Origin of the sequence: Halomonas sp. Cn5-12 (assembly GCF_021532545.1) — a bacterium.
In the GTDB taxonomy this organism is placed as follows: domain Bacteria; phylum Pseudomonadota; class Gammaproteobacteria; order Pseudomonadales; family Halomonadaceae; genus Vreelandella; species Vreelandella aquamarina.
The window spans coordinates 1-91,567 of record NZ_JAKGAY010000011.1; the positions used below are offsets into that span (position 1 = coordinate 1).

The following is a 91,567-nucleotide window of genomic DNA, read 5'->3' on the forward strand; positions in this document are numbered from 1 at the left end:
TGGAGTACCAGCAAGGCACGCTGTTGGGCTACGAAGTACGCGAGTACCTGCTGGAAAAATGGGAGCGTGAGTGTGCCTACTGTGGCACCGGCGACACGCCGCTGGAAATCGAGCATGTGGTGCCGCGTTCACGCGGCGGCTCGAATCGTGTCAGCAATTTGACGCTGAGTTGCCATCCCTGTAATGCCGAGAAAGATAGCCAGACACTGACCGATTTTTTCGCCACCAACAAAGGCCTGAAAAAGCGCCTCAAAGCCAATGGCCACGCCGCTGACGCTCGTTTAGATCGCGTACAGCGCCAGCTCAAGCAACCGATGCGCGATGCCAGTGCGGTCAATGCGACCCGCTGGGCGCTGTTCTCCGCGCTCAAAACCACGGATTTACCGGTCGCTGTGAGCAGCGGTGGCCACACCAAATACAACCGACAGCGCCTCAACATCCCCAAGACGCATGCCTTGGACGCCGCTTGTGTCGGGGCTTTCGAGAAACTGCATGACTGGACAGTGCCGACACTGACGATCAAGGCGATGGGGCGCGGCAGCTACCAGCGCACCCGCTTAACGAAACACGGGTTTCCGCGTGGCTATCTGATGCGGCAGAAGCAGGTGCACGGCTTTCAAACCGGCGACATGGTGCGTGCGATAGTACCCACCGGCAAGAAGGCTGGCACCTATACGGGCCGTGTCGCCGTTCGTAAGCGAGGGAGCTTCAACATTCAACGTTCAGCGGGCACGGTGTCTGATATCTCGTACAAATACTGCACCCTCATCCAACGGAGTGATGGCTACGGCTACTACGTCACACCCTTCACCAACCTAACAGGAGGAGCGGGACAGGCGGTGGCGTAACTCAGTCGCCCTGAGGGCGACGCGCTATCCCTCCCGGCACTAGAAGTACCGGGTACCCCGCGCAAAATCAGATGGTTCGTTAGTTGTGAACGATTAAAGCCGTTCAAGAAAGGAAGTGCCGCCTAAATTACGCATTTGCTGGCGAATCCATTGGCTGCGACGCTCTACCTGGGCGTCGGGCCTAGAGGCACTGCGATTCCGAGGATTGGGTAAAATGGCGGCTAGCAGGCTTGCCTGCCTCTCGGTCAATGCACTTCCTGAGGCACCGAAATAGTGGTTAGCCGCGGCTTCTAAACCGAAAACGCCGGTATCCCACTCCGCCACGTTGAGATATACCTCTAGTATCCGCTGTTTGCCCCATAGCGTTTCAATCAAGAGGGTAAACCACGCTTCCAGCCCTTTGCGTACCCAGCTACGCCCACTCCACAAGAACACGTTTTTAGCGGTTTGTTGGCTCAAGGTGCTGGCACCGCGCAGCCGCTCACCGTCTCGGCTCGCTTCCCAGGCGCGACGCATCTCCACAAAATCAAACCCACGGTGCTGAGGAAAACGCTGATCCTCGGCGGCAATCACCGCCAGCTTGGCGTTATTCGAGAGATTCTCCCAACTACGCCACTGGCGCTGAATATCAACCGGTTCGCTGTTTATCCAGCTTTGCACCTTACGTTCAACCATCACCATGGAGCCCGGTGGCGGAACAAAGCGAAATAGCAGCACCAGGGCAACGGAGAGCAGCACAAAGGCCAGCGTGCCACGCCAAACAAGACGCCAAAGCAGACGAAGAATTCGGCGCAGCGCGCGATTGACCATGTCTCGGTACCCTTAACGTTTCATGAGGTGTTCTGCATGATAGCGCAAATGGTCCTCGATGAACGAGGCGATGAAGAAGTAACTATGATCGTAGCCTGGCTGACGGCGCAGCGTTAGTGGGTGATCATGCTCGGCGCATACCGCTTCCAGACGCTCGGGCATCAGCTGCTCTTCCAGGAACTGATCGGCTTCCCCTTGATCGATGAACAGCCGCTGGCGAGATGCACCATTGGCCACCAGCTCGCAGGCATCGTACTGGCGCCAGCGGGTCTGATCTTCCCCGAGGTAGCTGGTGAAGGCTTTTTGCCCCCAAGGGCAGTTCATCGGGTTCACGATCGGCGCAAAGGCCGATACCGAGCGGAAGCGCCCCGGGTGACGCAGCGCCAGAATCAATGCACCATGCCCTCCCATGGAGTGCCCGCTGATCGACTCGCGGCCATTGACCGGAAAATGCTGACGCACCACGGACGGCAGCTCTTCGACCACGTAATCGTACATGCGGTAGTGAGGCTTCCAGGGCGCCTGGGTGGCGTTCACGTAGAAACCCGCCCCGGAGCCAAGGTCATAGCTATCGTGCTCGCCGGGGAGATCGGTGCCACGCGGGCTGGTATCCGGGCACACGATCGCCACGCCTAATTCGGCGGCAATGCGGTGCGCGCCCGCCTTCTGCATAAAGTTTTCGTCGTTGCAGGTCAGGCCCGATAGCCACCATAACAGCGGAACACGCTCGTTTTCTGCTTGCGGCGGCAGGTAAACGGCGAAGACCATGTCGCAATCCAGGGCTCGGGAGTAGTGGCGGTAGCGCTTGTGCCAACCGCCAAAACTGCGGTTTGCCGACACCAGTTCTAAGGTTTCACTCATGCTCATGGGCAGGCTCCTTAAACAGTGAAACGCGGCGGGTTGCCCCTACCGCGTTCGTTTATCCGGTTTCTTTCGCTAGGTGATACTCAGTAATGCAGGACGGTACGAATGCTCTTGCCTTCATGGAGCAGATCGAAAGCTTCGTTGATCTTCTCAAACGGCATGTCATGGGTAATGAAGTCGTCGATGTTCAGCTCGCCGTTCATATAACGCTCTACATAACCCGGCAGCTCGCTACGGCCTTTCACACCACCGAACGCCGAGCCTTTCCATACCCGGCCGGTGACCAGCTGGAAGGGACGGGTTGAGATCTCTTCGCCTGCGCCTGCTACGCCGACAATGATCGATTCACCCCAGCCTTTGTGGCAGCACTCAAGCGCTGAACGCATGACGTTGACGTTGCCGATACACTCAAACGAGTAGTCGACGCCGCCATCGGTCATATCAACGATGACCTGTTGGATCGGGTCACTGTAATCTTTGGGGTTGACGAAATCAGTCGCGCCGAACTGCTTGGCCAGCACAAATTTGTCTGGATTGACATCAATCGCAATGATTTTAGAAGCTTTCGCCATCACCGCCCCCTGAATCACCGCCAAGCCAATGGCACCCAAGCCGAACACGGCAACGGTAGAGCCGGGCTCTACTTTCGCGGTATTCATAACGGCACCAATACCCGTGGTAACACCGCAGCCCAGCAGGCAGATTTTATCCATCGGCGCTTCTTTGGAGACCACCGCCAGCGACACTTCCGGCAACACGGTGTACTCACTAAACGTGGAGGTGCCCATGTAGTGGTGCAGCATTTTGCCGTCTAGCGAGAAGCGTGATGTGCCGTCTGGCATGACACCTTTACCTTGGGTCGCACGTACGCTACCACAGAGGTTGGTTTTACCTGAGAGGCAGAATTTACACTTGCCGCACTCGGCGGTGTAGAGCGGAATAACGTGGTCACCAGGTTTCACGCTGGTAACACCTTCGCCTACTTCTTGAACAACGCCCGCGCCCTCGTGGCCCAGTACGGCTGGGAAGTTGCCCTCAGGGTCGGCACCGGACAGCGTAAAGGCGTCTGTGTGACACACGCTGGTGGCGGCCATTTTCACCAGCACTTCTCCCGCCTTCGGGCCTTCAACATCAATCTCAACCAGCTCAAGCGGCTTACCCGCTTCTAATGCAACCGCAGCACGTGATTTCATGGTCACTCCTAGCTAAAGTTTATTGACTATCGTTTAAATGTCTGTGAGTGAGCACGCCGTGGCGCGCTCGACTTACCAAGGGTGTGGATTACTCGCTATCGCGGGCGATAGGCGCAAACTCAATGGGCAGCCAGCGGTAGCCTTCTTCGTCTTCGACGATGTGACCGATGCCCGGGAACGGCATGTGAGCACCGGCCACCCAGTGCTTCTCATCGACCGCTCTCTCCAGCACCGCTTCACGTGTGTGTACCGCTTGCTCGGGGTCGGAATCGAATTCGATGGCAACGCTTGGGTCAGCAAACTGCACGCCGTAGCTGTGGACGACATCGCCCCATACCAACATGGCGTCGTCACCACTATTGAGCATAAAGCTCGCATGGCCCGGCGTATGGCCGTGAGTATCCCGCGCAACGATGCCCATCAGCAGCTCATCGCCCGGCGCAAAGGGGCTGAATCGGCCAGCCTCTTGATAGGGCGCCACGGCCTCTTGTGCCATGGTAAAGAAGGCGCGCTCCTCCTCTGGAAGCGCTTGAGAGCGCTCTTCGTCCAACCAGAAGTCAGCGTCGCCTTCGCTGGCGCGCAGCTCGGCATTGGGATAGACCGCCTCACCGTTCTCATCCACCAAACCGCACACATGGTCCGGGTGCAGGTGGGTCATCAAGATCGTATCGACCTGTTCCGGTGCATAGCCCGACGCGCGTAAATTCTGCTCGACCTGGCCCAGTGTGGGACCAAAGCACGCCGCCGCCCCTGCATCAACGAGCACCAGGTTCTGGCCGGTGTGAATCAAAAAAGCGTTCACGGCAGTTTGCATGCCGTTCTCGGCATCGATGAACAATGCGTCGAGATGGCGCAGAATCTCGTCATGCTCCATGCCTTTTAAGAGCGAGGTGTCTAGTGTGGTATGGCCATCGTACAGCGCCGTCACTTCGGTATCGCCTACCATCATACGGAACCAGCCCGATGCCTGCTCTTGCTGCTGGGCAGGCACCTCTGCCTGAGCGGCAGCGACCCAACCGGCGCTGATAGCAGCCACCAATGCACGCCGAGACCAGCGTGAAGAGATCATCGCCATCATCAAACACTCCATGAAAACGCGAGATAGACCTGAAGTGTAGGTCAGCTAGGCGAGAAAGATAAAGCGGGATACACTCACAAGATTATTGCTCCTGAGCAACAATCTCTTTAATTAAGGGTTCGCCATGCAGCGCTGGGATCGTATCGAAGCCTTCGTCGAGGTGGTCAGGCTGGGCACCTTTTCCGCCGCCGCTCGACACCTCAAAGTCTCTACCTCGCATATCAGCCGTTTGGTCAGCCAGCTAGAGAACCAGCTAGGCGTGCAGCTACTCTACCGCACCACACGGCAGATTCGGCTGACCGATGCTGGGGCCTTGTACGCGGAGCACTGCCGCCATTTGTTCGATGGGCTGCGTGATGCCGAGCAGGCGATCAGCGAGCTGCAGGCCAAACCCCATGGGCTACTAAAACTGACCTCGGCAACGACTTTCGGCGAGCGCTACATTGCCCCGCTGGTCAATGATTTCCAGTGCCTGCACCCTCAGCTCGAAGTACACATGCACTTCACCAATCGCCCGGTGGAGTTGATCGAAGAGGGTTTCGACATCGCCATTCGCATGGGGGTGTTGAAAGACTCCAGCCTGATTGCCCGGCGGCTGTGCGGACGCCGCGAATACGTGGTGGGCTCACAGGCCTATTTTCGTCAGGCGCCCCGTCCCCACACGCTGGGCGAGCTGAGCCAACACCGCTGCCTGCTGGGGTCGCGCCCCAACTGGCTGTTCGAAGTGCACGGTCAGCGGCGAGAGGTCAAGGTAGAGGGGTGCTGGAGCAGCAACTCGGGGCCTGCCCTGCTGGATGCCGCCCTCAAAGGGCTGGGGCTCGCCCAGCTGCCGGATTACTACGTGGCGCCTTATCTGGCCAGTGGAGAGTTAGTGTCGGTGCTGGAGCCATTCCAACACCACGACACGGCGGTGTGGGCGGTGTACCCTCGCCACCGCCACTTATCGCCCAAGATTCGTCAGTTGGTCGACCATTTGGTCGACCATATCGACACTCTGTTACCCGCTCATTAGCATTCGATGGTATTGACTGCGAGACCACCTTTCGAGGTCTCTTTGTACTTATCCTGCATATCGCGCCCGGTATCGCGCATGGTGCGGATCACTTTATCCAGCGAGACGAAGTGGTCGCCGTCACCGTGCAGCGCCATGCGTGCGGCATTGATCGCCTTCACCGAGGCAATGGCGTTGCGCTCAATACAGGGTACCTGCACCAACCCTGCCACCGGGTCGCAGGTGAGCCCTAAGTTGTGTTCCAGGCCAATTTCCGCGGCGTTTTCTACCTGCTTGGGCGTACCGCCCAGCACTTCGGCCAGCCCGGCCGCGGCCATGGCGCAGGCAGAGCCCACCTCCCCCTGGCACCCCACTTCAGCGCCGGAAATTGAAGCGTTCTTTTTGCATAGAATGCCCATGGCACCGGCAGTCAGCAAAAAATTCACTACATCGGCATCGCAGGCGTCCGGCTCGAACTTTAGATAGTACGCCAGCACGGCGGGCACGATACCCGCGGCACCGTTGGTAGGCGCGGTCACCATCCGCTTACCAGCGGCATTCTCTTCGTTCACTGCTAGCGCAAACAGGTTGACCCAGTCCATCACGGTAAAACTGGTCACAATCAGGCGCTGATTGTCGGGCGGCGAGAGCAGTTGCTGATGCAGTGAATGAGCGCGGCGGCGGACATTTAAGCCGCCCGGTAGGCGCCCGGTGGCCTCCAGGCCATTATCAATGCTCTGGCGCATGGCGTGCCAGATGGTGAGTAATTCGTCACGTATCGCGGCTTCGCTACGCCAAGCTTTCTCGTTTTCTAACATCAGCTCGCTGATGCTTAGGCCGTGCTGCTGGCACAGTGTCAGTAACTCATTTGCTGACTCAAAGGGATAAGGCAACGCTGTTTTGTCTTCATCCAGCCCGCCTCGGTCAGCGCAGGCCTGGTCCACATAAAATCCACCGCCCAGGGAGTAATAGGTGTTCGTACTGATCACCGTATCGCCTTCATACGCCGTGAGTACCATGGCGTTAGGATGAAACGGCAGGCAGGCCTCATCCCATTCGATATCACGTGCGCGCTGAAACGCTAGCGCTTGGCCGTTGGGAAGCCTCAATGGCTCGCTGTTATCCAATGCGGCTAAGCGCTCGGCAATAGTATCAAGGTCAACCGCCTCTGGCGTCTCGCCCATCAACCCCATCACCACGGCATTATCAGTGCCGTGACCGACACCAGTCGCTGCCAGCGAGCCGTGCAGCCTTACCACAACACGGCTGACCTTGGGCGCTGTCAGCGCCATGACGAAATCTCGCGCTGCCCGCATGGGCCCAACGGTATGTGAGCTGGATGGGCCAATGCCAATCCGAAACAGATCAAACACACTAATTGCCATAAAAGAGCCTGCCCCGAGAGGTAATTATTACGCTTGTAGCGTTACTTTGTAGCCTAACCGGCTAGCCGTCGAGCAATTCTCAGCTAGTTAGACGTGCGAGCATAGAAATGTGACGATATAATAAACATCCATTCATGCATGTTTGTTGTTTGACTGATCTCGCCTGACGTAGAGGAACCGTGATGCCACCCTCCTGGCCTATTGATTTTCGCACTGCGCTGCTGCGCGCGACACTCTATATACTCTTCATCGGAGGCATCGCCCAAGGCGCGTATCTGGAAGCGTTGTATCTGCCTAGCGTGCGCTATACCGAGCTGGGGTTCACCGAGCTGACCCAGACCTTCATTCTGATCAGTTGCTGCACCCTGCTCCTCTACGTACGCCATGTACTGAAAGTATGGCCCACGGTGACCCTTCTGCTGCTGGCCTTCCTCGCTGCCTCGCTGGTACGTGAGCAGGACTACTTTCTCGATGAGTACGTCGCACGGCATACCTGGAAAATCCTGGTCACCATGATCATCCTCCCCTCACTGGCCTGGGTCGTGTACCAGCGCCAGCGTTTTCTGGAGGAGTTTCGCCACTACAGCAACACCTTCTCGTTTGGCCTATTTGCGGCAGGCGTGCTGGTCACCTATATCTTTTCTCGCCTTTATGGACGCCAAGATTTTTGGCGAGCCGTGTTGCAAGAGCACTATATCCGTGACTTCAAAGACATTGCCGAAGAGGCCATCGAACTACTCGGCTACAGCTTGATTCTGTTTGCCACCATCGAGCTTCTCTTTCTCGCACGACGCATCCATCGCGCACGGCAAACGCCTTAACCAATCACTTATCCCCCCAGCCAAACACCGCTGACGCCCCGCGTCAGCGGTGTTTCATTTTTTACATCTCCCTATACGTAAAGCCATTTGCGCCGCTTGCATTATCAACGTAGTGTCAGCCACCAAACCTACATGGGCATTTTTGCTGAAAAATAACCTATCAACGATATAAATCTTATGACAAACCCACAAAATCGCGAAGAAAACCTAAAACGCGGAGCATTTACCCGCTTTCTCGATAGCGTCGAGTGGCTGGGAAATCTATTACCGCACCCAGTCACACTGTTTGCCATTCTGTGTGTACTGGTCGTGCTGGCTAGCGGTATCGCTGCCGCCCTGGGCGTATCCGTCGCCGACCCGCGCCCAGCGAACGAGGGCGAGTGGATTGCGGTGAATTCACTGCTCAATGCGGAAGGGCTACGCCTTCTCGTCACCAATATGGTGACCAACTTCACCGGTTTTGCACCTTTGGGCACAGTGCTGGTGGCCATGTTAGGAGTCGGGGTTGCCGAACACTCTGGCTTGTTGTCCGCTAGCATGCGCGCACTAGTGCTTAACCGTTCACCACGCATCGTCACCTATGCAGTGGTGTTTGCCGGAATCATGTCGAACATGGCCGCCGAGCTTGGCTATGTGGTACTGATTCCGCTAGCAGCGATGATCTTTCATTCCTTAGGTCGGCACCCGCTAGCGGGTCTGGCGGCGGCGTTTTGTGGCGTCTCCGGCGGCTACAGCGCCAACTTATTGATTGGCACCGTCGACCCGCTGCTTTCCGGCATCACCCAAGAAGCCGCGCGCCTGCTCGACCCTGCCTACATCGTTGGCGCCGAGGCTAACTGGTTCTTCATGTTTGCCAGTACGTTCTTCGTCACCCTGATTGGCGGTTTGGTTACCGAACGCATCGTGGAACCCAAGCTTGGCAAATTCGATTCAGCCTATGCCGATAGCGATATCGACCAGCACCGTATGGAGGGTCTGACCGCTACAGAGAAACGGGCACTCAAAGGTACGGGCTTGGCTGCCCTGGCGCTGGTAGCGTTAGTGGCCGTCATGGTAGTGCCGGAGAGTGGCATTCTGCGCAACCCTGAGACGGGCCTTGTGAGCGGCTCGCCCTTCCTGCGCGGTATTGTGGTTATCGTCGCCATTGCCTTCACCGTGCTGGGCTTTGTCTATGGCCGACTCGCGGGCACCATGCAAAACGATCGCGATATCGTCGATGCCATGGCCAAAAGCATGAGCAGCCTGGGGCTCTATATTGTACTGGTGTTCTTTGCCGCTCAGTTCGTGGCGCTGTTCAACTGGAGTAATTTTGGCACCGTGACTGCCGTGGCGGGCGCTGACCTGCTGGACTCCCTTGGCTTGCGCGGCCCTGGCCTGTTTGCGCTGTTCATCCTCATGTGCGCCTTCGTGAACCTGTCGCTGGGTAGCGCGTCGGCGCAGTGGGCGGTCACTGCCCCTATCTTCGTCCCCATGCTGATGCTCATGGGTTACGCGCCCGAAGTCATTCAGGCGGCGTATAGGATCGGCGATTCCGTCACCAACCTGATTACGCCCATGATGAGCTACTTTGGCCTGATTCTCGCAGTGGCGACCCGTTATCGTAACGACATGGGCATCGGCACGCTGGTCGCTCTCATGCTGCCTTACACGCTGTTCATGCTGATCGGTTGGAGCGTGCTGTTCTTTATCTGGGTGTTTATTCTTGGCTTGCCGGTTGGTCCAGGCTCTGCCACTTACTACACGCTCTAAGCTTTAAACGGCATAACATAAACCGAAAAGCCCGCCGTTCAGAGAACGGCGGGCTTTTCGGTCTTCGTGGCGACTCTATTTCACCACTCACTCTTCACTACTCGCGGCTTTACTCGTCTAGGAACGAACGAAGCGGTTCTGAGCGGCTGGGGTGACGCAGCTTGCGCAGCGCTTTGGCCTCGATCTGACGAATCCGCTCACGGGTGACGTCAAACTGTTTGCCCACCTCTTCCAGCGTGTGGTCAGTATTCATATCAATACCAAAGCGCATACGCAGGACTTTCGCTTCGCGGGCAGTCAAGCCACCCAGCACGTTGCGGGTTGCTTCGATCAAGCCTTCGCCGGTGGCCATATCGATCGGCAGCAACATGGTGCCGTCTTCGATAAAGTCACCCAGGTGCGAATCGTCGTCATCACCAATCGGCGTCTCCATGGAGATCGGCTCTTTGGCGATTTTGAGCACCTTGCGCACCTTGTCTTCCGGCATTTCCAGGCGTTCGCCCAGCTCTTCCGGCGTCGGCTCACGACCCATCTCTTGCAGCATCTGGCGGGAAACACGGTTGAGCTTGTTGATCGTCTCAATCATGTGTACCGGGATGCGAATGGTACGCGCCTGATCCGCAATAGAGCGGGTGATCGCCTGACGAATCCACCATGTCGCGTAGGTCGAGAACTTGTAGCCACGACGGTATTCGAACTTGTCTACCGCCTTCATCAAGCCGATGTTGCCTTCCTGGATCAGGTCCAGGAACTGCAGGCCACGGTTGGTGTACTTCTTGGCAATCGAGATCACCAAGCGCAAGTTCGCCTCGACCATCTCTTTCTTGGCACGACGTGCTTTCGCTTCGCCAATCGACAGCTTGCGGTTGACCTCTTTCAGATCGGCTACCGAGAGCTGCACCATGTCCTCTTCGAAGGCAATCTTACGCTGAGCGCGGGCGATATCGGCACGCAGTGGCTCTAAGCGGTCAGCGTACTTGGGATGCGCTTCTTGGAAGGCGTCCAGCCACGTCGGATCCGACTCGTGGCCCGGGAACGACTTGATGAACGTCTTGCGCGGCACCTTGGCTTTCTTGACGCACAGCTGCATGACCGCTTTTTCTTGGGCACGCACCTGTTCAACGCTGATACGTATCTGACCGACCAAACGCTCAAAGTGTTTAGGCACCAGCTTAATCGGCGAGAACAGCTCCGCTAGGCGGGCTTGTTCAGCCTTGAGCTCAGCGCTACCCCGACCATGCTTGGCCAGCACTGCTTCAACGGCAGCATTTTGCTCACGAATCTGCTCAAAACGTGCCTTCGCCTCTTCGGGGTCCGGGCCACCTTCACTGGCGGTAGTGTCGTCCTCTTCGTCGTCATCGTCGCTGTCGATATCGTCATCATCGCTCAGCTCAGTCTCAACGACAGGCTCCGGCACTTCCGCTTCAGCAACACCCGGAATACCTTCGTCGGGGTCGATAAAGCCAGAGAACAGGTCAGATAGGCGCCCAGGTGCTTCTTCATCCTGGGTAGCGTCGTAGGCTTCGAGAATAGAGGCAACTGCACCCGGCAAATAAGCCAGTGCGGACATCACTTCCCGCGTGCCTTCTTCGATCCGCTTGGCGATTTCGATTTCGCCTTCACGGGTCAAAAGCTCAACCGTTCCCATTTCACGCATATACATACGTACGGGGTCGGTGGTGCGACCTACGTCGCTTTCCACGGCGGCGAGTGCCGCAACGGCCTCTTCCGCAGCGGACTCGTCCGTGGAGTGATCCGACATCATCAAAGTGTCTTCATCTGGCGCTTCCTCAACGACACTGATACCCATGTCGTTGATCATGCCAATGATGTCTTCCACTTGATCCGGGTCGGCGATATCCTCGGGTAGATGGTCGTTGACCTCGGCATAGGTCAGGTAGCCCTGCTCCTTGCCGCGCGCGATCAACTCCTTCAGACGTGACTGCTGCTGCGCATTTCCAGCCATAGAAACCCTATCTCGACGAAGAAGAATGAAACACCTGGGGCGCTGAATCGATTAAACTCAACAAGCCGAACAGTATAGCGTAAATAACGGGATTTTTTCCAGCGAAACGTATTTGCGCGGTCATTCAGGTGTGTTAGGTTGTTCGGTTAGGCCAGCGCCTGGCGACTAACCCTGTATGTGGTGCTGAAGCTTGTTAATTCAACCCCACTGTGCGAATTGCTTTGGTTTGACGCCCTCATGTGCGCTGAATTAGCTTCATCATCAGACTCGCCAACCGCTGCCGCTGAGCTTTATCCAGCTTCTGGCCAGAACGCTCTAATGCCAACAGCGCATCGTACTCTTCCTGGGGCGAACGCTTACGCTGCTTCTCGACCAAATGCTCTACCAGCCCGCTTAGCTCTGCTTCCCTTGTACTCTTAGGAATCAGCAGTTCCCGCTGCGCCAGCTCTGCTAAGATCTGCCCCTCATGACTACCCTGAAAATGCGCTAACACCACCTGCGGACTGCGATAGCGTCCGGCGCGCAGCAGCTCGATTAAAGCGCGGCACAGCGGCGCCTCTTCACTATTTTCTGGCAGCCAATCCAGCGATTCGGGTAGCGACGCCACCAAACGCGGCTCATGAAGCAGCAGTTGCACAATACGGCTCACCGTAGAGAGCGTTTGCAGCCTTGCCCCTTGGCGGCGGCCACGTGCCGCCGAGCGAGGCAGCGCCTGCTCTGGCACCATTTCAGCGGCTGGCTCCTCAACAGGCCCCCACTGCGGCAACGCTTTTGCAGCGGCATCTGCCGTGCGCTTATCTAACAGCGCCTGCAACTGCGACTGTGCCAGCCCGCTACGCTTTGCCAGTGATTCAAGCAGTAGCGATTTGAGCATGCCTTCAGGCACTTTGTTCAATGCCTCTAGCACCTGGGTGGCAAATCGCTCGCGCCCTTCCACGGTATTCAAATCGCGCCCCTGGGCGGCCTGCTCGAAGAGAAACTCCGAGAGCGGCATCGCACAGGTGACACGATCTTCGAACGCCTCTCTGCCCTCGCGACGCACCAGCGAATCCGGGTCGTCACCTTCCGGCAAAAACAGAAACCTTGCCTCGCGCCCATCGATCATCTGCGGGAGTGCGGTTTCCAACGCGCGACTTGCCGCTTGGCGGCCCGCCCGGTCACCGTCGAAGCAGAACACTACCCGGCTCACCAAACGAAACAGGCGGCTCAAGTGATCTTCCGTGGTCGCCGTGCCCAACGTAGCGACGGCGTTATGAATGCCGAACTGAGCCAGCGCCACCACGTCCATATAGCCTTCGACCATCACCAACTGCTCAAGTTTGCTAGACGCTTGACGCGCCTCGTACAAACCATATAGCTCGCGCCCTTTATGAAAGACAGGCGTTTCTGGTGAATTAAGATATTTGGGCTGTTCATCCCCCATGACCCGGCCGCCAAAGCCTAGGGTACGGCCACGCAAGTCGCGGATGGGAAACATCACTCGGTCGCGAAAACGATCGTAGGTGCGCCCAGTGTCTTCGCGGTGGATCAGCAGTCCGTACTCGACCTGTACCGGCTCGCCGATCCCTTTTGCCGACAGATGCTGCTTGAGCGCCTCCCAGCCACCCGGTGCATAACCAATACCATAGGTGTCGATGACCTCTGGCGACAGTCCACGGCCCTGCAGGTAGCGCTGAGCACTTTGACCCTCCTGCATTTTCAGCCGCTCACGGTAGAAGCTGGCGGCCACTTCCAGCAGGTTGACGCCCTCTTTACGCTTTTTCTCGCGCTGCTGAGCACGCGGGTCATCCGCTCCCTCACGGGGAACATCGAGACCTAAACGCCCGGCCAACTGCTCTACCGCCTCGGGGAACGGCAGCTTGTCGCACTCCATCAAAAAGCGCAGCGCGTTGCCATGAGCGCCACAGCCAAAACAGTGGTAGAACTGTTTATCGGCACTCACCGTAAACGACGGCGTTTTTTCTTGATGGAAAGGACACAAACCGGAGAAGTTACGACCCGCTTTCTTGAGCTGCACGCGCTCGCCGACAACCTCCACCACGTCAACGCGGCCGAGCAGATCGTCAATGAAACGCTGTGGAATTTGGCCTGCCATGAACTGCGGGCATCCTCGCGCGAAGCGCTAATGGGCGAGTCTAACGTCATCAGACAGCGCGCCTGATCACCTTAAACCGCGCAAAACACACATCACAGAACGAAAAACAAACGGCCACCTAGTGGCGGCCGCTTGGCATCCCTCTTGAGACAACCAGCCAACCGCTCTGGCTCTCTCCAGGTACGGATCAATAGAGCCGTTCGAAACGCTTACGCTCACGCTGCAACTTCTTGGCGTGACGTTTTACGGCAGCGGCCGCTTTGCGTTTACGCTCAGCAGTCGGCTTCTCGTAGTGCTCGCGACGACGTACTTCAGACAGAACGCCAGCTTTTTCGCAAGAACGCTTGAAGCGACGCAGGGCGACGTCAAACGGCTCGTTATCACGTACTTTTACAGAAGGCATTAAGCACTCACCTACCTTAAGGAGTCTTGAGTTCGGATAGTTCGCACACCGAACACAACGGTGTACGACCCAGTTTTACAGCGCACAGTAGTCTAGTCGCGGTTGGCGATCTTTGCAAATGCTTACGCCCCTCTACTGCCATAATGCTAGACTAGCCGGTTTTAAACCTCTGCCTTACCACCTACACGAGTTCTTTTGCCATGCGCGTACTGGGCATTGAAACGTCTTGCGATGAAACTGGCGTCGCTATTTACGATACCGCGTTCACCGGTGGACAGGGTCTGCTGTCCGATGCGCTGTATAGCCAAATCGCCATGCATGCGGAGTATGGCGGCGTTGTGCCTGAGCTGGCCTCTCGGGATCACACCCACAAGCTATTGCCGCTAATTGAGCAAGTACTGAAGGATGCCAACCTCACCCGTCAAGACCTGGACGGTATCGCCTACACTGCCGGACCGGGCCTGGTTGGTGCCTTGATGGTGGGCGCTAGCACCGCTCACGGCATGGCCAAAGCTCTGAACATACCGGTGCTGGGCGTTCACCACATGGAGGGCCACCTTCTCGCCCCGATGCTGGAAGATGACGCGCCGGAGTTCCCGTTCGTGGCCCTTCTGGTCTCGGGCGGCCACACTCAGCTAGTCGAAGTACAGGGGTTAGGGCACTACCAACTGCTGGGGGAGTCGGTGGATGACGCCGCCGGGGAGGCTTTCGACAAGGCCGCCAAAATGCTCGGCCTTGCTTATCCAGGCGGCCCGCTGGTCGCAAAGCTTGCCGAACAGGGCGACCCAAAGCGCTTTCGTTTTCCGCGCCCAATGACTGATCGTCCGGGGCTGGATTTTAGTTTCTCCGGTTTAAAAACCCATACCCTGACGGCGATTCGCCAGTTAGAAGCAGCGGGCGAGCTGGATGAGCAGGCCAAAGCAGATGTGGCCCGGGCCTTTGAAGAGGCCGTGGTGGATACGCTGGTGATCAAATGCCGCCGAGCGCTCGACCAAACCGGGCTAAAGCGCATTGTTATGGCAGGTGGCGTGAGCGCCAATACGCGCTTGCGTGAACGGCTAGCGCTGGAGACCCAAAAGCGCCAAGCCCGTGCTTATTACCCTCGCGGGCGCTTTTGTACCGACAACGGCGCCATGATTGCCTATGTCGGTGCGCAGCGCTTGGCAGCCGGCGAGCGTGATGACAACGGCATAATGCAGGCGACCCCTCGCTGGCCGCTCGATACGCTTACAGCACCACGGTAGCTCTCGCGCCTATCCGCGTAGGGCTATCCGCGTAGGGCTATCCGCGTAGGGGCGGCTCTTCCCCACGGCGTAAGCGGCGAATATTGAGGCCATGGCGGGCCAATACGAGCAGGCTAAAGCCCCCTACAACGCTGACGTAGCCGGGGGCTAGCCAGAGGCACAGCAGCGGGGCCAGTAGCGCGCTAATAAGCGAGGCTGCCGCTGCGGTACGCAAACGCCATGCGAGTAGCGCCCAGCAAAGCGCCGTGATCAGCGCCACGCTGGGCACCAATACCAGCAACACGCCAAACGCACTGGAGACCGACTTTCCACCACGGAAGCTAAACCAAATCGGGTAGCTGTGTCCCAGCAGCACAGCCAAGCCGACAAGCCCCTGCAGCCATACCGGCAGCGCCAGCAGCTTGGCGGCCAGCACTGCAGGCACCCCTTTTAACGCATCGAGCAGCAGCGTGGCCGCGGCGAGCCTTGGACCATACAGGCGGAGCACGTTCGAAAATCCTGGGTTGTAAGAGCCGCAAAACCGTGGATCCGTCACACCGGCCCACCGACATACACTCACTGCCGCCAGCCAACTGCCGCTTAAATAGCCGATCACTATCCATATCATGGCCTGCCCACCCTGGCATTAGCGGCCAACGCCGCTGCCTTACTGTCGTTTCTGGTCATCCTCAAGTACAATCGCCCGCTTGTTGACCCTGGGGAAGGCCTGTGGACCGCATTTTGATCGAAGCACTCACCGTAGACACCGTCATCGGTGTGTACGACTGGGAACGCACGATAACGCAATCGCTGAGCCTGGATCTATCGCTGGCAACGGATATTCGGCCAGCGGCCGCTACGGATGATTTACGCTTAACGCTTGATTATGCCGCGATATGCCAGCGAATCCAGCAGTTCGCCGACGAGCATCAGTTCGCCTTGGTAGAAACCTTCGCTGAACGTCTCGCCGCCTGCTTGCAACATGAATTCCCGATTAGCTGGCTGCGCATGACCGTCCGAAAGCCGGGCGCGGTGCCTCAAGCGGCAAGCGTTGGTCTTGAAATCACTCGCGGTACGCTGCCGGAGGCTACCAAGGACCCGAACTTATGAGCCTGGTAACTCTCAGTCTAGGCAGCAACATTGATCCCGACACGCATATTCGCCTCTGCCTGGATGCTCTAGAAGCTACGTTTGGCCGCCTACAGATATCGCGCATTTTTGAAAGCGAGCCCGTAGGTTTCAAGGACAGCCGCAACTTTTACAACTTAGTGGTGGCGTTTGATAGCGACTGGTCGGTGGGTGAGCTCCAGGCGTGGTCTAAGCAGCTTGAGATTGATCATGGCCGCACCCCCAACATGGCTAAATACAGCCCCCGTGCTCTGGATATCGACCTGCTGACCGTCGGCAGTGTCTGCGATACGATTGATGGCGTCGCCCTGCCCCGCGCGGAAATCACCCGCAATGCCTTTGTGCTCCAGCCACTCGCTGAACTGTTACCCAACGAGCGCCACCCCGCCTGCCAAACATCCTACGCTACACTCTGGAAGCGCTTCACATTAGGTGACCAGCGCCTGTGGGCGATTGATTTTCACTGGCGGGGCCGTTGGATTTCCCAAGCAGATCCGCAGCCTCGTGCGGCGATGCCGCGCTAGCGCGACTACCCCTCGCCTAACGCACCTGCCACCGCCCTCTGCCGATGCTGGCGCAGCGCTTCTCCTAATGCCGCTCCCCGATACCCCTCGCTCAGCAGCGCTTGCGGGCTTACCGCTTGCGCTGCCTGCCACGCAGCGCGCAGCACAGCTTGGCGCTCAGGTGCCAGACGACTAACAAGCGCCAGCTGCGCCGCTACCTGGGCAGGTTTACGCCAGCCATCCAGCCGCTCCAGCCAGTGCAACACTCGCTCGCCGTTTAACGGTTCATTGAGCAACGCTTTAGTCAGCGCGGTATGGCGAGCCAACTGCGCTACTGAGTTGGGCAGCCGCAGCCTGCTCGCTAGCGCGTCGCGCTGCTCATCACTAAGCACCGATACCAATAGCGCATAGCGCCAGTGGGCCAGCGCGGGTGACGAGGTCTCAGGCGCGCTGGCTAGCGCATCGAGGGCAGCAGTCAACGTCTCGCCCTCGGCAAGCTCAGGCCACCAAGTGGCAAGCGCCTGGCACTCGTTTAGCGTGGTGAAATATTGTTCAGGATTGGGTTCACCCAATGCTTTCTCGGTTTCTATCCACACCCGCTCTGCGGCTAAGTGGCCAAGCTCACCGCTTTGGCTCACTTCACGCATCAGCGTGTGGGTATCTGGGGCAATGGTAAAACCCAAGTGAGCATAGCGGGCTAAAAAGCGCGCAGTACGCAGCACCCGCAGCGGGTCTTCGCTAAACGCAGGCGATACATGGCGCAGCAGGCGCTGCTCTATATCCTGCTGGCCGTGAAAGGGGTCTGTCAGTTGGCCGCCTGGCCCTTGGGCAATGGCATTGATCGTTAGGTCACGCCGGGAGAGATCCTCTTCCAGTGTTACATCGGGGCTGGCATACACCTCGAAACCACTGTAGCCATGGCCGGACTTACGCTCGGTGCGCGCCAGCGCATACTCTTCCGCGGTGTGCGGGTGCAAAAACACCGGAAAATCTCGGCCAACGGGTTTAAAGCCCCGCTGACGCATCGCTTCCGGTGTGGCACCCACCACCACCCAGTCGTGGTCCACTACTGGCCAGCCAAGCAGCGCATCCCGCACCGCGCCGCCTACCCGGTAAACGTCAAGCCCTTGGGTCAATGCATCCTGTTGAAACACTTAACGGCCTCCTTGCAGGCTCGGCACGCTAGTACGTTCACCGGTGTCCAGGTTCATCGCGGTGAGCGAGCCACCCCACACGCAGCCGGTATCTAGCCCTTGAACGTTGATCTTCGCATTCGGCGTGCGCCCTTCCAGTGCCGCCCAGTGGCCAAACAGAATGTGCAGATCATCCTGACGAGCAAATTGAAACCAGGGGGCAAAGCCTGCCGGTGCGCTATCGAGCCCCTCCTTGGCGGCAAAATCGAGGCGCTCCTGCGCATCAATGAAGCGCATGCGGGTAAACACGTTAACGATGCAGCGCAGGCGATCCACGCCTTCCAAGTCCTCCCGGAAACGGTCAGGCTGATTACCAAACAACTGGGTCAGAAACGCACCCGCGCTTTCACTGTGTAGCGCCGCCTGCACTTCACCGCTCAGCGCCAGCGCCTGCTCAGCACTCCAGCTCGGCAACACTCCGGCGTGGGTCATTAACGTATTGCCTGCTTGAATCGCTAACGGCTGGCTCTGCAGCCAATCCAGCAGCGCTTCCCGCTGGGGCGAGGCGAGAATATCGTCCAGCGTATCGTTTTTCTTCAATCTGCCGCCCCCGCGGGCGACCACCAGCAGGTGAAAATCGTGGTTACCGAGCACACAGCGCACGGCACTGCCCAGCGCTTTAGCTTCCTGCAGGCAGGCAAGCGACCCTGGGCCACGGTTAATCAAATCCCCAACCAGCCAGAGCGTATCGTGGGTCGGGTTAAAGTCTATTGCTTCCAGCAGGCTAATAAATTCAACATGGCAGCCGTGCAGGTCGCCAATGACATAGATACTCATGGGCATTCCCGGCTAACAGAGTTCAGTGCAGTTGACGGGGCACCGCTAGACGAAAAGGCGAAACGGGCACATCAAAAGCCCGCTGGGTATACGTATTAAGCAGGGTGTAGGCACCCTCCATCACACCGACCGGCGTTTGCAAAATCGCCCGGCTGGTATAACGAAAACGCTGGCCAGGGCCAATCAGCGGCTGCTGGCCCACCACGCCCTTGCCACGCACCTCTTGGCTGTCGCCGCTGCCCTGGGTGATTTTCCAGTAACGCGCCATTAGCTGTACGCTGTGCGGGCTTTGGTTATGAACCGTCACCGTGTAGCTAAACACGTAGCGGGATTCACTGTCGCTAGACTCTGCGTCACGAAACTCCGGCGTGACGCTCACCTCAATGTCTAAACCGCTCAAGCCTCATCACTCCCCTTAGTATCACCGTTAGCCACTGCGCTGGCCGCCTCATCGGCGGCTACTTGGTTGGCAATTGCCACGTACTCCGCCACGGTTAGAGTTTGCGGCCGCCGTGCAGGGTCAATGCCTAGCGCTTCCAACGTGTCGGCACTCACCCGCCCTTTCAGGTTATTCCGCAGGGTTTTACGCCGCTGGCCAAAGGCCAGCTTCACCAGCTCGAACAGCAGCGTCGGGTCATCGGCGGTGTGGGGCAGGTGTTCGTGGGGCGTTAAGCGCACAATCGCGGAATCTACCTTCGGACGCGGTACAAAGGCCTCCGGCGGTACGATGAACAGCTGGTCCACTTGGCAGTAGTACTGCGCCATCACCGAAAGGCGGCCCCAGTCGGTGCTGCCCGGCTCGGCAGCCAAGCGCTCCACCACCTCTTTTTGCAGCATAAAGTGCATATCGGCAATGGCATTGCCCATGGTCAGCAAATGCACGATCAAAGGCGTGGAGATGTTGTAAGGCAGGTTACCCACTACCCTCAGCGCCGGGCCATCGCCCTTCAGCTCGGCAAAATCGAACTTCAGCGCGTCGCCTTCGTGAATCACGAACTCGGGGTAGTTGAAAAACTGCACCCGTAGGCCAGGAATCAGGTCGCGGTCGAGTTCGATTACTTCCAGCTTGCCAGTCGCCTCTAACAGCGGCGCCGTCAGTGCCCCTTGCCCAGGGCCGATTTCAACGAGTCGGTCACCTTCACGTGGCCCAATGGCGCGGATGATACGAGAAATAATACCGAGATCCCGCAGAAAGTTTTGACCGAAACGTTTACGAGCGCGGTGCTGCTGAGGCACTTGAGACATCTAACAGTGTTCCTTGGAGGGTTGATTCATGGAGCGGCCAGGGTGCTGGCACGCTGGGCAGCAAGCCGCTGTGCAAGCGATAGCGCGACGCCCAGGCTGTTGGGGTCGGCAGTGCCGCGGCCCGCCAAATCCAGCGCGGTGCCGTGGTCCACTGAAGTACGTACCAGCGGTAGGCCGAGGGTAATATTCGCAGCTTGCCCAAAGCCTGCGTATTTTAGCACTGCCAAGCCCTGGTCGTGATACATCGCCAGCACCGCATCGACTCCGGCTAGGTGGCGTGGAGTGAACAGCGTATCGGCGGGCAGCGGCCCTTGGATATCCAACCCGTCGGCACGCAGCGCGTCGAGGGCCGGAATGATCGTGTCCAGCTCTTCGCGCCCCAAATGCCCTTCTTCCCCGGCATGGGGGTTGAGGCCGCACACCGCAATGCGCGGATTCAAGATGCCAAATTGGCGCCGCAGGTCAGCGGCCAGTAAGCGGCTAATCTGGGTGACCCGCTCGAACGTGATGGCATCGGCCACGTCACGCAGCGGCAGATGAGTCGTCACCAGCGCCACGCGCAAATCGCCGCTGCCTTGCCAAAGCGGGTTCTTGGCATGCAGCGCGGCATCGGTCGCCAGCAGCATCACCACCTCATCGACGCCACAGGCGTCGCGCAACCACTCGGTATGGCCGGTGAAGTGGGGAAAGCCCCCTTCGATGATGACCCCTTTATGCAGCGGCGCGGTGACCATTGCCGCAGCCTGCCCTGCTTGGCAGGCGTCTACGGCAATTTGCAGTGTCTCCAACACGTAGCGGGCATTGGCGGGATCGAGCACCCCAGGCGTGGCAGGCGCTCGCAGTGTGGCGGGCCACACCACCAAACGCCCTGGAGAGGATATATCCAAGCCACCCGGCGCGGCCTCGACGACCTCTACGGCCAGCCCGAGCAGCGCGGCGCGCTGGCGCAGCATCTGCGGGTCACCCACCGCCACCGTGTTGGCTAATTGCCCACGAGCGGCCAGCATCAGCGCAAGCTCTGGCCCGATGCCCGCAGGCTCACCGGTGGTCAACAGCAGCGGCCGCGTCATTAGAGACGAATATCCACGAAGGCCTGTTCACGGATTTCACGCTGCCAGGTTTGCAGCTCTTCGTTGGCACGACGCTGGAAAATCGCTTGGCGCACCTGCTCACGACGGCTCTCTTCGGTCACGTCCTGACGGCGACGCTCCAGCACTTCGATGACGTGATAGCCGAACTGCGAGCGCACAGGCTCGGAGAGCTGGTTCGGGCTGAGAGACGTCATGGCTTCTTCGAACGCAGGGACCGTTTGGCCAGGGCGCACCCAGCCCAGGTCGCCGCCGTTCATGGCGCTACCACGATCGTCGCTGTACTCACGGGCCACCGACGCGAAGTCTGCGCCCTGCTGTAAACGCTGGCGAGCCTCTTCTGCGCGGGCGCGGGCTTGGTTCTCGTTACGCGTAGGCGTCAGTTCCACCAGGATATGGCGGGCACGGGTCTCTTCGATAAAGGCTTGCCCCTGCTGCTGGCTTGGCTGCTGGCTCAAGAAACGCTCCACATCGCGATCGGAGACCGTGACGCGCTGACTGATCTGGCGCTGCTGTACTTGACGCATCAACATTTCACGGCGTACGTCTTCGCGCACGTCGGCCAGAGTAATGCCGTCGGCTTCTACCGCATCGGCAAACTGATCCAGCGTCATGTTGTTGGATTCGGCAATGCTGCGTAGCTGGCGGTTGAGTTCGGTGTCATCCACACTCAGATTGGCTCGGCGGGCCATTTGCAGCTGGATTTCATCCATGACCATACGCTCCAACACTTGCTGGGCCAGCTGGTTACGCGGCGGCAAATTGCCGCCCTGAGCCGCTGCTTGCTGCTCCACCTGGGCAATGCGGTCATCCAACTCGCTGCGCATGATGACGCCATCATTGACGACCGCGACGACGCTATCCAACTGCTGACGCTGGGCCGACTCGAAATTTTGCGCATGCACGGTCAGCGGAACCAGCGCCGCACCCGTGCTCAGGCAGAGCACCATCAGGCTGCCTGCGGACAGCTGGGTGGCTCGTTTCTTCAGCGCGCAGCTCAGCAAGGTCTTTCTGATCATCATAAAAAGTCTCTTTCAGTCGCTATTTTAAAGTGGTCGTTCATAAGGGCGTGGGACGGTAGCCAGGAATCGCCTGCTCAAAGTAGCCGTCGGCCTCTTGACCCACGCCACCTAGACCACGAAACACAAAGCGCAAAAATAGCCCGCGGTCGTTGAAGTCATCGCCAACCCGCGCCGTATCGTTATCGTCGATCCATTCACGCCATACCAGCTGTACGCCATAGCAGCAGTCGTTCCACTGCAGGCCCGCGAGCTGTTCCAGGGGACGGTTGTTGGTTTGATCGTGCAGGTAGCGGCCAATCAAATCAATCCTTGGGTTCGCTTTCCACGCCAGCGAAAGATCCCACTCTTCGCGACTGTAGTCACGGAAGCCATAGTCGCCGGGTATCACGCTCGGATCGAACCCTTCGATCTCCCAACGGTAGCCAAGGTTCACTACGTGCCCTTCCGGGTGGCGATAGCGTACATCCACACTGGAGCGCTCGGTCTGTTCACGCTCGTCATCGTAGAGCCATTCGTAGCCGGTACTCCAGCGATCCGATATTTGCCAATCCAGGCGAGTGACCAGCGGAGAGCGGTCACGGGTGGCCTGATAGCGGCTTTCCGGATTCACGGAAGGGTCTTCGCTGGGGCGCGGCGGCAGCGTGTCCGGGTCGCCTTCGCTATCGATGCGCCGCTCGGAGAAGTAGTAGCTTTGACCGACGCCGAAGGTGAGTCGGTCCCGACCAGCGCTATCTTCGATCAAGCGTGACTGTACGCCCAACGAGACGCGATTCAGATCACCGACCCGGTCAGCCCCCGAGAAGCGGTGCGGGGACCAGAGCTGATCCCAGGAGAATACCCGTTCACGGCTATCGAAGTACGGCAGCTGGGTCTGGTCGGTACGCGGCACGTAGGCATAGTTAACGCGGGGTTCAAGCGTCTGGCGATAACCGCGCCCGCCTAGCTCAAGCTCACGCTCAAATACCAGGCCGCTGTCGATGGAAGTGATCGCCACGCTGCGCGTCGGTGAGGTCGTGCGATCGGTCACGCGGTCGCCATAATCCAATTCGTACGCGGTGTGCCAAAGCTCGGTGCGTGGCTCGATATAGCCCCAGGGCTGCTCATAGCGCCAGCCCACCGCAGGCGTCAGGTGAAGGCGCGAACCGATGGCCGCCTCGCGCTCCGGAACTCGCCGCTCATCCACGTCGCGCCAGAAGTAGGTCGCGTTCGAGCGCCACTGGGTATACAGGCCGTTGTCTAGCTGCCAGTTGGCATTGGCGGTCAAACTCGGCAGGCGGTAGAACGGACGGTCGGTATCGCTGAGCGGGTCTTCCAAACGTTGGAAGCCCTGGGCGCGGGCGTCTAACTGCCAGCGCTCGCCGCGATAATCGACCTGGGCAAGGCGCTCCATACTGACGCGGTCGCTGTTGCCGAACTCGCCGCCAAAGTCGTCGAAATAGCGCCCGTCGCTGGCGGCGCCGTAACGGAGCCGGTAATCACTGCGGGGCGTTAACGTGCCCGCGTGCTGGGCATCAATGTACCAGCGGTCGTCGCCTTCAAAGCGGTTGTCACCTCTATTGGTGCCGCCGTCGCTATCGAGATAACCGCCCTCGACCAAGCCTTGGCTCTCTTCCAGCAGGTAGCGGTACTCGCCGTTGAGCAGCAGTCCTCGGTCAGACATCCAGCGCGGGGTAATGGTGGCATCCTGGTTCGGTGCAATGTTCCAGTAGAAAGGCTGGGTATAATCAAAGCCATCGCTTGAGAAGCTCACTGACGGCGAGAGCAGCCCGGTATGGCGGCGGTCATCAATGGGGAAGCGCAGCCACGGCCAGTAAAATACCGGCACATCTTTAACTTCCAGGCGCGCATGGCGGGCAGTGCCAAACCCCGAGGCTTGATCGAGGCGAATATCACTACCTACCAACTGCCAGCTATTGGCGCCGGGGTCACAGGTGGTAAACGTGGCCTCCTGAAGGCGGTACTGATTTTCGCCGGTCTGCTCTAGCTGGCTGGCCTGGCCGCGCAGGTGCTGGTCGTAGAGCACATAGTGGCTGTTACGCAGCGAGGCGCGGTCTTCGTTCAGCATGAGGGTGGCTTGCTCGCCACGCACCAGGGCTTGTCCATCGCGGATAGCCAGGTTGCCCTCAGCATCCACCTGCTGACGGTCTGCGGGTAGAAAGACGCGCTCTGCCTGCAGTTCGGTATCGCCCCGGCGTAGTACCACGTCGCCACGCAGCAGGGCTTCACCGTCTGCGGCGTAATCCACTTCCCGGGTTTCTACCGAGAGCGTTTCCGGGTTCTCTTCCGCTGGCAAGCGGTAGGCGGGCATCACATAGCGCCCCCGACATAGCTGTTGCGGCGCTTCGTCTTGGCTCCAGGCCTGCCAGTCCAGCGCTTCTGCGGGCAGGGTTTGGTCCTGCGCCACCGCTGAAAACGAGGCGCCAGCGAGCAAACTGCCCAGCAGCGTATGCGCAACCGGTACGGTGCGCGAGATTCGCTTGCCCATGTTCGTTATCCTTGGCATCCAGAATCGGTATTATACAGCCCGCATGATGCCCGACCAGCAAGGAGCTTGCATGTCCTCTTCTCGGATTGACGCCCTCACTCAGTGGGCGGCGCAACACCACGGCCTTGATAGCGCCACTATTCGCCTCTCTGCTGCGGGCGGTGACGCCAGTTTTAGGCGCTATTTTCGACTAACGCTACCGGATGGCAACACCCAAGTGGTGATGGATGCACCCCCGGCACAGGAGGACTCGGCGCCGCTTGTGGCTATCGGCCAGCGCTGGCACGCCGCCGGGCTGCCTGTGCCTTACATTCACGCCAGCGACTTAGACGCTGGTTTTTTGCTGCTTGATGACTTGGGCGACACACCGCTGCAGGCTACCTTCACCGATCCAGCACGCACAGAGCAGAGCCATTTAGACGCACTCGCTCTCATTGCCCAGTTGCAAAACCGCACTAACCCGGCCGCCCTGCCTGATTACGATGCCGCCCTGCTTGGCCGGGAGCTGGACCTATTTCCCGAGTGGTGCCTGGGGCGCTGGCTGTCGCTATCAGTTCCCGATAGCTGGGAGGCAGTACGCGATAAATTGATAGAGCATGCATTAGCGCAGCCGGTGGTGAGCGTCCACCGCGATTTCGATGCCATGAACCTGATGCTGCACGATCAAACGCTTTACATGATCGACTTCCAGGACGCCGTGGCAGGCCCGCTCAGCTACGACGTTATTTCGCTACTGCGGGGCCGCTACTGCCGTTTTAGCGCTGACCAGTTTGCCTCCTTCGTCGGCGCTTTCTATCAGCAGGCGCGGCAAGAGGGTCGCCTGACCCGCTCGGTCAGCGAGGAAACTTTTTTAGCGCAGTGCCACGCCATGGCCGCACAGCGCTCGCTGAAAGTGCTGGGCATCTTTTGTCGGTTGACGCTGCGCGACAGCAAAGAAGGCTATTTAGCCCGCCTGCCCCACTTTTTGGCGCACCTGGAAGATAGCCTAGCGGCCCTACCCCAACACCGCGAGTTTGCCGACTGGGTAACGGGCGTGCTGCGCCCGGCGATCATGCAGCGCCTGGAAGAGGACGCGCCATGAAGGCGATGATTTTGGCGGCAGGCCTGGGCAAACGGATGCGCCCGCTCACCGACCACTGCCCTAAACCATTGCTGCCCGTGGCGGGCAAACCGCTGATCGTGCACCACTTGGAGCGTTTAAAGCGTGCAGGCATTAATGAAGTGGTCATTAACGTGAGCTACCGTGCCGAGCAAATTATCTCTGCACTGGGCGATGGCTCGGCCTACCAAATGCGCATTCACTGGAGCCAGGAGGCTAGCCCGCTTGAGACCGGCGGTGGTATTCAACAGGCACTACCGCTGCTGGGCGATGCGCCGTTCTTACTGGTCAATGGTGATGTGTGGTGTGACTACCTACCGAGTGCTTCCACGCTGGCAGCAGGTGATTTGGCGCATCTGGTATTGGTGGATAACCCTGCCCATCACCCTGAAGGCGATTTTTCACTTCGCCAGGGGCGCGTTTCACCACACGGGGAGGCTCGCTTCACCTTTGCAGGCATCAGTTTGATACGCCCTGAACTGGTCGCCTTTGAACCTGCCGGCGCCTTCGCCCTGGCCCCACTGCTGAAACGGGCCATGGCAGAGCACCGCGTTAGCGGCGAGCACTTTGCGGGCCACTGGGTTGATGTGGGAACCCCCGAGCGACTAGCCGAGCTTGATAGGCACCTTCAATCAGCCTGATACCAACTGGCAGCGCACGATGAAGCCGTGCGTTGCCTTCTAGAAATGTTATGCTGCGCGACTTACCTTTCGTCGCCAAGATGAGGAGAGCAACGTGAAAGCACGGGTAAAATGGACCGATGGCCGCCAGTTTGTAGCGGAATCCGGTAGCGGACACAGCGTTGTGATTGATGGCCCACCCGACCACGGCGGTCGCAACACCGGCCCTCGGCCGATGGAAATGCTGTTGATGGGCATGGGCAGTTGCACCGCCTTTGATATCTTGAACATTCTTGATAAGGCCCGCGCAGAGGTCACCGACTGCGTTGCCGAGCTGGACGCCGAGCGCGCCGATGAAGTGCCGTCCGTGTTCACCAAGATCCACGTCCACTTTGTGGTCACTGGTCGTGGCTTAAAAGAGAAGCAGGTTCAGCGGGCTGTGGAGCTATCGGCAGAGAAATACTGCAGCGCTTCTATCATGCTGGTCAAAGGCGGCGTTGAGATCACTCACTCCTATGAGATCCGCGAAGCTTGAGCCGTCATGGGTCGGCTGGCCACGCGGGTGACGCTGCAGCATCAAAAAAATGGCGTGACTGGATGCAAGCCACGCCCTGGGCGGGCATAATACGCCCGCTTGTTTTTCCCTTTACTGCGTAGTGCGGGGTCGTCTTCACGGCGGCTGCGTTAGCACGGTGACAAGTGTTTATCGGTTCCGGCGCTGGCTCGTCGGGGTGTCCTCATCTGCCATAGGGAGGTTCGGAAGTGTCAGATAATCTCCGACTCCACGGGTTCAACAACCTGACCAGCTCTTTGAGCTTCAATATTTACGACATCTGTTACGCCAAAACCGAAGAGCAGCGTGCGGCTTATATCGACTATATCGATGAGCTTTACAACGCCGAACGTTTGACGCAGATCCTGAAAGACGTCACCAACATCATTGGCGCTCATGTACTGAACATCTCGCGTCAGGATTATGAGCCGCATGGCGCGAGTGTGACCATCCTGATCGCCGAACACGAGCTGGATGAGCCAACCGCAGGGCAAATCGAACCAGGCCCAGGCCCGCTACCGGAAACCGTGGTGGCCCACCTGGATAAGAGCCATGTGACGGTACACAGCTACCCGGAGTCGCACCCTGACAACGGCATCAGCACCTTCCGTCTGGATATCGATGTCTCGACCTGTGGGCATATCAGCCCGCTGAAAGCGCTGAACTACCTGATCCATAGTTTTGATTCCGATATCGTGACCATGGATTACCGCGTGCGCGGCTTTACGCGGGATGTGGATGGCAAAAAGCTGTTTATTGACCACGACATCACCTCGATCCAGGACTACTTGGCGGAAGACACCAAGCAGGCCTATCAGATGATCGACGTGAACGTGTATCAGGAAAACATGTTCCACACCAAGATGCTGCTCAAGGACTTCGAGCTGGATAACTACCTGTTCGGCACGTCGCGCCGCGACATCACCTTCGAAGAAGCGCGGGATATCGAAAGCCGCCTACGTAAAGAGATGCTGGAGATCTTCTACTCCCGTAATCTCGATTAAGGCGTTGCCTTAAGCAAGCTATGAAGCCACCGAAAAGCTGCCCGCGGGCAGCTTTTTTTATGCGCTTTGTTGATACGGCTAGTAAAAACCTGCCTCGCCCTCAGGACGGGTTTTAAAGCGCCGATGCAGCCATAGATACTGCTCGGGATGTTTGCGTATCGCTCGCTCGATGAAGGCATTTACCCGCGTAGCATCGGCCAGTTCATCGCCGCAGGGGAAATCCTCGAACGCCGGCAAACACTCAATGGTGTAGGTGCGATTATCCGGATTACGGTGGAACATCAGCGGAACGACGGGGGCGCCCGTCATGCGGGCAATTTTGGCCGTAAGACGAATCGTCGCCGCTTGCTGACCAAATAGCGGCGCAAAGACGCTCACATCGCGGCCGAAATCCTGATCCGGTGAGTACCACACGATGTGCCCCGCTTTGATGCGGCGCACCACGCCGCGCAGGTCATGGCGATCAATGGCTTGGCCAAAGATGCGTGAACGTGCTCGGGTCATGAATCGCTCGAACAGCGGGTTGTTATGGGGGCGGTAAACCACATCTGCCGGGAAGAACAGCGAGTGCAACGCCCCGCCTAAGTCCAGCGTCGAAAAGTGGATACCCACCACCAGCACGCCTTTGCCCTGGGCTTTAGCGCGTGCAAGGTGCTCTTGGCCGTGATAGGCCACTCGATGACGCAGCCCTTCGGCATCACGACACCAGCCAGTTGCGGTTTCGACCAAACCGATCCCGTTGGCAATGAATGTCTCTTTGACCAGTTGGCGCTGCTCGTCGGCGCTTTTTTCTGGAAAGCAGAGCGCGATGTTCGTGGCGGTGATGTGCCGACGACGCTTCACGAAGCGCCACGCCAGCAGGCCAATCGCTTTACCTACCCATAGCTTCAACCGCCAGGGGAGCCACGCGGCCACATACATTAGGCCAATCGCCAGCCATGTCGGCCAGTAGCGAGGGTGCGCAAAGGAGCGCGGATAAGACGCTTTTGACATACAGATAACCGTTTAAACGTGAGCCCCATGATAGCGCCGAGGAGCCCTGGGAAGCACACCGGTCAGCAGCGTATAGCTGATGGTATCGCAGTAGCGGGCCACCTCGTCCACCGGCAGCACACTGCCATTGCTAGCAGCTCCCCATAGCACCACTTCACTGCCAATCGCAGCATCAGGCACGTCGGTAACGTCCACCGTCAGCATATCCATCGAGACCTTACCGGCAATGGGGCAGCGCTGCCCATTGACTAGCACCGGCGTGCCGTCGACCGCGTGGCGATCATAGCCATCGCCATAACCTGCGGCGACTACGGCAATTTTAGAGGGTCTCTTGGCCTTCCAGCGGCCGCTATAGCCCACCTGATCCCCCTCCGCCAACTCGCGCAACGCAATAATTTCTGAGCGTAATGTCATCACCGGGCGTAGCTGCTGGGTGATCTCGTTGGGCACTTCCAGCGGGTCGCTGCCATAGAGCATCACGCCGGGGCGATTCCAGTCGCCATGTGCGGCAGGCCATGCCAGCGTCGCCGGGGAGTTGGCCAGACACAGCGGTGCCTTCAGCTTGGCAGCCAGCGCTTTTAGCGTATTCATCTGGCGGTTGAAGTAGCTAGGATCTTTCGCATCGGCGGTGGCAAAGTGGCTCATCAGATGCAGCGCCGTTACCTGCGGCGCATCCACCAAACGCTGCCAAACACTGGTCGCTTCCTCCGGCGAGAACCCCAAACGGTGCATCCCCGAATCCACCTTTAACCAAACAGGAATAGGCTGCCGTGGCGAATACGCCAGCAGCGCTTCGACCTGCCACGCACTGTGCACACTGATCCATAAACGGTGCTGATCGACCAGCGCCAGCTCATCGGCACTGAAAATACCCTCTAGCAGCACAATGGGCGCTTTGATGCCTCCTTCGCGCAGGCTCAGCGCCTCTTCGATGCAGGCCACTGCAAATGCCGGAACGTCAGTTTCTAAGGCACGGGCACAAGCCAGTGCACCGTGGCCGTAGGCATCGGCTTTAATGACGGCAACTGAGCGACTTTGCGGGGCGCAGCGGCACGCCAGTTGATAGTTGTGACGCAGCGCGTCCAAATCAATATGGGCCACTAACGGGCGCATGGCTCTCTCACTTACTAGGTCACTGACCGGCGTACTTGCCGGACTGAGCGGAGTCACTCAGTAATGTATGAATGAAAATGGTTCGCCCTAAAAACAGCGCACCGAGCAGATAACTCGGTGCGCTATTTAATACTTCCGTTGGGCTTGTCGGAAGCAGCTGGTTTAACTCTCGACCCGGAATTAACTCTCGAAAATCGCGTCGAGGGAAAGCCCCTGTTTTTCCAGGGAGCGGCGCAGCTTCTTTAACGCTTCTACCTGAATTTGTCGAACGCGCTCCCGCGTTAGGCCAATCTCGGCACCCACTTCTTCCAGCGTTGCTGCCTCGTGACCGCGTAAACCGAAACGGCGTACCACGACTTCGCGCTGTTTTTCGCTTAGCTCATCCAGCCAGTGGTCTACGTGTTCGCGCACGTCGCCATCCACCAAGCACGCTTCCGGCCCCAGCACCTCATCGTCGGTGAGCGTATCAATCAGCGGCTTATCGCTGTCGCCGCCCATGGGAGAATCCACCGACGACACCCGCTCGTTAAGCCCCAGCATTTTCTTAACTGTCTCGACCGGTTTATCAAGATGCTCAGCGATCTCTTCGGCGGTAGCTTCGTGATCCAGCTTTTGAGTCAGCTCACGGGCAGCACGCAGATAAATGTTGAGCTCTTTCACCACGTGAATCGGCAGACGAATAGTACGCGTCTGGTTCATCAGCGCACGCTCTATCGTTTGGCGAATCCACCACGTGGCGTAAGTAGAGAAGCGGAAGCCCCGTTCGGGGTCAAACTTCTCCACCGCCCGAATCAAACCAAGATTACCTTCCTCGATTAAATCGAGCAGCGTTAAGCCTCGGTTCAGGTAGCGCCTGGCAATCTTGACCACTAGGCGCAGGTTAGACTCAATCATCCTTGAGCGGCCAAGCGCATCGCCTTTACGCGCTAGGCGGCCATAGTACACTTCTTCTTCCGGCGTCAGCAGCGGAGAAAAGCCAATTTCGTTAAGGTAGATCTGTGTCGCATCCAAGCTTTGAGTCGATTGACGGTCTTCACGGCCCAGCGCTTTTTCAAACGCCTCCTCCTCTGCCGTGGCGTCGTCGTCAGCGTCATCTAACGCCTCTTCAACCTCATCCAGGTCAATCTCCTGTAGGTCCTTCTCCAGCATACTCATGTTCATACCCCCGTTGTCTCGCCTAACCGCCATTTAGAAAAGTAAGGGTGGTCGCACTCCCTGTGCGCATACACCTTATTGTTATATGACGCTCTAATTCAGCTATGCGGGTTGCCCTAGCAGGCTTGACACGTTACACCTGCTAGGTAATGACTAGCGCGATGGCAGATAGTCCAACGGATTTTGCGGCTGACCATCGCGGCGCACCTCAAAATGCAGTTTGACGGCATCTGCATCGCTATCGCCCATCGTGGCAATCACTTCACCTGCCTCGACGACATCATTCTCTTTGACGCTTAAACTATCATTATGTGCATACGCGCTGAGAAACTGATCGTTATGTTTCAGTAGTATTAGGTTACCGTAGCCACGTACACCGCTACCGGCATAGACCACAATACCAGGGCCTGCTGCACGAATAGGTTGCCCCTTTTGCCCAGCGATATCAATCCCTGCTGTAATGCTGCCTCCCTGCCCAAACTCACCGATGACCTGACCATCGGTTGGCCATTGCCAATCGATGTTTTCGGCAGGCGTAAAGGTACGCGACGAGCGATCGGTGCGGACGGTTTGAGTGGGCTGAGCGGCAGGTTCCGGCTCAGCGGCAGGTTCCGGCTCTGGCTCTGGGGTCGGTTCAGGCGTGGGCGCTGGCTCCTGCGCGGGCTGGGCTGGCGGCTGTTGATTAGTGGATTCAACCGGGGCATTAGCAGCGGCAGCTACCTGCTGGGATGCTTCCACCGCCGTGCGCTCAGCCCGCTCGGCGGTTAGGCGCTGGTTGCGCTCGATGGCACTCTCGTCCGGCAGCAGCCAGTCGAGCTCCTGGTCATTGCTTGCCACGGCAGTGGCTTGTGGTTGCAGCCCCGTAGCAACGGCACCGCTGGTCGAAGCGGGTGACGCGTTGCTGCCAGACGAAGTCGACATACCTCCCGCTCCTTCACGCAAAGCGATGGTTTGACCAGGATAAATTTGGTAAGGCGCATCGATATTGTTGATGGCGGCGAGCTGGCGATAGTCCAGATTGTGCTGCCACGCGATGCCATAGAGCGTATCGCCTGCTTTAACGGTGTACTGTGGTGAGTTTTCCACCGCACGGCGTGCGTCGCTCAAATCGCGCACCTGGGGAGTGTTGGACTGCTGACTGGCACAGCCACTCACCGCCAGTGCAAGCACCGTCATCATAAAAACCTTACGCATGGAAACCCTACTCCTGTTCAACGCCGTGCTAACGATCAATGGAACGATTATCTGTCGAGTGATGCTGGGCATGAGTGGCCGCACGACGGTTGAGCGCTACGACGAGTAGCGCACCGACGACCATCAACGTTATCACGCCAGTTACCTGTGCCGACGCCCCTGTCAGCACGGCGTAATCGCTGGGTAATAGATAGCGATAATCCAGCGGAATCATTTGCCCATCGGGACCTAGCTGGTAGCGTAACAGCTCACGCCAGGGCCAGAGAACCGGTAGCGAGCCAACAATAAAGCCCAACAATAGTTGTAGTGTCGCGCCATGGTAGCGCCGCAATAGCCACGAAAGCAGTCGTGAAAAGAGCGCCAACCCGATGATGCACCCCACTCCAAACAGCATGATAATGCCAAGATCGAAGCTGCGAATAGCCCCCATGATGGTGCCGTAGAGTCCCATCGTCAGCAATAAAAAGCTGCCGGATACACCAGGCAGCAGCATCGCACTAATCGCGATAGCGCCAGCTACTATGACTACCAGCGCTTCATTGCCAATCATCAGCACCAGCGGCATCATGCCGGGAAGCAATTTGGCTAACATTAACCCAATCGCCAGCGGCAGCAAGTACCAAATTTTCCATCGTTCTCCAGCCTGCCCGACCACCAGTGCCGAGGCCGCTACAAGCCCGAAAAAGAACCCCTCCAATAGCAGCGGTTGCGCCTCCATTAGCCACAGCGCTAAGTGAGCCACGCTCACCAAACTGACCGCAACACCCAGCAGTAGCGGTATTAGAAACGCCAAGTTCAGGTGCCGACTTAAGCCCACCCAGCCCTCGCGATGCCAAGCGCCAAAGGCGCTAGGCCCAAACTGTTTAATAGTGTTGATTAACTCTTCATAAATACCGGTAATAAAGGCAATCGTGCCTCCCGATACGCCAGGTACTGCATCGGCAGCGCCCATCCCGGCGCCTTTTAAAAACAGTCCTATGGGTCGACGCTTCAATCCACCACTCCTTGCAATAGGGGTACAAAACGCACGGGTTCAAGCCTGCGTTTTTCAAAGGCAGAGCCAATACGCTTAATTTGGGTAAGCCACTGACTGCCATCTGACTCTTCCAGCGGTGCAATAAGCACACCGTCATAACTCAGCTGTTCAAGTAATACTTCCGGCAGCGTTTGCGCGCAGGCCGTGAGCAAAATAACGTCAAAGGGCGCAGCTTCCGGCCAGCCTTCGCTGCCGTCGGCCACAGCTAATGTCGCTGGGGCACCTAGCCGCCATAGCCGCTCTGCTGCTCGCTCGTGCAGCGTATAGATTCGCTCCACGGAGTAAAGCGTTTCTACTAGGCGCGACAAAATCAGCGTTTGATAACCTGAACCAGTCCCCACTTCCAGCACGCGCTGGGGCGACGCGCGCAGCACTAACTCCGTCATGCGCGCGACGGTTAGCGGCTGCGACAGCGTTTGGCCGAAGCCAATGGGTAGAGCGGTATCTTCATAGGCGCGATGAGCGAGCGCTTCATCGACAAACAGATGACGCGGCTCGCTGGCCATCAAGTCTAACACGCACTGGTTACGCACGCCTTGTTGAATCAGGCGCTTGATCATACGGTCACGGGTGCGCTGGGAAGTCATTCCACGGCCGCGCCGCTCACCAGGAGATAGCTCAGGCAAAGGCATCCAACCAGTCCTGCACATCACGACGCGCGGAGTGGCGCGTTAAATCAGTTTGCAGTGGCGTAATCGATACATAACCTGCTTCGATGGCCGCAAAGTCGGTATCTTCACCGTCGTCAGCGTTAGCCGCCACCGGGGCAATCCAGTAGCGGGTACGGCCCCGGGGGTCTTGCACCGGCACAGGCTTTTCGGCTGGGCCGCGGTAGCCCAAGCGGGTAACTTTAACACCTTTGATTTTTTCCCAGGGCAGGTCAGGGACGTTCACATTCAGCAGCGTACGAGGCGGCAGTGAGAGTTGATCAGCGGCACCGATGAGGCTCGCGGCAAACTGGGCTGCCGTCGCAAAATGGTGGGCGCCGCACAGCGACATGGCAATCGCCGTCATACCTAGATTACGCCCCTCCATCGCGGCGGCGACCGTGCCTGAATAAAGCACGTCATCACCGAGGTTACTGCCATGGTTAATCCCTGAAATGACCAAATCAGGACGCTCGTCCCACACCCCATTCACGCCTAAATAGACGCAGTCGGCCGGAGTGCCGTCCACACTATAAAAGCCGTTGTCTAACGCCGTCAGCGCAAGCGGACGCGATAGCGTCAGCGAATTACTGGCCCCGCTGCGGTCACGGTCAGGGGCAACCACGCGTAGGTTAGCGTGGGGTGTTAGTGCCTCGTAAAGCGCTCTAAGGCCGGGGGCGTGAACACCGTCATCGTTGGAAAGCAGCAGTCGCCGCATCAGAATCTCCTCACCTCAGCGTTAAGCCGTGTCGGGATGATGAATTAACTCGCCAATGACCGCCGTGGCAAAGCTGCCTCGCGGCAGGGCAAACGAGAGTAGCACGGCGTCTGCATCGAAGGTTATTTGCGGCGCAATAAGCCGGGCACGTAGCGCACGCTGCCCGCGCTTGACGCCGCTCTTTTCAAGCCCTTCACACAGTGCAGGGTGCTGAGCGGCGAGCTGCGCTTCATAAGCCCCAGCATCTCCTTCAGCCGAGCGGCCAACGCCCCACAGCACGCCGGTTGGGTGAACGTCTAGCGCAGCGGCGCGCTCCACCAAACTCTCCTCCACCGCCTCAATGCCAAACACACTTTGGGTGCCATCAAGCATGAGAGCATCCCCAGCGATGGGCTGGCACCAGTTACCATCCTGCAGCCGCGCGCTAAGCAGCTCATTGAATAAAAAGCTGCGAGCGGTGGAGAGCATCATGCCCTGCCGGTCGTCGCGCTTGCGCCAGCCTTTCGCCAGCACGGCGGCGGCACGCTGTAAGTTGCGCGCCCCTGCGCCAAAGCGCTGATGGCCGAAATAGTTGGGCACGCCCTGGGCGCAGAGCGTTTCCCAGCGCGGCAAAAAATCGGCCGACTGAACGGCCTCACCGCTCAGGCGTAGCGTAAAGTGGTTAGTGCGATGCACGCCCCGCTTTAGCTTACGTGGGTGGCGTGCCTGCTCAAGTACCGTAACCCCCAGCGCTGCCAAAGAAGCCGACAAATCCGCCGGGGCATCGCGCCCTGGCAAATGGACGCTTAACCATTGGCGAGCCACCGCGACCCGATCTTTCATGCCGGAATAGCCAATATCTCTAGGCGTGACGCCACACAGTCGGCTTAGCTGTTTCACCATATCTAACGTGGTTTGGTTACGCTTTTCAAGCCGCAGCCACAGGTGTTCACCATGAGCTTCCGGGATAAAATCAAGCTGCTCATCGACGATAAAGTCTTCCGGCTGAGCACGGTACTGCCCTGGCGCGGGCACGCCGAAAGCGGGCGTTAGGCTACGCTGCCATGGGGGTAGGTTAAGCATTCAGCGCCTCTGGGGCCGTCAGCAGTACCACCGCCTCTGCGGCAATGCCTTCACCGCGCCCGGTGAAGCCAAGGCGCTCAGTAGTGGTGGCTTTGACGTTTACCTGGCCAAGACTAATTCCTAAATCTTCAGCGATGACGGCGCGCATAGCGTCAATATGGGGAGCCATTTTGGGCGCCTGGGCCATTAACGTTGCATCCAGATTCACCACGCGATACCCCTCGCTACGCACCAGGGTTACCACATGGCGCAGCAGGCCACGGCTGTCAGCACCGGCCCAGGCGGGGTCGGTATCCGGAAAGTGACGGCCGATATCCCCCAGCGCACAGGCACCCAGTAGCGCATCGCTGATCGCGTGGAGCAGTACGTCGCCATCAGAGTGGGCCACAAAACCGTGGTCAAACGGCAGCTTAACGCCGCCAATCATTAAATGGTCACCCGGCCCAAAGCGGTGTACGTCAAAACCGTGGCCAATTCGCATTAGGAACTCCTGTTGCTGGCGGTTGCCGACTGGGCGGCCAGAATGGCAGCCGCCAGGGCTAAGTCGTCAGGGTGGGTCACTTTTAGATTATCTCGGCGTCCGCTCACTAGCCGTGGCGCCTCGCCCAGCGCTTCTACCGCCGAGGCTTCATCAGTGACCACCGTGCCGGTTTGCTGAGCCTGCTCAAGCGCATGGCGTAGCAGCGAGTAACGGAAACTCTGTGGCGTCAGCGCGTGCCATAGGCCATCCCGCGGTTCGGTAATTTGGCTGAGCTGGTCACCGTTATCGCGCTTCATGGTATCCGCCACCGGCATTGCCAGAAGCGCACCGCCTGAGTGTGTCTGCGCTGCTTGATAGAGCACGTGGAGATCATCACGAGTAATGCACGGACGCGCGACATCGTGCACCATCACGAGGTCTGAGTCCTCGGCGGTCATCGCTTGCAAAGCGTTTAATACGCTATGCATACGCTCAGCACCGCCTGACACACGCTGCCACTGCGCAAAAGGCACCCAGGTGGGGTCGAACCAGCGGTCGTCGCTGTCTAGGCAAAGTACCAACCGCGCCTGCGGAAAAGCGGCGTGAAGCCTTGCCAAGGTGTGGGCCAGAATGGGCTGATTGTTCAACGTCAAATACTGTTTAGGCTTATCGGCCCCCATACGTCTGCCCTGCCCCGCTGCAGGAACGACGAGCCATAGTGTGTTACTCATTCTGCGGCGCCTTCACTGCTCGGTGGTATAGCTCCAGGCAGGGAAACCAGCCCCGCATTGATTCCCACTAGCTCGTTTTTGATGGCAACACCGGGCACCCAATAAAATTGTTCATCGGTGCGCACCATTCCCATATCGCTACGGGCGCGCTCTTCAATGGCATCGAGTCCCGTTTTTAAGTCAGTGACTTCCGCTGCGAGCCTTGCATTGCGCTCACGCATTGGCACGTTATCGGCTTCCTGCACGGCAACGCGTTGCTCTACCTCCTGGAGGTCTTGCCAGCCGCCGTTTCCCAGCCACAGCTGGTACTGCAGCAATCCCAGAGCGGCAAGCAGTATCACCACAAGCCATTTGTGCATCACAGAGATCCTTTGTGAAAGCGAGAACGGCGCGCATTATGCCATTAAGGGCGATAGGCAGCGAGCCGCAGCGCTGTGGGAATTATTTAAACGGTAAGGCATCTTCGGCGGCACGGCGATAGGCCATGATATGGGCAGCCTCTTCTTGGCAAAACTGCGCGACCCCTGCGGCAAGCCCTGGATGGGCCACATAGTGCAGCGAGCGAACCCGCTGCGGTGCAAAGCCCCTTACCAGTTTATGCTCGCCCTGGGTGCCAGGGTCAAATAGGGTTAGCCCCTTGGCTAGGCAGTAGTCGATACCTTGGTAGTAGCAGGCTTCGAAATGCAGGCAGTCCGCGATGATTTCACTGCCCCAGTAGCGTCCATAAAGAGTGTGTGCACCGCGAAAATAGAGCGCAGCGGCCACGGGCCTGCCCTCCAAACGCACCTGCACCAACATCAGCGCCTCGGGCATTACTTGGCGTAAGCGTTCAAAGAAGACGTGATTAAGATAGGGTGGTCGGCCACGCTCATGATATGTAATGGTGTAGCAGCGATAGAAGTGCGCCATATCGACATCACTAATCGCAGCACCTTCCAGACGATGCAGCGTAAGGCCCTGATCAGCGACTAACCGCCGCTCACGCTTTATCATTTTGCGACGCTTTGAGGTCAGACTAGCTAAAAAGCCGTCAAAATCGCCGACACCTCGGTCTCGCCACTGAAACTGTACCCCTTCTCGCGCAATTAGCTCAGGACACTGGCGCTGCCACGCCTCGACCTCTGGCTCCTCGGCAAACAGCAAGTGCCAACTGGAAAGCCCCACCTCATCGCACTGCTGTTTCCAACCGATGGCTAACTGCTCACGGACAGCGGCAGTATCGGCATTCGCGGCTATCAGTGCTCGGGGGCCAGGCACGGGCGTAAAAGGAATAGCGCTTAGCCCTTTGGGGTAGTAATCGCCACCTGCCCGCTCCAGCGCCTCCGCCCACCCCCAATCAAACACATATTCGCCATAGGAGTGGTCCTTGCGGTACATGGGCAGCGCCCCGACCAATCGGGAATCTTGCCAAACGCATAAATGGCAAGGCACCCAGCCAGTAGCTGCACTCACCGAACCGCTCGCTTCAAGTGCAGCCAAAAAGGCATGGCGTAAAAAGGGCTGCTCTTCACTCACCAGCGCATCCCACTGGCTTGCCGCAACGGTATCAATCGCAGGTAGAATGGTAAGGGACAGCGAGTGTGAACGCATAACATCTCCCATGGCACACTGGCATAGGTTGTGAATCGTTTACTGTACCATCAAGGCCATGACAGCGTACGAACCACCTTGTTTTGCTTACGATCTTTTGGACCGATAAACACTGCACCCACGCGCAATGAAACCAGCACTGTCAATAACGGATGATTCCAAGGAGAGGCTATGAAGCGCGACCTGACGAGTATGTTTAATGCTCAGCGTCATACGGCTGGCCAAGCGCCATTTCCAACGTTAGGGGTGCGCCGAGAACGTTTGGCCCGCTTAGCCAAAATGACGAAGCGCCATCAGCAAGAGATCGTGCGAGCAATCCAAACCGACTTTGGCCAGCGTAGCGACGTAGAAATACACCTTGTTGAAATTAGTGCTGTGCTGCAAGCAATTCGCCATGCACGCCGCCACTTATGGCACTGGATGCGCCCTCGCCGAGCAGGCGTACCTTGGAAAATGTGGCCCGCTCGTGCTCACGTTGCCCCTCAGCCCCTTGGCATTGTGGGAGTGATGTCCTCCTGGAACTACCCTTGGCATCTTGCTTTGATGCCGGTGGTAGATGCGTTCGCCGCAGGTAATACGGTACTGGTAAAGCCCAGTGAGCAGGCGCCACATACCAGCGCTCTATTGGCCAAACTGGTGCCTCAATACTTCACCGACGAAGAGTTTGGCGTGGTGGAAGGTGGCGCTGATATCGCCACAGCATTTAGCGCGCTGCCGTTTGATCACTTGCTCTTTACCGGCTCAAGCGCAACGGGCCGCCAAGTAGCCGCTGCCGCGGCAACCCACCTCACCCCCGTCACGCTGGAGCTGGGTGGCAAATCACCTGCGCTTGTCGCGGGTGACGCTGATTTAGAACAGGCGGCCGCCGCGATTATCTTTGGCAAAGGCATGAATGGGGGACAATCCTGCATAGCGCCGGACTATGTACTGGTTGAGAGCTGCCACCTTGACGCCCTTACTCACACTTTAGAGCGAGCCATCCAACATCAGCGGCCAAACGCAAAAGAGGCCACCGGCTATGTGAGCGATGTCCACCAAGCGCGCATCAAGCAGCTATTGGATGAAGCACGCGACCACGGCTGCCGTGTAATTGACCAAGGCACCCATTCCCCCGCGCTCGTCATCGACCCGCACCAGGGTTTAGCGCTAATGCAGGAGGAGATTTTTGGCCGCATCCTGCCGCTTATTAGCGTTAAGCAAATGGACGACGCCATTCGTTTTATTAATGCTCGCCCTCACCCACTCGTTCTCTACGCGTTCACCCGTAACAAGGCGCTCCAGGAATCCCTTCGTCATACCACCCGCTCTGGTGCGCTGGTGTTTAATGAGACGCTGCTGCACCACGCCGTTTCCTCTTTACCCTTTGGAGGCGTTGGTGAAAGCGGCATGGGGGCTTACCACGGCCGTCACGGTTTTGAACGTTTTAGCCATTTGCGCGGCGTCTTTTATCAATCCCAGCGCCCCACCAGCCGGTGGTTAAGCCCCCCTTATCGACGTTGGTTGCTGAAATTACTCGGGCTTGACTAAAGCTATTAAGCTAATGTCCGATATTCACTGAATACGCCTTATAGTTACAGGCCACTACGTTTAGGAAACATTATGCAAGCCGCCGACCTACCTAATAATGAAACACAGCGCCTGACGGCCTTGCATGCACTCAATGTTCTCGATACACCTGCCGACACAGCCTTTGATCGCATCACTGAGCTGGCCTGCGAACTGTTTGATGTGCCGATTGCTTTAGTATCGTTGGTTGATAAAGAGCGCCAATGGTTTAAAGCTCACAGCGGGCTTGAGGCCTATGAAACCAACCGTGATATCTCATTTTGTGCTCATGCCGTAGCAGCTAATCGCCCCTTAGTCATTGAAGATACCAAAAACGACCCGCGCTTCGCTGATAACCCATTGGTATTAGAGCAGCCTCATATCCGTTTTTATGCAGGCCACCCGCTTTGCCCCAGCGATGACCAGTTACCCGTTGGTACGCTGTGCTTAATTGGTGAACAACCACGCACCTTTACTGAGCGTGATCATCGCATCCTGCACAATTTAGCCAAGCAGGTAGATGAATTGCTCCGCCAACATGAGCTTAAGGAGCGGCTTTCACGTACGGCAAAACAGCTTGAAGCACTCTTTACCAAAAGTGCGACAGGTAAACTACGCGTCGATCGGGCGGGAAATGTCATCGCCATTAATCCATTTGCACTCAACTTATTGGGCTACCAAGCTGAAGAAGTTGTCGGCAACAATGTGGGAATGCTCGCCTTCCCAGAGACCGCGGAGAAATACAATTATTTAATTAGCCGCTACTTCTCTTCTGATGCTAATGAACAGAGCGTTGGAAAAGGGCGCGAAACCGTGGTGCGCCACAAGCAAGGGCATCAGATTCCCGTACACTTGGTAGTAAATGCCATCCACAATGACCGCCAGGAATTTGTTGAGTTTCTAGCCATACTGACTGATCTTTCAGACATCAGTGAAGCAAAACATCGCGTAAACCGGGAACGCCGCTTATTACAAGTGCTTCATCAGGGCATTACCGACTACCAGGCACTAATGTCCGGCGAGCGGCTTTGGACCTTTCTGATGGAAGCACTGCGTGAGCTAACCGACAGCGACTACGCGCTGATTGGTGAAGTACTACCAACTGAGACCACCAACGCGCTGAAAATACACGCCATTACCGATCTCTCGTGGAACAAAGAGTCCCGCGAGCTGATGGAGAAGCTGCGCAGTGGCGATATGATGCTTACCAACCCTAACTCCTTACTAGGGCAGGTTTATGCCTATGGCAACGTGGTGATTACCGATGATGTGTATAGCCATGCCAAGCGTGGCGGTTTCCCACCGGGCCACCCACGGATCAATAACTATTTGGGCGCGCCTATTTTCAACGGCGACCAGCTGATTGGCATGTTCGCTATTGCCAACAGCCAGCAGCCTCTTAGCCAAGCGCTGCTGGACTGGCTACAGCCGTTTACCGACACCTGCGCCCTACTGATTAATCTCTATCGCCAAATGGCCGAGCGCGAACAAGTCACCAAAGACTTAGCGGCCGCACGGGATCAGGCAGAGAAAGCGAATAAGGCGAAGAGTGAATTCCTCTCTTCCATGAGCCACGAGCTACGTACCCCGCTAAATGCCATCATTGGTTTTGCCCAGTTACTCAGTAAAGGGCGACGCGACCCTCTTAGCGAGAAGCAACAGCGCCAGGTCGGCCAAATTGAGAAGAGCGGCCAACACTTGTTGAGCTTAATTAACGAAGTGCTTGATCTAGCGAAAATTGAAGCTGGGCATATGACCCTCTCCATAGAGCCGATCTCTATCGAAGGCGTCATTGAAGATGCTTGCAACACGTTAGAAGCTAATATGAATGCCACTGGCATTCAGTTAATTCGCTACCCAATAAACAGTACCTGGTCTGTTTCTGCTGACTACACCCGCACGAAACAGATACTGCTCAACCTGTTATCTAATGCCATCAAGTACAACCGCGAGCACGGCACCATTACCATTGGGGTAACGCAGCAAGATTCTGAACTACGCTGCAGCATTAGTGACACAGGACCGGGTATTGCCCCCGAGCGGCAAGAGGAACTCTTTGAGCCGTTTAATCGCCTAGACGCTGAGTACGGTACCATCGAAGGCACGGGTATTGGGCTAGCAATCACTCGAGAACTGGTTGAGCGCATGTCGGGGTGTATTGGCGTGGACAGCCAGCCGGGCAAAGGATCTACTTTCTGGTTTACGCTCCCTGTTGCCAACGTTGCCCCACTAACAGAACAGACCGCAACACGCACCTTGCCCGATGCGGAAAAAGCTCAGCGCGATTATCGGCTGCTTTATATTGAGGATAACCCCACCAACCAACGCCTGATGGAAGACATTATTGATGACTTCCCCCACGTGGACCTTCAAACCGTTAATAGTGCTGAACTCGGGCTTGAGATTATGCGTCACTCACCGCCTGATCTTGTACTTATGGATATCCACCTGCCGGGGATGAACGGCTACCAAGCCCTCGCTGCCATACAAAACGATACGCAACTGAAGCATATTAATGTAGTTGCGCTCTCTGCCAATGCGATGGAACGTGATTTAACCCACGGCTTAGCCGCTGGTTTTGCTGATTACCTGACCAAACCTATCGATATCGACAAGCTATCGGCAACGCTCAGCACCTATTTTTCCGCTGCACCGGCAACAGACGCACCAAGGAAGGCTCCATGATATTTATGAATAAACACCTGCTTGTTGTTGACGACAACAGCGTGAATATTGAGCTGCTTCTCGACCTATTAGACGATCATGGGTTTGACAATGTGCATGGGCTAAGCGACCCGCGTCACGTACTTGCCTACTGTCAGCAGCAGTTGCCCGATTTGATTTTGCTCGATATCCGTATGCCTCATATAGATGGCTACGCGGTGATGGAGCAACTGCAGGAACATTTTGCAGACCAGACGCCCCCTGTCATTGTACTGACCGCCCAAATTGACGACGACACCCGCCACCGGGCGCTTAAAATGGGCATTCGTGACTTCCTTACCAAACCGTTTAAGCACGATGAAGTGCTACAACGCATTCGTAATACGCTTGATGTCGAGCATCGCTACCAGGTTCGCGATAAACAAGCAGAAACCCTGGAGCAAATGGTTGCCAAGCGGACAGAAGAGCTTGATCACCAGTCACGCACCGACCCCATCACACAGCTACCCAACCGGCGGGCACTGACACAGCTATTGCAAGAAGCCGCTCAACGAGGGCACGGCACTGGGCTGCTGTTTATTGCTTTGGATCACTTGGACGATGCGGTTCGGCTCCATGGCTACGGTATTGCAGACCAGTTAATAATACATATCAGCCACCGCTTAAACGCCCAATTATCCCCTAAATGTACATTAGGGCTCTGGGGCGGCAGCGAGCTACTGGTGATCACCCAAAGTGCTGAGCTTACCGAGCTACGGCAGTTAGCCTCTCGTCTACTAAGCTGTTTCGACCATGACCAGACGCTGGGCGATTTACTGCTACCGCTCAACGCCCGCATGGGTATTAGCTGGTCCCATGGCCATTTTGAAACCGAGCGACTTGTGCACATGGCCGCCCTAGCCCTGCCCCAAAACGGCTCTTTACGTATCCAAAGCTACAACGAAACTCTGGAAACCCAGCAGCGTCATCGCCTACACCTGCAACAGGCAGTTCGCGGGGCAACCCAACGGGGGGAAATGTCACTGGCGTTTCAGCCCAAGCTATCGCTCGCCACCCAGCAGGTCATCGGCGCGGAAGCCCTGCTCCGCTGGTACCATCCAGAACTTGGTCATGTGTCACCTGCAGATTTCATCCCCCTTGCCGAGGCAAGCGGTGATATTCTCTCCATTGGTGAGTGGGTGTTAGAAGAGGCCATGCGCTATATTGTGCAGTGGCGCCAGCAAGGGCTTCTTAATGACCGCTTCCATATTGCGGTTAACGTGGCGGCCCGCCAGCTGGCACGTAAGGATTTTGCTCAAAACCTACTAACACGCTTAGCTAAGCACAACATTCCTGAGCGCTTTTTTGCTTTAGAGGTCACCGAATCCGGCCTGCTCAGCGATATGCACAACGCGCGCATCCAGTTAGCTCAATTGACCGAAGCAAAGATTGCTGTTGCCATCGATGATTTTGGTACCGGGCACTCCTCGCTGGCTTATGTAAAGACACTACCTTTTTCAACCCTAAAGATTGACCGCGCCTTTGTGCTGGACTTGGAAAAAGACACGGTGGATCGCCAACTGGCTCTGACCATCACCCAGTTAGCCCATGCAGTAGGCTGTAATGTGGTGGCTGAAGGCATCGAAACCGCAGCTCAAGCAGACTACTTACGTTCTATTGGTTGCGAAGCTGCACAGGGGTATTACTATGCTCGTCCGTTGCCCGCCGATGAATTTTATCGCTGGTGCACGAATTGGAAACCTCACCCAAACTTAACGCCTGCCACGGAGTCTGTTAATGGCGCATGACCTGCTAGACCGCTTACGGGAACGCTTAGAAGAGTTGAACCGCTCAGAGCGCAAAGTCGCGAACGTAATTTTGGAAGACCCCGCCGCGGCCACCAGCCTGAGCATCGCAAGCCTTGCCCAGGCAGCTAGTGTCAGCGAGCCGACCGTTAACCGTTTCTGCCGTAACTTTGGCGCCAAAGGCTACCCGGATTTTAAAATCAAGCTGGCCCAAAGCTTGGCGGGGGGAACGCCCTACGTCACCCGCGCCGTTGAGCCCGGCGATACTGCCACGCAGTACACCCATAAAATCTTTGGGGCCACCATTGCCGCGCTGGACGAAGCCCAGCGGGAAGTGGATATGGCCGCCGTCGAGCGGATGGTGGATTACCTAACGCAGGCCAAGCAGATTCACTTTTTTGGGCTGGGTGCGTCAGGTGCCGTGGCGCAAGACGCGCAGCATAAGTTTTTCCGCTTTAACCTGCCGGTCATGGCCTATGCAGACGTGCTGATGCAGCGCATGGTAGCCGCCGCCTGCCACACCGGCGATGTGGTGGTGATCATCTCTTATACCGGACGCACCAGGGAGCTGGTGGATATCGCCAAAGTGGCCAGGGAAGCAGGCGCCGTCGTACTCGGCATTACCGCACCGAACTCTCCGCTCTCACAGGAGTGCACCGCCACGCTTGAAGTCGCCACTCCAGAGGACACCGACCACTATATGCCGATGACCTCACGAGTTATTCAGCTCACCTTAATTGATGCGCTCGCCACCGGGGTAACGCTTAGGCGCGGCGAAGATTTTCTGCCGCACCTGAAAAAGATCAAAGATAGCCTGCGCGATACCCGCTTTCCAGCGGAAAAGCCCACTAAATAAGCGTCGCTAGTGGTTACGCGTCCACAGCGGTGGTGACGGTAATTTCCACTTTTAACTCGTCGGCAGGCATTGGCGCGCATACGCAGGTGCGTGCCGGTGCATAGCCATCTGGCACCCAGGCATCCCATACTTCGTTCATCGCTGCGAAATCGCCACCATCTTTCAGGTAGATAGTGGCACTTAGCAGCTGCTCGCGGCTGGAGCCAATCTCTTTTAGCAGCGCATCTACCCGCGCCAGCATGCTCTCAGTTTGCGCTTTGATGTCGCCATGGCGCGCCTCAGGACCCGCCACCTGACCGCATAAATAGGCAACGCCCTGGTGAATCACGGCGCGGCTCATACGAGCTTTTGTATCATGACGCTGAATGCTCATAGATTAATCTCCTAAGAAGATGAAAAAAACTAGTGTAAACCGCCACCAAGCCACTGCCTATGCTTCGTCAGCCAACGCGCATTAGGTGGGCACGGGACGATGCTCAAACACGCGGCGCAAAACGAAGCTCGTATGGGCCCCGGTCACCCCTTCAATTCGGTTGATGACGTGCAGCAGCAGGTGCTGGTAATCATCCATATCCTTCACCAGAATTTTGAGCTGAAAATCCGCCGCTTGCCCGGTAATGATCAAACACTCCACCACGTTGGGGATAGTGCGAATATGTCGCTCGAAGTTATCAAACCGCTCAGGGGTGTGCTGGTCCATCGAGATGTGCAGCAATGCCATCAGCTGAAACCCCAGCGGGCGCGCATCCACCACCGCACGGTACTGGGTAATCAGCCCATGCTCCTCCAGCGCCCGCACCCGGCGTAAGCAGGGCGATGGCGAAAGGCCAATACGCTCGGCCAACTCCTGGTTACTAATGCGCCCTTCCACCTGTAGCACATCCAGAATACGCCGATCAAAACGATCCAGCGTCAAGGGTGATACCGTCATAGCCGACAGCTCCTACCAATAAAAAAGCATATATTGATACATTCTGCCAATTACTCTCAATAATGCCATTTTTTCGCAATAACCTTTCAAGGCAAGTTGAGTAAACTGGTGTGACTGTCACAAGCAGGATCGTCTTAAAAGCGGCTGACGCCACAAGCGGCCGCCCCAAACAACTCAACGTTTTCAGGAAACTTACCATGGCTGCTTTTGATCATCGCAAATATCGCCCTGCTCCGCGGGTGCCCGCCTTTAACCGCCAGTGGCCCGACCGGGAGCTTACCCACGCTCCTATCTGGGTAAGCGAAGACCTACGCGATGGTAACCAAGCCCTACTGGAGCCCATGACAGTTGAGCAGAAGCAGCGCTTTTGGCACCAGATTATTAAAGTGGGCATTAAGGAAGTCATGGTGGGCTTTCCCTCCGCCAGCCAGCCGGATTACGACTTCGTGCGCTGGTTGATCGAAGAGGACCAAATCCCTGAGGACGTCACCATCGCCGTGCTGGTACAGTGCCGCGAACACCTGATCGAAAAAACGTTTGCTTCGCTGGTGGGCGCTAAACGCGCCATTATCCACCTGTACAACTCCACCTCGACCATTCAGCGAGAGCGGGTGTTCGAGATGGACCGCGATGGTATTACCGATATCGCCGTGCAAGGGGCGACCTGGGTGAAAACCTATGCCGCGCAATATCCAGACGTTGATTGGCGCTTCCAGTACTCGCCGGAGAGCTTCTCCAGCACGGAAATCGACTTCTCACTGGCTATTTGCGAAGCGGTGATGGATGTCTGGCAGCCCACCCCAGACAACAAGTGCATTCTTAACCTGCCCACCACAGTAGAAGTGGCTGGCCCGCATCATCACGCCGACCAAATCGAGTACTTCTGCCAGCACATTAGCCGCCGCGACAGCGTGATTATTTCAGTGCATACCCATAACGACCGCGGCGGTGCCGTGGCCTCGGCTGAGCTTGCACTGTTAGCGGGTGCCGACCGGGTAGAGGGCACCTTGCTGGGTAACGGCGAACGCACCGGCAATATGGATATTGTCACGCTGGCGATGAACCTCTACAGCCAGGGGATTGACCCCGAGCTGGATCTTTCCAATCCAGACGAGATCATTCAAGTGGTTCACGAATGTACCGGCATTACGATGCACCCCCGCCACCCCTGGGTAGGCGAAATGGTCTACACCGCCTTCTCAGGCAGCCACCAGGATGCGATTCGCAAATCGCTCAAACACCAGAAACCCGATGAGCCGTGGCAAGTAGCCTACCTGCCGATTGACCCCCACGATATTGGGCGGGATTACCAAGCGGTCATTCGGGTCAACAGCCAGTCGGGTAAGGGTGGTATGGCCTTCCTACTGGAGCGCGACCACGGCATTAACCTGCCCCGCTGGATGATGCTAGCGCTGGCCCCTTACGTGCAGAAAGAGAGCGAGCGACGTAACGGCGAGCTCTCTAGCGAGATGATTCGCCAAGTGATGTTCGATAACTTCTCCCATGACGCCCCCCTAGCGCTGGCCGACTACCGGCTCTCGAAGGGGCAGCAGGAAGGTATCGATGTGACGCTGTGGCAGGGTGCCGAAACGCTGCGCTTATCCGGCACGGGAAATGGCGCGATGTCATCATTCACCGACGCCTGGAAGAAACATACCGGCACCCATGTGGCCATTCTCGATTACAGCGAGCACTCGCTAGGCGGCGACAGCGAGGCCAACGCCATTGCCTTCGTGCAGCTTAATATTGATGGGCAACGCATCTGTGCCGTGGCGGAAGATAGCGACACGGTCAGCGCCTCGCTTAAAGCGGTGCTATCGGGGATTAACGCAGCGCAACCAACCCGCACCACTCAGCCAGAGGCCGCCACCAGCCTCGCGTAAGCCGCCTGGCCGCCACCAAGGGGTATAGCGGCGGCCAGGGTTTAGCGTCAACCGCAATTCAGCGCAGTATCAACACCGGTAAATGCGCGTTACGCAGCATTGCCGTGGTGGTGCTGCCCACCAGCAGATGGCGAATGCGCGAGTGGCCGTAAGCCCCCATCACGAGCAGGTCAATGTCCTTTTCTTGCTTATAAGCGCGCAGCGTCTCTTCCACCTCACCGGCGCGAATAGCGCCTTCGGTTTGGTGGCCTGCGGCCTGGAGGGTATCCATAGCCCACTGCAGCTGCGAGTGATTCTCTGCCGTCTCTGCGCCCACAATCACCACATGGCATGATGCGTCATCAAACAAGGGGCTTTTCGCCAGCATTTCAACGCCTTTTCGCGCTGTTTTGCTGCCATCGAAGGCCATCAGCACGCGTTTGGGCAGCGTAAACGCCTTCGGCACCATCAAGATGGGACGGTGGAGCTCACGTACCACGCGCTCAAGGTTAGAGCCCAAGTGGCCGCTGGCTTGGTGGGCCGCTTCCCCTCGCTTTCCTAGCACCAGCAAGCGGATCTCTTTTTCATGCTCGGCCAAGGTATCCACCAGGGTGCCATTGCGCAGCATACAGGGCGGCTCTGCAAACCCAGCCGCTTCTACCCGCGCTTTTGCGGCATCCAATATCAAGCGCCCCTGCTGGCGAGCAAGCTTGCCGCGCTGCTCTTCAATATCCGAGAGCTGTTCCAGAAGATGTTCTCGCGTGCCCAGGCCTAGATGGCCGGTTAAGTCAGGCTCCGCCACCTGCGTGTGGTTATCAACGGTGTGAAGAAAACGCAGCGGTGCCGAAAGCGCCGTGGCTGCCCAAACCGCATAGTCACACACACTTTCTGCATAGTGGGACCCATCAATGGCTGCTAACACGTAATCAGACATACTGGCTTCTCCTTGAGAGGGTGCACCAAACGTTGTCGTTATTCTGACTCTGTTGTACACGAAGACGTTGGACAGCAACACCGTCAGCGGCACGTTTTTAGGCGCTCCGCCCTTGATGGATACAGATGCTACAATTAGCCACCTATCAATAGATTCATCATAGGGCGAGGAGCAGCATGGGACATGGCATCACCAGCGTATTACTCGTGGCACTGGGCGGCGCACTGGGGGGTATCGGGCGCTTTGCCATTTCCAACGCGATGGCTCATGCGCTGGGTAAAGCCTTCCCCTGGGGAACACTCTGCGTCAATGCTAGCGGAGCGCTATTAGCAGGTTGGCTACTAGGCGTTTACGGCGTGGCTAATACGCAGTCGCTTTGGCTATTTACGGTAGCAGGCCTGTTAGGCGGCTATACCACGGTGTCGTCGTTTAGCTTGCAGACCCTTGAGCTGTGGCAGCGCGGCCAAGCAAATCGCGCCGCGCTCAATATGGTCGCTACGTTACTATTAGGCATCGCCATGGCAGCGCTAGGCTGGTGGTTGGCCCAGGGTTAGCAAGGAGTCCTTGATGAGTATCAACGCCTATCTAGCCGTCGGCCTTGGCAGCGCTATAGGAAGCGTTCTTCGCTATAGCGTTTCGCTGGCTTCTATGGCCGTGCTGGGTAGCCACTTCCCCTGGGGAACACTATTGGTAAACATACTGGGTTCTTGCCTCATCGGCTGGTTAGCCGCGACAGCGTCTCGCGCGCCACATGGCAAACTGGCGCGCCAGCAGCCGCTGTTAGTGGCAGGGTTTTGCGGCGGCTTCACTACCTTTTCGCTCTTCAGCCTGGAAACGCTGCACTTGGCACAGCAGGGCAGTATGGGGCTGGCGCTGCTGTACGGCATAGGCAGCCTGCCCCTCTGTGTATTCGCCGCCTGGATGGGCGAGCGTTTGGCCTTTTTAAACCAACCAGCGGCCTAACCTTTTGATACGCGGGTCGCTCGAACAGCAGCAGCCCTAGGTTTATCTCTCCTTGATCCTGTGGCTGCCACAAACTGCTGCCGGGGCGAGTGGTTAGCTAACACGGGAGTATCCACCAAGTATCCCTTGCTTGCTCATCACTAGTTGCCAGAGCTGAATTTGCCGGGCGCGAAAAGCCCCTGCACACACCAGCAGGTAATAGCGCCACATGCGGTAAAAGCGCTCGCCATACTGCTCTTTAAATCGCGGCCAGTGGGTTTCGAAGTTATGGTGCCAAGCCATTAAGGTGCGATCATAGTCAGCCCCGAAGTTATGTAGATCTTCAATAACAAACAGTGCTTCGGCGGCGTCTGTGATTTGCCCTAAGGTAGGCAGCTCACCATTGGGGAAAATATACTTATCAATCCAAGGGTCGGTCACGGTATTGCTTAAGTTTTTACCAATGGTATGCAGCAAAAATAGTCCATCATCTTTTAAGCAGCGGTGAACAACACTCATATACTCGCGATAATTTTTATGACCTACGTGCTCAAACATACCGATACTCACTACGCGGTCAAACGTCTCGCTTTCATCACGATAATCCTGCAGGCGAAACTCTACCGGTAAGCCTTTTCTTAGCAGCCGCTGCCCAAATTCAGCCTGCTCCTTAGAAATGGTCAGGCCCACACACTCCACCCCATAATGCTCGGCAGCGTAGCCCATAAAACTGCCCCAGCCGCAGCCGATATCCAGAACACGCATCCCTGGTTTTAGCTGGAGCTTACGACAAATAAGATCAAGCTTGGCTTCCTGGGCTTCATCCAGCGTTTGGGCATGTTTCCAGTAGCCACAGGTGTAGGTCATCCGCTGGTCGAGCATCGCGGCATAAAAGTCGTTGCCGAGATTGTAGTGCTTCTCCCCTACTTCCCACGCCCGCTTCGCTGTTTGGCGGTTGAGCAGGCGTGAACGTAGCGAGTGGTAAATCAGCTGGGTGGGCTTAATGCGTTGGCCAAGCTGGGCACGCATGATGCGGTAAAACAGCTCATCTAGCCGTATGGCATCCCACTCCCCTCGCATGTAGCTTTCGCCAAGTCCCAGATTACCTCGCGAAAGAGCACTATCGATAACGCCGGGTGCGTACAGCTGTATATCCCAAGGGCGGCTCCCATCCAGTTGAATGTCAGCCTCGCGCAATAGCTCGGCAATAAAACGGTGAGAGGGTGAGGTTGCATCAAAGCCAATAGGCGATTTTTCCAACGTTGGCACGGCAGGCTCCTCGCTATTCCAGAGAGTGGATAGGTAACAACCTGCCTAACAGCATAGTATGAATAGCACAGTATTGCACTGCAGCATCAACAACCTCCCACAAAAAAGCCGGGCTGCTCTTACGAGCAGCCCGGCTTAAGCGATGTTGATAAGCGGTTAACGCAGTATTAACACAGGTATCCGGCTGCTTCGCAGCATGGCCGTGGTGGTACTGCCTACTAGCAAATGACGAATGCGCGAGTGCCCGTAGGCTCCCATCACCAGTAGATCAATACCGCTTTCCTGCTCGTAAGCTTGCAAAGCGTCATCCACTTCACCCGCGCGAATCGCGCCTTCTGCATGATGCCCTGCTTCACGCAAAGTGTTTAGCGCCCACGCCAGCTCACTGCGGTGCTCGGCTGTTTCTGCTCCTACAATCAGTACATGGCAGGTTGCCCCCGCAAATAGCGGCGAGCGGGCCAGCATCTCCACCCCTTTGCGGGCGGTTTGGCTGCCATCAAAGGCAATCAGCACCTTTTCCGGCCGCTGAAAGGCTTTCGGCACCATCAAAATCGGGCGGTGCATTTCCCGCACCACCCGCTCTAGGTTAGCGCCCAGGTGCCCACTTGCCTGGTGGGCGGTTTCGCCGCGCTTGCCTACCACTAGCAGGCGCACGTCTTTTTCCAGCTCTACCAGTGTTTCCACTAGCGTGCCGTTTAACTGGCGGGTCGTGGGGCTACTTACCCCATCTTCCACCGCCCTGGCCTTGGCCGCTTCGAGCATCAGCTTGCCTTGCTCACGATTTACCCTGGCACGCTGCTCATCAAGCGCTGAGAGTTCTTCCATCAGCTTTTCGCGGGCACCGAAGCGCAGGCTGCCGGATAAGTTTTGCTCTTCGGGTGCCCAAGAGTGATTATCTACAACGTGCACAAAGCTTAGCGGTGCACCCAGGGCCAGGCTTGCCCAGGCGGCATAGTCGCAAACGCCTTCGGCAAATTGGGAGCCGTCAATGGCGGCGAGTACGTGTTCAGTCATGCTGTTCTCCTTGCCTGGCTTAGTGGCCGCCCATCAGTTTTTCAACGGCTTCCGGGTCGTTATGAACGGCGTAGCGGTCCACCACGGTGGCGCTTGCTTCGTTTAGGCCTACCAGTTCAACCTCGGTGCCTTCGCGGCGGAATTTAATCACCACGCGGTCAAGCGCCTGAACGGCGGTCACATCCCAGAAGTGCGCCTTCGATAGGTTAATGATCACCTTATCGATGCTCTCTTTGAAATCAAACGCGGCCATAAAGCGCTCAGACGAGGCAAAAAACACCTGTCCAACCACTTGGTATTCGCGCTCTTTACCGGCCTCTATTTCTTTTGAGCCGACGTACATGATGTTGCTAACTTTATTGGCGAAGAACAGCGCCGCCAGCAGCACGCCGACAAAAACCCCCATCGCTAAGTTATGGGTACCGACGGTCACCGCGACAGTCGCCAGCATGACGATATTGGTGCTCATCGGATGCTTTTTCAGATCGCGAATGGACTCCCAGCTAAAGGTACCAATCGAGACCATAATCATCACCGCGACCAGCGCCGCCATGGGAATTTGCGATACCCAGTCTGACAAGAACACCACCATCAGCAGCAGCACCACGCCCGCAATCAGCGTCGATAAACGCGTCCGGCCACCCGATTTAATGTTGATCACCGACTGGCCAATCATCGCGCAACCAGCCATACCGCCCATTAAACCAGCGCCAATATTAGCCACCCCTTGGCCTTTACACTCGCGGTTTTTATCGCTGGGTGTATCAGTAAGATCATCCACAATCGTGGCGGTCATCATCGACTCAAGCAGGCCCACCACTGCCAGCATCACGGCGTAGGGAAAAATAATCGTCAGGGTTTCAAGATTTAACGGCACGTTCGGCCATAGGAAAACCGGCAGCGTATCCGGCAGCTCGCCCATATCTCCCACGGTGCGAACATCCATACCGCTCACCATATACACTGCGGTCAGCACCACGATGCACACCAGGGGGGAAGGAATCGACTTGCCAATCACCGGCAAATAAGGGAACAAGTAGATAATCCCCAGGCCGGCCAGCGTCATGGCATACACGTGCCACGTCACGTTGGTAAGCTCCGGCAGTTGCGCCATAAAAATCAGGATCGCCAGCGCATTTACAAACCCGGTGACCACCGAGCGAGAGACAAAGCGCATCAGTTCCGCCAGGCGCAGGTAACCCGCGATGATTTGCAGCACGCCGGTCAGCAGCGTGGCCGCCAGCAGATACTCCAAGCCATGCTCACGCACTAGCGTTACCATCAAAAGCGCCATGGCACCGGTGGCCGCAGAGATCATACCGGGGCGGCCACCGGTAAAGGCGATAATCACCGCGATACAGAACGAGGCGTAAAGCCCCACTTTTGGATCCACGCCCGCGATAATTGAAAAGGCGATCGCTTCAGGAATTAGCGCCAGCGCGACGACAATACCTGAGAGCGTGTCGCCCTTAATGTTAGAGAACCACTCATGCTTACTGAAAAGTGCCATTCAGGGAGTCCAATGGTTAGGGGGTTAAAGACATTGCGCGCCGCAGCCGCACACAAAGGCAGCACAAGAGCGCACGTTAGTAATAGATTGTCGGATGAATGCTACCAATCGAAGACGCAAACGCGCCGATAGCCAAATAGCGGCAACGGGGTGCCATAGCACCGATATAACGCGAAGAGCGTTATGGCGCTAATTAAGGAGGGAGAACCTAGGGTGGAGTCATCAGCCCTGGTGTCGGCAGAGCAACGGCTGCCATTGCATTGATCATTACAGATAAACCTTGCTGTTTTAACATCGTTATTCAGGCGAGATGGCGGCAGCTAAGTGCGTTCCAGTCGCCTTGAGCGCGGCATTCTACCAGCAAACAGGCCAATTCGCACCCGCCACCCTAGACGTTTAGACGATGACCTTCCCTCTAAGCTTGGCTTACCATGGCACTCAAACGGCGGCCCCACCGCCCTTTCCTCGCCACTTTCTACCCTACCAACGAGAGGAACCGCACATGAGCCAGACAGTCGCAGTGATTAAAGGCGATGGCATCGGCCCTGAGATAATGGACGCCACCCTGCAAGTGTTAGACGCCCTTGAGTGCGGGCTGAACTACGAGTTTATCGACGCAGGTCTGGTAGCGCTTGAAAAGCACGGCACGCTGATTCCACAAGCCTCGTTGGATGCCATTGAAAAGCACGGCATTGCCCTGAAAGGCCCGCTCACCACGCCGATTGGTAAGGGCTTTTCATCCATCAACGTGCAGTTACGCCGCCATTTTGACCTCTATGCCAACGTGCGCCCCGCCATCAGCTTTCCGGGCACCCGCTCCCGCTACGATGATATCGACATGATCACCGTGCGGGAAAACACCGAAGGGGCTTACCTCTCCGATGGCCAAGAGATGCTCGACGACGGCAATACCGGCATCTCGGTGATCAAAGTGACCCGCAAAGGCTCCGAGCGCATCGTGCGTTACGCCTTTGAGCTAGCCAAACAGAATGGTCGCAAGAAGGTCACCGCCGTTCACAAAGCCAACATCATCAAGACCAGCTCCGGCCTGTTTTTAGACGTTGCCCGTGAAGTGGCCAGCGAGTATCCCGAGATCGAATTCCAAGAGATGATCGTGGATAACGCCTGTATGCAGCTGGTTATGAACCCTCACCAATTCGATGTGGTCGTCACCACTAACCTGTTCGGCGATATCCTCTCCGACCTGTGCGCGGGCCTCGTGGGCGGTTTGGGCTTGGCCCCAGGGGCGAACATCGGTGAAAAAGCGGCGATTTTCGAAGCAGTACACGGTTCGGCACCCGACATTGCAGGCAAGAAAATTGCCAACCCTTGTGCGCTGCTGCTTGCCGCCGCCCAGATGCTCGACCACCTCGGCATGACTGCCAAGGGTGACGCAATTCGCCAAGGGATTCGCGCCGTGCTGGAAAAACGCCGCGATATGGTCACACCCGACATGGGTGGCACCGGCACCACCGATACCTTCGCCCAGGCGCTGGTGGAGCACCTAAAAGGCTGAGCCTAGCCCAGCCATACATCGAGAAACAGCATGATCACCAAGCCCATCGCCAGGCCAAACGTCGCTTTCTTCTGGTGGCCACAGCGATGGGTTTCGGGAATGATTTCGTGGCTAATCACGTAGAGCATGGCACCCGCAGCAAACGCCAGGCCCCAGGGCAACAGCACTTGAGAAACGGTGACGACGCTGGCGCCAAACAGCCCGCCAATCGGCTCGATGAGCCCGGTCAGCGCCGCAATCGACCAGGAGCGCCACTTGGAGTAGCCTTCCCCCATCAGCGCCACGGCTACCGCTAACCCTTCCGGCATGTTCTGCAAGCCAATCCCAATTGCCAGCGGCATTCCGCCCTCTAAGCCATTGGCACCAAAGCCAACGCCGACCGCCAAGCCTTCCGGCAGGTTGTGAATTGCAATGGCAAACACAAACAGCCATACCCGACGCAGCGAAGCGGCTTCCGGCCCCTCTCTCCCCTGCTGGAAGTGTTCGTGCGGCAAACCTTCGTTGAGCAGCGCAATGGCCCCCATGCCGAGCAAAATCGCAGTGCATACCAGCGCTGCGGGCACCGGCCCGCCGGCGTAATAGATTTCTGCGGCCTCCAGGGCAGGAATGATCAGGGAAAAAAACGAAGCCGCCAGCATCACCCCGGCCGCAAAGCCCAGCGCTAAATCACGAAACCCCCGACTTGGCGTTTTGCCCAGCAGCACGGGCAACGCCCCCACGGCGGTCAATAGCCCAGCCACCAAACTGCCTAAAAATCCTAATAACAGCGTATTTTCCATGAATATCGTAAACTCGATGTGCGATGAGAAGGAACCAGCAACGACAAGGGGACACTGTGACCATCACCGCTTCACTGGCCGCCACGCATTTCAGCTACATGCGCCCTCGCCTACTTGCCTTTGCGCGCTTACAGCTAAGGGACTCAGCCGCCGCCGAAGATGCCGTTCAAGAAACTTTACTGACCGCCTTTGAAAAAAGCACGACGTTTGAAGGCCGCTCAGAGTTTGAAACCTGGGTATTTGGCATCTTGAAATTCAAGATTCTAGATCAGTTACGCCACCAGAAAAAACAGGGGCGCTGGCAGCCACTAGAAGAACCCGCCTAGCATAAAAAAAGCCCCGACAGTGGCACTGGCGGGGCTTCCAATCGACTGCTTGTCGCGCGATTAACGCAGCTTGGTCTTGCGTAGGTAAGGCAGCACGGTGTCAAACTCACCAAATTTCTGCTTGGCGTCCTCGTCTGAGACGCTGGGCGGGATGATGACATCCTGGCCGACCGTCCAATCCGCCGGGGTGGCAATCCCATGCTTTGCCGTGGTTTGCAGCGCATCCAGCGCACGCAAAATTTCGGCAAAGTTACGGCCTACGGTCATCGGGTAGGTCATGGAGAGCTTTAGCTGCTTATCCGGGCCGATGATGAAGACCGAACGCACGGTGGCGCTGTCCGCTGGCGTGCGGCCATCGGGCAGGTAGGCATCTTCCGGCAGCATATCGAACAGCTTGGAGACTTTGAGGTCTTCATCAGCAATGAGGGGGAAACCCACGCTACTGCCGCTCGCGGTTTCGATATCGCCTGCCCAGCGATTGTGGTCTTCCACGCCGTCAACAGAAACACCAATTACCTTAGTGCCGCGCTTTTCCCATTCAGCACTCAGTTTCGCTACTGCGCCCAACTCAGTGGTGCACACCGGTGTGAAGTCTTTGGGGTGCGAGAAGAGAATCGCCCAGCTATCGCCGATCCAATCGTGAAAACGAATCGGCCCTTGGCTGGTTTCTGCTTCAAAGTCAGGTACGACTGCATTGATACGTAATGACATCGTTGCTCCTCGTTAAAGTGAAGTGGCTCTCATACCTTATATGACTTTCAACGCCTTCACTATAGAACGTTTCACACTAAGACAATGAGGTTATGGCAGCGTTCACTCTGCTGGTTTCACATTCTTATCTTCGCGTTTAATACGTTTGACCCAACGCTGTTTCGCATAGTGGCGCAGGTTCGCCACGCTGTCAGTTTCATCGACGATATCTTGGCCGAGAATGGTCTCAATAATATCTTCCAGCGTGATCAGCCCTACAAAAGTGCCGTGCTCATCGTAAACCACCCGCATGTGCAGGTGATCTTTCAACATGGAGGTAAATACCTGCTCCACATTATTGGACACCTCGACGCTACCAATGGGGTGCATCAGCTCACGCATCGTTTTGGTGTCGTCGGCATGGTACATATCCGCCTTGTGTACGTAGCCAAATGCCTGTTCGCCGTTATCCATCACCGGGAAGCGAGTAAACGGCGCTTTACCGTACTGCTCGTCAAATTCGCTAACGGACATGTTCGGTGGCACGGTCTCACACACGGTGCGAGGCGTCATGGCCTTACTCACCGCAATTTCGTGCAGGTTGAGCATGTTGATGATGGTGCGCGACTCATCGGCGTCCAACACTTGCTGTTCCAGGCCAACCCGCGCCAGCACTTTGATCTCATCGCGCAGATCCACGTCATGCTCTGACTTACCTAAGCGGCGGGTAATCTGCTCCGACATCCAAATAAACGGCAGCAGACCCATAATCATCGGGTTGAGCAACTTCGGCAACAGCGGCGCTAGGCCACGCCAGTAGGTAGCACCGATCGTCTTGGGGATGATCTCTGAAAGAATCAGAATCAGCATGGTCATCACGGCAGAGACAATCGCAATGGATGCCTCACCAAACACGACCGCTGCCTGAGCACCCACCGCCGTTGCCCCGACAGTATGAGCAATCGTATTGAGCGTCAGAATCGCGGCAAGCGGCCGATCGATATTGGTTTTCAGCTTGGTCAGCGCGGTGTGAAGTTTGGGATTGTCTTCTTTTTGCTTGGCAATATAGCTCGGCGTAATCGACAGCAGCGCTGCCTCAAGAATAGAACACAGAAAGGAGAACGCGATTGAAAAGGTGGCAATCGTGACGAGGAGGAACATGGAAGGCTCATGTAGTTGATGATAAATGCGTTATAGGGGCACTGACCGCCAGAAGCAAGTGGCGGTTCAACAAAAGGGCTTTTTCACTTAGATACCCATGCTAACATCTAACCTCTCTTAATCTAGTTAAATAACCTTGTTAAATACTGCTGCCTGAAAGGATGCTTGCTGATGTTTGACGCGCCCGCTGCTGTTGCTACGCCTGAAGCTGTTGAGACCTTCATTACCCGCTGGAAGGGCACCACCGGCACCGAAAAGGCCAACTACCAGCTGTTCCTTTCAGAGCTATGCGCACTGCTGGCGCTACCCACGCCCGACCCCGCCAGCAAAGACAACAGTGAAAACGCCTACACCTTTGAGCGCCGGGTAGATATTCAAAACCCCGACGGAAGCGAGAACCGCGGTTTTATCGACCTCTACAAGCGCGGCGCCTTTGTACTGGAAGCCAAGCAAACCAGCAAAGGGCTAGAAACCAAAGGTTGGGACAAAGCCATGCAGGCGGCCTATAACCAAGCCGACCAGTACGTGCGCGCCCTGCCCGCCAACGAAGGCCGCCCGCCGTTTATTGTGGTAACGGATGTGGGCCGCACCCTGGCACTGTATTCGGAATTTTCGCGCTCTGGCGGCACCTATGTGCCCTTCCCCGACCCGCGCAACTACCGCATCAAGCTGGAAGACCTGCGCCAACCTGAGGTTCAACAACGCCTAAAAGCCTTGTGGGAAGCGCCCGACACCCTAGACCCGAGCCAATACGCTGCCCGCGTGACCCGTGAAGTCAGCGCAACGCTAGCCCAGCTTGCCAAAGCGCTGGAAGCCGATGGTTACGAAGTGGACCGCGTGGCGCACTTTTTGAAGCGCTGCCTGTTCACCATGTTCAGTGAAGACGTAGAGCTACTGCCTAAAAACAGCTTTACCGACTTCCTCACCCGCATGAAAGAGACCCCCGAGCACTTTGCCGACGCCATTGGCTCGTTATGGGAAAGCATGAACAGCGGCGGTTTTAGCGGCGTACTCACGGCCAAGGTGATGCGCTTTAACGGCGGCCTGTTTAAAGGCATCGACCCCATCCCGCTCACCCCCGAACAAATTCAGTTATTGATTGATGCCGCCAAAGCCGACTGGCGCTTTGTGGAACCGGCCATTTTCGGCACGCTGCTGGAGCGCGCCCTAGACCCCCGCGAACGCCACAAACTAGGTGCCCACTACACGCCCCGCGCTTACGTCGAGCGGCTGGTGATGCCCACGCTGATTGAACCGCTACGCCGGGAGTGGGCCACCGCCCAGGTGGTCGCGGAAACCCACAACCAGAAAGGCAAAACCGATAAAGCGCTAGAGAGCCTGCGCGCCTTTCACCACAAGCTCTGCCAAGTACGCGTGCTGGACCCCGCCTGCGGCAGCGCCAACTTCCTGTATGTGGCGCTTGAGCACATGAAGCGCCTGGAAGGTGAGGTGTTAAACCTGATTGCCGACCTCAGCGGCGGGCAAGACTCCTTGGAAGCCGAAGGCTTTACCGTCTCGCCACAGCAGTTCCTCGGCATGGAAATTAACCCCCGCGCCGCCGCCATTGCCGAAATTGTGCTGTGGATTGGTTACCTGCAGTGGCACTACCGCATTAACGGCAAGCTCGACCTGCCCGAGCCAATTCTCAAAGACTTCCACAACATCGAAAACCGCGATGCGCTGATAGAATTTGAACGCCGCGAGCCGCTGCTGGATGACGCAGGCAAAGAAGTCACCATCTGGGACGGCATCAGCATGAAGAAAAGCCCCGCCACCGGCGAGCTGATCCCCGATGAAGCCGCCCGCACCCCCGTGTACCGCTACCACAACCCCAGGCGTGCCGAGTGGCCAGAAGCGGATTACATTGTCGGCAACCCGCCGTTTATTGGGGCCTCTACCATGCGCCGCGCCCTTGGCGATGGCTATGTAGACGCCGTGCGCCAGGTATTTAAAGGCACGGTGCCGGAATCTGCCGATTTTGTGATGTACTGGTGGCACATTGCCGCCGAGGCGGTGCGCAACGGCCACGCTCAACAGTTTGGCTTTATTACCACCAACAGCCTGCGCCAAACCTTCAACCGCCGCGTACTGGAACCACATTTAAACGATGCTAAAAAGCCGCTCTCGCTCACCTTCGCGATTCCCGACCACCCCTGGGTCGATGGCAACGACGGTGCCGCTGTGCGCATCGCCATGACCGTGGGCCGCGCAGGCGAAGCGCCTGGGCTGCTACAGCAAGTGACTAATGAAAACAGCGATGAAGGCCGCGAAGCCCGCAATGTGGCACTAAGCCGCCGCGAGGGTAAGGTGTTTGCTGACTTAACAATTGGGGCAGATGTGGCGGGAGCCCAACCATTGTTGGCAAACTCAACAATAGCCTCACGAGGCGTGCAGCTGATTGGCGCTGGCTTTATTGTAACTCCAGAAGAAGCCAACCAGCTTGGCCTGGATAACAATCCAACACTTAACCAAGTAATCCGCAATTACCGCAACGGTCGCGACCTCACCCAAACCCCACGTGGCGTCAAAGTAATAGACCTTTTTGGTCTAACCGTCGACGAAGTAAAGTGGCAGTTCCCGTCTGTTTATCAATGGATATTCGAACGCGTTAAACCTGAGCGAGACCAGAACAAGCGTGCCACTTACCGCAATAAGTGGTGGATTTTCGGGGAAGCGAGAAAAGATTGGCGCCGTTATGCTAATGGCCTTCCCCGTTATATCGCTACTGTCGAAACAGCTAAACACCGCCTGTTTACATTTTTGGATGCTGATATTTTACCGGACAACAAGCTAATCAATATTGCTCTGCAAAAGGGTGAAGAGTTTGGGCTGTTATCAAGCCGCTTGCATATACTCTGGTCATTAGCGGCTGGTAGCCGTTTGGGTGTTGGCAACGATTCAGTTTATGTAAAAACCCGCTGTTTCGAGACCTTCCCTTTCCCAGAACTGACCGACAAGCAGGCGGCGCAGATCGGCCAACTGGCCGAGCAGATCGACGCTCACCGCAAGCGTCAGCAGGCCGAGCACCCCACACTCACGCTTACCGGTATGTACAACGTGATGGAGAAGCTGCGCGCAGGCGAAGAGCTCAACGCCAAAGAGCAAACCATCAACCAACAAGGCTTGGTCAGCACCCTGCTTGCCGACCATGACGCCCTAGACCGCGCGGTATTTAACGCCTACGGCTGGGATGACTTGACAAAAGCACTCGTGGGCTTACCCGGAGCCACTACGCCCCTGCCGGATAAACCCGCCGCCCAGGCAGAAGCCGAAGAAGAGTTACTAATGCGCCTAGTGGCGCTCAACAAACAGCGCGCCGCTGAAGAAGCGCAAGGCAAGGTGCGCTGGCTACGCCCGGAGTACCAAGCGCCGGAAGAAGCCGCCCCCACCCAAACCGAGCTGCAAAGCACCACGGCTGAGGCCAGCGCCCCAGCCGCCGACAAAACAAAAGCCACCTGGCCCAAAGACCTCGCCACCCAGGTCACGCTGCTACGCGACATGCTCGCCCAAAGCCCCCACAGCGCGGAAAGCCTGGCCGCCCAGTTCAAACGCAAACCGCTAAAAGGCGTCAACGAGGTACTCTCCGCCCTCGCCGCCCTCGGCCAAGCCCAGCAGGATGATGAACACTGGCGGCTGGTGAGGTGATGATGGAAAAGCCCCGCATCGTAGAAGCCAAGGAGATTCTGCGCCAATCAACTCAAGGCCGCACTCAGCCATTTATTGTGCGTGATGTTATGGATGAGCAGTACGTGGTCAAAGGTATCCATGGCGTTGGCCAACCGTCATTGGTCGCTGAGCTCATTTGCGCTGAATTGGCACGGCGGTGTGAATTGCCCATCGCTGAGTACGCTTTGATGCGATTTCCAGCAGGCATGCTAGATTTTTCCATGGAGCCTCGCGCCTCCGATCTGAAAGGCGGGCTAGCATTCGCTTCTAAGGTCGCTGCGCATAGCCAGGATCTGCTTTTTTCACAAATCTCAGAAGTCGATGAAGTGATTCAGCAGCGGCTTTTGCTATTCGATATGTGGGTTAACAATGAGGATCGTCGCCTGAGCGCTCAAGGAGGCAACGTCAACCTGCTATGGAGCTCAGTGAACGGTTTGGTAGTGATTGATCATAATCTAGCTTTCGACCCTATCAACGGTAACGGCGATTTTGAAAATCATGTATTTAGCCATCAACGTGCATGTTTTGCGGACCTGGAAGTACGCGCACGCCACGAGGCGGTGCTTGACGCGGCCCTGAACGATTGGGATATGATCATCGATTCGATTCCTCTGGAGTGGCTCTATCACGATATAGACGATGACACCTCAGAGATACACCCCTCACTGGCAGAGCGCTTCAATCTATTAGCACGGTTACGCGATCCTTCCTTCTGGAGCCTGATATGAGCGCCATTATTTGTAATTATGCAGTGCTGCGCTTTCAGCCCTACCTGGATACGGGTGAGTTCGCGAACCTGGGAATCATCATGCTCTGCAATAACGGCGTGTTCCTTCAACGCGTTGAAACCGTTGCTCGCAAACGCATCACACAATTTTTCGATAAACTGCCAGCAAAAGTGTTTACTCAGGCACGCCAACATTTCGTCACAGAGCTCAAGAGGACGGTTGATCTAGCCAACCAGCACCAAGGCCAACCTGAGGTGCAGCTGCGCATTTTCAAAGATTTAATAGAGCCTCGTGAAGCCATGTTTCGCTTTAGCAGGCCAGGCACGCTAGCCGCTAAAGACCCGCAAGCAGCGCTTGATGAGCTATTCAACCGCTATGTTCATCATGATTTTAAGCACGTAGCATCACCAGAAGAGCAGCTCACCAAAGATGTCACGCAATGGCTAAAATCGCTGAACCGTCGTTACACAGAGCAAACGCTGGGAAACGATATCGTGCGCGTAAAGTTGCCGTTCGTCTGGCAAGAAGGCGCACACATACGACAGGCCATCAAACCCATCAGTTTTGATTTGGATGACGCCAGCAAAATTATTGAGAAGGGTGATAAGTGGCTAGCGCATTTACGCCGCCTTAAAATTTCTGGCCATAACCCTGACGATATGGTGTTTATTAGTCAGGCACCGAAGGTACAAAAAGGCCCTAAATTGCAAGCATACCGAGAGATTTGCCAAGAAATAGAGGGCGAGTACTCAGCACGTGTGCTGCCAGAGCAACTTGGACAACACAGCATTCTCAAGGCAGTTTCAGCACCTTTTTAGTCAACACAGCGTTAGGTGCCTTCAGTTTTTCAAGCTCACACTAAAACGCCCCCAGACGGGGGCGTTTTGCGTTCTGAATCGACTCAAGGCTGCTTACGCAAACACTTCCGTCCACTCACTGCGCTTGGCCAGCAGGCCTTTAGCAAGTTTCTGGGCGCCTTCCAAGCTGTGGCTGGCGGCCCAGCCGCACTGCATTTCGTTGCAAGCGGGCACTTCAGTGGCGGTTAGTACGTCGTTGAGGGTTTTCTCGATGATCGATAGTACATCGTCGTAATCATCGTGGTTAATCAGCGCGATATAGAAGCCGGTCTGGCAGCCCATCGGGCTGATATCGACCACTTTATCGGTATGGTTGCGCGACATTTCCGCCATCAAGTGCTCCAGGGAGTGCAGCGCGGGCATCTCCATGTGCTCTTTGTTGGGCTGGCAGATCCGCAGGTCATACTTGTGGATACGGTCGCCGTTCTGGCCCTCTTTAATATCGGCCAAGCGTACGTAGGGCGCTTTTACCTTGGTGTGATCCAGGTTAAAGCTTTCAACGTTCATCTTCTTTTCGGTCATGGTGGCTCCGTCGTCGCTCTCTTTCGCTCGCCTATTCTACACGCTGAAGGCGGTTACACCTTGGGAGCGTCGAAATTCCACGGTTCATCGGTGTAAACGCATACATTGGCGTCTTCAATGTCGCCATCGGGCGACTCAACGTGCTTGGCGAAGAAGTCTTGAATCTCTTTACGCTGGCAGTGGGCTTCAAACTCTTCGCGACTGGCCCAAATTTCATGGAACACAATCGGGTAGCTAGTGCCTTGGGCAAACGGGTTATCGATCTGGCGAGTCACCGTGTAGTGCAAGCAGGCATCTTCGCGGTGCGTATTGGGTTCTAACGTCTGCAGCGCTTTAAATACGGCTTCCTCTTTACCGGCCTTGGGTTTGAAGCTAGCGATGCAGTAGATTTTTTTCGACATATTGTGTTCCATGTAAGGAGGGTTCTGCCCACCATTATGGGGCCGATAGCGGTAGATACCAACCTATCGCATCATCCGTTCCGCCAGCGTTTCTAATTCAGGTACCGTCATATCCGGCTCAATGCCCCAGGGGTCGAAGGGGGCATCCGAATGGCGGCGTACCCAGGCGCTACGCAGGCCCGCGTGGGCCGCGCCAATCACATCAAAGGGGTTGCTAGAGATCAGCCAGGTGTTTTCCGGGCGCGTTTCTAGCCACGTGCGTAGGTAGGCGTAAACGGCGGGGTCGGGCTTGAAGCGCTTTACCTCATCGACACTGATCACGACATCCATATGACTCCTCACACCTGCGCGAGTCAGCAGTTGGCTAACAGCTTCTTCCGTGCCGTTGGAAAAGGCCACGCAGCGGATGCCCGCATCGCGCAGTTGGTCCAGCGCAGGCACCACATCTGGGAACGCAGGCAGCTCCGCATAAACGGCCATTAAGTGGTCGCGGTCGTTATCGGAAAGGTCGGTTTGTAGCGCGCGGTCGGTAAACACCAGCGCTTCACGCGTGCACTCGGTAAAGGGCACATAAGCCCCCATCAGGCCATGGCGGAAGCTGTACTCCAGCTGCTTTTCCCGCCAGCGTTTGGCAAACTCGCCTGCCTTGGTGACATCGCTTAGGCGGCGTTCCAGTTCAACGGTTACCCCCTGGGTATCAATTAGCGTGCCGTATACATCAAAGGCTAGTACCGGTTGCATTGTGTACGCCTCCTTAACGATCCATTGTCTATTCACTGTATTCAGCATAGACACCGCGATCAAAAACAGCCGTGAACAAAAACAAAAACGCCGCTGCATCAGCAGCGGCGCTTAAACGGCTAACGCAGGCGATTAAACGGTAAAAGCGGCTTCTTGCTGGCCCGTTTTCAGGTCGCCGGAGCGCACTAACTCATCGGTCACGCGGTCGATGGCACGTTTGGCACGGCCAATCATCTCGTCCACTTCACCACGATTGATGGTCAGCGGCGGCGCAAAACCTAGAATGTCACCTTGGGGCATGGCGCGGGCAATCAGGTTCTCTTCCAGCGCGGCAGCGGCGACACGCGGGCCAACCTTCAACGAGGGGTCGAAGTGCAGGCGCTGTTTGGCATCCGGAGAGAATTCCAGCGCAGCCATCAGGCCTACGCCGCGCACGTCGCCCAGCAGCGGGTGACCTTCGAAGGTGGCTTTCAGCTGCTGCTGGAAGTAAGCGCCGGTTTCTGCCGCGTTGCCCACCAGGTTTTCGCGCTCGATGATATCCAGGTTGGCAAGGCCAGCAGCACAACCCAGGGCGTGGCCTGAGTAGGTCCAGCCGTGGCCGATGGGGCCGAATTCACCGGTGCCCTGCTCAAGCACTTTCCACACTTTATCGCCGACAATCACGCCAGACAGCGGCTGGTAGGCGCTGGTCAGACCTTTGGCGATAGTGATCAGGTCAGGCTTCATATTGTAGTGGTGGCTACCGAAGTCGGAGCCGGTACGGCCGAAGCCACATACCACTTCGTCGGCAATTAGCAGCACGTCGTACTTGTCCAGTATCGGCTGAATCGCTTCCCAGTAGCCTTCCGGCGGCGGCACGATACCGCCAGTGCCAAGTACCGGCTCGCCGATAAAGGCGGCAACGGTGTCCGGGCCCTCTTCCAGAATCATCGCTTCGAGCTTATCCGCGCAATAGGCAGAGAACTCCCGCTCGGTCATGCCGTGCTGCTCGGCGGCGCGCAGGTAGTAGTGCGGCGCTTCGGTATGGCGGATGGTATCGATGGGCAGGTCGAAGTGGTCGTGGAACGCCTTCAGGCCGGTCAGCGAGCCAGACGCGATGCCAGAGCCGTGGTAACCGCGCATGCGCGAGATGACCTTTTTCTTCTGCGGGCGACCCAGGACGTTGTTGTAGTAACGCACGATTTTGAGCTGGGTTTCGTTGGCGTCAGAGCCGGACATGCCGTAGTAGACTTTGGACATGTTGAGGCCTGCAATTTTCAGCACGCGCTCGGAAAGCTCGATTTGCGGCTCGTTGGAGTGGCCTACGTAGGTGTGGTAGTAGGAGAGCTCAAGCGCCTGCTTGTAGATAGCTTCAGCCACTTCAGTGCGACCATAGCCGATGTTCACACAGTAAAGACCCGCAAAACCGTCGATGAACTCACGACCATCTTTATCAACGATATTAATGCCTTTACCACCGGTAATAACACGGCCCGGTGCGTCGCCGTGGGCGAAGTCACGCAGGTGGGTAGAGGCGTGGAAGGTGACTTTACGGTCGCGTTCGATCAGATCCTGATGCAAGCTCATAACGTTCTCTCTTTACAATAAACCTCCCCACTGTTGGGGAGGGTGTTTTATCTTTGGTGACTGACGTAATGTTGGGCACCTAGCGGTGCCTTCGCCCGGCGGAGCCGGCCTCCCACAGGGCCTATTCAAGCACCTCAGCGGGTGTTGTGGGAGGGCGCTTCAGCGCGCGATGCTGTGGTTCCTAAACCTAGCTGCCCGATACCGAACCCAGCGCGCCCAGGCAGTAGTATTTCGTTTCCAGGTACTCATCGATACCTGTAGCGCCACCTTCACGGCCAAGGCCGGACTGTTTGACACCGCCGAAGGGCACGGGCGGGCCGGTCATCTTCACGGAGTTGACGCTCACCATGCCGTACTCCAGTGCGCGCATCAGCTTCCAAATACGACGAATATCATGGGTGTAGATGTACGCGGCCAGGCCGTATTCGGTGTCGTTGGCCATCTCGATCACTTCGTCGTCGCTACTATAAGCGGTAATGCCGGCCACCGGGGCAAAGTTCTCTTCCCGCCATACTTTCATTTGCGGTGTCACACCGGTCAGCAGCACGGGCATAAAGAAGTTGTCGCCCGGTGCTTGGCTTTGGTCGCCCGCGATCATGGTGGCGCCTTGGGAGATCGCGTCGTCCACAATCGCGGCTGCTTTTTCGACCGCTTGGCGGTGAATGAGCGGGCCAAGATCAACTTCGCCGTGCAGGCCATTGCCCACGGTGAGGGCCGCCATACGCTCGGTGAACTGGGCCACGAACTCATCGTGAATCGATTCGTGTACCAGAATCCGGTTAGCGGCAAGGCAGTCTTGCCCAGCGGTTTGGAACTTGGCCGCTACCGCAGCATAGGCGGCTTCTTTCGGGTCCATATCTGGCCCGACGATAAACGGCGCGTTGCCACCCAGTTCCAGTGAAAGACGCTTCACGGTGTTAGCGCTTTGCTCGATGAGCAGGCGGCCAACGCGGGTGGAGCCGGTGAACGAGAGCGCACGAATACGCGGCTCGTTGCACAAAATCTTGGAGACTTCCGCAGGCTCGCCCAATACCACGTTGAAGATACCTTCGGGAATGCCTGCTCGCTCAGCAAGCTCAGCCAGCGCCAGCGCCGAGAACGGCGTTTCGTTGGCGGGCTTCACAATCACCGGGCAGCCTGCGGCCAGCGCGGCAGCGGCTTTGCGGGTGATCATCGCCAGCGGGAAGTTCCACGGCGTAATCATCGCGGCAATGCCCACCGGCTCTTTAATGGTGCCGAGCGATGCATTGGGAATGTGGCTAGGGATGGTCTCGCCGTAGGTGCGCTTGCCCTCTTCCGCGAACCAACGCACAAAGCTTGCGCCATACTCTACTTCACCACGGGCATCGGGCAGCGGTTTGCCCTGCTCCAGGGTCATAATCGTGGCGAGGTCTTCACGGTTGGCTTGAATGAGGTCGTACCAGGCCAGCAGGCGTTCGCAACGCTCGTCGGCGCGCAGTGCCCGCCAGTGGACAAACGCCGCTTCGGCGGCATCCACAGCAGCGGTAATTTGCTCTGCTTCCAGCAGCGGAATATGGCCAATGGCTTCGTTGGTTGCCGGGTCGTACACGGCCTCTTCACGGCCACCTTCGCCATGGGTCCACTTGCCGTTCACGTAGGCGTACTGCCGGAACAGGCGCGGATCTTCCAGGCGTTTAGCAAGCGTGGTCGATAGTGTGGTCATGGGCACCTCCCCAGGTTGCAGCCAATACGATGAGGCCTGCTAGAGGCGACACACCGTGCACATCAAAAGGATCATCCATCGCGGCTCAAGGGCCGCGCTAAATCGATGTGCCTAGCGTAAGGGAGAATCGCCACGAAGTGTTTTTGAAAGCGCCGGTGTTTTCCGGCACTTTTTTTGTGGCAAGACGTTTTATGATGGTTTTTTTTGGCCGCAAGGCAAAGCGGCTAAAGCGCAGCGCTGGGGTCGATGCCAATCGGCTGATGCTTGACAGTCTTCGTCACGATATACGTAAAGTAGCGCTCAATGCCCACCTCCGATACCAGCCATTTATCCATCAAGCGCTGGTAGCTATCGATGGTGCGGGCTTCGAACTTCACCAGATAATCGACGCCACCGCCGACGGCCACGCACTCGGTCACCTCGGGAGTTTGCATCACCAAGGCTTCAAAGCGGGCAAAGCTTTCGGCGTTGTGCTGTTTGAGCTCGATCTGCACCCACACCGGGTTACGCGGCACCAATACCTCGGCATTGATGCGCGCGGTATAGCCTTCGATCACACCCGCCTTCTCCAGGCGCTTCACCCGCTCCCAACAGGGGCTGACCGAGAGGTTAATCGCCTCGGCCAGCTTAGACTTGGTGATTCGCCCGTCCCGGGAGAGGATATCGAGGATTTTGAGATCAAAACGGTCCAGTTTCATCATGCCGGGGGCTACGCCTCCAGGCGTTCGACAACATCGGCGATCACCGCCAGGGTATCCCCCATATTGATCAGCGAGGGCGCACGGCGGGCCATGAGAATGCCATCGCGCTCGGCCTTGTACGCCACTGGTGCGGTGCCGCTGCGGGTCATATCGTAGACATAAGCGATGGTTTGGCCCTTCTTCACTTCATCACCCAGTGCCACCAGCAGCTCTAACACACCCGAATGCTGGCTCTGCACGTAGCAGCTAGCATCTGGCATATCGAGGTACATTTGCCCGCCTTCGGGCATTTCTACACTGCCCTCTACCAAGCCATAATGAATCAAGAAGTTGCGCACGCCACGTTCGGCAATGGCAATGCTTTGCGGCGTAGAGGTGCCGCCGCCGCCTAGTTCGGTCGCCACAAACACCTTGCCTTGGCGCTCGCAGGCGGTGTCGAAGAGTTTTTCGGCATCCAGCTCGAACATCACCATGGCGTAAGGCGCACCAAACGCTTTAGCCCCTTCCAGGGCGGCCTGCTGTTGAGCTTTGTCATCCAGCACGTGGGAGGCGCCAAACGGCAGAATATCCAGCGTGCGGCCGCCGGAGTGCAGGTCGAGCACTACATCGCTCATGGGCACCAGCACACGGGTGAAGTAGTCGGCAATTTGCGAGGTCACCGTGCCGTTAGGGTCGCCAGGAAAGCTGCGGTTCAGGTTGCCTTTATCCATGGGTGAGGTGCGTTTGCCCGCCATCACCGCTGGGGTATTCATGCAGGGCACGATGATCACGCGTCCGGTCACGTCTTCCGCTTTCAGCGTCGAGGAGAGCTTCAACAGCGAAGTGATGCCCTCGTACTCATCGCCATGGTTGCCACCGGTGAGCAGTGCCGTGGGGCCTTCGCCATTTTTTACTACCGTGACGGGGATCATCACCGCGCCCCAAGCCGACTCATCGGTGGAAATCGGCAGTTTTAAAAAGCCGTGCTGCACGCCATCGGCGTCGAAATCAACGGTGGCGGAAATGGGGCTTGGCCGCAGTTGGTTCGGTTGAAGCGTCATTGTGTTTCCCTTGTGTTATCACGCGGCTATTTGACGAACAGCTGGCGGGGGAAATTCGCCAGGGTTTCACAGCCATCTTCGGTTATTAGGATACTTTCGGTAATCTCCAGGCCCCAGTCATCAACCCATAGGCCGGGCATGAAGTGGAAGGTCATGCCGGGCTGCAGGATAGTTTCATCCGAGGGGCGCAAACTCATGGTGCGCTCGCCCCAGTCGGGTGGGTAAGAGATACCGATGGGGTAACCACAGCGGGCACCACCGCGGTCAAAGCCATATTTATCCATCGCCGCACCCAGCGCCATGGCAATATCTGCCGTGCGGTTGCCGGGCTTGGCAACCGCTAGGCCATTCTCGATACCTTCCAGCAGCGCCGACTCCGCACGGATAAAATCAACCGGTGGCGTGCCGAGAAACACCGTGCGCGACATAGGCGCATGGTAGCGCTTGAACACCCCGGCAATTTCGAAGAAGGTGCCTTCGCCGGTGCGAAATGGCGTATCGTCCCAGGTTAAGTGGGGTGCGGCTGCATCTTTACCGGTGGGCAACATGGGCACGATGGCGGGGTAATCACCGCCAAATACTTTGCCGTTTTCATCGACAAAGCCCTCAATACCCACGCGATAAATCTCCGATACTAGCTTGCTCTTGGGCAGACCAGGCTCAATCACCTCAAGAATGCGCGAGTGCATCCCCTCGACGATTCTGGCCGCTACCCGCATATAAGCAATTTCTTGAGGCGACTTGATCGCCCGGCACCAGTTCACCAGCGAGTTGGCATCCATAAAGCGCGCATGGGGCAACTCTTTCAGCAGGCTTTGATACGCTTTAGCGGAGAAGTAGTAGTTATCCATCTCCATGCCCACCACACCGATATGCCAGCCACGGTCCGGCATAATCGACTGCGCCAGATACTCCATCGGGTGCATATCAGGGTTCTGGACGTAGTAATCCGGGTAGTAGGTAATATTATCGGGATGAATCCAGCAGGTGCGCAGTGCACCATTGGCATCCATCCGGCGGCCGAACCATACGGGTTCGCCTTCCAGCCCCACCAGCACGCACTGGTGAACATAAAATGACCAACCATCGTAGCCGGTTAACCACGCCATGTTGGAGGGGTCGCTGACGATCAATACGTCAATACCACGACCGGCCATTTCAGCACGCACCTTCCACAGGCGGTTTGCATACTCTTCACGAGTGAAAGGCAGGGAAACCTCAGTCATCGGGCAACTCGCCATCAAAGATCACTAAGAACCAGCGCATGCCCTAAGGCTCACTGCGCTGGGCCACAGGATCGACCTGGCCACCGCCGCTGTTGGCCCGCCAATGTCGTCTTAAGGCGATACTAGCACCCCCCCTTGGCTGCCGGTCAAAGCCTTTATTACAAAAATTTCATATGCTGTTAACGTTAGCTTTATCTATACGTTGACAGCGTTCTCCATAATGCCCTCAGGTTGCGGTATTAAGCTCCTCTCGCCCATGATAGTCAGCATGCATTATTAACTGAGTACAAGGAGATAACATGAAAGTCGTAGTGCATATTGATGACGCGGCCCAGTGGCAGGCCGCTATTGCAGAGGCGCTTCCAGAGGCCACCGTGCTTACCAGTGATGCCCCCGCCAGCGAACGGGCCAACGCCGACTACCTAGCCGTGTGGAAAGCGCCCGCTCACCTCCTGCAAGAACAAACGCAGCTAAAAGGCATTATTAACCTAGGGGCTGGGGTCGATTATTTGCTGAAGACGCCTGGGCTCCCCAAGGATGTCCCTATTGTGAAGCTACGCGATGCAGGCATGAGCGAATTGATGGCCGACTATGTGCTTTACGGCGTGCTGCACTTCTACCGCAGCATGGACCGCTACGCCGCTCAGCAGCCAAATGCCCAGTGGCAGCCCCATGCGGTGCCGGATAAAGCGAACTGGCCGGTGGGTGTATTAGGGCTAGGCGCTATCGGCAGCTATGTGGCGAGCGCGCTTCAACAGGCTGGGTTCCCGGTGCTTGGCTGGAGCCGTACCCCCAAACAGATCAGCGGCGTGCGCTGCCTGCATGGCGAGAACGGTTTAAACGAGCTACTGAACCAAGCGCAAAGCGTAGTAACCATTCTCCCCGATACAGCGGCTACCCAGCACATTCTTAACGCCGAACGGCTGGCACAACTGCCGAAAGGTGCCAGCATCATTAACCCAGGCCGTGGTAGCTTGATTGATGAGCAAGCACTGCTGGACGCACTGGGCCATGACGGCCAGCCAGGGCACCTGCGCGGAGCACTGCTGGATGTTTTCCATGAAGAGCCGCTACCGGCAAACAACCCGCTCTGGCAGCACCCTAAGGTCATCGTCACTCCGCATATGGCGGCCCCCACACCGCTTAACGATGCCATTGATCAAGTGATTTCGTACCTGCACGCCTTTGAGGCGGGTGAAACTCTGGCTACCGTTAACCCCGACATGGGCTACTGACGTTTAACGCCACGCTCGTTATACTCGCACACGGAACCAAGCGCTCGCTAAAGGCTCTTAGGACGACACACTGTAGGGAGGAGGAGCCTTTGCAACACACATTCGCTCGTAACACACGGAACGGCCTATTGGGCGCTACATTGACTGCCGCGCTGATGACGAACAGCGCCGTCGCGCTTGCCGATGACAGCGCTTCCTTGGCCTCTCCTCAGCCATTCGAGGCGCAGTACCGGCTTGAAATTCGCGGCTGGCCGAGCGCCAACATTACCCATACGCTCACGCATGAAGGCTCGCATTGGCTGAGCGACATGAGTTTCTCCATTGCCGTCGCCCGAGGTAACGAGCGCAGTCGTTTCTACATCGATGATGGCGACACACACTCTTTGCTTTATAACAGCAGCTACTCTCTCTTCGGCGTCGGCGACAGCTATCAGCTCAACCAAGACGACATTCCCTCCATCGATCGTCAAGCCGCCCTGTTCGACCTCTCCCGCCGGGCTGGCACCGAAGGCTGCACCGAGAGCAACCCCTGCGATATCGACTTCGTGGATCACCGTGGGCGCGACGAACATTTCCAGTACTTCGTGAACGAGCCCACTACAGCCCGTGTGCCTGCCGGTGAGTTCGACGCTAAGCAGGTCACGCTGATTGATGCCGAAAAGCCTGACCGGCATTTGCTGATCAACTTCCATCCTGACTGGCCGGGGCTCATCCTCTCAGCCACCTATGAAAAAGAGGGGCGCCGACAAACGACACTCACCATGACCCACTTCAACCCCGCCGGGGGTAACGCGCCCTAAATGCTCTCTGGCCTATTGATCGTTTTACTGCCGCTGTTTTTGGGCTACTTGGTACGTGTCCGTTCGACCCGCTTGCTGAATCTGATTAACCGAGCCGTCAGCGGCTCGGTGTACCTGATTCTGCTGTTTATGGGCGTGAGCCTCGCCGGGCTTGAGAATTTAGGCAGCCAGCTCTCTCGTCTGGGTGGCAATGCCCTACTGCTGTTTACCATCACCACGCTGTTTAACTTAGCCGCACTGTGGTGGCTTTCTCGGCGAGTGCGGCTCAGCGCGGGCGGCTCTCCGGTAGTGAAAGATGCCCCCACCAGCAAGCTCGCCGCCATGCAGGGCTCGTTAATGCTGGTGGGCGTGGTCGCAGCGGGTGTCACTGCGGGGCTGCTGCTTGGGCCTATGGTTGGCGAGGCGCTGTTCACCACCGCCGACTGGCTAGCCGAGTGGGTGCTGTATTTACTGCTGGTGTTGATTGGCTGCCAGCTACGCAACTCCGGTATGCCGCTGAAGCAGATTTTGCTCAATCGCTTGGGGCTCGCCATTGCAGTCACGCTGGCCGTTAGCTCTCTGCTAGCGGGCTTGGTAGCCGCCCCGCTGCTTTCGCTGAGCTGGAACGAAGGCCTCGCGATGGCCTCAGGCTTCGGCTGGTACTCGCTTTCCGCCATTTTGATTGGCGACCAACTTGGCCCGCTGATGGGTGGTGTGGCGTTCTTCAACGACCTCACCCGCGAGCTGCTGGCGTTCATCCTGATCCCACTGGTCATTCATCGCCATACCGCGCTGGCGATTGGCTACGGCGGGGCGACGTCCATGGATTTCACTCTTCCTGTTATCCAGCAGCACGGCGGCGTGGCCTGTGTGCCCATTGCCGTGGTTAGCGGCTTTATCCTCTCGCTGCTGTCGCCTCCGCTGATTCTGTTCTTTCTTTCGCTTTCGGGTTAGCACGCACGGGCGCTCCTTGGTTAGGATACGCAGCAAACGCACACCCTCTTTTATGACCAAGGACGCCCACCCGCCATGCTCAACGGAATCTGGTTAAGCTTCTTTATTGCCGCCTTTGCGGCATCGCTCTGGCAGTGGCTGGTGGGTGGCGATAGCGAAGTGTTTGCCCGCTTGGTGCAGTCGCTGTTCGATATGGCGAAGGTGAGCGTCGATATTATCTTGGTGCTGCTGGGCACCATGACGCTGTGGCTGGGGTTTCTTTCCATTGCCGAAAAGGCAGGGTTGATACGACTACTGGGGCGGGTACTCGACCCGCTTTTTAGCCGCCTGATGCCCGAAGTGCCCCGTGGCCACCCGGCCATGGGGCTGATTAGCATGAACTTCGCGGCGAACATTCTCGGCCTGGATAACGCCGCCACGCCGCTCGGTATCAAAGCGATGCATTCGCTGCAAAGCCTTAATCCCAGCAGTGAGACTGCCAGCAACGCTCAAATCCTGTTTTTAGTGCTTAATACCTCGTCGCTCACCCTGCTGCCCGTCACTATTTTTATGTACCGCGCCCAGCAGGGAGCCACCGACCCGACGCTGGTCTTTTTACCGATCTTGTTAGCGACAAGCGCCTCTAGCCTGGCTGGGCTTTTGGCAGTAGCGGTGATGCAGCGTTTAAAGCTCTGGCACCCGGTCGTGTTGGCCTATTTAGTGGCGGCTGCGTTAGCGTTAGGGCTATTGATCACCACTTTAGCGGGGATGTCCGCTCAGGCGCTGGCGGCGGCCTCAACGCTGGTGGGCAATCTGACCCTGTTTAGCATTGTGATGATGTTTCTAGTGGTTGGCGCGCTTCGCGGAGTGAAGGTGTACGACGCCTTTATCGAAGGGGCTAAAGAGGGCCTGAGCTTTACCATCACCCTGCTGCCCTACCTGATTGCCATGCTGGTCGCGGTGGGTGTGCTGCGCGCCAGCGGCGTGCTGGATGCCGGGCTTGGCGGTATCCGCTGGCTGGTTGAGGGCATCGGCTGGGACACCCGCTTTGTGGATGCGCTACCCACCGCCTTTGTGAAACCGCTCTCCGGCAGCGGCTCCCGCGCCATGATGATCGAAACCATGAACACCTTTGGTGTCGATAGCTTCCCTGGGCTACTGGCGGCCACCTTCCAAGGCAGCACCGAAACCACGTTTTACGTGCTGGCGGTTTACTTCGGTGCCGTAGGCATCACCCGCATTCGCCATGGACTGGGATGCGCCCTGGTCGCCGATGTGGCAGGCATCACCACCGCCATTCTGGTGTGTTACTGGTTCTTTGGCTGAATTGCGCGAAGAGTGTTGTACCAAGCCAGGCCTGCCATGAAATTTGGCGCAGCGGTGCAGTTGGTTGCACTCACTGCGCCAATTGCTGCACCAGAGTGCATCACATAAAAAAAACGGTGCGGGCCAAGGGGCCGCGCACCGCTGTCGTTACTCACTGATAAACGCCGTTAGAGACCCGCTTTAGCCGCTCGCGCTGCGTGAAGCTTCTTGTAGCTTTCGATCAGGCGCTGGTGGCGATCCAAGCCCTCTAACTGCATATTGGTGGGCGTGAGGCCGTGGAAGCGCACGCTGCCGTCTACTGAACCCACGACCGCCTCCATAGTCGCTTCGCCAAACATGCGCTTGAAGTTGGGCAGGTAGTCGTCCAGCTCCAATTCGTCGTCCAGCTCAATCTCCAGCACCGCGTTGACCGCCTGGTAGAACAGGCCGCGCTCAACGGTGTTGTCGTTGTACTGGAGGAACATCTGCACGCAGTCCAGCGCCTCTTCATGGCGGCCAAGTGCCAGGTAAACCAGCAGTTTCAGCTCCAGAATGGTTAGCTGGCCCCACACGGTGTTCTCGTCGAACTCGATACCAATTAGCGTGATGATATCGGCGTGGTCGTCCATCTGGCTCTCTTCCAAGCGCTCGACGAGATCGGTGAGCTGCTCGTTATCCAGGCGGTGCAGATTGAGAATATCTTCGCGGTAGTCCAGCGCCTTGTTGGTGTTGTCCCAAACCAGGTCTTCGATGGGGTACACCTCGGAGTAGCCTGGCACCAGAATCCGGCACACCGGCGCGCCGAGGTCTTCGTGGACCGCCATGTACACTTCCGCGCCCAGCTGTTCAAAAATGCCAAACAGCGTATTGGCCTCTTCTTCGTTGCTGCCGGAGAAGTCCCATTCACTGAATTCAAAATCAGGCTTGGCACTAAAGAAACGCCACGACACCACGCCGAAAGAGTCGATAAAGTGTTCTACGAAGTTGTTCGGCTCGGAGACGGTTTGCGAGTTAAATGTCGGCAGCGGCAGGTCGTTAAAGCCTTCAAAGCTGCGCCCTTGAAGCAGTTCGGTCAGGCTGCGCTCCAGCGCTACTTCAAAACTTGGGTGGGCACCAAAGGAAGCGAATACCCCGCCGGTACGCGGGTTCATCAGCGTCACGCACATTACCGGGAACTGCCCGCCCATGGAGGCATCCTTCACCAGCACCGGGAAGCCCTGGGCTTCCAGGGCATTGATGCCCTCGACAATGCTGGGGTACTTGGCCAGCACTTCTTGCGGTACGTCGGGCAGGGTCAATTCCTGTTCGAGGATCTCCCGCTTCACCGCCCGCTCGAAAATCTCTGAAAGGCACTGTACCTGAGCCTCCACCAGCGTATTGCCCGCGCTCATGCCGTTGCTGAGGAACAGGTTTTCGATCAGATTGGAGGGGAAGTAGACCGTTTCGCCGTCGCTTTGGCGCACAAAGGGAAGCGAAACGATGCCCCGGTCTTCACGGCCCGAGTTGGTATCAATCAGGTTCGAGCCACCCAGCTCGCCTTCCGGGTTGTAAATCGCCAGGCAGTGCTCGTCGAGAATTTCGGCGGGCAGCTCGTCATTCGGCCCCGGCTTGAACCACTTCTCATTGGGGTAGTGCACGAATTCGCTGTTCGCGATCTCTTCACCCAAGAATTGATCGTTGTAGAAGAAGTTGCAGCTCAAACGCTCGATGAACTCGCCCAGCGCCGAACACAGCGCGCTCTCTTTGGTCGCGCCTTTGCCGTTGGTAAAGCACATGGGCGAGGCCGCATCGCGGATATGCAGCGACCACACGTGGGGCACGATATTGCGCCAGGAGGCAATCTCGATCTTCATGCCAAGGTCGGCCAAAATACCGCTCATGTTGGCAATGGTCTGCTCCAGCGGCAGATCTTTGCCTTCGATGTAGGTGCTACTCCCCTCCGGCGCGCCCATCAGCAGCGCTTGGGCGTCCTCGTCGATGTTCTCGACCACTTCAATCTGGAACTCGGGGCCGGTCTGAACAACCTTCTTCACCGTGCAGCGGTCGATGGAGCGCAGAATGCCTTCGCGATCCTTTTCCGAGATATCTTCCGGCAGCTCGACCTGAATCTTGAAGATCTGCTTGTAGCGGTTTTCCGGGTCGACGATGTTGTTTTGCGACAGGCGAATGTTCTCGGTGGGAATATTGCGCGCGTTGCAGTACACCTTGACGAAGTAGGCGGCACACATGGCCGACGACGCCAGGAAGTAGTCGAACGGGCCGGGGGCCGAGCCGTCGCCCTTGTAGCGAATCGGCTGGTCGGAGATGACCGTAAAATCGTCGAACTTGGACTCCAGGCGGAGGTTGTCGAGATAGTTAACTTTGATTTCCATAAGCGGGCGTCCGGAGTAATGAGTGTGCCTGAGCGCCAACGCATCAGGCGAATGGCGGCCATTATCCAGTTTTTTGCCCGCTTCGTCTTGGGCAGTCGCGTGAATCGCTTATTGCGGCTCCAGCAAGAACGGCAGCGACTCCTCTAGCAGCAGGTCAGGAATCTCTTCGGCGATATAGTGCCCGCAAGGCAGCGCTCGTACTCCGCCAGCGCTTCTGGAGCGAACGGTGCCATGCCCGCGCTGCGGGCGCCCATCCGATAGGCAATATCGACGCCGTTAACGCGGCGTGTCTGTTTTTCAAGCCCTTCAAACATGGCTAGCTCCTCGCGGATAGATGATGCTCTTCATTCGACGACTTCTTGTAACCGTTCGATCAGAAAGTCTTTCAGCGCGACCACCGCGGGAGTGAGCGACAGCCGATGCGGGCAGACGAGATACAGCGGCGCGGGCTCGGTAGAAAACGAGGCCAACAGCGCCACCAAGCGGCCTGCATCGAGGTCTGCCTGAACATCGAGGCGAGATTTATAGGCAATGCCCTCTCCCGCCAGCGCCCAGCGGCGCACGCACTCGGCATCGTCGCTCACTCGATTGCCCTGCACGCTGATACGCTCACTGCCGAACTGCCACTGGTTGTGCACCCGCTCACCCAGGTTGAAGCAGAGGCAGTTGTGCTGGCGTAATTCATCTGGAGTGGCAGGCTCGCCGTGGCGCGCGATATAGCTTGGTGCTGCGCACACCGCCCGGTGGTTATCGCTTTTTAGCGGCAGGGCTACCAGGCTGGAATCCTCCGGCACGCCGTAGCGCAGGGCAATCTCCACCGGCTGGCGAAACAGGTCGCTCACCCGGTCACTCACCCGAAGCCGCAGGCGCAGCTGCGGATGCCGTGCCATAAAATGGTCCAGCCAGCCCAGCAGCACGTTGCGGCCTAGATCAGACGGCATGGAGAGGCTGAGTTCTCCCGCTATCTCCTGGCGCTCGCGGTGCAGCTCTTTTTCCCCTTCGGCAAGGGCCCTCAATGCCGTTTTCGCATGCACTAAATAGTGCGCCCCGGCGGGTGTTAGCCGCAAACTGCGGGTAGAACGTACCAGTAGCCGCGTGCCCAACGCGTCTTCAAGCCGTTTGATCGCCACGCTAGCCACTGCAGGGGTAATCGCCAGCTCCCGCGCGGCGGCGGAAAGGCTGCCGTGCTCGGCAGCATAGACAAACACGTTTAGGTCACCGGTACGCATGGGTCGATGGCGCCCTTATTTTCAAAAAAAATTGGAAACTGTTAGCTACATTAGCCCTCTTTTTCATAAAACAACACCCAGGCATGATGTCGCCATTCATCATCGCTTGGAGAACGACCATGAAAGCATTCGCGTTTACCAAAAGCCTGCCAATCGACCACCCAGACGCCCTGCACGCCGTCGAGCTGCCGCTCCCTACACCCGAACCCCACGATATCCGCGTTGCGGTCAGCGCAGTTTCCGTCAATCCGGTAGATGCCAAGGTGCGCAAAAGCGCGCTACCTGAAGGCGGCGAGCCGCGGGTACTGGGTTACGACGCGGTAGGCGTGGTCGATGCCGTGGGCAGTGCAGTCACTCGCTTTCAGCCGGGTGACCGGGTGTGGTACGCGGGCAGCATCGCACGCCAAGGCTCCAACGCTGAGTACCAGCTGGTCGATGAGCGCATCGCCAGCCTAGCGCCGAAGAGCCTCTCCGACGCCCAGGCCGCCGCCCTGCCGTTAACCGCCATTACTGCCTGGGAACTGCTGTTCGACCGCCTAGAGCTGGGCATGCGCGACACCCAAGGCAAAACCCTATTAGTGGTAGGCGCTGCGGGGGGTGTTGGCTCGATTCTGATTCAGCTCGCCAAGCAGCTCACCGATATCACCGTGATTGGGACAGCCTCACGCCCGGAAAGCCAAGCCTGGGTCACGTCGCTCGGCGCCGATGCGGTGATCGACCACCGCCAACCGCTGGATGAAGCGCTCAAAGCCGCAGGCTATGAGCAGGTGGATATGGTGGTCAGCCTCAATCAAACCGATCACCACTTCGAGGCGATCATCAATGCTCTAAAACCCCAGGGCAAGCTGGCGCTGATCGATGACCCGGAACTGATCGATGTGCGCAAACTCAAGCTCAAAAGCCTGTCACTGCACTGGGAGCTGATGTTCACGCGGCCGCTGTTTACCACCGAGGACATTGCCAAGCAGCACGACCTATTGAGCGAAGTCGCCGCCATGGTGGATAGCGGCCGTTTAACCACGACGCTGGGCGAGGTGCTTGGCCCCATCACTGCCGATAACCTAACGCGTGCCCACGCGCTGATTGAGAGCAACCGCACCGTGGGTAAGCTAGTGTTAGAGGGCTTCTAACCACGCGCACGGCTTATTTTAAGCGGACGTAAAGAGCGAGCCGTTGCACTCTTGGGCGCAAGGCGGCACATTAGCCGCCACCGCCCAAGAGTCACGCCTATGCACGATGAATTTGTGGCCAATTTGCGCCTGCTGTGCAGCTACTACCCCTCTATTGCCGACGTGTGCCGTCGCCTGCCCATCAACCGGGCGCAGTTCAACCGCCACCTCAGCGGACGCTACTACCCCAGCCATGCCGCGCTCCAGCGTATTTGCCACTTTTTTGGCGTCACGCCGGACGACATTGCCCTGCCCCACCACGATTTTCGGGCGCTGGTACAAACCGGCCAGCTCAATGCCGACACCGCGAGCACCTCTCTGCTCGCCGCCGTGAACAACGACGTGTCTAGCGGTGATTACCACTTCCGCGCTCGCCATTGATGTATCGCCTGCTAGCGTGGCACCAGCACTTGATCGAACAAAATGGCCTCGAAGTGTTCCATAGGGGCCAGAGATTTGAGTGTTTTGGCCCGCAGAATCGCCCCTTCCCATCCGGAGAGAATAAAGCTGGCCAGCGCCTCAGGCGGGATGGCGGCATTGATCGTGCCGTCGGCTTGGGCTTGGCTCAAGCAGGCCACAAAGCGTTTTTCCCAACGCTGAAACACCAAATTCAGGGCATCACGGAAGGTATCACTCTGGCCGGAAAGCTCCTGACCGAGATTACCGATCAAGCAGCCGGTGATGTGATCGCAGTCGAGCATATGGGCGCGCCCGGTGGCAAAGTAGCGGCGCAAACGCTCCAGGGGCGGCAGGGCGGGGTCTTCCAGCAGCGCCGCTAACGACGCATCGTAATCGTCGGCAAAGCGCTCGATGACCGCCAAACCGAAGTCTTCTTTGCTGGAAAAGTAGTGGTAGAACGAGCCTTTGGGGACACCGCAGGTTTTTAATACAGCATTGATACCCGTCGCATTATAGCCCTGCTGGGCAATCAGCTCGGCACCAGAATCAATGAGTTTGTCGCGGGTGGCGGTGTTTTTCATAACGTCGTACAGACCAGAGAATCTATGGCTTTTCACATGAATGATGGCAGCTATTGCTTGCTGCGTCAGCGTTTGGTGCAAAAAAGCCCCGTCACATCGGGTTGCACACTTTTTGCACAAAGCTTACCTAATCGCTGCGTGGCAATCGGTGATGCTAGCATGATACGCGCTCTTTTCTGGAATTTTTGCTCTCAGCCAACGGATAACACCCGTCCATGACCCCCTCTCGCTCTTACGCTTTTTCTCAGCAAGGTCGCATCGGCTTCGGTGCGCTGGCAGCGCTATTGGTATTTGCCGGTGGTTTAGCCCTCGCTTGGTGGATCGTTAGCCAGCCGCCACGGGTCGAGCGCCGCCCGCCGCCTCCGCCAACGCCGCCCGTGGTCGATGTCATCACCACGGAACAGCAGGTGCAGTCACCCACGCTGAACGGCTTTGGCCGCGTTGAGGCAGAAAAATCCACCGAGCTTGCCAGCCGCGTAGCGGGCCAGCTAGAGCGCTTTGGCGATGGCGTGCTGCCCGGCCGAGTGGTCGAACAAGGCGTACCGGTAGCCTATATCGATCAAGCTGACCTGCGTTTGGCTCTCGAAGACGCCGAAGCTCAACTGGCGAATGCCCAGGCGCAGCTCGCCTTAGAGCAGGCCGAGCAGCAGCGCGCGCGCAGCGAGTACGAATCCTTTGGCCGTCAACTCAGCGCCGAACGCCGCGCGCTGGTGCTGCGTGAACCGCAGCTCCGTCAGGCCCAGGCTCAACTGACCCAAGCCCGCGTGGTGCGTGACCAAGCGGCGCTCAACCTAGAGCGTGCGACCTTAACCGCCCCGTGGCGCGCCATGGTGCAAGAGCGTTTGGTGGGCGCTGGCAGCCTGCTGAGCCAAGGCACCGCCGTGGTGAGTTTGGTCGGCGTCGAGCAGTTCTGGGTGCGCGCCTCGCTGCCGGGCGAAACGCTGGATTGGCTCTCGCCGGGGGGGAGCGTCACGCTGACCAGCCAAGGCTGGCCAGAAGGCGCCTCTCGGGAAGGCACCTTGCTCTCTATTCTGCCCAACCTCGAAGAGAATGGCCTGCAGGCCCAGCTGTTGATTGCCGTGGATGATCCGCTGGCGCTCAACCAGGACGGCCCCGCCCTGCGCTTGGGCGATGTGCTGCGCGTGGCGTTTCATACCACCGCCGAAGAGCCCTTGATTGCGCTGCCCTCAGCCGCACTACGCCCCGGCGAGCAGGTGTGGTGGGTGGATGACGAGAATCGCCTGCAGAGTACCCAGGTCACACTCGCCTATCGCGGCCAGGAAGAAGTGCTGATACGCAGCGGCCTGGAGCCCGGTCAGCGGGTAGTGACAGCCGGGCTGGCCCAACCCCGAGAGGGCCAGGAAGTGCGGATTCGCCAGCGTGGCGATACCCCCGCTCAGGATGAGGGAGCGGCTCAATGATGCGTAAAGGCCCGCTGGCGTGGATGGTCGATCACGGCGTCGTCCCCAACCTGATGATGGTACTGTTTATCGTCGGCGGGTTAATGGCCTCACTGGCGATCAAAAAAGAGGTGTTTCCCGAATTCGAGACGGAAATCGTCCAGGTCACCATCAGCTATCCGGGCGCTACGCCAGAGGACGTCGAGCAGAGTTTGCTGCTGCCGGTCGAGGCCGCGATTGCCGATGTGGAAGGCATCGATGAACTGACCGCCAGCGCCAGCGAAGGCAGCGGGGTGGTCAGCGCCACGCTAATTGATGGCGTGGACGTGATGCGGGCGTATCAGGATATTCAGCAATCCGTGAACGCCATCACCACCCTGCCCGCCGCCGCCGACCCGCCCCGCTTCACCCTGGCAGGCCGCTCGCGCAGCGTGGTCAGCCTTCAGGTATATGGCAACGTGGGCTTGGCCGCGCTCCACGACGCCGCCGAAAACGTACGCGCCGAGCTGCAGGCCACCAGCGGTATTTCCCGCGCCGAGCTTTCCGGCAACCGCGAACGGGAAATCCAGGTTCATTTGGATGACGAGGCCATCGAGCGCTACGGGTTGGATCATCAACAGCTAGCCAGCCGCATTGCCGAGGAAGCGCTGGACCTTGCCAGCGGCCAGCTCACGACCGCTGAAGGCGAGTGGCTGATTCGCTACCAGGGGCGGCGCAACAGCGCCGAGGAGTTTGCCGAACTGCCCATCTTAACCACCGCCCAGGGTGCGCCCGTTATGCTCGGCGATATCGCCAGAGTGAGCGAAGGCTTTGCCGAAACCGACCGGGAGGAGTTTTACAACGGCCAGCCAGGGCTATCGGTGGATGTGTATCAAATCGGCGACCAAACGCCCACGAGTATTTCTAATGCGGTTTACGGTGAGTTAGCGCGGCTGCAAGCCAACCTGCCCGATGGCGTCAGCCTGGACGTTTCACGGGATAGCTCGAAAGTTTACGAAGACCGCCTCAGCCTACTGCTGAAAAACGCCTGGATGGGCTTGGCGCTGGTACTGATTTTGATGGCGCTGTTTTTAGAAGCGCGGCTGGCCTTTTGGGTCACGCTAGGCATTCCCACGGCGTTTTTAGGGGCCATGCTGTTTCTACCCTGGGTCGGCGTATCGCTCAATATGATGTCGATGTTCGCCTTTATCATCGCCCTAGGCATCGTGGTGGATGACGCCATTATGGTAGGCGAAAACATCTACAGTTACCGAGAGCAAGGCTACTCGCTGCGAGATGCGGCGGTTAAAGGCGCTCAAGAAATTGCCACTCCGCTGACCTTTGCCATCCTCTCCAATATCGTCGCGTTTCTACCGCTCTTGTTCCTGCCGGGATTTCTGGGGCTGATTTTTGCCACCGTGCCGGTGGTGGTGATTACCGTGTTTATTATCTCGCTAGTGGAAGCGCTGTTTATTCTGCCCGCCCACTTGGCTCACGCCAGCAAGCCCCGCCAAACGCCCGCGTGGCAGCGGCCTATCGAAGCGGTGCGACTCAGTATGCAGCGCGGCCTGCATCACTTCACCTATCAACAGTTTGAGCCTCTGTTACAGCGCGCACTCAATCAGCGCCTGCTCACCGTCGCTATGGGGGTCGCCATTCTCTGTGTGACCATGGCCTGGGCGATGAGCGGGCGGTTAGGTTTTTCGCTGATGCCTCGGGTCGAGTCTGATCAGGTGCAAGCCACCGTCACCCTGCCGATTGGCAGCCATATCAGCGTAAGCCGCGAGCTAAGCCAACAGCTCCTCGATGCCGCCGCACAGCTCAGCGAGCAGGAAGAGACCCTCACCTTCAGCAGCACCCGCAGTAGCCTAGATGGCGAAAGCCTGGAAGTGCGTTTGGATATCGCGCCGGAAAGCCTGGATGCCTGGCCTCCTTCTCGCATCGCTCGGGAGTGGCGGGACCTCACCGGGGATCTGTTAGGCGCGCAGTCGGTACGCTTCGAGTCTGACTTTGGCGGCCCCGGTAGCGGGGCGGCGTTGAGCCTGCGCCTCTCTCACCCCAATACCCAAGTGCTGGAGGCCGCCGCCGCAGATTTGGCCGAACGGCTAGCCGAATATGGCTTGACCGATATCGACAGCGGCCTGGGCGATGGCAAGCCACAGCTAGAGATGCGCCTCTCCGCCGAAGGTCGTTCACTCGGGCTGACCGGCAGCGACCTCGCCCAGGCGCTGCGCGGCCCGCTGCAAGGAGCCACGGCGGTGGAGCAGTTTATCGGCCGCCAGGAGGTGAGCGTGGAAGTGCGCCTGCCGGAGCAGTCGCGCAACAGCCTTAGCGAGCTATACCGCCTGCCGGTCAGAACCCCCGACGGGATGAGCGTGCCGCTCTCTAGAGTCGCGGATATCACTCTGAGCCAAGCCTCCAGCAGCCTGCAGCGTATTGATGGGCGGCGGATTATCACCGTCACCGCCGATTCAGAGAGCGACCAAGCGATTAACCAAGTGCTCGCCACCCTGCAAGAAGAGGTCTTCCCCACGCTCAGCAACACCTGGCCAGGGCTTGAAGTGAGCATGGGCGGCCGTCAACAGGACACCGCCGACAACCTCGCCACCCTGCGTAACGCCATGTGGCTGATGTTAGCCGCCCTCTATGCGCTGCTCGCTATTCCGTTCAGAAGCTACCTACAGCCGCTGTTGGTGATGGCCGCAATTCCGTTTGGTATCGTCGGTGCCGTGGGCGGTCATATGCTGATGGGCTTTGGGCTGTCGATCATCAGCCTATTAGGTATGCTAGCGCTCTCCGGCGTGGTGATTAACGATGCGTTGGTGTTGATCGACTACGCTAACCGTAAGCGACGGGAAGGCATGGCGCCTCGCGAAGCGATTGTGGCCGCCGCCACCCGACGCTTGCGGCCGATTATGATGACCACGCTGACCACATTCCTGGGGCTTGCGCCGATGATTCTGGAAACCTCACGCCAGGCACGCTTTATGATCCCCATGGCGATTTCGCTAGGCTTTGGCATGCTCTTCGCCACCCTGATTCTGCTGCTGGTAGTGCCCTGCCTCTATTTAGGGCTGGAAAACCTACGTGAACGGTTAAGCGCCCCGCGCCAGCCTAGCCAGCAGGGCATAAACTAATGAGTAGATGGACCCGACTGCGTCAGTGGCGGCCCTCACGGCTGGGGCTAAAGCTGTTTGTGGCAATTTTAAGCGTTAACGTGGCCATCGCGGCGAGCGTGTTTCTGGCGGTCTCTTACAGCATCGACCGCGGCTTTCTTGAGTATCTCAATCAAGCCCAGGAGCGGCGGGCCACGCTGCTTGCCGATGGGCTGATTACCCGCTGGGAAACCCAGGGCGACTGGGCTTGGTTAGAAGCGTCGCCTGATCGCTGGCCCTATATTGTGCGCTTTGAACTCGGTCAGGAGCATCGTGACCGTCCATCGCCTCTCGGCGAAGCTGAGGATTTTGCTCTGCGCGATAGCAAAGGGGATTATGTTGTACCACCTGCGGATACACCGCGTGGCTCAATGGGCTGGCGCTGGCTAACGCTGTATAGCGATATGACCCCAAGCGGCCAGCGAGAAGCGATTGGCGCGCTGGGTTTTCGCCCGCCGCAGGAGATGATGGAGCGCATGGAGAGCCGCTTTCTGGAGCGCCAGCAGCGTAACCTAGTGCTAATCGTGATCTCGCTAGGGCTGGCCTCGCTGCTGCTGGCAGGCGGGCTCTCCTGGTGGCTGGGTCGGCGCACCCGCGCCCTGGCCGGGGCTACGCTGCGCTTAACCGAAGGCGACTACCACACCCGCCTGCCAGAGCGTGGTAAAGACGAGCTTTCCCGCCTTGCCCGAGATTTCAACGTGCTGGCCGCCACGCTTGAAGCCAGCCGTGAAGCCCGCGCCCGCTGGGTCTCGGACACCGCCCATGAGCTGCGCACCCCACTGGCCGTGCTGCGGGGTGAAATTGAAGCCATGCAGGACGGCATCCGCCCGCTGAACCAGGAAAACTTAAGTTCGCTGGCTCAGGAAGTGGCTCAGCTAGAGCGCTTAGTAGCCGATTTACGCCTGCTCTCCCAAAGCGATGCGGGCGCGCTGGATATCCAGCTTGCCCCCATGAATCTCAGCGAAAGCCTGGAAAGCCGCCTGAACGACGCCGACCGCTGGCTGGAAGAGAGCGGCCTGACCCTCACCACGGCCCTGGCCGATGATGTGATGATTCGTGGCGATGCCCAACGACTACGCCAGCTGTGGAGCAACCTGCTGGATAATAGCTGTGCCTACACCCAGCCGCCTGGAAAGCTAAGTGTTTCCCTTATCTGCGAACGGGGCGACGCGGTGATTACCTGGCAAGATAGTGCCCCCGGAGTTCCTGAAGAGGAGCTGTCACGTTTAACCGAGCGGCTCTACCGGGTGGAGGGTTCGCGCAACCGCGCCAGCGGTGGCAGCGGCCTGGGGCTTTCTATTGCCAGCGCGCTGGTAACGGCTCATGGCGGCACGCTCACACCCAGCGCCTCGGCGCTGGGTGGCTTAACTTGGACCCTACGGTTGCCACTGTTAACCGCCTCTTAAACGACCATAAGCGAGCTAACTATGTCTCAGAGTGATTCACATCCCGACGCATTACCTCAAGATGGTTTACCCGAAGACGCCTCCCTGCTGATCGTTGAGGATGAGCCCAAAATCGCCCGCCTCATGGCCGATTACTTACAAAGCAATCATTTTGCGCCCAGCATTATCAGCCACGGCAATGAGGTGATCCCCTGGCTCAATAAGCATTCGCCTGAACTGGTGCTGCTGGATGTTATGCTACCGGGCAAAGATGGCCTGACGCTGTGCCGGGAAATCCGTCAACAGTGGCCCAAGCTCCCCATTATCATGGTCACCGCCAAGGTAGAAGAGGTAGACCGGCTGCTGGGGCTAGAGTTAGGCGCAGATGATTACATCTGCAAACCTTTCAGCCCTCGAGAAGTAGTGGCACGTGTTAAGGCCGTGCTACGCCGCAGTCATGCCGCTGCACAGACAGCACCCACCACCACCGCCCCCAAAACGCCCATCACGCTAGATGAAGAGGGCTGGCAGGCACTGGCCGACGGCCAAGATTTAGGCTTAACAGCGGTCGAGTTTCAGTTGCTGCGCGTGATGATGCAGTCTCCAGGACGCATCTTCAGCCGCGAGCAGTTGATGGATCATATGTACCGCGATAACCGCATCGTTTCCGAGCGCACGGTGGATAGCCATATTAAGAAGCTGCGCAAAAAAATCACCGAAGCCCTCCCCGACCAAGAGATCATTCGCTCGGTTTACGGGGTAGGCTATAAGTATCAGCCGGAAGGATGAACCACTACTGCTATTGAGAAGGTCACGGTTGTTGCACACTTTGTGCAAACGATTTACACCAAGCCCGTTAATACTGACATCGTCAAATTACCATGTATTCATTAGAAACGAGGTATGCCATGAAGATGTCACTACGTCAGCTATATGCTCCTGCCCTGCTCGCCGTTGCCCTTACACCGCTGGCCTTTACCGCCCAGGCAGACAACCATGAAGGCCGTGGCATGGACCGGGAAGCCATGATGGAGCGCATGGAAGAGCGTCGCCAGGAAGTTTATCAACGCGCAGAACTGAGCGAAGAGCAGCAAACGGCGCTTAATGAAGCACACGCTGAGCACCGCGAAGCCGTGCTTGCCCTGCGTGAAGAGCATCAAGCCCGTGTCGCTGAGATTTTATCGGAAGAAGAGCAGCAGGCACTGCGTGACGCTATGCACGAGATGCATGCTGAGCACCGCCACGAGCGTGGACACGGTAAGCGCGACCATCACGGTGACTCGGCCCAGGAAATGGATGCCGAGGAAACGGCTACCGAGTAAGCGTTTATTTAGCGTCAAACCCACCCTACACGCCCAGCCTAGCTGGGCGTGTTTGTTTCTATACGCCTGTTACGCCTGTTGGCATCTTTTTTACCGCCCTGATGCGTTAGCCATTGGCTTGAAGTGAATGCCTAAACCGCGTATTTTATTTGGGGTATCCGGAATTTCTGGTTGATAAAATGCCAAAGATGTAAAGAAGAAAATCTTTCTCAGCGGATTATCTGATTGATCCTCTTCAGCCTACTCTACTGCCAATTTTCTGTTTCCACCTTCGCCTGAGTCTTCATAGCGATGCTGACTAGGGAGGACAGCGAGAGCTGGGCAAGCGTCAAAGCGGTTCTGGTTCATGCGCAATCCGGACACCTGCACAACATTCCTCTTGTAAGAAACCGATCAAATTCTCTAGGTGCCCATACTCGGATATACAGACAATCGTGCGGCTATGTTTCTCCTGCCGGATCAGCCCTACCTTGGCCATGCGCGCAAGGTGATGTGATAGCGTCGAAGCAGGAATACCCAGCCCCTTCTGGATATCTCCGACCGAAGCCCCATCATGGCCAGCTTTGACCAGAAAGCGGAACACGGACAGTCGGTGACTATTCCCTAGCTCAGCTAAGCTGGCTGCAACCTTTTCGTGATCCATAGCACGCCCCAATAATTCGATGTTTCTAGAATTATAGTTGACAGGTCGGATAAACGCAAGTAGGCTGCGTACATCATTTCGACAATACTAGAAATATAGGAGTAATGTTGAATGTCATCTCAACTCCAAGACGCTCTAGGCATGTTCGCCTTTCTCGCTATCGAGCTATCGGTTATATTCATTGGCATTAGCTTGCTGGTCGGAGTTCTTCAACGTCACATCCCACCATCCAAGGTGGAAGCGTTACTGACTTCCAGTGGGAAGCGAGGCTATTTTCTTGCTGCTGGTTTAGGAGCTATAACGCCCTTCTGTAGTTGCTCGACTATCCCCATGTTGAAAGGGTTGATTCGGGCACGGGCCGGTTTTGGGCCGATGATGGTGTTTCTTTTCTCATCTCCGTTGCTGAATCCTATCGTCGTCGGCCTGCTGGTTGCCACGTTTGGATGGACACTTACTGCTATCTATGTGCTCGCCGCTTTGGTGGTCGCGGTAGGTGCCGGATGGCTGCTTCACACGCTTGGCTTCGAGCGTTATGTGCGCCGGACGGCGACACAAGAGAGCAGTGGATGTAGTTCATCAGCAAGCCCGTGCAGTGCTACATCGACCGCATCGAGTTGCGGCACCAACAGCTGCGACACCACTCCGAAGACGGCTTCTTGCGGGGCTGATAGGAAGACAACAGTCTCTACGTCTAGCGAATGCTGTGACAGTCAACCCACTGTCACGGTTAAGAAAGAAGGGAAGTACAGTGGTGTGTGGCGGGAAGCTTGGTCGGACTTTATCGATGTGTTGCCTTACCTGCTCATCGGTATTGCGATTGGCAGCGTGGTCTATGGTTTCATGCCCACTGACTTATTGGAGCAGTATGCAGGCCCAGATAATCCCTTTGCCATTCCAGTTGCCGCTGTCATCGGCGTGCCGTTGTATATTCGCGCTGAAGCCGTCATACCTCTGGCAGCGGCTCTGATGGCCAACGGCGTGGGTGCCGGGACGGTGCTAGCGTTGATCATCGGCAGTGCCGGAGCCAGCCTGACTGAGCTCATTCTGTTGCGCTCTTTGTTCACGCTGAAGCTTTTAGCGGCGTTTTTAGCAGTCATTTTTGCTATGGCGATGATTGCCGGTTACGCCACCTACCTGTTTTTCTGATCAAGGCGGGAGATGATTAATTCGTTAAGCCTTCCTGGGTACCAGTTGGTGGATTCTGATGAGCAGAATGAAGACATACATTTTCGGCTTGAAGCACCTACACCAGTAGCCTGCGAGGGGTGCGGCGTGCAGGGTGAGTTCGTGCGGTTCGGCAAGCGTGACGTTCCCTATCGTGATCTGCCCATCCACGGCAAGCGGGTCACTCTCTGGGTGGTCCGCCGCCGATACACCTGCCGGGCCTGCAAGACAACATTCAGGCCCCAGCTACCGGAGATGGTGGACGGATTCCGTATGACACTGCGGCTGCATGAGTACGTGGAGAAGGAATCCTTCAACCACCCCTACACCTTTGTGGCGGCACAGACCGGCCTGGACGAGAAGACGGTGCGCGACATCTTCAACGCCCGCGCCGAGTTCCTGGGGCGCTGGCACCGCTTCGAGACGCCCCGCATCCTGGGCATTGACGAGCTATACCTGAACAAGCGCTACCGCTGCATTCTGACCAACATTGAGGAGCGAACCCTGCTCGACCTGCTGGCCACCCGCCGCCAGGACGTGGTGACCAACTACCTGATGAAGCTGAAAGACCGGCAGAAGGTCGAGATCGTCAGCATGGACATGTGGAACCCCTACCGGGCAGCGGTCAAGGCTGTGCTGCCCCAGGCCCGTATCGTGGTCGATAAGTTCCATGTGGTGCGCATGGCCAACGATGCCCTAGAGAGAGTGCGCAAGGGCCTCAGAAAGGAGCTGAAACCGTCCCAGAGCCGGACTCTCAAGG

Annotated in this window: 86 protein-coding genes; 36 read left to right on the forward strand and 50 right to left on the reverse strand. The window is 57.5% G+C overall.

The features are described from left to right. A partial coding sequence (gene iscB, locus L1249_RS08090) for an RNA-guided endonuclease IscB (protein WP_235253491.1) occupies positions 1 to 848 on the forward strand: 848 nt, incomplete at its 5' end. A gap of 93 nt (positions 849 to 941) precedes the next feature. Here iscB and mtgA read toward each other — a convergent pair. From mtgA to L1249_RS08110, 4 genes are all read right to left on the reverse strand, one after another. Beyond that, a complete protein-coding gene (mtgA, locus tag L1249_RS08095; protein WP_044629655.1) occupies positions 942 to 1,658 on the reverse strand; it encodes a monofunctional biosynthetic peptidoglycan transglycosylase in 717 nt (238 codons plus the stop codon). A gap of 12 nt (positions 1,659 to 1,670) precedes the next feature. Continuing rightward, positions 1,671 to 2,525: an S-formylglutathione hydrolase gene (gene fghA, locus L1249_RS08100; RefSeq protein ID WP_228168293.1), complete on the reverse strand. Its 855-nt coding sequence runs from the start codon at positions 2,523 to 2,525 to the stop codon at positions 1,671 to 1,673. An 80-nt stretch (positions 2,526 to 2,605) separates the two neighbouring features. Further along, positions 2,606 to 3,715, reverse strand: coding sequence for an S-(hydroxymethyl)glutathione dehydrogenase/class III alcohol dehydrogenase (locus L1249_RS08105; RefSeq protein ID WP_044629657.1), 1,110 nt, complete (start codon positions 3,713 to 3,715; stop codon positions 2,606 to 2,608). Between the two features lie 88 nt (positions 3,716 to 3,803). Further along, positions 3,804 to 4,793, reverse strand: a complete 990-nt coding sequence (locus tag L1249_RS08110; RefSeq protein WP_228168294.1) for an MBL fold metallo-hydrolase — start codon at positions 4,791 to 4,793, stop codon at positions 3,804 to 3,806. Positions 4,794 to 4,917: 124 nt separating this feature from the next. Here L1249_RS08110 and L1249_RS08115 point away from each other — a divergent pair, with 124 nt between their 5' ends. Continuing rightward, entirely contained in the window at positions 4,918 to 5,805 is an 888-nt protein-coding gene (locus L1249_RS08115) for a LysR family transcriptional regulator (protein WP_044629659.1), read from the forward strand. On the opposite strand, the gene L1249_RS08120 is transcribed toward L1249_RS08115, so the two are convergent. Further along, positions 5,802 to 7,169: an L-serine ammonia-lyase gene (locus L1249_RS08120; protein ID WP_044629660.1), complete on the reverse strand. Its 1,368-nt coding sequence runs from the start codon at positions 7,167 to 7,169 to the stop codon at positions 5,802 to 5,804. The two genes, L1249_RS08115 and L1249_RS08120, sit on opposite strands and share 4 nt — an antisense overlap. Before the next feature lie 182 nt (positions 7,170 to 7,351). Here L1249_RS08120 and L1249_RS08125 point away from each other — a divergent pair, with 182 nt between their 5' ends. Beyond that, a complete protein-coding gene (locus tag L1249_RS08125; protein WP_058577503.1) occupies positions 7,352 to 7,990 on the forward strand; it encodes a hypothetical protein in 639 nt (212 codons plus the stop codon). 177 nt (positions 7,991 to 8,167) lie between these two features. Beyond that, positions 8,168 to 9,739 (forward strand): AbgT family transporter, encoded by a 1,572-nt coding sequence (locus L1249_RS08130; protein ID WP_228168295.1) that lies wholly within the window; start codon positions 8,168 to 8,170, stop codon positions 9,737 to 9,739. A 109-nt stretch (positions 9,740 to 9,848) separates the two neighbouring features. Here the strand turns inward: L1249_RS08130 and rpoD are convergent, their stop codons facing one another. The 3 genes from rpoD to rpsU form a co-directional block, all read right to left on the reverse strand. Continuing rightward, positions 9,849 to 11,705: an RNA polymerase sigma factor RpoD gene (gene rpoD, locus L1249_RS08135; RefSeq protein ID WP_044629663.1), complete on the reverse strand. Its 1,857-nt coding sequence runs from the start codon at positions 11,703 to 11,705 to the stop codon at positions 9,849 to 9,851. A gap of 235 nt (positions 11,706 to 11,940) precedes the next feature. Beyond that, the gene (gene dnaG / locus L1249_RS08140; RefSeq protein WP_228168296.1) at positions 11,941 to 13,800 is read right to left on the reverse strand and encodes a DNA primase; all 1,860 of its coding nucleotides are present in this window, start codon (positions 13,798 to 13,800) and stop codon (positions 11,941 to 11,943) included. Positions 13,801 to 13,987: 187 nt separating this feature from the next. Then, the gene (gene rpsU / locus L1249_RS08145; protein WP_016416934.1) at positions 13,988 to 14,203 is read right to left on the reverse strand and encodes a 30S ribosomal protein S21; all 216 of its coding nucleotides are present in this window, start codon (positions 14,201 to 14,203) and stop codon (positions 13,988 to 13,990) included. A gap of 200 nt (positions 14,204 to 14,403) precedes the next feature. Between rpsU and tsaD the strand changes: the two genes are divergently transcribed. After that, positions 14,404 to 15,447 (forward strand): tRNA (adenosine(37)-N6)-threonylcarbamoyltransferase complex transferase subunit TsaD, encoded by a 1,044-nt coding sequence (gene tsaD, locus L1249_RS08150; protein WP_044629665.1) that lies wholly within the window; start codon positions 14,404 to 14,406, stop codon positions 15,445 to 15,447. A 37-nt stretch (positions 15,448 to 15,484) separates the two neighbouring features. On the opposite strand, the gene plsY is transcribed toward tsaD, so the two are convergent. Continuing rightward, entirely contained in the window at positions 15,485 to 16,054 is a 570-nt protein-coding gene (plsY, locus tag L1249_RS08155; protein WP_044629666.1) for a glycerol-3-phosphate 1-O-acyltransferase PlsY, read from the reverse strand. Between the two features lie 101 nt (positions 16,055 to 16,155). On the opposite strand from plsY, the gene folB reads away from it, so the two are divergent. Both folB and folK read left to right on the forward strand, forming a co-directional pair. Continuing rightward, on the forward strand, positions 16,156 to 16,536 hold the full coding sequence (gene folB / locus L1249_RS08160; RefSeq protein WP_044629667.1) for a dihydroneopterin aldolase: 381 nt from the start codon (positions 16,156 to 16,158) through the stop codon (positions 16,534 to 16,536). After that, positions 16,533 to 17,078 (forward strand): 2-amino-4-hydroxy-6-hydroxymethyldihydropteridine diphosphokinase, encoded by a 546-nt coding sequence (gene folK, locus L1249_RS08165; RefSeq protein ID WP_044629668.1) that lies wholly within the window; start codon positions 16,533 to 16,535, stop codon positions 17,076 to 17,078. The genes folB and folK overlap by 4 nt, the downstream gene beginning before the upstream one ends. A gap of 5 nt (positions 17,079 to 17,083) precedes the next feature. On the opposite strand, the gene L1249_RS08170 is transcribed toward folK, so the two are convergent. Genes L1249_RS08170 through L1249_RS08200 form a run of 7 tightly spaced genes read right to left on the reverse strand, consistent with a single transcriptional unit; the run spans position 17,084 to position 24,867 of the window. After that, on the reverse strand, positions 17,084 to 18,211 hold the full coding sequence (locus tag L1249_RS08170; RefSeq protein ID WP_044629669.1) for a polynucleotide adenylyltransferase: 1,128 nt from the start codon (positions 18,209 to 18,211) through the stop codon (positions 17,084 to 17,086). Then, positions 18,212 to 19,027, reverse strand: coding sequence for a symmetrical bis(5'-nucleosyl)-tetraphosphatase (locus tag L1249_RS08175; RefSeq protein ID WP_044629670.1), 816 nt, complete (start codon positions 19,025 to 19,027; stop codon positions 18,212 to 18,214). Positions 19,028 to 19,049: 22 nt separating this feature from the next. Beyond that, entirely contained in the window at positions 19,050 to 19,427 is a 378-nt protein-coding gene (gene apaG, locus L1249_RS08180; RefSeq protein ID WP_044629671.1) for a Co2+/Mg2+ efflux protein ApaG, read from the reverse strand. Continuing rightward, entirely contained in the window at positions 19,424 to 20,272 is an 849-nt protein-coding gene (gene rsmA, locus L1249_RS08185) for a 16S rRNA (adenine(1518)-N(6)/adenine(1519)-N(6))-dimethyltransferase RsmA (protein ID WP_044629672.1), read from the reverse strand. Before rsmA ends, apaG begins: the two co-directional genes overlap by 4 nt. Before the next feature lie 26 nt (positions 20,273 to 20,298). Next, positions 20,299 to 21,342, reverse strand: coding sequence for a 4-hydroxythreonine-4-phosphate dehydrogenase PdxA (pdxA, locus tag L1249_RS08190; RefSeq protein WP_058577497.1), 1,044 nt, complete (start codon positions 21,340 to 21,342; stop codon positions 20,299 to 20,301). Next, complete coding sequence (locus L1249_RS08195) at positions 21,342 to 22,382, reverse strand: peptidylprolyl isomerase (RefSeq protein ID WP_054641172.1); 1,041 nt, start codon at positions 22,380 to 22,382, stop codon at positions 21,342 to 21,344. The genes pdxA and L1249_RS08195 overlap by 1 nt, the downstream gene beginning before the upstream one ends. A 37-nt stretch (positions 22,383 to 22,419) precedes the next feature. Beyond that, on the reverse strand, positions 22,420 to 24,867 hold the full coding sequence (locus tag L1249_RS08200) for an LPS-assembly protein LptD (RefSeq protein WP_058577496.1): 2,448 nt from the start codon (positions 24,865 to 24,867) through the stop codon (positions 22,420 to 22,422). Positions 24,868 to 24,937: 70 nt separating this feature from the next. On the opposite strand from L1249_RS08200, the gene L1249_RS08205 reads away from it, so the two are divergent. The 4 genes from L1249_RS08205 to speD all read left to right on the forward strand — a co-directional run bounded on the left by L1249_RS08205 (position 24,938) and on the right by speD (position 28,143). Then, positions 24,938 to 25,948 carry an aminoglycoside phosphotransferase family protein gene (locus L1249_RS08205; RefSeq protein ID WP_235253492.1) on the forward strand — a complete coding sequence of 337 codons (1,011 nt, stop codon included), beginning with the start codon at positions 24,938 to 24,940 and terminating at the stop codon, positions 25,946 to 25,948. After that, entirely contained in the window at positions 25,945 to 26,607 is a 663-nt protein-coding gene (murU, locus tag L1249_RS08210; RefSeq protein ID WP_062361000.1) for an N-acetylmuramate alpha-1-phosphate uridylyltransferase MurU, read from the forward strand. Before L1249_RS08205 ends, murU begins: the two co-directional genes overlap by 4 nt. Positions 26,608 to 26,701: 94 nt before the next feature. Further along, the gene (locus tag L1249_RS08215; protein WP_054641169.1) at positions 26,702 to 27,121 is read left to right on the forward strand and encodes an OsmC family protein; all 420 of its coding nucleotides are present in this window, start codon (positions 26,702 to 26,704) and stop codon (positions 27,119 to 27,121) included. A gap of 227 nt (positions 27,122 to 27,348) precedes the next feature. Next, positions 27,349 to 28,143: an adenosylmethionine decarboxylase gene (gene speD, locus L1249_RS08220; RefSeq protein WP_062373986.1), complete on the forward strand. Its 795-nt coding sequence runs from the start codon at positions 27,349 to 27,351 to the stop codon at positions 28,141 to 28,143. A gap of 78 nt (positions 28,144 to 28,221) precedes the next feature. Here the strand turns inward: speD and lpxL are convergent, their stop codons facing one another. The 12 genes from lpxL to L1249_RS08280 all read right to left on the reverse strand — a co-directional run bounded on the left by lpxL (position 28,222) and on the right by L1249_RS08280 (position 38,842). Continuing rightward, complete coding sequence (gene lpxL, locus L1249_RS08225) at positions 28,222 to 29,136, reverse strand: LpxL/LpxP family Kdo(2)-lipid IV(A) lauroyl/palmitoleoyl acyltransferase (protein WP_054641168.1); 915 nt, start codon at positions 29,134 to 29,136, stop codon at positions 28,222 to 28,224. Between the two features lie 12 nt (positions 29,137 to 29,148). Beyond that, a complete protein-coding gene (gene alr / locus L1249_RS08230) occupies positions 29,149 to 30,249 on the reverse strand; it encodes an alanine racemase (protein ID WP_137093561.1) in 1,101 nt (366 codons plus the stop codon). A 180-nt stretch (positions 30,250 to 30,429) separates the two neighbouring features. Further along, positions 30,430 to 31,404 carry an RNA polymerase sigma factor RpoS gene (gene rpoS / locus L1249_RS08235; RefSeq protein WP_044630278.1) on the reverse strand — a complete coding sequence of 325 codons (975 nt, stop codon included), beginning with the start codon at positions 31,402 to 31,404 and terminating at the stop codon, positions 30,430 to 30,432. Between the two features lie 153 nt (positions 31,405 to 31,557). Beyond that, complete coding sequence (locus L1249_RS08240; protein ID WP_228168297.1) at positions 31,558 to 32,598, reverse strand: peptidoglycan DD-metalloendopeptidase family protein; 1,041 nt, start codon at positions 32,596 to 32,598, stop codon at positions 31,558 to 31,560. A gap of 28 nt (positions 32,599 to 32,626) precedes the next feature. Beyond that, a complete protein-coding gene (locus tag L1249_RS08245) occupies positions 32,627 to 33,592 on the reverse strand; it encodes a DUF368 domain-containing protein (RefSeq protein ID WP_228168298.1) in 966 nt (321 codons plus the stop codon). Continuing rightward, a complete protein-coding gene (locus L1249_RS08250) occupies positions 33,589 to 34,266 on the reverse strand; it encodes a protein-L-isoaspartate(D-aspartate) O-methyltransferase (RefSeq protein ID WP_235253493.1) in 678 nt (225 codons plus the stop codon). Before L1249_RS08250 ends, L1249_RS08245 begins: the two co-directional genes overlap by 4 nt. Continuing rightward, a complete protein-coding gene (gene surE / locus L1249_RS08255; RefSeq protein ID WP_228168299.1) occupies positions 34,253 to 34,999 on the reverse strand; it encodes a 5'/3'-nucleotidase SurE in 747 nt (248 codons plus the stop codon). The genes L1249_RS08250 and surE overlap by 14 nt, the downstream gene beginning before the upstream one ends. 21 nt (positions 35,000 to 35,020) lie before the next feature. After that, positions 35,021 to 36,061, reverse strand: a complete 1,041-nt coding sequence (gene truD / locus L1249_RS08260) for a tRNA pseudouridine(13) synthase TruD (RefSeq protein ID WP_062360985.1) — start codon at positions 36,059 to 36,061, stop codon at positions 35,021 to 35,023. After that, on the reverse strand, positions 36,054 to 36,542 hold the full coding sequence (gene ispF, locus L1249_RS08265) for a 2-C-methyl-D-erythritol 2,4-cyclodiphosphate synthase (RefSeq protein ID WP_062360982.1): 489 nt from the start codon (positions 36,540 to 36,542) through the stop codon (positions 36,054 to 36,056). Before ispF ends, truD begins: the two co-directional genes overlap by 8 nt. Continuing rightward, on the reverse strand, positions 36,542 to 37,252 hold the full coding sequence (ispD, locus tag L1249_RS08270; RefSeq protein WP_058577488.1) for a 2-C-methyl-D-erythritol 4-phosphate cytidylyltransferase: 711 nt from the start codon (positions 37,250 to 37,252) through the stop codon (positions 36,542 to 36,544). Before ispD ends, ispF begins: the two co-directional genes overlap by 1 nt. Beyond that, positions 37,249 to 37,611, reverse strand: a complete 363-nt coding sequence (ftsB, locus tag L1249_RS08275; protein ID WP_044630252.1) for a cell division protein FtsB — start codon at positions 37,609 to 37,611, stop codon at positions 37,249 to 37,251. Before ftsB ends, ispD begins: the two co-directional genes overlap by 4 nt. A gap of 82 nt (positions 37,612 to 37,693) precedes the next feature. Continuing rightward, positions 37,694 to 38,842, reverse strand: coding sequence for a GNAT family N-acetyltransferase (locus L1249_RS08280; protein WP_058577487.1), 1,149 nt, complete (start codon positions 38,840 to 38,842; stop codon positions 37,694 to 37,696). A 171-nt stretch (positions 38,843 to 39,013) separates the two neighbouring features. On the opposite strand from L1249_RS08280, the gene L1249_RS08285 reads away from it, so the two are divergent. The 4 genes from L1249_RS08285 to L1249_RS08300 all read left to right on the forward strand — a co-directional run bounded on the left by L1249_RS08285 (position 39,014) and on the right by L1249_RS08300 (position 45,691). Then, positions 39,014 to 40,369, forward strand: a complete 1,356-nt coding sequence (locus L1249_RS08285) for an aldehyde dehydrogenase family protein (RefSeq protein ID WP_235253495.1) — start codon at positions 39,014 to 39,016, stop codon at positions 40,367 to 40,369. A gap of 72 nt (positions 40,370 to 40,441) precedes the next feature. Further along, positions 40,442 to 43,072, forward strand: coding sequence for a GAF domain-containing protein (locus tag L1249_RS08290; RefSeq protein WP_235253497.1), 2,631 nt, complete (start codon positions 40,442 to 40,444; stop codon positions 43,070 to 43,072). After that, positions 43,069 to 44,838 (forward strand): GGDEF/EAL domain-containing response regulator, encoded by a 1,770-nt coding sequence (locus L1249_RS08295; RefSeq protein WP_235253498.1) that lies wholly within the window; start codon positions 43,069 to 43,071, stop codon positions 44,836 to 44,838. Before L1249_RS08290 ends, L1249_RS08295 begins: the two co-directional genes overlap by 4 nt. After that, on the forward strand, positions 44,828 to 45,691 hold the full coding sequence (locus tag L1249_RS08300) for a MurR/RpiR family transcriptional regulator (RefSeq protein WP_074210199.1): 864 nt from the start codon (positions 44,828 to 44,830) through the stop codon (positions 45,689 to 45,691). Before L1249_RS08295 ends, L1249_RS08300 begins: the two co-directional genes overlap by 11 nt. A 13-nt stretch (positions 45,692 to 45,704) precedes the next feature. Here the strand turns inward: L1249_RS08300 and L1249_RS08305 are convergent, their stop codons facing one another. After that, entirely contained in the window at positions 45,705 to 46,064 is a 360-nt protein-coding gene (locus tag L1249_RS08305; RefSeq protein WP_044630258.1) for a RidA family protein, read from the reverse strand. 81 nt (positions 46,065 to 46,145) lie between these two features. Then, a complete protein-coding gene (locus L1249_RS08310; protein ID WP_044630259.1) occupies positions 46,146 to 46,622 on the reverse strand; it encodes an Lrp/AsnC family transcriptional regulator in 477 nt (158 codons plus the stop codon). A 197-nt stretch (positions 46,623 to 46,819) separates the two neighbouring features. Here L1249_RS08310 and L1249_RS08315 point away from each other — a divergent pair, with 197 nt between their 5' ends. Further along, on the forward strand, positions 46,820 to 48,505 hold the full coding sequence (locus L1249_RS08315; RefSeq protein WP_235253499.1) for a 2-isopropylmalate synthase: 1,686 nt from the start codon (positions 46,820 to 46,822) through the stop codon (positions 48,503 to 48,505). A 58-nt stretch (positions 48,506 to 48,563) separates the two neighbouring features. Here L1249_RS08315 and L1249_RS08320 read toward each other — a convergent pair whose 3' ends face one another. Further along, on the reverse strand, positions 48,564 to 49,418 hold the full coding sequence (locus L1249_RS08320; protein WP_235253500.1) for a universal stress protein: 855 nt from the start codon (positions 49,416 to 49,418) through the stop codon (positions 48,564 to 48,566). A gap of 176 nt (positions 49,419 to 49,594) precedes the next feature. Here L1249_RS08320 and crcB (L1249_RS08325) point away from each other — a divergent pair, with 176 nt between their 5' ends. Together crcB (L1249_RS08325) and crcB (L1249_RS08330) are read left to right on the forward strand one after the other, a co-directional pair. Then, a complete protein-coding gene (gene crcB / locus L1249_RS08325; RefSeq protein ID WP_172416452.1) occupies positions 49,595 to 49,972 on the forward strand; it encodes a fluoride efflux transporter CrcB in 378 nt (125 codons plus the stop codon). Positions 49,973 to 49,985: 13 nt separating this feature from the next. Continuing rightward, positions 49,986 to 50,381, forward strand: coding sequence for a fluoride efflux transporter CrcB (gene crcB / locus L1249_RS08330; RefSeq protein ID WP_172416453.1), 396 nt, complete (start codon positions 49,986 to 49,988; stop codon positions 50,379 to 50,381). Positions 50,382 to 50,474: 93 nt separating this feature from the next. Here crcB (L1249_RS08330) and cfa read toward each other — a convergent pair whose 3' ends face one another. From cfa to L1249_RS08345, 3 genes are all read right to left on the reverse strand, one after another. Further along, entirely contained in the window at positions 50,475 to 51,629 is a 1,155-nt protein-coding gene (gene cfa, locus L1249_RS08335) for a cyclopropane fatty acyl phospholipid synthase (RefSeq protein ID WP_054641161.1), read from the reverse strand. A 156-nt stretch (positions 51,630 to 51,785) separates the two neighbouring features. Further along, positions 51,786 to 52,643, reverse strand: coding sequence for a universal stress protein (locus tag L1249_RS08340; RefSeq protein WP_058577479.1), 858 nt, complete (start codon positions 52,641 to 52,643; stop codon positions 51,786 to 51,788). A 19-nt stretch (positions 52,644 to 52,662) separates the two neighbouring features. Beyond that, positions 52,663 to 54,153, reverse strand: coding sequence for a SulP family inorganic anion transporter (locus tag L1249_RS08345; protein ID WP_235253501.1), 1,491 nt, complete (start codon positions 54,151 to 54,153; stop codon positions 52,663 to 52,665). 502 nt (positions 54,154 to 54,655) lie between these two features. On the opposite strand from L1249_RS08345, the gene L1249_RS08350 reads away from it, so the two are divergent. Next, positions 54,656 to 55,669 carry an isocitrate dehydrogenase gene (locus tag L1249_RS08350; protein ID WP_044630268.1) on the forward strand — a complete coding sequence of 338 codons (1,014 nt, stop codon included), beginning with the start codon at positions 54,656 to 54,658 and terminating at the stop codon, positions 55,667 to 55,669. A gap of 2 nt (positions 55,670 to 55,671) precedes the next feature. Here L1249_RS08350 and L1249_RS08355 read toward each other — a convergent pair whose 3' ends face one another. After that, positions 55,672 to 56,448, reverse strand: coding sequence for a ZIP family metal transporter (locus tag L1249_RS08355; protein WP_044630269.1), 777 nt, complete (start codon positions 56,446 to 56,448; stop codon positions 55,672 to 55,674). Positions 56,449 to 56,504: 56 nt separating this feature from the next. Between L1249_RS08355 and L1249_RS08360 the strand changes: the two genes are divergently transcribed. Continuing rightward, entirely contained in the window at positions 56,505 to 56,774 is a 270-nt protein-coding gene (locus L1249_RS08360; RefSeq protein WP_082051476.1) for a sigma factor, read from the forward strand. 60 nt (positions 56,775 to 56,834) lie between these two features. On the opposite strand, the gene L1249_RS08365 is transcribed toward L1249_RS08360, so the two are convergent. Further along, positions 56,835 to 57,485, reverse strand: a complete 651-nt coding sequence (locus L1249_RS08365) for a peroxiredoxin (RefSeq protein ID WP_044630270.1) — start codon at positions 57,483 to 57,485, stop codon at positions 56,835 to 56,837. Between the two features lie 102 nt (positions 57,486 to 57,587). Then, on the reverse strand, positions 57,588 to 58,625 hold the full coding sequence (locus tag L1249_RS08370; RefSeq protein ID WP_235253502.1) for a CNNM domain-containing protein: 1,038 nt from the start codon (positions 58,623 to 58,625) through the stop codon (positions 57,588 to 57,590). A gap of 171 nt (positions 58,626 to 58,796) precedes the next feature. Here L1249_RS08370 and L1249_RS08375 point away from each other — a divergent pair, with 171 nt between their 5' ends. From L1249_RS08375 to L1249_RS08385, 3 genes are read left to right on the forward strand one after another with little or no spacing between them, the layout of a single operon-like run. Then, positions 58,797 to 62,270, forward strand: a complete 3,474-nt coding sequence (locus L1249_RS08375) for a class I SAM-dependent DNA methyltransferase (RefSeq protein ID WP_235253504.1) — start codon at positions 58,797 to 58,799, stop codon at positions 62,268 to 62,270. Positions 62,271 to 62,272: 2 nt separating this feature from the next. Continuing rightward, a complete protein-coding gene (locus L1249_RS08380) occupies positions 62,273 to 63,019 on the forward strand; it encodes a HipA family kinase (RefSeq protein WP_228168307.1) in 747 nt (248 codons plus the stop codon). Then, positions 63,016 to 63,837 (forward strand): DUF3037 domain-containing protein, encoded by an 822-nt coding sequence (locus tag L1249_RS08385; RefSeq protein ID WP_054641159.1) that lies wholly within the window; start codon positions 63,016 to 63,018, stop codon positions 63,835 to 63,837. The genes L1249_RS08380 and L1249_RS08385 overlap by 4 nt, the downstream gene beginning before the upstream one ends. 93 nt (positions 63,838 to 63,930) lie before the next feature. Here the strand turns inward: L1249_RS08385 and L1249_RS08390 are convergent, their stop codons facing one another. From L1249_RS08390 to doeA, 8 genes are all read right to left on the reverse strand, one after another. Beyond that, entirely contained in the window at positions 63,931 to 64,398 is a 468-nt protein-coding gene (locus L1249_RS08390; protein ID WP_044630275.1) for an S-ribosylhomocysteine lyase, read from the reverse strand. 53 nt (positions 64,399 to 64,451) lie between these two features. Next, positions 64,452 to 64,799 (reverse strand): putative quinol monooxygenase, encoded by a 348-nt coding sequence (locus tag L1249_RS08395; RefSeq protein WP_044630276.1) that lies wholly within the window; start codon positions 64,797 to 64,799, stop codon positions 64,452 to 64,454. A 63-nt stretch (positions 64,800 to 64,862) separates the two neighbouring features. Next, complete coding sequence (locus tag L1249_RS08400; RefSeq protein WP_235253505.1) at positions 64,863 to 65,540, reverse strand: haloacid dehalogenase type II; 678 nt, start codon at positions 65,538 to 65,540, stop codon at positions 64,863 to 64,865. Between the two features lie 132 nt (positions 65,541 to 65,672). Further along, positions 65,673 to 67,106 carry an aspartate aminotransferase family protein gene (locus tag L1249_RS08405; protein WP_235253506.1) on the reverse strand — a complete coding sequence of 478 codons (1,434 nt, stop codon included), beginning with the start codon at positions 67,104 to 67,106 and terminating at the stop codon, positions 65,673 to 65,675. 187 nt (positions 67,107 to 67,293) lie between these two features. Continuing rightward, the gene (locus L1249_RS08410) at positions 67,294 to 68,790 is read right to left on the reverse strand and encodes an NAD-dependent succinate-semialdehyde dehydrogenase (protein ID WP_228168310.1); all 1,497 of its coding nucleotides are present in this window, start codon (positions 68,788 to 68,790) and stop codon (positions 67,294 to 67,296) included. A gap of 224 nt (positions 68,791 to 69,014) precedes the next feature. Further along, positions 69,015 to 69,491 carry an Lrp/AsnC family transcriptional regulator gene (locus L1249_RS08415; RefSeq protein WP_172514812.1) on the reverse strand — a complete coding sequence of 159 codons (477 nt, stop codon included), beginning with the start codon at positions 69,489 to 69,491 and terminating at the stop codon, positions 69,015 to 69,017. Positions 69,492 to 69,499: 8 nt separating this feature from the next. After that, entirely contained in the window at positions 69,500 to 70,531 is a 1,032-nt protein-coding gene (doeB, locus tag L1249_RS08420) for a N(2)-acetyl-L-2,4-diaminobutanoate deacetylase DoeB (protein ID WP_054640945.1), read from the reverse strand. 26 nt (positions 70,532 to 70,557) lie between these two features. Beyond that, a complete protein-coding gene (gene doeA / locus L1249_RS08425) occupies positions 70,558 to 71,757 on the reverse strand; it encodes an ectoine hydrolase DoeA (protein WP_044628651.1) in 1,200 nt (399 codons plus the stop codon). Between the two features lie 299 nt (positions 71,758 to 72,056). Between doeA and L1249_RS08430 the strand changes: the two genes are divergently transcribed. The 4 genes from L1249_RS08430 to L1249_RS08445 all read left to right on the forward strand — a co-directional run bounded on the left by L1249_RS08430 (position 72,057) and on the right by L1249_RS08445 (position 76,030). Then, a complete protein-coding gene (locus L1249_RS08430) occupies positions 72,057 to 72,992 on the forward strand; it encodes a 2-hydroxyacid dehydrogenase (protein WP_228168311.1) in 936 nt (311 codons plus the stop codon). A gap of 155 nt (positions 72,993 to 73,147) precedes the next feature. After that, positions 73,148 to 73,792, forward strand: coding sequence for a hypothetical protein (locus tag L1249_RS08435; RefSeq protein ID WP_089675805.1), 645 nt, complete (start codon positions 73,148 to 73,150; stop codon positions 73,790 to 73,792). Beyond that, entirely contained in the window at positions 73,793 to 74,725 is a 933-nt protein-coding gene (locus L1249_RS08440; RefSeq protein ID WP_137094741.1) for a lysine exporter LysO family protein, read from the forward strand. A 75-nt stretch (positions 74,726 to 74,800) separates the two neighbouring features. After that, the gene (locus L1249_RS08445; protein ID WP_172416463.1) at positions 74,801 to 76,030 is read left to right on the forward strand and encodes a nucleoside recognition domain-containing protein; all 1,230 of its coding nucleotides are present in this window, start codon (positions 74,801 to 74,803) and stop codon (positions 76,028 to 76,030) included. A gap of 167 nt (positions 76,031 to 76,197) precedes the next feature. On the opposite strand, the gene L1249_RS08450 is transcribed toward L1249_RS08445, so the two are convergent. The 3 genes from L1249_RS08450 to L1249_RS08460 all read right to left on the reverse strand — a co-directional run bounded on the left by L1249_RS08450 (position 76,198) and on the right by L1249_RS08460 (position 79,610). Beyond that, entirely contained in the window at positions 76,198 to 78,381 is a 2,184-nt protein-coding gene (locus tag L1249_RS08450) for an OsmC domain/YcaO domain-containing protein (protein WP_172416464.1), read from the reverse strand. A gap of 143 nt (positions 78,382 to 78,524) precedes the next feature. Then, complete coding sequence (locus tag L1249_RS08455) at positions 78,525 to 78,695, reverse strand: hypothetical protein (RefSeq protein ID WP_167348100.1); 171 nt, start codon at positions 78,693 to 78,695, stop codon at positions 78,525 to 78,527. A 30-nt stretch (positions 78,696 to 78,725) separates the two neighbouring features. Further along, positions 78,726 to 79,610, reverse strand: a complete 885-nt coding sequence (locus tag L1249_RS08460; RefSeq protein ID WP_172416465.1) for a LysR family transcriptional regulator — start codon at positions 79,608 to 79,610, stop codon at positions 78,726 to 78,728. Positions 79,611 to 79,729: 119 nt separating this feature from the next. Here L1249_RS08460 and L1249_RS08465 point away from each other — a divergent pair, with 119 nt between their 5' ends. Further along, positions 79,730 to 80,740: a zinc-binding alcohol dehydrogenase family protein gene (locus tag L1249_RS08465; RefSeq protein ID WP_062374058.1), complete on the forward strand. Its 1,011-nt coding sequence runs from the start codon at positions 79,730 to 79,732 to the stop codon at positions 80,738 to 80,740. A gap of 99 nt (positions 80,741 to 80,839) precedes the next feature. Beyond that, a complete protein-coding gene (locus L1249_RS08470) occupies positions 80,840 to 81,160 on the forward strand; it encodes a helix-turn-helix domain-containing protein (protein ID WP_232059462.1) in 321 nt (106 codons plus the stop codon). Positions 81,161 to 81,171: 11 nt separating this feature from the next. On the opposite strand, the gene L1249_RS08475 is transcribed toward L1249_RS08470, so the two are convergent. Next, positions 81,172 to 81,759 (reverse strand): TetR/AcrR family transcriptional regulator, encoded by a 588-nt coding sequence (locus L1249_RS08475; protein ID WP_074211573.1) that lies wholly within the window; start codon positions 81,757 to 81,759, stop codon positions 81,172 to 81,174. A 215-nt stretch (positions 81,760 to 81,974) separates the two neighbouring features. Here L1249_RS08475 and L1249_RS08480 point away from each other — a divergent pair, with 215 nt between their 5' ends. From L1249_RS08480 to L1249_RS08500, 5 genes are all read left to right on the forward strand, one after another. After that, entirely contained in the window at positions 81,975 to 83,180 is a 1,206-nt protein-coding gene (locus tag L1249_RS08480) for an efflux RND transporter periplasmic adaptor subunit (RefSeq protein WP_235253507.1), read from the forward strand. Then, entirely contained in the window at positions 83,177 to 86,275 is a 3,099-nt protein-coding gene (locus tag L1249_RS08485) for an efflux RND transporter permease subunit (protein WP_235253508.1), read from the forward strand. The genes L1249_RS08480 and L1249_RS08485 overlap by 4 nt, the downstream gene beginning before the upstream one ends. Next, entirely contained in the window at positions 86,275 to 87,699 is a 1,425-nt protein-coding gene (locus L1249_RS08490; protein WP_172416469.1) for an ATP-binding protein, read from the forward strand. Before L1249_RS08485 ends, L1249_RS08490 begins: the two co-directional genes overlap by 1 nt. A gap of 21 nt (positions 87,700 to 87,720) precedes the next feature. Next, positions 87,721 to 88,467, forward strand: a complete 747-nt coding sequence (locus tag L1249_RS08495) for a response regulator (RefSeq protein ID WP_228219842.1) — start codon at positions 87,721 to 87,723, stop codon at positions 88,465 to 88,467. A 119-nt stretch (positions 88,468 to 88,586) separates the two neighbouring features. Then, complete coding sequence (locus L1249_RS08500; protein ID WP_172416470.1) at positions 88,587 to 89,000, forward strand: hypothetical protein; 414 nt, start codon at positions 88,587 to 88,589, stop codon at positions 88,998 to 89,000. A 328-nt stretch (positions 89,001 to 89,328) separates the two neighbouring features. Here the strand turns inward: L1249_RS08500 and L1249_RS08505 are convergent, their stop codons facing one another. Further along, positions 89,329 to 89,643, reverse strand: coding sequence for an ArsR/SmtB family transcription factor (locus L1249_RS08505; protein WP_008294929.1), 315 nt, complete (start codon positions 89,641 to 89,643; stop codon positions 89,329 to 89,331). A 111-nt stretch (positions 89,644 to 89,754) separates the two neighbouring features. Between L1249_RS08505 and L1249_RS08510 the strand changes: the two genes are divergently transcribed. Beyond that, positions 89,755 to 90,789 carry a permease gene (locus L1249_RS08510; protein WP_159342928.1) on the forward strand — a complete coding sequence of 345 codons (1,035 nt, stop codon included), beginning with the start codon at positions 89,755 to 89,757 and terminating at the stop codon, positions 90,787 to 90,789. Between the two features lie 12 nt (positions 90,790 to 90,801). After that, positions 90,802 to 91,567 (forward strand): ISL3 family transposase (locus tag L1249_RS08515; RefSeq protein WP_235253509.1); only part of this gene is annotated, 766 nt, incomplete at its 3' end.

What these genes read in the sequence shown, in the direction of transcription:
- mtgA (WP_044629655.1), bottom strand. Translation starts at nt 1,658, where the DNA reads ATGGTCAATCGCGCGCTGCGCCGAATTCTTCGTCTGCTTTGGCGTCTT.
- fghA (WP_228168293.1), bottom strand. Translation starts at nt 2,525, where the DNA reads ATGAGCATGAGTGAAACCTTAGAACTGGTGTCGGCAAACCGCAGTTTT.
- L1249_RS08105 (WP_044629657.1), bottom strand. Translation starts at nt 3,715, where the DNA reads ATGAAATCACGTGCTGCGGTTGCATTAGAAGCGGGTAAGCCGCTTGAG.
- L1249_RS08110 (WP_228168294.1), bottom strand. Translation starts at nt 4,793, where the DNA reads ATGATGGCGATGATCTCTTCACGCTGGTCTCGGCGTGCATTGGTGGCT.
- L1249_RS08115 (WP_044629659.1), top strand. Translation starts at nt 4,918, where the DNA reads ATGCAGCGCTGGGATCGTATCGAAGCCTTCGTCGAGGTGGTCAGGCTG.
- L1249_RS08120 (WP_044629660.1), bottom strand. Translation starts at nt 7,169, where the DNA reads ATGGCAATTAGTGTGTTTGATCTGTTTCGGATTGGCATTGGCCCATCC.
- L1249_RS08125 (WP_058577503.1), top strand. Translation starts at nt 7,352, where the DNA reads ATGCCACCCTCCTGGCCTATTGATTTTCGCACTGCGCTGCTGCGCGCG.
- L1249_RS08130 (WP_228168295.1), top strand. Translation starts at nt 8,168, where the DNA reads ATGACAAACCCACAAAATCGCGAAGAAAACCTAAAACGCGGAGCATTT.
- rpoD (WP_044629663.1), bottom strand. Translation starts at nt 11,705, where the DNA reads ATGGCTGGAAATGCGCAGCAGCAGTCACGTCTGAAGGAGTTGATCGCG.
- dnaG (WP_228168296.1), bottom strand. Translation starts at nt 13,800, where the DNA reads ATGGCAGGCCAAATTCCACAGCGTTTCATTGACGATCTGCTCGGCCGC.
- rpsU (WP_016416934.1), bottom strand. Translation starts at nt 14,203, where the DNA reads ATGCCTTCTGTAAAAGTACGTGATAACGAGCCGTTTGACGTCGCCCTG.
- tsaD (WP_044629665.1), top strand. Translation starts at nt 14,404, where the DNA reads ATGCGCGTACTGGGCATTGAAACGTCTTGCGATGAAACTGGCGTCGCT.
- plsY (WP_044629666.1), bottom strand. Translation starts at nt 16,054, where the DNA reads ATGATATGGATAGTGATCGGCTATTTAAGCGGCAGTTGGCTGGCGGCA.
- folK (WP_044629668.1), top strand. Translation starts at nt 16,533, where the DNA reads ATGAGCCTGGTAACTCTCAGTCTAGGCAGCAACATTGATCCCGACACG.
- L1249_RS08175 (WP_044629670.1), bottom strand. Translation starts at nt 19,027, where the DNA reads ATGAGTATCTATGTCATTGGCGACCTGCACGGCTGCCATGTTGAATTT.
- rsmA (WP_044629672.1), bottom strand. Translation starts at nt 20,272, where the DNA reads ATGTCTCAAGTGCCTCAGCAGCACCGCGCTCGTAAACGTTTCGGTCAA.
- pdxA (WP_058577497.1), bottom strand. Translation starts at nt 21,342, where the DNA reads ATGACGCGGCCGCTGCTGTTGACCACCGGTGAGCCTGCGGGCATCGGG.
- L1249_RS08195 (WP_054641172.1), bottom strand. Translation starts at nt 22,382, where the DNA reads ATGATGATCAGAAAGACCTTGCTGAGCTGCGCGCTGAAGAAACGAGCC.
- L1249_RS08200 (WP_058577496.1), bottom strand. Translation starts at nt 24,867, where the DNA reads ATGGGCAAGCGAATCTCGCGCACCGTACCGGTTGCGCATACGCTGCTG.
- L1249_RS08205 (WP_235253492.1), top strand. Translation starts at nt 24,938, where the DNA reads ATGTCCTCTTCTCGGATTGACGCCCTCACTCAGTGGGCGGCGCAACAC.
- murU (WP_062361000.1), top strand. Translation starts at nt 25,945, where the DNA reads ATGAAGGCGATGATTTTGGCGGCAGGCCTGGGCAAACGGATGCGCCCG.
- lpxL (WP_054641168.1), bottom strand. Translation starts at nt 29,136, where the DNA reads ATGTCAAAAGCGTCTTATCCGCGCTCCTTTGCGCACCCTCGCTACTGG.
- alr (WP_137093561.1), bottom strand. Translation starts at nt 30,249, where the DNA reads ATGCGCCCGTTAGTGGCCCATATTGATTTGGACGCGCTGCGTCACAAC.
- rpoS (WP_044630278.1), bottom strand. Translation starts at nt 31,404, where the DNA reads ATGAGTATGCTGGAGAAGGACCTACAGGAGATTGACCTGGATGAGGTT.
- L1249_RS08240 (WP_228168297.1), bottom strand. Translation starts at nt 32,598, where the DNA reads ATGCGTAAGGTTTTTATGATGACGGTGCTTGCACTGGCGGTGAGTGGC.
- L1249_RS08250 (WP_235253493.1), bottom strand. Translation starts at nt 34,266, where the DNA reads ATGCCTTTGCCTGAGCTATCTCCTGGTGAGCGGCGCGGCCGTGGAATG.
- surE (WP_228168299.1), bottom strand. Translation starts at nt 34,999, where the DNA reads ATGCGGCGACTGCTGCTTTCCAACGATGACGGTGTTCACGCCCCCGGC.
- truD (WP_062360985.1), bottom strand. Translation starts at nt 36,061, where the DNA reads ATGCTTAACCTACCCCCATGGCAGCGTAGCCTAACGCCCGCTTTCGGC.
- ispF (WP_062360982.1), bottom strand. Translation starts at nt 36,542, where the DNA reads ATGCGAATTGGCCACGGTTTTGACGTACACCGCTTTGGGCCGGGTGAC.
- ispD (WP_058577488.1), bottom strand. Translation starts at nt 37,252, where the DNA reads ATGAGTAACACACTATGGCTCGTCGTTCCTGCAGCGGGGCAGGGCAGA.
- ftsB (WP_044630252.1), bottom strand. Translation starts at nt 37,611, where the DNA reads ATGCACAAATGGCTTGTGGTGATACTGCTTGCCGCTCTGGGATTGCTG.
- L1249_RS08280 (WP_058577487.1), bottom strand. Translation starts at nt 38,842, where the DNA reads ATGCGTTCACACTCGCTGTCCCTTACCATTCTACCTGCGATTGATACC.
- L1249_RS08285 (WP_235253495.1), top strand. Translation starts at nt 39,014, where the DNA reads ATGAAGCGCGACCTGACGAGTATGTTTAATGCTCAGCGTCATACGGCT.
- L1249_RS08290 (WP_235253497.1), top strand. Translation starts at nt 40,442, where the DNA reads ATGCAAGCCGCCGACCTACCTAATAATGAAACACAGCGCCTGACGGCC.
- L1249_RS08295 (WP_235253498.1), top strand. Translation starts at nt 43,069, where the DNA reads ATGATATTTATGAATAAACACCTGCTTGTTGTTGACGACAACAGCGTG.
- L1249_RS08300 (WP_074210199.1), top strand. Translation starts at nt 44,828, where the DNA reads ATGGCGCATGACCTGCTAGACCGCTTACGGGAACGCTTAGAAGAGTTG.
- L1249_RS08305 (WP_044630258.1), bottom strand. Translation starts at nt 46,064, where the DNA reads ATGAGCATTCAGCGTCATGATACAAAAGCTCGTATGAGCCGCGCCGTG.
- L1249_RS08310 (WP_044630259.1), bottom strand. Translation starts at nt 46,622, where the DNA reads ATGACGGTATCACCCTTGACGCTGGATCGTTTTGATCGGCGTATTCTG.
- L1249_RS08315 (WP_235253499.1), top strand. Translation starts at nt 46,820, where the DNA reads ATGGCTGCTTTTGATCATCGCAAATATCGCCCTGCTCCGCGGGTGCCC.
- L1249_RS08320 (WP_235253500.1), bottom strand. Translation starts at nt 49,418, where the DNA reads ATGTCTGATTACGTGTTAGCAGCCATTGATGGGTCCCACTATGCAGAA.
- crcB (WP_172416452.1), top strand. Translation starts at nt 49,595, where the DNA reads ATGGGACATGGCATCACCAGCGTATTACTCGTGGCACTGGGCGGCGCA.
- crcB (WP_172416453.1), top strand. Translation starts at nt 49,986, where the DNA reads ATGAGTATCAACGCCTATCTAGCCGTCGGCCTTGGCAGCGCTATAGGA.
- L1249_RS08340 (WP_058577479.1), bottom strand. Translation starts at nt 52,643, where the DNA reads ATGACTGAACACGTACTCGCCGCCATTGACGGCTCCCAATTTGCCGAA.
- L1249_RS08345 (WP_235253501.1), bottom strand. Translation starts at nt 54,153, where the DNA reads ATGGCACTTTTCAGTAAGCATGAGTGGTTCTCTAACATTAAGGGCGAC.
- L1249_RS08350 (WP_044630268.1), top strand. Translation starts at nt 54,656, where the DNA reads ATGAGCCAGACAGTCGCAGTGATTAAAGGCGATGGCATCGGCCCTGAG.
- L1249_RS08355 (WP_044630269.1), bottom strand. Translation starts at nt 56,448, where the DNA reads ATGGAAAATACGCTGTTATTAGGATTTTTAGGCAGTTTGGTGGCTGGG.
- L1249_RS08365 (WP_044630270.1), bottom strand. Translation starts at nt 57,485, where the DNA reads ATGTCATTACGTATCAATGCAGTCGTACCTGACTTTGAAGCAGAAACC.
- L1249_RS08370 (WP_235253502.1), bottom strand. Translation starts at nt 58,625, where the DNA reads ATGTTCCTCCTCGTCACGATTGCCACCTTTTCAATCGCGTTCTCCTTT.
- L1249_RS08375 (WP_235253504.1), top strand. Translation starts at nt 58,797, where the DNA reads ATGTTTGACGCGCCCGCTGCTGTTGCTACGCCTGAAGCTGTTGAGACC.
- L1249_RS08380 (WP_228168307.1), top strand. Translation starts at nt 62,273, where the DNA reads ATGGAAAAGCCCCGCATCGTAGAAGCCAAGGAGATTCTGCGCCAATCA.
- L1249_RS08385 (WP_054641159.1), top strand. Translation starts at nt 63,016, where the DNA reads ATGAGCGCCATTATTTGTAATTATGCAGTGCTGCGCTTTCAGCCCTAC.
- L1249_RS08390 (WP_044630275.1), bottom strand. Translation starts at nt 64,398, where the DNA reads ATGACCGAAAAGAAGATGAACGTTGAAAGCTTTAACCTGGATCACACC.
- L1249_RS08395 (WP_044630276.1), bottom strand. Translation starts at nt 64,799, where the DNA reads ATGTCGAAAAAAATCTACTGCATCGCTAGCTTCAAACCCAAGGCCGGT.
- L1249_RS08400 (WP_235253505.1), bottom strand. Translation starts at nt 65,540, where the DNA reads ATGCAACCGGTACTAGCCTTTGATGTATACGGCACGCTAATTGATACC.
- L1249_RS08405 (WP_235253506.1), bottom strand. Translation starts at nt 67,106, where the DNA reads ATGAGCTTGCATCAGGATCTGATCGAACGCGACCGTAAAGTCACCTTC.
- L1249_RS08410 (WP_228168310.1), bottom strand. Translation starts at nt 68,790, where the DNA reads ATGACCACACTATCGACCACGCTTGCTAAACGCCTGGAAGATCCGCGC.
- L1249_RS08415 (WP_172514812.1), bottom strand. Translation starts at nt 69,491, where the DNA reads ATGATGAAACTGGACCGTTTTGATCTCAAAATCCTCGATATCCTCTCC.
- doeB (WP_054640945.1), bottom strand. Translation starts at nt 70,531, where the DNA reads ATGACGCTTCAACCGAACCAACTGCGGCCAAGCCCCATTTCCGCCACC.
- doeA (WP_044628651.1), bottom strand. Translation starts at nt 71,757, where the DNA reads ATGACTGAGGTTTCCCTGCCTTTCACTCGTGAAGAGTATGCAAACCGC.
- L1249_RS08430 (WP_228168311.1), top strand. Translation starts at nt 72,057, where the DNA reads ATGAAAGTCGTAGTGCATATTGATGACGCGGCCCAGTGGCAGGCCGCT.
- L1249_RS08435 (WP_089675805.1), top strand. Translation starts at nt 73,148, where the DNA reads ATGACGAACAGCGCCGTCGCGCTTGCCGATGACAGCGCTTCCTTGGCC.
- L1249_RS08440 (WP_137094741.1), top strand. Translation starts at nt 73,793, where the DNA reads ATGCTCTCTGGCCTATTGATCGTTTTACTGCCGCTGTTTTTGGGCTAC.
- L1249_RS08445 (WP_172416463.1), top strand. Translation starts at nt 74,801, where the DNA reads ATGCTCAACGGAATCTGGTTAAGCTTCTTTATTGCCGCCTTTGCGGCA.
- L1249_RS08450 (WP_172416464.1), bottom strand. Translation starts at nt 78,381, where the DNA reads ATGGAAATCAAAGTTAACTATCTCGACAACCTCCGCCTGGAGTCCAAG.
- L1249_RS08455 (WP_167348100.1), bottom strand. Translation starts at nt 78,695, where the DNA reads ATGTTTGAAGGGCTTGAAAAACAGACACGCCGCGTTAACGGCGTCGAT.
- L1249_RS08460 (WP_172416465.1), bottom strand. Translation starts at nt 79,610, where the DNA reads ATGCGTACCGGTGACCTAAACGTGTTTGTCTATGCTGCCGAGCACGGC.
- L1249_RS08465 (WP_062374058.1), top strand. Translation starts at nt 79,730, where the DNA reads ATGAAAGCATTCGCGTTTACCAAAAGCCTGCCAATCGACCACCCAGAC.
- L1249_RS08470 (WP_232059462.1), top strand. Translation starts at nt 80,840, where the DNA reads ATGCACGATGAATTTGTGGCCAATTTGCGCCTGCTGTGCAGCTACTAC.
- L1249_RS08475 (WP_074211573.1), bottom strand. Translation starts at nt 81,759, where the DNA reads ATGAAAAACACCGCCACCCGCGACAAACTCATTGATTCTGGTGCCGAG.
- L1249_RS08480 (WP_235253507.1), top strand. Translation starts at nt 81,975, where the DNA reads ATGACCCCCTCTCGCTCTTACGCTTTTTCTCAGCAAGGTCGCATCGGC.
- L1249_RS08485 (WP_235253508.1), top strand. Translation starts at nt 83,177, where the DNA reads ATGATGCGTAAAGGCCCGCTGGCGTGGATGGTCGATCACGGCGTCGTC.
- L1249_RS08490 (WP_172416469.1), top strand. Translation starts at nt 86,275, where the DNA reads ATGAGTAGATGGACCCGACTGCGTCAGTGGCGGCCCTCACGGCTGGGG.
- L1249_RS08495 (WP_228219842.1), top strand. Translation starts at nt 87,721, where the DNA reads ATGTCTCAGAGTGATTCACATCCCGACGCATTACCTCAAGATGGTTTA.
- L1249_RS08500 (WP_172416470.1), top strand. Translation starts at nt 88,587, where the DNA reads ATGAAGATGTCACTACGTCAGCTATATGCTCCTGCCCTGCTCGCCGTT.
- L1249_RS08505 (WP_008294929.1), bottom strand. Translation starts at nt 89,643, where the DNA reads ATGGATCACGAAAAGGTTGCAGCCAGCTTAGCTGAGCTAGGGAATAGT.
- L1249_RS08510 (WP_159342928.1), top strand. Translation starts at nt 89,755, where the DNA reads ATGTCATCTCAACTCCAAGACGCTCTAGGCATGTTCGCCTTTCTCGCT.